At 64.9% G+C, this 115,035-nt stretch carries 102 protein-coding genes (2 of these 102 only partly in view); 36 read left to right on the top strand and 66 right to left on the bottom strand.

What is annotated here, in order from left to right; translation table 11 throughout:
* The 7 genes from sat to ACSF9G_RS16520 all read right to left on the bottom strand — a co-directional run.
* On the bottom strand, window positions 1-533 hold the 5' portion of the coding sequence (gene sat / locus ACSF9G_RS16550; RefSeq protein ID WP_436643203.1) for a sulfate adenylyltransferase. The gene continues 640 nt to the left of window position 1, outside the view; 533 of the gene's 1,173 nt are visible here — the first part of the coding sequence; the start codon lies at window positions 531-533; its stop codon lies beyond the left edge, outside the window.
* Window positions 534-776: 243 nt separating this feature from the next.
* Window positions 777-935, bottom strand: coding sequence for a hypothetical protein (locus tag ACSF9G_RS16545; RefSeq protein ID WP_261617424.1), 159 nt, complete (start codon window positions 933-935; stop codon window positions 777-779).
* A 158-nt stretch (window positions 936-1,093) separates the two neighbouring features.
* Window positions 1,094-1,603, bottom strand: a complete 510-nt coding sequence (locus ACSF9G_RS16540; RefSeq protein WP_436643202.1) for an FKBP-type peptidyl-prolyl cis-trans isomerase — start codon at window positions 1,601-1,603, stop codon at window positions 1,094-1,096.
* A 20-nt stretch (window positions 1,604-1,623) separates the two neighbouring features.
* The gene (locus ACSF9G_RS16535) at window positions 1,624-2,034 is read right to left on the bottom strand and encodes a hypothetical protein (RefSeq protein WP_436643201.1); all 411 of its coding nucleotides are present in this window, start codon (window positions 2,032-2,034) and stop codon (window positions 1,624-1,626) included.
* 65 nt (window positions 2,035-2,099) lie between these two features.
* Window positions 2,100-3,968 carry an adenylyl-sulfate reductase subunit alpha gene (aprA, locus tag ACSF9G_RS16530; protein WP_436643200.1) on the bottom strand — a complete coding sequence of 623 codons (1,869 nt, stop codon included), beginning with the start codon at window positions 3,966-3,968 and terminating at the stop codon, window positions 2,100-2,102.
* On the bottom strand, window positions 3,968-4,447 hold the full coding sequence (gene aprB / locus ACSF9G_RS16525; protein WP_436643199.1) for an adenylyl-sulfate reductase subunit beta: 480 nt from the start codon (window positions 4,445-4,447) through the stop codon (window positions 3,968-3,970). The genes aprA and aprB overlap by 1 nt, the downstream gene beginning before the upstream one ends.
* 42 nt (window positions 4,448-4,489) lie before the next feature.
* Window positions 4,490-5,332 carry a hypothetical protein gene (locus ACSF9G_RS16520; protein WP_436643198.1) on the bottom strand — a complete coding sequence of 281 codons (843 nt, stop codon included), beginning with the start codon at window positions 5,330-5,332 and terminating at the stop codon, window positions 4,490-4,492.
* A 113-nt stretch (window positions 5,333-5,445) separates the two neighbouring features.
* Between ACSF9G_RS16520 and ACSF9G_RS16515 the strand changes: the two genes are divergently transcribed.
* Window positions 5,446-6,360, top strand: a complete 915-nt coding sequence (locus ACSF9G_RS16515; protein ID WP_436643197.1) for a LysR substrate-binding domain-containing protein — start codon at window positions 5,446-5,448, stop codon at window positions 6,358-6,360.
* 41 nt (window positions 6,361-6,401) lie between these two features.
* Here ACSF9G_RS16515 and ACSF9G_RS16510 read toward each other — a convergent pair whose 3' ends face one another.
* Both ACSF9G_RS16510 and ACSF9G_RS16505 read right to left on the bottom strand, forming a co-directional pair.
* The gene (locus tag ACSF9G_RS16510) at window positions 6,402-7,241 is read right to left on the bottom strand and encodes an HTD2 family dehydratase (RefSeq protein WP_436643196.1); all 840 of its coding nucleotides are present in this window, start codon (window positions 7,239-7,241) and stop codon (window positions 6,402-6,404) included.
* Window positions 7,242-8,420, bottom strand: coding sequence for an acyl-CoA dehydrogenase family protein (locus ACSF9G_RS16505; protein WP_436643195.1), 1,179 nt, complete (start codon window positions 8,418-8,420; stop codon window positions 7,242-7,244).
* Between the two features lie 149 nt (window positions 8,421-8,569).
* Between ACSF9G_RS16505 and ACSF9G_RS16500 the strand changes: the two genes are divergently transcribed.
* The 22 genes from ACSF9G_RS16500 to ACSF9G_RS16395 all read left to right on the top strand — a co-directional run bounded on the left by ACSF9G_RS16500 (window position 8,570) and on the right by ACSF9G_RS16395 (window position 34,447).
* A complete protein-coding gene (locus ACSF9G_RS16500; protein WP_436643194.1) occupies window positions 8,570-9,751 on the top strand; it encodes a CaiB/BaiF CoA transferase family protein in 1,182 nt (393 codons plus the stop codon).
* Window positions 9,752-9,985: 234 nt separating this feature from the next.
* Entirely contained in the window at window positions 9,986-10,879 is an 894-nt protein-coding gene (locus ACSF9G_RS16495) for a glycoside hydrolase family 26 protein (protein ID WP_436643193.1), read from the top strand.
* Between the two features lie 271 nt (window positions 10,880-11,150).
* On the top strand, window positions 11,151-12,398 hold the full coding sequence (locus ACSF9G_RS16490; RefSeq protein WP_436643192.1) for an ABC transporter substrate-binding protein: 1,248 nt from the start codon (window positions 11,151-11,153) through the stop codon (window positions 12,396-12,398).
* Window positions 12,399-12,519: 121 nt separating this feature from the next.
* On the top strand, window positions 12,520-13,653 hold the full coding sequence (locus ACSF9G_RS16485; RefSeq protein ID WP_436643191.1) for an iron-containing alcohol dehydrogenase: 1,134 nt from the start codon (window positions 12,520-12,522) through the stop codon (window positions 13,651-13,653).
* 115 nt (window positions 13,654-13,768) lie between these two features.
* Window positions 13,769-14,599, top strand: coding sequence for a helix-turn-helix transcriptional regulator (locus ACSF9G_RS16480; RefSeq protein WP_436643190.1), 831 nt, complete (start codon window positions 13,769-13,771; stop codon window positions 14,597-14,599).
* Between the two features lie 187 nt (window positions 14,600-14,786).
* Entirely contained in the window at window positions 14,787-15,797 is a 1,011-nt protein-coding gene (locus ACSF9G_RS16475) for a branched-chain amino acid ABC transporter permease (RefSeq protein WP_436643189.1), read from the top strand.
* A 4-nt stretch (window positions 15,798-15,801) separates the two neighbouring features.
* Window positions 15,802-16,878, top strand: coding sequence for a branched-chain amino acid ABC transporter permease (locus ACSF9G_RS16470; protein WP_436643188.1), 1,077 nt, complete (start codon window positions 15,802-15,804; stop codon window positions 16,876-16,878).
* Window positions 16,878-17,663, top strand: coding sequence for an ABC transporter ATP-binding protein (locus tag ACSF9G_RS16465; protein ID WP_436643187.1), 786 nt, complete (start codon window positions 16,878-16,880; stop codon window positions 17,661-17,663). The genes ACSF9G_RS16470 and ACSF9G_RS16465 overlap by 1 nt, the downstream gene beginning before the upstream one ends.
* The gene (locus tag ACSF9G_RS16460; RefSeq protein WP_436643186.1) at window positions 17,656-19,866 is read left to right on the top strand and encodes an ABC transporter permease; all 2,211 of its coding nucleotides are present in this window, start codon (window positions 17,656-17,658) and stop codon (window positions 19,864-19,866) included. The genes ACSF9G_RS16465 and ACSF9G_RS16460 overlap by 8 nt, the downstream gene beginning before the upstream one ends.
* A gap of 9 nt (window positions 19,867-19,875) precedes the next feature.
* Window positions 19,876-20,712 (top strand): phosphoenolpyruvate hydrolase family protein, encoded by an 837-nt coding sequence (locus tag ACSF9G_RS16455; RefSeq protein ID WP_436643185.1) that lies wholly within the window; start codon window positions 19,876-19,878, stop codon window positions 20,710-20,712.
* A gap of 50 nt (window positions 20,713-20,762) precedes the next feature.
* The gene (locus ACSF9G_RS16450) at window positions 20,763-24,125 is read left to right on the top strand and encodes a flotillin domain-containing protein (protein WP_436643184.1); all 3,363 of its coding nucleotides are present in this window, start codon (window positions 20,763-20,765) and stop codon (window positions 24,123-24,125) included.
* A 3-nt stretch (window positions 24,126-24,128) separates the two neighbouring features.
* Window positions 24,129-24,566 carry an SRPBCC family protein gene (locus tag ACSF9G_RS16445; RefSeq protein WP_436643183.1) on the top strand — a complete coding sequence of 146 codons (438 nt, stop codon included), beginning with the start codon at window positions 24,129-24,131 and terminating at the stop codon, window positions 24,564-24,566.
* 8 nt (window positions 24,567-24,574) lie between these two features.
* A complete protein-coding gene (locus tag ACSF9G_RS16440; protein WP_436643182.1) occupies window positions 24,575-25,036 on the top strand; it encodes an SRPBCC family protein in 462 nt (153 codons plus the stop codon).
* Window positions 25,036-25,842 carry an FAD binding domain-containing protein gene (locus tag ACSF9G_RS16435; RefSeq protein ID WP_436643181.1) on the top strand — a complete coding sequence of 269 codons (807 nt, stop codon included), beginning with the start codon at window positions 25,036-25,038 and terminating at the stop codon, window positions 25,840-25,842. Before ACSF9G_RS16440 ends, ACSF9G_RS16435 begins: the two co-directional genes overlap by 1 nt.
* Window positions 25,843-25,845: 3 nt before the next feature.
* Window positions 25,846-26,337, top strand: a complete 492-nt coding sequence (locus ACSF9G_RS16430) for a (2Fe-2S)-binding protein (RefSeq protein WP_436643180.1) — start codon at window positions 25,846-25,848, stop codon at window positions 26,335-26,337.
* A 1-nt stretch (window position 26,338) separates the two neighbouring features.
* Window positions 26,339-28,024: a xanthine dehydrogenase family protein molybdopterin-binding subunit gene (locus ACSF9G_RS16425; protein WP_436643179.1), complete on the top strand. Its 1,686-nt coding sequence runs from the start codon at window positions 26,339-26,341 to the stop codon at window positions 28,022-28,024.
* A gap of 1 nt (window position 28,025) precedes the next feature.
* A complete protein-coding gene (locus tag ACSF9G_RS16420) occupies window positions 28,026-29,048 on the top strand; it encodes a xanthine dehydrogenase family protein molybdopterin-binding subunit (protein ID WP_436643178.1) in 1,023 nt (340 codons plus the stop codon).
* A gap of 14 nt (window positions 29,049-29,062) precedes the next feature.
* Window positions 29,063-29,944, top strand: coding sequence for an AAA family ATPase (locus tag ACSF9G_RS16415; protein WP_436643177.1), 882 nt, complete (start codon window positions 29,063-29,065; stop codon window positions 29,942-29,944).
* Window positions 29,941-31,059 (top strand): vWA domain-containing protein, encoded by a 1,119-nt coding sequence (locus ACSF9G_RS16410; RefSeq protein ID WP_436643176.1) that lies wholly within the window; start codon window positions 29,941-29,943, stop codon window positions 31,057-31,059. The genes ACSF9G_RS16415 and ACSF9G_RS16410 overlap by 4 nt, the downstream gene beginning before the upstream one ends.
* Complete coding sequence (locus tag ACSF9G_RS16405; protein ID WP_436643175.1) at window positions 31,059-31,940, top strand: amidohydrolase family protein; 882 nt, start codon at window positions 31,059-31,061, stop codon at window positions 31,938-31,940. The genes ACSF9G_RS16410 and ACSF9G_RS16405 overlap by 1 nt, the downstream gene beginning before the upstream one ends.
* Window positions 31,941-31,970: 30 nt before the next feature.
* Window positions 31,971-32,819 (top strand): N-acyl homoserine lactonase family protein, encoded by an 849-nt coding sequence (locus ACSF9G_RS16400; RefSeq protein WP_436643174.1) that lies wholly within the window; start codon window positions 31,971-31,973, stop codon window positions 32,817-32,819.
* Window positions 32,820-32,848: 29 nt separating this feature from the next.
* A complete protein-coding gene (locus ACSF9G_RS16395; protein ID WP_436643173.1) occupies window positions 32,849-34,447 on the top strand; it encodes an isochorismatase family protein in 1,599 nt (532 codons plus the stop codon).
* A gap of 57 nt (window positions 34,448-34,504) precedes the next feature.
* Here ACSF9G_RS16395 and ACSF9G_RS16390 read toward each other — a convergent pair whose 3' ends face one another.
* Window positions 34,505-36,814, bottom strand: coding sequence for a tetratricopeptide repeat protein (locus ACSF9G_RS16390; protein ID WP_436643172.1), 2,310 nt, complete (start codon window positions 36,812-36,814; stop codon window positions 34,505-34,507).
* Between the two features lie 221 nt (window positions 36,815-37,035).
* Between ACSF9G_RS16390 and ACSF9G_RS16385 the strand changes: the two genes are divergently transcribed.
* On the top strand, window positions 37,036-38,454 hold the full coding sequence (locus ACSF9G_RS16385; protein WP_436643171.1) for a DcaP family trimeric outer membrane transporter: 1,419 nt from the start codon (window positions 37,036-37,038) through the stop codon (window positions 38,452-38,454).
* 66 nt (window positions 38,455-38,520) lie between these two features.
* Here ACSF9G_RS16385 and ACSF9G_RS16380 read toward each other — a convergent pair whose 3' ends face one another.
* Both ACSF9G_RS16380 and ACSF9G_RS16375 read right to left on the bottom strand, forming a co-directional pair.
* Complete coding sequence (locus ACSF9G_RS16380) at window positions 38,521-39,318, bottom strand: hypothetical protein (protein ID WP_436643170.1); 798 nt, start codon at window positions 39,316-39,318, stop codon at window positions 38,521-38,523.
* Window positions 39,319-39,584: 266 nt separating this feature from the next.
* Complete coding sequence (locus ACSF9G_RS16375) at window positions 39,585-41,111, bottom strand: arylsulfatase (RefSeq protein ID WP_436643273.1); 1,527 nt, start codon at window positions 41,109-41,111, stop codon at window positions 39,585-39,587.
* A 235-nt stretch (window positions 41,112-41,346) separates the two neighbouring features.
* Between ACSF9G_RS16375 and ACSF9G_RS16370 the strand changes: the two genes are divergently transcribed.
* Window positions 41,347-41,595, top strand: a complete 249-nt coding sequence (locus tag ACSF9G_RS16370; protein WP_436643169.1) for a hypothetical protein — start codon at window positions 41,347-41,349, stop codon at window positions 41,593-41,595.
* Here ACSF9G_RS16370 and ACSF9G_RS16365 read toward each other — a convergent pair.
* The 7 genes from ACSF9G_RS16365 to ACSF9G_RS16335 form a co-directional block, all read right to left on the bottom strand.
* Window positions 41,592-41,837: a MoaD/ThiS family protein gene (locus tag ACSF9G_RS16365; protein ID WP_436643168.1), complete on the bottom strand. Its 246-nt coding sequence runs from the start codon at window positions 41,835-41,837 to the stop codon at window positions 41,592-41,594. The two genes, ACSF9G_RS16370 and ACSF9G_RS16365, sit on opposite strands and share 4 nt — an antisense overlap.
* Before the next feature lie 3 nt (window positions 41,838-41,840).
* Window positions 41,841-44,087 carry a xanthine dehydrogenase family protein molybdopterin-binding subunit gene (locus ACSF9G_RS16360; RefSeq protein ID WP_436643167.1) on the bottom strand — a complete coding sequence of 749 codons (2,247 nt, stop codon included), beginning with the start codon at window positions 44,085-44,087 and terminating at the stop codon, window positions 41,841-41,843.
* Entirely contained in the window at window positions 44,087-44,566 is a 480-nt protein-coding gene (locus ACSF9G_RS16355) for a (2Fe-2S)-binding protein (protein WP_436643166.1), read from the bottom strand. The genes ACSF9G_RS16360 and ACSF9G_RS16355 overlap by 1 nt, the downstream gene beginning before the upstream one ends.
* Window positions 44,566-45,426, bottom strand: coding sequence for an FAD binding domain-containing protein (locus tag ACSF9G_RS16350; RefSeq protein ID WP_436643165.1), 861 nt, complete (start codon window positions 45,424-45,426; stop codon window positions 44,566-44,568). Before ACSF9G_RS16350 ends, ACSF9G_RS16355 begins: the two co-directional genes overlap by 1 nt.
* 220 nt (window positions 45,427-45,646) lie before the next feature.
* Entirely contained in the window at window positions 45,647-47,428 is a 1,782-nt protein-coding gene (locus ACSF9G_RS16345; RefSeq protein WP_436643164.1) for an adenylate/guanylate cyclase domain-containing protein, read from the bottom strand.
* Between the two features lie 90 nt (window positions 47,429-47,518).
* Complete coding sequence (locus ACSF9G_RS16340) at window positions 47,519-48,520, bottom strand: hypothetical protein (RefSeq protein WP_436643163.1); 1,002 nt, start codon at window positions 48,518-48,520, stop codon at window positions 47,519-47,521.
* A gap of 75 nt (window positions 48,521-48,595) precedes the next feature.
* A complete protein-coding gene (locus tag ACSF9G_RS16335; RefSeq protein WP_436643162.1) occupies window positions 48,596-49,525 on the bottom strand; it encodes a LysR family transcriptional regulator in 930 nt (309 codons plus the stop codon).
* Between the two features lie 145 nt (window positions 49,526-49,670).
* On the opposite strand from ACSF9G_RS16335, the gene ACSF9G_RS16330 reads away from it, so the two are divergent.
* The 4 genes from ACSF9G_RS16330 to ACSF9G_RS16315 are packed head-to-tail and all read left to right on the top strand — an operon-like array spanning window position 49,671 to window position 53,066.
* Window positions 49,671-50,507, top strand: coding sequence for a transporter substrate-binding domain-containing protein (locus ACSF9G_RS16330; protein ID WP_436643161.1), 837 nt, complete (start codon window positions 49,671-49,673; stop codon window positions 50,505-50,507).
* Between the two features lie 21 nt (window positions 50,508-50,528).
* Window positions 50,529-51,200, top strand: coding sequence for an amino acid ABC transporter permease (locus ACSF9G_RS16325; protein WP_436643160.1), 672 nt, complete (start codon window positions 50,529-50,531; stop codon window positions 51,198-51,200).
* Window positions 51,197-51,850 (top strand): amino acid ABC transporter permease, encoded by a 654-nt coding sequence (locus tag ACSF9G_RS16320; protein ID WP_436643159.1) that lies wholly within the window; start codon window positions 51,197-51,199, stop codon window positions 51,848-51,850. The genes ACSF9G_RS16325 and ACSF9G_RS16320 overlap by 4 nt, the downstream gene beginning before the upstream one ends.
* Window positions 51,851-51,866: 16 nt before the next feature.
* Window positions 51,867-53,066, top strand: coding sequence for a hydantoinase/carbamoylase family amidase (locus tag ACSF9G_RS16315; protein WP_436643158.1), 1,200 nt, complete (start codon window positions 51,867-51,869; stop codon window positions 53,064-53,066).
* Between the two features lie 8 nt (window positions 53,067-53,074).
* Here ACSF9G_RS16315 and ACSF9G_RS16310 read toward each other — a convergent pair whose 3' ends face one another.
* From ACSF9G_RS16310 to ACSF9G_RS16280, 7 genes are all read right to left on the bottom strand, one after another.
* A complete protein-coding gene (locus ACSF9G_RS16310; RefSeq protein ID WP_436643157.1) occupies window positions 53,075-54,070 on the bottom strand; it encodes a quinone oxidoreductase family protein in 996 nt (331 codons plus the stop codon).
* A 10-nt stretch (window positions 54,071-54,080) separates the two neighbouring features.
* Window positions 54,081-55,109, bottom strand: a complete 1,029-nt coding sequence (locus ACSF9G_RS16305) for a dimethylarginine dimethylaminohydrolase family protein (RefSeq protein ID WP_436643156.1) — start codon at window positions 55,107-55,109, stop codon at window positions 54,081-54,083.
* A 42-nt stretch (window positions 55,110-55,151) separates the two neighbouring features.
* A complete protein-coding gene (locus tag ACSF9G_RS16300) occupies window positions 55,152-56,093 on the bottom strand; it encodes an ABC transporter permease (protein WP_436643155.1) in 942 nt (313 codons plus the stop codon).
* Between the two features lie 9 nt (window positions 56,094-56,102).
* A complete protein-coding gene (locus tag ACSF9G_RS16295) occupies window positions 56,103-57,191 on the bottom strand; it encodes an ABC transporter permease (RefSeq protein WP_436643154.1) in 1,089 nt (362 codons plus the stop codon).
* A gap of 2 nt (window positions 57,192-57,193) precedes the next feature.
* Complete coding sequence (locus ACSF9G_RS16290) at window positions 57,194-58,711, bottom strand: ABC transporter ATP-binding protein (protein ID WP_436643153.1); 1,518 nt, start codon at window positions 58,709-58,711, stop codon at window positions 57,194-57,196.
* An 83-nt stretch (window positions 58,712-58,794) separates the two neighbouring features.
* On the bottom strand, window positions 58,795-59,745 hold the full coding sequence (locus ACSF9G_RS16285) for a BMP family protein (protein WP_436643152.1): 951 nt from the start codon (window positions 59,743-59,745) through the stop codon (window positions 58,795-58,797).
* Between the two features lie 66 nt (window positions 59,746-59,811).
* Complete coding sequence (locus ACSF9G_RS16280) at window positions 59,812-60,588, bottom strand: creatininase (protein ID WP_436643151.1); 777 nt, start codon at window positions 60,586-60,588, stop codon at window positions 59,812-59,814.
* Between the two features lie 153 nt (window positions 60,589-60,741).
* Here ACSF9G_RS16280 and ACSF9G_RS16275 point away from each other — a divergent pair, with 153 nt between their 5' ends.
* Window positions 60,742-61,704: a LysR family transcriptional regulator gene (locus ACSF9G_RS16275; RefSeq protein WP_436643150.1), complete on the top strand. Its 963-nt coding sequence runs from the start codon at window positions 60,742-60,744 to the stop codon at window positions 61,702-61,704.
* Here ACSF9G_RS16275 and ACSF9G_RS16270 read toward each other — a convergent pair.
* The 19 genes from ACSF9G_RS16270 to ACSF9G_RS16180 form a co-directional block, all read right to left on the bottom strand.
* A complete protein-coding gene (locus tag ACSF9G_RS16270; protein ID WP_436643149.1) occupies window positions 61,668-62,462 on the bottom strand; it encodes a maleate cis-trans isomerase family protein in 795 nt (264 codons plus the stop codon). The two genes, ACSF9G_RS16275 and ACSF9G_RS16270, sit on opposite strands and share 37 nt — an antisense overlap.
* A 24-nt stretch (window positions 62,463-62,486) precedes the next feature.
* Entirely contained in the window at window positions 62,487-63,398 is a 912-nt protein-coding gene (locus tag ACSF9G_RS16265; protein ID WP_436643148.1) for a polysaccharide deacetylase family protein, read from the bottom strand.
* A 30-nt stretch (window positions 63,399-63,428) separates the two neighbouring features.
* The gene (gene speB / locus ACSF9G_RS16260; RefSeq protein WP_436643147.1) at window positions 63,429-64,391 is read right to left on the bottom strand and encodes an agmatinase; all 963 of its coding nucleotides are present in this window, start codon (window positions 64,389-64,391) and stop codon (window positions 63,429-63,431) included.
* Between the two features lie 272 nt (window positions 64,392-64,663).
* The gene (locus tag ACSF9G_RS16255) at window positions 64,664-65,365 is read right to left on the bottom strand and encodes an RNA polymerase sigma factor (RefSeq protein ID WP_436643146.1); all 702 of its coding nucleotides are present in this window, start codon (window positions 65,363-65,365) and stop codon (window positions 64,664-64,666) included.
* Complete coding sequence (locus ACSF9G_RS16250; RefSeq protein ID WP_436643145.1) at window positions 65,362-65,892, bottom strand: cupredoxin domain-containing protein; 531 nt, start codon at window positions 65,890-65,892, stop codon at window positions 65,362-65,364. Before ACSF9G_RS16250 ends, ACSF9G_RS16255 begins: the two co-directional genes overlap by 4 nt.
* A complete protein-coding gene (locus ACSF9G_RS16245; RefSeq protein ID WP_436643144.1) occupies window positions 65,889-66,308 on the bottom strand; it encodes a hypothetical protein in 420 nt (139 codons plus the stop codon). The genes ACSF9G_RS16250 and ACSF9G_RS16245 overlap by 4 nt, the downstream gene beginning before the upstream one ends.
* A 161-nt stretch (window positions 66,309-66,469) precedes the next feature.
* A complete protein-coding gene (locus tag ACSF9G_RS16240) occupies window positions 66,470-68,179 on the bottom strand; it encodes a dihydroxy-acid dehydratase (RefSeq protein ID WP_436643143.1) in 1,710 nt (569 codons plus the stop codon).
* Between the two features lie 16 nt (window positions 68,180-68,195).
* Window positions 68,196-69,632, bottom strand: a complete 1,437-nt coding sequence (locus tag ACSF9G_RS16235; protein WP_436643142.1) for an NAD-dependent succinate-semialdehyde dehydrogenase — start codon at window positions 69,630-69,632, stop codon at window positions 68,196-68,198.
* A gap of 14 nt (window positions 69,633-69,646) precedes the next feature.
* Complete coding sequence (locus tag ACSF9G_RS16230) at window positions 69,647-71,545, bottom strand: thiamine pyrophosphate-dependent enzyme (RefSeq protein WP_436643141.1); 1,899 nt, start codon at window positions 71,543-71,545, stop codon at window positions 69,647-69,649.
* A 3-nt stretch (window positions 71,546-71,548) separates the two neighbouring features.
* Window positions 71,549-73,075, bottom strand: a complete 1,527-nt coding sequence (locus ACSF9G_RS16225) for a tripartite tricarboxylate transporter permease (protein ID WP_436643140.1) — start codon at window positions 73,073-73,075, stop codon at window positions 71,549-71,551.
* Window positions 73,076-73,090: 15 nt separating this feature from the next.
* The gene (locus tag ACSF9G_RS16220) at window positions 73,091-73,585 is read right to left on the bottom strand and encodes a tripartite tricarboxylate transporter TctB family protein (RefSeq protein ID WP_436643139.1); all 495 of its coding nucleotides are present in this window, start codon (window positions 73,583-73,585) and stop codon (window positions 73,091-73,093) included.
* A gap of 19 nt (window positions 73,586-73,604) precedes the next feature.
* Window positions 73,605-74,567, bottom strand: coding sequence for a Bug family tripartite tricarboxylate transporter substrate binding protein (locus ACSF9G_RS16215; protein WP_436643138.1), 963 nt, complete (start codon window positions 74,565-74,567; stop codon window positions 73,605-73,607).
* Window positions 74,568-74,602: 35 nt separating this feature from the next.
* Window positions 74,603-75,604 carry a sugar phosphate isomerase/epimerase family protein gene (locus ACSF9G_RS16210; protein WP_436643137.1) on the bottom strand — a complete coding sequence of 334 codons (1,002 nt, stop codon included), beginning with the start codon at window positions 75,602-75,604 and terminating at the stop codon, window positions 74,603-74,605.
* A gap of 100 nt (window positions 75,605-75,704) precedes the next feature.
* Window positions 75,705-76,724 (bottom strand): xanthine dehydrogenase family protein molybdopterin-binding subunit, encoded by a 1,020-nt coding sequence (locus ACSF9G_RS16205; RefSeq protein WP_436643136.1) that lies wholly within the window; start codon window positions 76,722-76,724, stop codon window positions 75,705-75,707.
* Window positions 76,724-78,604 carry a molybdopterin-dependent oxidoreductase gene (locus tag ACSF9G_RS16200; protein ID WP_436643135.1) on the bottom strand — a complete coding sequence of 627 codons (1,881 nt, stop codon included), beginning with the start codon at window positions 78,602-78,604 and terminating at the stop codon, window positions 76,724-76,726. Before ACSF9G_RS16200 ends, ACSF9G_RS16205 begins: the two co-directional genes overlap by 1 nt.
* Window positions 78,597-79,514 (bottom strand): FAD binding domain-containing protein, encoded by a 918-nt coding sequence (locus ACSF9G_RS16195; protein WP_436643134.1) that lies wholly within the window; start codon window positions 79,512-79,514, stop codon window positions 78,597-78,599. The genes ACSF9G_RS16200 and ACSF9G_RS16195 overlap by 8 nt, the downstream gene beginning before the upstream one ends.
* A 31-nt stretch (window positions 79,515-79,545) precedes the next feature.
* Entirely contained in the window at window positions 79,546-80,025 is a 480-nt protein-coding gene (locus tag ACSF9G_RS16190; protein WP_436643133.1) for a RidA family protein, read from the bottom strand.
* A 79-nt stretch (window positions 80,026-80,104) separates the two neighbouring features.
* Window positions 80,105-81,268, bottom strand: coding sequence for a zinc-dependent alcohol dehydrogenase (locus tag ACSF9G_RS16185; RefSeq protein ID WP_436643132.1), 1,164 nt, complete (start codon window positions 81,266-81,268; stop codon window positions 80,105-80,107).
* A 66-nt stretch (window positions 81,269-81,334) separates the two neighbouring features.
* Complete coding sequence (locus ACSF9G_RS16180) at window positions 81,335-82,204, bottom strand: IclR family transcriptional regulator (protein WP_436643131.1); 870 nt, start codon at window positions 82,202-82,204, stop codon at window positions 81,335-81,337.
* A gap of 276 nt (window positions 82,205-82,480) precedes the next feature.
* Here ACSF9G_RS16180 and ACSF9G_RS16175 point away from each other — a divergent pair, with 276 nt between their 5' ends.
* Window positions 82,481-82,927 (top strand): BLUF domain-containing protein, encoded by a 447-nt coding sequence (locus ACSF9G_RS16175; RefSeq protein WP_436643130.1) that lies wholly within the window; start codon window positions 82,481-82,483, stop codon window positions 82,925-82,927.
* Between the two features lie 270 nt (window positions 82,928-83,197).
* Here the strand turns inward: ACSF9G_RS16175 and ACSF9G_RS16170 are convergent, their stop codons facing one another.
* The 9 genes from ACSF9G_RS16170 to ACSF9G_RS16130 all read right to left on the bottom strand — a co-directional run bounded on the left by ACSF9G_RS16170 (window position 83,198) and on the right by ACSF9G_RS16130 (window position 96,232).
* Window positions 83,198-83,719: an Lrp/AsnC family transcriptional regulator gene (locus ACSF9G_RS16170; RefSeq protein ID WP_436643129.1), complete on the bottom strand. Its 522-nt coding sequence runs from the start codon at window positions 83,717-83,719 to the stop codon at window positions 83,198-83,200.
* A gap of 27 nt (window positions 83,720-83,746) precedes the next feature.
* On the bottom strand, window positions 83,747-85,201 hold the full coding sequence (locus tag ACSF9G_RS16165; protein WP_436643128.1) for an APC family permease: 1,455 nt from the start codon (window positions 85,199-85,201) through the stop codon (window positions 83,747-83,749).
* 23 nt (window positions 85,202-85,224) lie between these two features.
* On the bottom strand, window positions 85,225-86,481 hold the full coding sequence (locus ACSF9G_RS16160) for a YlbE family protein (RefSeq protein WP_436643127.1): 1,257 nt from the start codon (window positions 86,479-86,481) through the stop codon (window positions 85,225-85,227).
* Between the two features lie 25 nt (window positions 86,482-86,506).
* Complete coding sequence (locus ACSF9G_RS16155) at window positions 86,507-87,844, bottom strand: glutamine synthetase family protein (protein ID WP_436643126.1); 1,338 nt, start codon at window positions 87,842-87,844, stop codon at window positions 86,507-86,509.
* Window positions 87,845-88,327: 483 nt separating this feature from the next.
* Window positions 88,328-89,449: an ABC transporter permease gene (locus tag ACSF9G_RS16150; protein ID WP_436643125.1), complete on the bottom strand. Its 1,122-nt coding sequence runs from the start codon at window positions 89,447-89,449 to the stop codon at window positions 88,328-88,330.
* A 3-nt stretch (window positions 89,450-89,452) separates the two neighbouring features.
* Window positions 89,453-92,248 carry a ribosome-associated ATPase/putative transporter RbbA gene (gene rbbA, locus ACSF9G_RS16145; protein ID WP_436643124.1) on the bottom strand — a complete coding sequence of 932 codons (2,796 nt, stop codon included), beginning with the start codon at window positions 92,246-92,248 and terminating at the stop codon, window positions 89,453-89,455.
* Window positions 92,245-93,330: an HlyD family secretion protein gene (locus ACSF9G_RS16140; RefSeq protein ID WP_436643123.1), complete on the bottom strand. Its 1,086-nt coding sequence runs from the start codon at window positions 93,328-93,330 to the stop codon at window positions 92,245-92,247. Before ACSF9G_RS16140 ends, rbbA begins: the two co-directional genes overlap by 4 nt.
* A 389-nt stretch (window positions 93,331-93,719) precedes the next feature.
* The gene (locus ACSF9G_RS16135) at window positions 93,720-94,583 is read right to left on the bottom strand and encodes a dienelactone hydrolase family protein (RefSeq protein ID WP_436643122.1); all 864 of its coding nucleotides are present in this window, start codon (window positions 94,581-94,583) and stop codon (window positions 93,720-93,722) included.
* Window positions 94,571-96,232 (bottom strand): alpha/beta hydrolase, encoded by a 1,662-nt coding sequence (locus ACSF9G_RS16130; protein WP_436643121.1) that lies wholly within the window; start codon window positions 96,230-96,232, stop codon window positions 94,571-94,573. Before ACSF9G_RS16130 ends, ACSF9G_RS16135 begins: the two co-directional genes overlap by 13 nt.
* A gap of 444 nt (window positions 96,233-96,676) precedes the next feature.
* On the opposite strand from ACSF9G_RS16130, the gene ggt reads away from it, so the two are divergent.
* On the top strand, window positions 96,677-98,311 hold the full coding sequence (gene ggt, locus ACSF9G_RS16125; protein ID WP_436643272.1) for a gamma-glutamyltransferase: 1,635 nt from the start codon (window positions 96,677-96,679) through the stop codon (window positions 98,309-98,311).
* A gap of 45 nt (window positions 98,312-98,356) precedes the next feature.
* Here the strand turns inward: ggt and ACSF9G_RS16120 are convergent, their stop codons facing one another.
* The 8 genes from ACSF9G_RS16120 to ACSF9G_RS16085 all read right to left on the bottom strand — a co-directional run bounded on the left by ACSF9G_RS16120 (window position 98,357) and on the right by ACSF9G_RS16085 (window position 107,028).
* Window positions 98,357-99,610, bottom strand: coding sequence for a Zn-dependent hydrolase (locus ACSF9G_RS16120; protein WP_436643120.1), 1,254 nt, complete (start codon window positions 99,608-99,610; stop codon window positions 98,357-98,359).
* A 15-nt stretch (window positions 99,611-99,625) separates the two neighbouring features.
* On the bottom strand, window positions 99,626-100,915 hold the full coding sequence (locus tag ACSF9G_RS16115) for an ArgE/DapE family deacylase (RefSeq protein ID WP_436643119.1): 1,290 nt from the start codon (window positions 100,913-100,915) through the stop codon (window positions 99,626-99,628).
* A gap of 9 nt (window positions 100,916-100,924) precedes the next feature.
* Window positions 100,925-101,923, bottom strand: a complete 999-nt coding sequence (locus tag ACSF9G_RS16110; RefSeq protein WP_436643117.1) for a branched-chain amino acid ABC transporter permease — start codon at window positions 101,921-101,923, stop codon at window positions 100,925-100,927.
* Window positions 101,924-101,972: 49 nt separating this feature from the next.
* A complete protein-coding gene (locus ACSF9G_RS16105) occupies window positions 101,973-102,845 on the bottom strand; it encodes a branched-chain amino acid ABC transporter permease (protein WP_436643116.1) in 873 nt (290 codons plus the stop codon).
* A gap of 14 nt (window positions 102,846-102,859) precedes the next feature.
* Window positions 102,860-103,579: an ABC transporter ATP-binding protein gene (locus ACSF9G_RS16100; RefSeq protein WP_436643115.1), complete on the bottom strand. Its 720-nt coding sequence runs from the start codon at window positions 103,577-103,579 to the stop codon at window positions 102,860-102,862.
* Window positions 103,572-104,315, bottom strand: a complete 744-nt coding sequence (locus ACSF9G_RS16095; RefSeq protein WP_436643113.1) for an ABC transporter ATP-binding protein — start codon at window positions 104,313-104,315, stop codon at window positions 103,572-103,574. Before ACSF9G_RS16095 ends, ACSF9G_RS16100 begins: the two co-directional genes overlap by 8 nt.
* 92 nt (window positions 104,316-104,407) lie before the next feature.
* Window positions 104,408-105,652 carry an ABC transporter substrate-binding protein gene (locus tag ACSF9G_RS16090; RefSeq protein ID WP_436643112.1) on the bottom strand — a complete coding sequence of 415 codons (1,245 nt, stop codon included), beginning with the start codon at window positions 105,650-105,652 and terminating at the stop codon, window positions 104,408-104,410.
* An 83-nt stretch (window positions 105,653-105,735) separates the two neighbouring features.
* A complete protein-coding gene (locus ACSF9G_RS16085; RefSeq protein ID WP_436643111.1) occupies window positions 105,736-107,028 on the bottom strand; it encodes an ArgE/DapE family deacylase in 1,293 nt (430 codons plus the stop codon).
* A 153-nt stretch (window positions 107,029-107,181) separates the two neighbouring features.
* Here ACSF9G_RS16085 and ACSF9G_RS16080 point away from each other — a divergent pair, with 153 nt between their 5' ends.
* The gene (locus tag ACSF9G_RS16080) at window positions 107,182-107,991 is read left to right on the top strand and encodes an IclR family transcriptional regulator (protein ID WP_436643109.1); all 810 of its coding nucleotides are present in this window, start codon (window positions 107,182-107,184) and stop codon (window positions 107,989-107,991) included.
* Between the two features lie 177 nt (window positions 107,992-108,168).
* On the opposite strand, the gene ACSF9G_RS16075 is transcribed toward ACSF9G_RS16080, so the two are convergent.
* From ACSF9G_RS16075 to ACSF9G_RS16060, 4 genes are all read right to left on the bottom strand, one after another.
* Window positions 108,169-109,581, bottom strand: coding sequence for an amidase (locus ACSF9G_RS16075; RefSeq protein WP_436643108.1), 1,413 nt, complete (start codon window positions 109,579-109,581; stop codon window positions 108,169-108,171).
* Between the two features lie 182 nt (window positions 109,582-109,763).
* Window positions 109,764-111,023: a TRAP transporter large permease gene (locus ACSF9G_RS16070; RefSeq protein WP_436643271.1), complete on the bottom strand. Its 1,260-nt coding sequence runs from the start codon at window positions 111,021-111,023 to the stop codon at window positions 109,764-109,766.
* A 78-nt stretch (window positions 111,024-111,101) separates the two neighbouring features.
* Window positions 111,102-111,665 carry a TRAP transporter small permease gene (locus ACSF9G_RS16065; protein WP_436643107.1) on the bottom strand — a complete coding sequence of 188 codons (564 nt, stop codon included), beginning with the start codon at window positions 111,663-111,665 and terminating at the stop codon, window positions 111,102-111,104.
* A gap of 50 nt (window positions 111,666-111,715) precedes the next feature.
* Entirely contained in the window at window positions 111,716-112,831 is a 1,116-nt protein-coding gene (locus tag ACSF9G_RS16060; protein WP_436643106.1) for a TRAP transporter substrate-binding protein, read from the bottom strand.
* A 350-nt stretch (window positions 112,832-113,181) separates the two neighbouring features.
* Here ACSF9G_RS16060 and ACSF9G_RS16055 point away from each other — a divergent pair, with 350 nt between their 5' ends.
* The 3 genes in view from ACSF9G_RS16055 to ACSF9G_RS16045 are tightly spaced (at most 38 nt apart) and all read left to right on the top strand, a layout consistent with a single transcriptional unit that may run on beyond the window.
* Window positions 113,182-113,700 carry a MaoC family dehydratase gene (locus ACSF9G_RS16055; protein ID WP_436643105.1) on the top strand — a complete coding sequence of 173 codons (519 nt, stop codon included), beginning with the start codon at window positions 113,182-113,184 and terminating at the stop codon, window positions 113,698-113,700.
* A gap of 38 nt (window positions 113,701-113,738) precedes the next feature.
* A complete protein-coding gene (locus ACSF9G_RS16050) occupies window positions 113,739-114,938 on the top strand; it encodes a CaiB/BaiF CoA transferase family protein (RefSeq protein ID WP_436643104.1) in 1,200 nt (399 codons plus the stop codon).
* Window positions 114,935-115,035 carry the start of a GntR family transcriptional regulator gene (locus ACSF9G_RS16045; RefSeq protein WP_436643103.1) on the top strand. The gene runs 658 nt beyond the window's last position, so 101 of the gene's 759 nt are visible here — the first part of the coding sequence; the start codon lies at window positions 114,935-114,937; its stop codon lies beyond the right edge, outside the window. Before ACSF9G_RS16050 ends, ACSF9G_RS16045 begins: the two co-directional genes overlap by 4 nt.

Here is a 115,035-nt window from a genome sequence, read left to right as displayed (position 1 = left end):
CGGATGTAGAGGTCCGGGTATTTCTCGGGATACTGCCCCTCGCTCAGGACCATGACGCGTCCGGCCAGATTGACGTCGCCCTGGGCAAGCACCTTTTCCACGCCAGGATGCTTCGGATCGGTGGTGCGATAGACGTGCTCGGCCTCGAGCTGCTTGTCGATGGCGTACTTCTCGCGGACCTCCATGATCGCCAGCGCTTCGCCGGTCTCCGCGTCGACGAGTGCGACCTCCTCCTCGAGGCGGATGCCGTCGGCGAGATCCTTGTCGACGGGCAGCGTGATCGGGATCGGCCAGAAGACGCCGTCGGCCGTCTTCATGTCTAGGCAGGCGCCGCGCCAGTCGTCATGCCCCATGAAGCCGTCGAGCGGGGTATAGGCCCCCATCGCCAGCATGAAGACGTCGGAGACGGCCCGCGAATCCAACGGAACCTTCTTCAGCGTCTCCGCGCGTGCGCGCTCCTCGGCCCGTTCGGTCTGCGGCAGCAGGAGCGGCTTGAGCTGCTCGGAATTGTGCGGCGGCACGAGCTGAGGCATGGCAAGTCCTTCCTGATATCGAGCGGTGTCCGACGGGACGATCATTGCGGGCTGATCCGGCCGGCGGGGTCAGGCCGTCACGCGGGAGACGCTCCGGGCATGCGGGATCCGGCGGGCGTCGCGTACCGGGCGGCAGGTCTCCCGGCGCAGACCGTGACGCGGGCAATCGCGGCCGAGGGAACCCCGTTCACGGGTTCGGATCGCAGCCGCGCAATCCTGCGAGTCCACGCCAGGCAATGACGCCTACGGCCGCTTCGGGGTCTTGTATTCGACTTCCTTCTGGAACGAATCCCAGACGGTCTCGTAGCCGACGAACCCCTTTTCGTTGGGCTCCATCTGACGCGTCTTCACGAAGCGCGACTGGCCCTCAGGAACTTTTTGGACGGGTTTTTTCTCGCTCATGAGTCACCTTTTGCCAAGAAAACGGGATTGCCACCGAATGAAACCGAAGCAGGAACTTGTCCGATATCATTCATGGCATCTCTCGAACGTGATCCATCGATCCGACCTGCGTGAGGACACCTGCATCGGGTCGCTGAAACGGGGATCGACATCGCTGCTCAGACCGGTCGCGTCAATGACGGGTCGACATCGGCTTGCGCGCCGATCGTCCCGCCGGCCTTCGTCTCATCATCGGTAGCGTCGCGCACGGTCAGTATCTCGAGCGTGAACACGACCTCCCTGCCGCAAAGCGGATTGTTGCCATCGACAGTGAGGGTCTCGTCGTCCATCCGCGTCACGAGGAAGCTGCGCGTCTGGCCCTTGTCGTTTTCCATGAGAATGGAGGTGCCGACCTGCCGGTACTCCTCGGGAACGTTCTCGATGTGATCGGTGAAAACCAGCGACTCGTCCCTGGCGCCGTAGATCTGGTTGCCGTCGATCGGCACCTCGATCACGTTGCCGACGGTCTTGCCCTCCAGCTCCTTGTGGACGTAAGGGGCCAGGATCTCGTTGTGTCCGTGAACGTAGCCCAACGGGAATTCGACCTTGGTCAGGACGTGCCCCGACTTCTTGTCGGTCACCTTGTAGGTCAGCTCGACGAACTTGCCGTCCTGGATGGTTTCACTCATGTCGAATCCGATCCAACCGTTCAGAAAATGGACGCGCCAAAGATCCTGACCTCGCCATCTTCATAGCCGAGGACAAGTCTTCCGAGCCATTCGCCCGCCTTGTTGGTGCTGCGCTGCCGGTAAAGAACCGTGACATGCTCGCCCCGGCGGATAACACCAAGATTGTCGACGTCTTCGGAGAGGTTTCGCGCCAGCTCGCTGTTTGCGAACTGATGCCCCACTGCGACCTGATTCATCGCCAGCGCCAGAGACGTGGAAAAGTTCCTGACGAACTCTCCGTACCTGCCTTCGTTCGACTGCTTGACGAGGTCGCGCCACAGCGGATCGGCTATGGCCAGTATTTCCTCGTCGGTCTTTTCGATAATGTTCACGCGCGGCTCTCTGTCACCGTAAGAGACCAGCTCGACCGGGCGTGTCACAACGATCGCCATGCGGCCTGCTGGTCTTGTTCGTGCCCGGGCGGACGTCCAAAACGAGCCGCCGCCCGGGGATACTGCTACTCGCCCTCACCGACCAGGTGATAACAAGGCGCCTTCTCCATGGTGTATTCACCGGTATTCGGATCGCGACGCGAAACGGTCAGCACGTGCCAGTTCTCGTCGTCCACCTTCATCGCATCGCCCCGGTAGTAGTAGCCCGGCCAGCGCGTTTCCTTGCGGAACAGGGTATGCTGGGTGACGCACTCGGCAGCGCGATGGCGGTGCTTCAGTTCCCACGCCCGCAGCAGTTCGTGAATATCCTTGGCGGCGATGCTCGCCAGGTCTTCCTCCAGGATCTTGAGCTTCTTGAGACCGATATGGAGGAGCTTCTCGTTGGTCATGTAGCTGACCGTCACGCCGCCGCAGTACTCGTCCATAAGCTTCTGCAGGCGGTCCAGACCCTGCTTGGGATTGATGTAGTGCGGATTGACATCGCCCGCGACGATCTCGTTGCGGTAGATCTTGTAGTGTTCAAGCGGCGTGTAGATCTCTTTCTTGCGACGGCTGATCTGCTCGTCGGACACGACGATGCCCTCGGCCTTTCCGTCGTCGATGTACTTGCAGGCTGCCTTCGCGGCGAGACGCCCTTCGGTGAACGAGCCGGACGAGAACGCGTGCGGCGTGCCGCCGACCGCGTCGCCGGCCCCGAACAGGCCCTCGATCGTCGTCATGCGGTTGTAGCCCCAGAAATACTCGGGCGGCGAAATGTCCTCCGGACCCGAGCACCAGGCGCCCGAGCAGGTCGCGTGCGAGCCCATGACGTAGGGCTCGGAGGTGGTCAGTTCCGGGTTCTCGTACTTGGGGTCCACATCGGTGGCGGCCCACAGGACCGCCTGGCCGACGGTCATGCCGAGGAAGTTCTCCCAACCGACCTCTTCCAGATGCGGATCCTGGAAGGCGTGCATAGTCACCATGTGAATGGGACCGCGGCCGGCATTCACTTCACTGATCAAGGCATGGTTGCGCAGACAGGTCGGAATCGGCCTGTGGGTCAGGTGCGAGGCTTCCGGATCCAGGTATTCCTTGCCGACCATCTTCTGGAGTTCGGGGAACCACTTGGACTCGTACTCTTCGCCCAGACCGTTCTGCGTATAGGTCTTCAGGTGCAGGAAGTAGGCGCCGACCGGGCCATACCCGTCCTTGAAGCGCGCCAGCACGATGCGGTTTTCCATCTGCGTCATCTTGGCGCCGGCCTCGATCATCAGGCCGTAGGCAGACGCGGACGACCAGGGCGCATACCAGGTGCGGCCCGATCCCTCGCCCACCGAACGCGGCTTGAAGATGTTGGAGGCACCGCCCGCGCCGCAGATCACGGTCTTGGACTTGAAGACGTGGTAGTTGCCCGTGCGGACATTGAAGCCTACGGCGCCGGCAACCCGGTTCTCCTTGCTGTCGTCCATCAGCAGATGGGTGACGCAGATGCGGTTGAACACCTTGTCGGCGGATTTCTTGGCGGCCTCGGCCACGATGGGCTTGTAGGACTCGCCGTGGATCATGATCTGCCAACGCCCTTCACGCAGATAGGTCCCCGTCTTCGGGTTCCGCATGATGGGCAGGCCCCACTCCTCGAACTGGTGCACGGTGGAGTCGACGTGGCGGGCCATGTCGAACAGCAGGTCTTCCCGCACGAGGCCCATCAGGTCGATGCGCGCGTAACGGACATGGTCCTCCGGGTTATTCTCGCCCCAGCGGGTGCCCATGTAGCAGTTGATGGCGTACAGGCCCTGGGCGACCGCACCGGAGCGATCGATATTGGCCTTCTCGGCAATGACAATCTTCTTGTCCTGCCCCCAGAACCGCGCCTCCCAGGCGGCACCGGTGCCGCCAAGACCGGCACCGACGACCAGAACATCAATGCCGTCTTCGACGATCGTTTTGTAAGCCATCAGTAATACACGCCTTTCTTCATCTTGAGACCATTGGTCTCCAGCGTATGCAAACCGCCGTCATCCATGCGGATGTACTTCGGCTCGTTGTACAACAGCTGGCTGTCGCGCATTTCCTGACTGGGCCCGGGAACCTCCGCGAGCTGCGGGATCGCCTGCCCCCAGGGCTTGGTGGTGATGGGTGACAGGAAGTTCTTTTCCGTGCCGTTCCGGAACTTGATCTTCCAGGCGATCGTGCCCTTCTCCTCGTCGCGGTCGACGCGGACGCTGTGGCCGAGCGGGGCGAAGTCGGCATAGCCGCGCACGTCGATCGCATGCTGCGGGCACGCCTTGACGCAGGAGTAGCACTCCCAGCACATGTTCGGCTCGATGTTGTAGGCGCGCCGATAGGTCTTATCGATGTGCATGATGTCCGAGGGACAGATGTCGACGCAGTGTCCGCACCCGTCGCACCGTGTCATATAGACGAATGTAGGCATAAGCCGGCTCCTTGTCTGTTCGAAGCGAACGTGCGGGCTGCGTTAATAGTGACGGGGCGCTTCGCGCTTGATGCCGAGCCCCATGTTCATCGGGGCGTCCACCAACAGTTCCATCGAGTGTCTTTTCTGCTGCTCGGGATCGTCGCGCGTCAGCGTCGGCAGGTTCGAGGCGGTGCCGTCGGCCTTGGACACCCTCTTCTCGAACGCCGCGGCGGGCTTGAAGAACATGTGCGAGAACTTGGACCACGGGATCGAAACGAACAGCACCGTCGTGGCGATCAGGTAGAGCGCCAGGAACAGGGTGGCCCAGCCCACGGAACCCGTCGTCTGCAGCCACGCCCACAGGAGACCGAAGGTGGTGCTCAGCACCAGCGACACGATGAACAGGTCGGCGCGCACGAACCGGAACGGCGAGTTGCCCTCGGCGGCGACATCGACGCGGATGAAGAACCAGAACCAGTAGCCGCCGACGCAGACCATCAGCGCGCCGATGTACCAGAGCGCCGCGAGGCCGGCCGGCGCGGGGGTCGCGGGCGTCGGGTAGGCGAACACCATAACCGCAGTGGCGATGACGTAGATCACGAAGCCGTACATGCCGAGCAGATGCGCGATCCGGCGGCGCGGATTGCAGAACTCGCCCGACAACGCGACGTCGACCACGGCCGTCTGCACCGCGATCGACATCTTCTGGCCGCCGCCGACCTGCTTTTTCGCCTTGTCCCTGCCTTCGCGCCAATTCCGAAAGAAATACGTGGCGCTCTTCTTGTGCACGACGTCGAACAGCGTGCCGCCGATGACCAGCAGCGCCATGATGACGACGTAGGTCTGCATGACGCTCGGCGACACGGACGCCGACAGCTCGGCGAACGGATTACTGGTGAACATTATGTTTCCCCCCGGTGAGGTATCGATTCACACTAGCCGCCCGGCATTCGAACAGCAATAAAATGTTTGCATTTATCTATTGTACAGGTTGTTTTGATCGATATATTCGATTGATGACGCTCGACCAGCTCCGTGTCTTTATCGAAGTCGCCGAACGCGGCCACATGACCCGGGCCGCGGAGGCCCTGGGCATGAGCCAGTCGGCAGCATCGGCCGCCGTTGCCGCGCTGGAGAACTATTATCAGATCAAGTTGTTTGATCGGATCGGCCGCGGCATCCGCCTGACCAGGCCCGGCCAGATCTTCCTGCGCGAGGCACGCGCGGTGCTCGATCGCGCCTCCATGGCGCGGTCGGTGCTCCAGGACCTCGCCGGCTCTCCCGCCGGCCCCGTGGACATCGCCGCCAGCCAGACGATTGCCACCTACTGGTTGCCCCGCCGGCTCGCATCCTTCCATGCCGCCAATCCGCGTGTCCGGCTCAACGTCATGATCCGCAACACGAACGAGGTGGAACACGCGGTCGTCGAAGGAGAGGTGAGTATCGGCCTCGTCGAGGGCCCGACCCAGCATCCGGCCTTGATCCGCCAGCAGATCGACCACGACCAGATCGTGCTGGTGGTCGCCTCGGGGAGGCCTCCCCTGCCGGTCATTGATTCGGGCCGGCTCGATCTTCGTGCCATCAATTGGGTGATCCGCGAGGCCGGCTCGGGCACCCGCCGCGCGCTCGAGGACCTGGCCTCCAAGGAAGACCTTACATTGGACGACCTCAACATCTTCCTCGTCCTGCCCAGCAACGAGGCGGTCCGGGAGGCGATCGAGGCCGGCGCCGGCGCCACCATCGTTTCGCGCCACGTCGTCGCCTCCGCCATCGCCGCCGGCAAGCTCACCGAAATCCCCATCGAACTGCCGCAGCGCGAATACGCGCTGGTGCGCCACCGCGACCGCCACGCGACGCTGGCGCAGCAGACACTGGTCTCCCACCTGACCGAAGATATCGACCAGGATTCGCCGCTCCCCGAACAGCCTTAGCGGACACAGTCTCAGGGTTCGTTGTCGCGGGGCCTGACGGCCTACCAGGTTGCCGTTGCCGTCATGGCGAGACGGCCGTCCCGGGCGCAGGTCCACAAAGCGGCGGTCCCGTCGGACAGACGCCGGCCGCAGACCCGGAACGGAGATCCATCGAACAACGTTCCGACGCCGCGATAGCGCATACGGCGCGGGGTCACGCCGGCGTTCATGTCGCGCGCCAGATACTGCAGGAGCGTCGACTGAAGCGGGCCATGCACGACAAGGCCGGGATAGCCTTCGACCTCGGTCGCGTAGGGACGGTCGTAGTGAATACGGTGGCCGTTGTATGTCAGCGCCGAATAGCGGAACAGAAGCGTCGGCGTCGGATCGACCACACGTTCGAGTTCGGCTGCTTCCTCGGCGTATCGCGGCGCGGCCGCCCCTGCCCCGTCCTCCCGGAAGACGACGTCGTGGCGTTCGCTGATCGCCGTGCCGCGCTCGGTTTCGTAGAGGTGGCGCACAACGACGAAACAGAGTTCACCGGTGCGCCCCCACTTCGCCGTCACATCCTCGATGGTGGAGCGTCGCGTCACACGGTCGCCGACCCGCAGATCGCCGATCCACTCGATCTCGCCGCCCGCCCACATACGGCGCGGCAACGGCACCGGCGGCAGGAAATCGCCACGGGCGGGATGGCCGTCGCGGCCGAGCGCCGACATCGGCGCGACCGGCGGGGCGAGGCACCAGTGAATAGACAGCGGCGCCGCCTCGCCCGGCGCGGGCTCGCCGGGCTCCTCATCGAGCATGGCCCGGTATCCCTTGACGAGCTGCGGCGTGATCAGATCGCGCGCTTCCTCCCCGCTCCCGACCCATTGGCGCAGATGATCGATATCGAGCGGCATCTAGTAGGACCTCGGCAGCTTAAGCACGTGTTCGGCGACATAGGACAGGATGAGGTTCGTCGAGATCGGGGCGACCTGATAGAGCCGGGTCTCGCGGAACTTGCGCTCGACATCGAAATCGGTGGCGAAGCCGAAACCGCCGTGGGTCTGCAGGCAGGTGTCGGCGGCGTGCCAGGAGGCCTCGGAGGCGGCGAGCTTGGCCATGTTGGCGAATTCGCCGGCCGGCTCGCCGGCGTCGAACTGGGCGGCGGCGTGATAGACCATCAGCCGGGCCGCCTGGAACTCGACGTAGTTGCGCGCGATCGGGAACTGGACGCCCTGATTCTGGCCGATCGGCCGTCCGAAGACGACCCGGTCGCGGGCATAGGCGGTCGCCTTGTCGAGGAACCAGCGGGCATCCCCGAGGCATTCGGCAGCGATCAGGATGCGCTCGGCATTCATGCCGTCGAGAATGTAGCGCAGCCCCTTCCCTTCCTCGCCGATGCGGTTTTCCGCGGGAATCCGGAGGCCCTCGAAGAAGACCTCCGTGGTGGCGTGGTTGATCATCGTCTCGATCGGGCGGATTCGCAGCGCGTGTTCCGGCGCTTCACGCATGTCGACCAGGAAGACCGACAGCCCCTCGGTGCGCTTCTCGACCTTGTCCTTCGGTGTCGTGCGGGCAAGCAGGATCATCAGGTCGGAATGCTCGGCGCGGCTGGTCCAGACCTTCTGCCCGTTGACCACGTAGTGATCGCCGTCGCGGCTCGCCGTCGTGCGGATCGACAGGGTGTCGGTACCCGCAGTCGGCTCGGTGACGCCGAAGGCCTGCAGCCGCAGCTCGCCTGAAGCGATCGCGGGCAGATAGCGGCGTTTCTGCTCCTCGGCGCCATGCCTGAGCAGCGTGCCCATCGTGTACATCTGGGCATGGCAGGCGGCCCCGTTGCCGCCGCTGGCATGGACCTCCTCCAGAATCGCCACCGCGGCGGTCAGATTCAACCCGCTGCCACCGTACTCGGTCGGCACCAGCACGGACAGGAACCCGCCCTCCGTCATCGCTTCGACGAACTGGGTCGGATAGGCCCTGTCGCGGTCGAGTTTGCGCCAGTACTCGCCGGGGAAACGGGCGCAGAGCCCCCGCACCGCCTCCCGGATCGCCTTGATGTCGTCGGTATCGGCTTGCGGAAGATCCGTCGGTTGCATGTTGTCTCGCCGAATGTTGGAGCCGCACCAGAATGGCAGCCCGAGAGCTGTACGGCAAAGGCCGGTTTTCGGGCCATTCGCCGGATTTGTCGACCGCGGAACGATCGGCCCGCGGATTCGGCTTTTACCTGGACGATGCATCGGAGACTGTGAACATTGGAACCGGGCAGGCACGGGCGGGCAATAATCCGATGGACGGAGCGCTGGAAGGCATTGTGGTGGTCGGGTTGGAGCAGGCAGTCGCGGGTCCGCTGGCGACCTGCCGCCTCGCCGACGCGGGCGCGCGCGTCATCAAGCTGGAGCGGGTCGAGGGCGATTTCGCGCGCGGCTACGACGATGCGGTGTTCGGTGAGTCGAGCTATTTCGTCTGGATCAATCGCGGCAAGGAATCCTGCCGCGTCGACCTCAAGCGCGACGACGACAAGGCACTGGTCGCCGCGATGCTGGCGAAGGCCGACGTCTTTGTGCAGAACCTGGCACCGGGAGCGGCCGAACGGCTCGGGTGGGGGGCGGCCGCGCTGCGCGCTCGCCATCCCCGCCTCATCGTCTGCGACATCTCGGGCTACGCTCCCGGCACGCCGGACTATCAGCGCAAGGCTTACGACCTGCTGATACAGGCCGAAGTCGGGCTTTCCGCGATCACCGGGACGCCGGATGGCGGACCGAGCCGGGTCGGGATCTCGATCGTCGATATCGCCACCGGACAAGCAGCCTACGCGGCCATCCTCGAAGCCCTGCTCAGACGCGGGCGAACGGGCGAAGGATCGCACATCCAGATCTCGCTGTTCGATACCGTCGCCGAGCTGATGAACGTGCCCTACCTGCAGACCCGCTATGGCGGCAAAGCGCCGAAGCGCGCTGGTCTCGCCCACCCCTCGATCGCCCCCTACGGCGTGTTCCGCCTCAAGGACGGCGACATCGTCCTGGCGATCCAGAACGACTACGAGTGGACGGTGCTGTGCGCGGACGTCCTCCGACGGCCAGACTTGGCGGACGATCGGCGCTTCAAGACGAATGTCTCGCGCGTTGACGATCGCGCGGCTGTCGACGCGGCGATTCAGGACAGCCTCGATGCATGGACGTTTGCCGCCCTCACCGAGGCTCTCGATCGCGCCCGCATCGCTTACGGCCGGGTGTCCTCGCTCGCCGACCTGATCGCCCATCGCAGTGCGGCGACGATTCCCGTTGCCGTGGAACTCGAAAGCGCCGAGGTGCTGGCGCCGGCCGCCTTCGTCGACGGAAAGCGCGACACGCTGCGGCCGGTACCGAAACTCGGCGAGCACGACATGTCGCTTCGCGCGGAATTCGCGCCGACGGCCGGCCGGGAATGATGGATTGACCCGGTGGTCGAAGCCCGCGCCGTCAGAGGCTTTTTCTTACTTTACGTCAGCAAAAAACGACCGGGGAATATCGAAAGCCAGACAAATTGCCGCCCCAATTAATTATACAAACAAAGGCCAGACTCGATTTCAGCAATTCGATCCGTCCGGTCTCATCGGTTTCCTTGGGGGTGACCGGATACGGTTCCGCAACGAATGGGGCGCGCGCGGGTGACTCGACTTCTGGTGTTGGCTTTCCTTCCGATCGCGATCGCAACGATCGGCCTTGCCGGAAAACCCGCCCCCGCGGCCTCGGCGGAGCGCCGCGGCGAAGCCACTCAACATGACGTGCCGATCGGGATCTACGATCCTGAAAAACGGTTCAAGCGGAAGCGGTATCTCGCCTTCGAGCACGTTTTCATCAAATGGCAGGACTTCGATACCTACTGGCTGCACAAGAAAGTCCGGTATGCGGCGAAACGGCGCCGCAAGATGCTCATTACCGTCGAACCGTGGACCAAGTCCCCCGGCGATACCGGCTCAGCGTTGTTCAAGAATATCGTGAATGGTGGCTACGACAGGGAGATCACCGCGATCTGCACCGAGCTTTCCAAGATCAGGCGCAGACCGCTGGTGCGCTGGGGCCACGAGATGGAAGAGGTCACGGGCCGCTATCCGTGGGCGCGCGAGGACAGTGACGGATATGTCCAGGCTTTCCGGCACTTCGTTTCGAGTTGCCGGGCGATCGCGCCAAAAGTGCGGTTCGTCTGGTCCCCGCTCGGCCATTCCCAACTGGCGCCGTATTATCCCGGCGACGCCTATGTGAATTTCATCGGGCTGCCGATCTACAGTTACCAGAAAGCCGACAGGAAGTGGTTCAAGCGCAGCCGCACCTTCAAGGAAGCGGTCGCGGAGAAATACGATCGCGTCACCCGTTTCAACAAGCCTGTCATTCTCGCCGAGCTCGGCGTCAGCGGTACGCGCCGGTATGAAAGACGGTGGCTCAGGCAAATGAAAAATGCCGGCGAGCTTTTTCCCCGCGTCAAGGCGATGTTGTATTTCAACATGCGCGAGATCAACGACTGGCCCGACGGGCTGGGCAAGCCGGACTGGCGCATCAAGCCGCGGCAACTACGTTAGGTCCAATCCCCCCGTTATTCTGCCTCGGTCCGGAGACGCGCGGCCCGACCGCGTCGTCGAGCCCGGCCCTGAGACCGTCGAGGCGACTCAGCGCCGTCGATCCCTCGTGGCCTGACCCGATCCCCGACACGGCCGGCGACGAAAAAACAGACCGTTAGATATACGCCTACACTTGCGGGAACGCCCGTGATGTCGCTCGCGCCATAACATATCCCGCCAGCTCTCCGGCTGTAACGACCAGGCCTGAGGCAGCGAACGGGAGGAAAAACTCATGAAATCAAGGCTTTTTGGTGCCGTAGCGGCAACCGCCATCCTGATGGCCGCAGGCGCGAACGCGGCCGAACCGGTGAAAGTCGGCTTTATGGCCACCCTCGAGGGCACGTACACCGTGCTCGGCGAAGACGGCCAGCGCGGGTTCGAAGTCGCGCTCAAAAAATGGGGCAACAAGGCCGGAGGCCGCGATATCGAGGTGATCGTCGCCCCGACCGACGCCAGCCCGGAAAGCGCGTTGCGCGCCGTGCGCAAGCTTGTCGAGCAGGACAAGGTTGACTTCGTCATCGGCCCGCTCTCAGGCTCCGAGGGCATCGCGCTGCGCGACTACGCCAAGACGCAGCCGCAGGTGACGATCATCAACGGCTCCTCCGGCGCCCAGGAAACCACCTTCGTCGATCCGGCGGAGAACTTCTTCCGCTACAACATGGACGGCGCCCAGTGGGGTGTGGGTCTTGGCGACTACGTCTACAACGAAAAGGGGTGGAAGACGGTGGCTTCGGTCGCCGAAGACTATTCGTTCGGCTACACCAACTTCCTTGGTTTCGCCCATGAATACTGCAAGGCCGGCGGCAAGATAACCGAACGTCTCTGGGTGCCGCTCGGTACCAAGGACTTCGCGTCGATCATCGCCGCGCTGCCCGACGACGTCGACGCGATCTATCTCGGCCTCGGCGGCGGCGATGCGGTCAATTTCCTTAACCAGTACCAACAGGCCGGAGGCGGCGACGTTGGCCTCATCGGCGGCACGATCATGGTCGACGGCACGGTTCTGTCGTCGAAGGGCAATGCCAAGAAACAGCTCATCGGAACCCCGTCTTCGGGCCCGCAGGCAGACACCTGGGACGATGCCAAGTGGCAGGCATACGTAAAGGCGTATCAGGACGCATTCCCGCCCGAGAAGCGCTTCCCGAGCCCGTCGCTGCTGGCGACCGGCTACTACAACGCGGCCGACGCCGCGTTCACCTGTCTCGATGAGGTCAATGGTGACCTGTCGGACGGCCAGGCGAAGTTCCGCGGCTGCCTGGCCGCCATCGAGCTCGACGCGCCGAACGGCAAGATCACCCTCGACGAGAACCGGCAGGCGATCGGCTCCAACTTCGTCTTCGAAGTGGTTGAGATGCCCGACGGAAACCTCGGCACCAAGATGGTGAAGAAGGTCGACGACGTGACCCAGACCCTCGGCGTTCCCGAGGACGAGTTCCGCAAGCTCGGCCTGCCGTCCCGCGATATCGTGGACTGCGACTGACGCTCCCAAGACAGCACCCGGGCCGGGTGTCGAAGACATCCGGCCCGATTGTCCGAGCCCTCGTCCGCGGATGCTGACGAGGTCGAAATGGCGTCAATGCACCCAGCCTGAGGGGCGCACGATGTCGTTGATCAACTACATTACCAAGATCCACTTCGCCGCCGGCGTCCTCGAAGAGGCAGTCCGCGCGGAGACGCGGGCATTGGGAATCCGCCGGGCGCTGCTCGTCTACGAACACAATCTCGACGGCAGCGACCTGCTCGAGCAGCTGATCGACGCGCTTGAGCCGAGTTTCGCCCCCGTCCTGTTCCGCAAACCCGAGCGGTTCCCGGACGAAGCGACGGCACGATTCGTTTCCGCCGAATTCACGAATTTCGGCTGCGACGGGATCATCGCTCTCGGATCGGAACAGTGCATCAATCTCGCCAAAGCGATCGCATTGCTTGCGAGCCATGGCGGTGCGCTCTCGCGCTACGCGAAGGTGGAAGGTGGCTTCGGCCGCATCCGCGACATCCTTCCGCCGGTGATCTCGATCCCCACGACGGCCGGCTCCGGAACGGAGGTCGGCAGCGGCGCCCTCATCGTGATGAACGACGGCAGACGGCTCGGTCTGGTCAGCCCGTTCCTCGTGCCCAAGGTCGCGATCTGCGATCCGACGCTGACGCTCGACGTTTCGCCGGAAGTGACCGCCAGCACCGGAATGGACGCCATTACGCACTGCATCGAGACCTACCTGTCCGCCGCCTACAATCCGCCGGCAGACGGCATCGCGATCGAAGGCCTGATGCGCGCGGCCTGCAACATCGAGAGGGCCGTGCAGAACGGCCGGGACATAGACGCACGCCGCGAGATGATGGCGGCGGCCGTGAACGGGGCGCTGGCCCAGCAGAAGGGCCTCGGCGGCGTCCATGCCATCAGCCATGCTCTCGGCCGCCCCAACGGAAACGACTTCCACCACGGCGCACTCAATTCCGTCGTTCTGCCATACGTGATGGAATTCAACGCACCGGCCGTCGGCGACCGCTTCGCGATACTGAGCCGGGCGCTCGGTATCGGTCAAGGGCAAGCGCTGATCGACGGGCTGGCCCGGCTCACCGAACGGCTTGGACTGCCGAGCCGTCTTGCCGCGCTGGGCATCGACGGTGCCGCGATCGACCACGCCGCGCCTCTTGCCGAGAAAGACCACACGAACAGCACAAATCCGCGGATGGCCTCGGCCGAAGACTACCGAACCCTGATGCGTATGGCCCTATGAGCCCCTGCGGGTACGTTTGTGCATACTTTGACAGTTGAACACCCACTATGTCAGACTTTTCATTAATCCCCCGCGCAAAGACGGGGGCGCGTATCGCCAAGATGCGGAGGGAGGAATGAGCACGGCACTTTCCGTGTATCACGGGAGGTTTGGACGTGCCGCAATCTATCGGCTCGACAAATCACTCGCCACACACGCCCATCGCGAAGGGCATATAATTCTGCTGATCGGGGCGAGCGACAGCGCGCTCACGATCTCCGACCAAACATACGCCCTGACCGGATCGCACGGCGTCGCGGTGAACCCGTGGCAGCCGCACAATTTCATCGCCGCCGACCCGATCAACGGATCGGTACTTCTGGTCCTCTACATCAAGCCCCTGTGGTTCCTCGAAGCCGGCCGCAGCGCCGACAACGCCCTGCGCTTCGGGCGCAATTCCATCGAGGTCACGTCCGCGGTCGGCCGCCTCGCACAGCGCGTTACCTCGATGTTGCTGGACGACGAGTCCTCAAGCCTCTTCGACGGATATCTCTACGAGCTGACCCGCGAATGCTTCGATCAATCGTGGCAATGGAAGTCCGACGAGCCGACCAATCGCATGAGCTGGAACGGGATCTCCGACTTCCGGATCCGGAATTCGCTCCGTCTCATGCGCGAGCGCATGGGCGACGAATTCGTGCTCGACGACATCGCGCGGGAATCGGGGCTGTCGAGGCCGCATTTCTACAAGCTGTTCCACCAGAACGTCGGCGTCACGCCCAACACGTACCTGAACACCCTCAAGATGGAGACGTCGCTCGACCGGCTGACCCTGAGCAGCGATCCGGTCACTACGATCGGCCTCGATCTCGGGTTTTCGTCGCAGGCTAGCTTCACCCGCTTCTTCAGCACCAATGTCGGGATCCCGCCGAGCGACTACCGGCGCGCCACGATGGTGCTGCACTAGAGCCGTTCTCGCGAGGACGGCAACAATAATACTCAAAGGTATGCCCGGTCCGGGTCCCGCGCCGTAATCTTCTCCGAAACACCAAACGGGGGGAGAGGCTCAGAGTATGCCTGCCAGGGCAAAAGCAAGGGAGGGAGTCGCGCTGCCTCCACATACCCGACGTGACAGGGTGTCGGGGGCTTAGGCAATGCGCTTTTTCGAACGCCACCCCTACTGGTCGTTCATCATCCTCATCTTGGCGGCGATCTTCCTATGGCTGATCTTCGCGCCTTGGTCGGATGGCATCGAAAACATCCTGGGCCGCAAGAAGGTCTTCCTGAACGCACTGTTCAACGGCATCACCCTCGGTGCGCTCTATTTCTTCGTGGCCAGCGGCTTCACGCTGATCTTCGGCCTGATGCGCAACGTGAACCTGGCGCACGGCTCGCTCTACCTGCTCGGCGGCTACATCGGCTACGAGGTCGCCACGGCCACCGAATGGTGGCTGCTTTCGTTCGTCGTCGCGTTCATCGTCGTGGGTGCCTTCGGCGTCGTCCTGCAATACGTCGTGTTCCGCCGCATGGAAGGCGACGACCTCAAGCAGACGCTGGTCACGATCGGCATCTCGATCTGCCTGGCCGACATCATGCTGTGGATCTGGGGCGGCGATTTCTATCAGATCCTTGCCCCCGAATGGTTGTCCGGCCCGGTCGAACTGCCGCTGATCACGGCGGTCAAGAGCAGCGGCGACGCAGTCTACCTAAAATACCCGGTCGTGCGCCTGTTCATCCTCGTTGCGGCGATCGTGGTCGGCGCGCTGATGTGGATCGCGCTCAACCGGACGCGCATCGGCATGCTGGTGCGTGCCGGCGTGGACGACCGCGACATGCTGTCGGCGACGGGCGTGCGTATCCAGCTCGTCTTCGTGCTCGTCTTCGCCGTCGGAGCGGGACTGGCGGGACTGGCCGGCGTCGTCGGCGGGACGTTCCAGTCACTCGCGCCTGGGGAGGACACGCGTTTCCTGCTGGCCTCCCTTGTGGTGGTGATCGTCGGCGGGATGGGCTCGATCCCGGGCGCCGCCCTCGGCGCGGTCATCATCGGGCTCGCCGAGCAGTTCGGCTCCGTCTACTTCCCGACCTACGCGGTCGTCCTCACCTTCCTCATCATGGTGCTCGTGCTGGCCTTCCGGCCCCAAGGGCTCGTCGCGAGCAGGCGCTAGACCCATGGCCGTGACCGAAAATCCGAACGGCCTTGACACGCGCACAGGCAGTTTCGCGCCGTGGTTCGACCTGTCGCGGATACCGGCCGCCTACTGGGCGATCGGCGCGATTCTCCTGATCATGCCGGCCTTTACCGGCGATTTCGTGCTGTTCCAGATCTTCGGCTGGGCGTTCATCCTCGGCACAATCGCCTTGTCGCTGACGTTCCTGGGCGGCTACGGCGGCATGGTCAGCCTTGCCCAGATGTCTATCGCCGGCGTCGCCGCCTACATGACGGCGATCCTGGGCACGAGCGGCATCTCCAATATCTCGCTCGGCTGGCCGTGGTGGCTGTACCTGCCCGTGGCGATCCTCGTCGCGGTTGCCTTCGGCACGATCACGGGCGCGCTCGCCGTGCGCACCGAAGGCATCTACACGATCATGATCACGCTGGCGATCGCCACCGCGTTCTTCTACTTCTGCCGCCAGAATTACGTGATCTTCAACGGCTTCAGCGGCTTCAACCAGGTGCTGCCGCCGCACCTTTTCGGGGTCGATTGGCGCGATCCGATCCCGTTCTACTACCTCGCCCTGTTCTGGGCCGTGGCCGCCTATCTGCTGGTGCTCTACGTATCGCGCTCGCCGTTCGGGCTGGCGCTGCAGGGCGTGCGGGACAATCCCCGCCGCATGGCCGCGCTCGGCTTCAACGTCAACATGCACCGGGTTGCCGCCTACGCCTTCGCGAGCGTGATCGCGGCCGTCGGCGGCATCCTGCTCGTCTGGCTCAACAGCGGCATCTCGCCCGGCGCCATTTCCGTCGGACCGGCCATCGACATCCTCGTGATCGCCGTCGTGGGCGGCCTGCGCCATCCGATCGGCCCGTTCATCGGGGCGATCATCTACGTGCTGCTGCGCACTTTCGCACTCGACGCCCTGGTCTCGGTCGGACTGGCGGGCGAGCGATTCCAGCTTCTGATCGGCGTCGGCTTCCTGGTCATCGTGTTCTGGTCGCCGGACGGCGTGCTCGGCCTGTGGGCGCGTTGGCGCGAGCGGGCGCGCAGCCGCGATCCGCTGACCGGCCGGCCGCGAGAGGACGTGTGATGGCGGAAACCGTCGCCCAGCGCCTGTCCTCGGCCGGAGCGGCCAACGCGCTCGAGCTGCGCGGCGTATCCCGCATGTTCGGCGCGCTCGCCGCGCTCAGCGACATCACCATGACGGTTCGCCCCGGCGAACGCCGCGCCGTGCTCGGCTCGAACGGCGCCGGCAAGACGACGCTGTTCAACTGCATCACCGGCGATTTCCTGCCGACATCGGGTACGATCCGGCTGTTCGGCGAAGACGTCACCGCCTTCCCCGCCTACGAGCGCATCCGCCGGGGGCTTCGCCGGACGTATCAGATATCGCTTCTGTTCGGCGGCCTGACCGTCCTCGACAACATCTATCTGGCTTGCCGGGGCGTCTCGCGCGGCCGGTTCTCGCTGCTCAGGCCGCGGCGCAACGACGCCCTGATGCAGGCGGCCGAGGAACTGCTGACCGCCGTTCACCTGACGCCGGCGCGCGATACGCTCGTCGCCGAGCTGTCCTACGGCCAGCAACGCCAGCTGGAAATCGCGCTGGCGCTAGCCGGCGCGCCGCGCTTCATCCTGTTCGACGAGCCCGCCGCCGGGCTGTCTCCGGCCGAACGGCGCGAGCTTATCGACATCCTCTCCGGGCTGCCCGAGCACATCGGATACATCATCATCGAGCACGACATGGACGTCGCGCTGCGCGTCTCCGAGCGCGTGACGATGATGCACAACGGACGCATCTTCAAGGAAGGCAGCCCGGAGGAAATCGAGGAAGACCCGGAAGTCCAGGCGCTCTATCTGGGAGGCGCCCATGGCTGAACGCGAACGCACCGGCACGCCGGTACTCGAGATCCGGGGACTGAACGTCTACTACGGCGCCTCGCACGCCCTGCAGGGCGTGGAGCTCAAGCTCCAGGGCGGCGCGCTTGCCGTCGTGGGCCGCAACGGCATGGGCAAGACGACGCTGTGCAAGGCGATCATGGGCCTGGTGCCGATCGCGTCGGGCTCGATCCGGTTTTCCGGCCAGGAACTCGCCGGACGCACGCCGGCCGAGATCGCCCGCCTCGGCATCGGCTACGTGCCGCAGGGCCGACGCCTGTGGCGCTCGCTGACGGTCGACGAGCATCTGCGCATGGTCTCCACCGGCCACGCCGGCGCCTGGACGGTGGAGCGGATCTACTCGACGTTTCCGCGGCTCGCCGACCGGCGCAACAACGGCGGCGGCCAATTGTCGGGCGGCGAGCAGCAGATGCTCGCAATCGCCAGGGCGCTCCTGCTCAACCCGCAGCTCCTCGTCATGGACGAGCCGACCGAGGGCCTCGCCCCGGTCATCGTCGCCCAGCTCGAGGAACTTCTTATCAATCTCGCCGAATCCGGTGACGTCGACGTCCTACTGATCGAGCAGAATATCGGCGTGGCCACCGAGGTCGCGCCCGAGGTCGCGATCATGGTCAACGGGCGCATCAACCGGATCATCGACTCCGGCCAGCTATCCGGCGACCGCGACTTGCAGCAGCGGCTTCTTGGCGTGGGCCGTCATGCCCATGACGAGACGCCCGACGTCGAAACGCCGACGCGTCGGTCGGAAACCGAGCGCGGCGCCGCGCCCGAGCACGCCGTGCAACGCGTCTACATTTCGAATCCCAAGCCGCCGACGCGCTGGTCGCAGCCGGTTCCGGTGCGCCAGATCGAACAGGCGGCGCGCATCGTGTCTGCGGGACGGGCGCCGGGGATGGATGCCGCCTTGCCGCACGCCGAGCTGAGACCGCTGGCCTCGCCCGGCGAGAACGTCGTGCTGGTCGCCGGCACCCTCGACACCAAGGGCGCGGAACTGCGGTTCATCCGCGACGTGATCCGTGAGCACGGCCTGCCGGTGCGCATGGTCGACCTTTCCACCTCCGGCCGCCATTCCGGCGCGGAGGTCCCCGCGCATCAGGTCGCCGCCTTCCATCCGCGCGGCGCCAGCGGCGTGTTCACCCATGATCGCGGCGAGTCGGTGGCCGGCATGACGCTGGCGTTCGAGCGCTGGGTGGCGCGGCAAAGCGGCATCGCCGGGATCATTTCGGCGGGCGGGTCCGGCGGGACCGCGATCGTCGCACCGGCCATGCGCGCGCTTCCGGTGGGCACGCCCAAGCTGATCGTCTCGACCGTGGCGTCCGGCGACGTGCGCCGCTATGTCGGGCCGTCCGACATCACCATGATGTACTCGGTCGCCGACGTGCAGGGCCTGAATTCGATCACCCGGCAGGTCCTGCGCAACGCGGCGGCGGCCATGGCCGGGATGGTCCGCGACCGGCGCGAGCACGCACGGCGGGAGTCGGGCGGCGTGAAGCCGGCGGTGGGCCTGACCATGTTCGGCGTGACCACCCAGTGCGTCAGGCAGGTGGCCGATGCGCTGGAGACGGATTACGACTGCCTTGTGTTCCACGCGACCGGCATCGGCGGTCAGTCGATGGAGAAACTCATCGACGGTGGCCAGATCCGCGCGGTGATCGACATCACCACGACCGAGATCTGCGACATGATTGCCGGGGGAATCTTCCCGGCCACCGAGGATCGCTTCGGCGCGATCATCCGCACGCGCATCCCCTATATCGGCTCGTGCGGCGCCCTCGACATGGTCAACTTCGGCGTCCCGGACACCGTTCCGGAGAAATACCGGCACCGTACCTTCTACCATCACAATCCGCAGATCACCCTGATGCGCACGACGCCGGAGGAGAACGCGGAGATGGGCCGCTGGATCGGCAACCGTCTCAACGAGATGGAAGGCCCGGTCCGATTCTTTCTGCCCGAAGGCAGCGTTTCGCAGCTCGACGAACCCGGGCAGCCGTTCCACGATCCGGCAGCCGACAAAGCCCTGTTCGATGCCCTGGAGCAGACGGTTCGCCAGACCGCGAGCCGGCAGCTGGTGCGGCTTCCCCACAACATCAACGATCCCGCGTTCTCCGCCGAGCTGGTCTCGACGTTCCGGTCTCTGCACGGCTCGACGCGGCCGAAACCCAGACGAGCATCGAGGTAGACGCCGGACATGCCGATCGAACGCACGAAGATCCTCGAAAGGTTCCGCGCCATGATCGATCGCGGCGAACCGATCATCGGCGGCGGGGCCGGAACCGGCCTGTCGGCGAAATGCGAGGAAGCCGGCGGCATCGACCTGATCGTGATCTACAATTCCGGGCGCTACCGCATGGCCGGGCGCGGCTCGTTGGCCGGGCTCCTGGCCTACGGCGACGCGAACCAGATCGTGGTCGATATGGCCGCGGAGGTGCTGCCGGTCGTCGAACGCACGCCCGTGCTCGCCGGCGTGAACGGCACCGACCCTTTCCGGGTCATGGACGTCTTCCTCGACGAATTGAAGCGGATCGGCTTCTCCGGCGTCCAGAACTTCCCGACGGTCGGGCTTATCGACGGCACCTTCCGCGCAAACCTGGAAGAGACCGGCATGTCCTACGGGCTGGAGGTCGACATGATCGCCAAGGCCCGGGCCAAGGACATGCTGACCACGCCCTACGTATTCAACGAGGATGACGCCGCGGCGATGGCCATGGCGGGCGCCGATATCATCGTCTGCCACCTGGGCCTGACGACCGGCGGCTCGATCGGCGCCGAGACCGCGCTGAAGCTCGAGGACTGCCCGGCCAGGGTCGATGCCTGGGCCGAGGCCGCGCTCAAGGTCAACAAGGACGCGATCGTGCTCGTCCACGGCGGACCGGTGGCGATGCCGGACGACGCACGCTTCGTCTTGAACGAAACCCGCAACTGCCACGGCTTCTACGGCGCCTCCTCGATGGAGCGCCTGCCGACCGAGGTTGCGCTGACGGAACAAACGCGCCGGTTCAAGGAAATCGGCGGGATGCTTGGGTAACGGCAGGAGGCGGCCGTGACGCAGCCGCTGCCGGTTCGGGAGGAAAGACCATGACTGGACAGATCATTGGCCAGATCATCCTTTGGCTCATAGTCGCGGTCGTCGCGATCGCCATCATCTACTGGGTGATGAATCGCCTCTATCGCCGCTCGACCAAGGAAGTGGCTTTCGTCAGAACCGGTTTCCTCGGCGAGAAGGTCGTCATCGACGGCGGCGCCTTCGTCTGGCCGATCGTCCACGACATCACGCCGGTGAACATGAACACCGTGCCGCTGGAGATCATCCGCGCCAAGGAGCAGGCACTGATCACCCGCGACCGCATGCGCGTCGACGTCGAGGCCGAATTCTACATCCGGGTGAAGCCGGCCAAGGAGGCCGTCTCCCGCGCCGCCGCCACGCTCGGCCGCCGCACCCTGGATACCGAATATCTGTTCAACCTGCTGTCGAGCCGCTTCGAGTCCGCGCTGCGCGCCGTCGCCGCCGACATGACCATGGCGGAGATGCACGAACAGCGCGGCGCCTACGTCACCCGCGTGAAGGAAGCCGCCTTCGAGGACATGGCGACCAACGGACTGGAGCTCGAGTCCGTCGCCATCATGGACATCGACCAGACGAGCCTCGAATTCTTCAATCCCTCGAACCGCTTCGACGCCGAAGGTCTGACCGCCCTCATCAAGGATATCGAGGACCGCCGGAAGCTGCGCAACGACATCGAGCAGGACTCGATGATCCAGATCAGGGCGCGGAACCTGGAGGCGGAAAAGGAAGCCCTCTCGATCGAACGGGAGAGCGAGGAGGCCCGCCTCCTGCAGGAACGCGACGTCGAGTTCCGCCGTGCCCAGCAACGCGCCGAACTCGCCCGTGAAAGGGCCGAGCGCGAGCGCGAGGCCGAGGAAGCGCAGATCAGTGCCCGCGAGGTCATCGAGCGCGCGCGCATCGTCACGGACCAGTCGATCACCGCGTCACGGATCGAGTCGGAGCGCGTAACGCGTCAACGCGAGATCGAGCGGCAGCAGGCAATTGATTCCGCCGAGATCAAGTCCCGCGAAGAAACGGAGAAGGCCCGCATCCTGCAGGAGCGGGCGGTCCAGGAATCCCGCATCGTCAACGAGCAGGAGACGCAGGCCCGCGAGATCACCCGTCGCCGGACCATCGAAGAAGCGGAAATCGCGGCGCGCGAAGCGACCGAGCGCGCTCGTATCGAGCAGGAGCGCGCCGTTCAGGAGGCTCGCATCGCCAACGAGCAGGAGACGCAGGCCCGCGAGATCACCCGTCGCCGGACCATCGAAGAAGCGGAAATCGCGGCGCGCGAGGCAACCGAGCGTGCCCGTCTCGAACAGCAGCGGGTCGTCGAGGAGACCCGCATCGCGCAGGAACTCGCCGTTACCGACGCCCGTATCGCCAGCGAAGAGGAAACCCGCCGGCGCGAGATCGAGCGCAACCGCGCCGTGGAGGCCGCCGAAATCGCCGCGCGCGAAGCGACCGAGAAGCTGCGCATTGCCGAAGCGGCGGGGGTCAACGAGGAGCGCATCTCGACGGATCGCCGTATCCGCGAGCTGGAAATCGAGCGTCAGCGCGTGCTCGAGGAAGCCGAGATTGCCGCCCAGCAGGCGACGGAAGCCGCGCGCATCGCCCGCGAGAAGCGGATCGCCGCCGAACGCATCGCCTACGAACAGGACGTGCGGGAACGCGAGATCGCGCGGACCCGCGCTGTGGACGTGGCCGAACTCGCCGCCCGCCAGACCGTTGAGGCCCAGCGCATCGACATCGACGCGAAGATCGATCAGGACCGCATCGCCCGACGCGAGGAAACCGTGCTCGCCGAGACGGCCGCCGCGCTGAAGACGGAAGCGGCCGGGATCGATCGGCAGAAGAAGATCGATGCGGACCGTATTGTCGCGGAGCTGGAAACCCGTTCCCGCGAGATCGAGCGCAACGAGAACATCGAGGCCCAGGAAGTCGCCTCCCGCCGCCAGGTCGACCGGATCCGGATCGAGAAGGAGCTCGAGACGTCGCGTGAAAAGGTCCAGCGGGACGAAGAGCTGCGCAACCTGGAAATCGCCCGCAACAAGGTTCTGGACGAGGCCGCGATCGCTGCAGAACAGGCGGTCGAAGCGGCACGCATCTCGCAGAAGCGGACGCTCGACGCCGAGCGGATCGCCGCGGAGCAGGCGGTACGCGAACGCGAGATCGCCCGCGAGGAAGCCGTCGAAGCGATCGACCTCAAACGCCGCGACGCCGTCGAGCGCCAGCGCATCGAGGTCGAACTGGGGCTGGAACAGGAGCGGATCGCCTCGCAGAAGGAACGCGAGGTCCTCGACATCAAGCGCAAGAAGGACGTCGAGGAAGCCGACGAATCCCGCATCATCGAGATCGCCGCGATCAAGGGCCAACGCGCCGAGGCCGACGCCAAGCTGCGCCGGACAGAGATCGTGGCGACGCGCGACGTCGAGACCACCGACGTGCAGCGCGAGCAGGCCATCGAGGCGGCGCGGCTGGAACGGCGGCGCTCGCTCGAACAGCTCGAAATCGCTCGCGTGCAGGCCCTGCGGGAGGCCGAGATCGCGTCCAACGAGGATATCGAACGGGCCCGGATCGCCTCAGAGCGCGGCCTCGACGACGCCCGCATCGGCCACGAGACCGAGCGGCGACGCCTGGAGGTGCAGCGCGAGCGCGACGTGGAAACCGCGAAGATGGAGAAGGCCATCGCGCTCTACCAGAAGTCGCTGGAGGAGACGGCAGCCCAGATCGAGGCCGATGTCGCCAGGGCACGCGCGGCCGAAGCCGAAGAGCTGGTCAAGACGACCCGTGAAACCGAAGAGGCCAATCGCCGCAAGACAATCGACGTACTGATGGCCCAGAAGACCGCCGAGCAGGAGAAGATCGCCGCGGCAGCCGAGAAGGTACGCCGTGCCGTCGAAGCGGAGGCGCAGCGCCTGATCAACGAAGCGGAGAACGTGCTCACGGACGGCGCCCGCGCCTCGCTGTTCAAGCGCAAGCTGCTCGACCGCGTCGAGGGCATCGTCGCCGCGTCGGTCAAGCCGCTGGAGAAGATCAACGACATTCGTATCGTGCAGATGGACGGCCTCACGCAGGGCGACGGCGGTCGCGGCGGAAGCCCGACGGACGAGGTGATCAACTCGGCCCTGCGCTACCGCGTACAGGCGCCGCTGATCGACAGCCTCCTGTCGGAGATGGGCATAGAAGGCTCGAACCTCGCCAAGCAGGCAGGCCTGATCCGCGAGGCCTCGGACATGCAGCGCATTTCCAAAGAGGCCGGACGGTCGTCGGACGGCGGCGGTGACGGCGGCCCATCGGGAGGGGATTCCTCCGGTGGGGGCGCGTCGGGCGGCGGCTCTGGCGGCGGGTCGAGCGGCGGATTCCGCTCTCGCCGCGGCCGGAAAGGCGAATAAGCCATGGCCCGCGTGTACATATCGAGCGTAATCGCCGCGCCCACCGCCCGGGTCTGGGAGCGCGTGCGGGACTTCAACGGCCTGCCGCGCTGGCACCCGGCGATCCGCGAAAGCCGTATCGAGAACGGTGAGCCGTCCGACAAGGTCGGCTGCGTACGCGACTTTCGCCTGCAGAACGGCGACCGCATCCGCGAAAAGCTGCTCGGCCTGTCGGATTACGACTACTTCTGCACCTACTCGATCCTCGAAAGCCCGATGCCGCTGACCGACTACATCGCGACATTGCGGCTGACGCCGGTAACCGACGGCGACAGGACGTTCGCCGAATGGTCGGCCGAGTTCGAGTGCGCCCCGGACGCCGCGACGGATCTCGTCGCCGGCATCGGCCTGAATGTCTTCCAGGCCGGGTTCGACAGCCTCAAGCGGCACTTCGGAGGCTAGGCCACGCCATGGTGAAGGTGGTCAAGAGCACGATCATGGACGCCCCCGTCGAGGCGGTATGGGAGGTGCTTCGCGACTTCAACGGTCACGACCAATGGCACCCGGCGGTCGCCGACAGCGCCATCGAGCGCGGCCTGCCCTCCGACAAGATCGGCTGCGTACGGCGTTTCCATCTGGTCGACGGCTCGGAGCTGCGCGAGCAGTTGCTGACACTGTCGGACGCGGACATGGCGTTTTCCTACTGCCTGTTGGATACGCCGGTGCCGCTGCTCAACTACGTCGCCCATGTCCGGCTAGTACCGGTGACGGACGGCGACCGGGCCTTCTGGTACTGGGAGTCGCGGTTCGACACGCCCGCCGGACGCGAGGAGGAACTCGCGACCATGGTCGGCGAACAGATCTACGAGGGCGGCTTTGCCGCCGTGCGCGAGCATATGGGCCTCGCGCCGGCCGAGACGGGAGAAGCGTGATGCCAGTACGCGTCGAAACCTACGCGGGCCTGGACGAAGCGGCCCGATCCCTCGCCGCCAATTCCGCGGCACGGTTCTTCGCCGGCGGAACATTGCTCATGAGGGCCGTCAACGAGGCGAACCCGTCGTTCGATACCCTCATCCGGGCGACCGATCCGGCCCTCAAGGACATCCGCCCCGAGGGCGATGCCATCGTCGTCGGCGCCGCCTGCACCATGAACGAGATCATGGCCCACCGCGAGCTGGCCTTCCTTGCCCCCGTCGCGCGCGGTATCGGCGGACCGGCCGTGCGCACCGCAGCGACGATCGGCGGCAACCTCTTCGCCCGGTCCCCCTTCGGCGAGATGACCACGGCGTTGCTCGCGCTCGGCGCGACGATCCACTTCGCCGGCCATGGTGACCAGGTCGTGATCGACGAGTTTCTTTCGAACCGGGACCGCTATCGCAACCAGATCGTCCGATCCGTCAGCGTTCCCCGGATCAGCGATCCCAGCGCGTTCCGCTTCCTCAAGGTGACGCGGGTCAAGCCGAAAGGCGCAGCCCTGATCTCGATCGCCGCGAGGATCGGCAGACCCGGCGGCGGCGAGACCCGCATCGCCTTCAACAACATGAACCCGGTGCCGACCCGCGCCCTTGCCGCCGAGCAGGCCTTGCAAGGCGGAAGCCTCGACGAGGCAAGCGTGTCGCGCGCCGCATCGCTGGCAACCGACGGCATGAACCCGCCGACCGACGCGCTGGCAAGCGACTGGTACCGCCGGGAGGTGGCGCCGGTCCATCTCAGGCGCTTGCTTCTGGGGAGGGCCTGAGCAATGGCTAAGAAACCCGTTCAGTTCCGCCTCAACGGCGACGAGAAGGCCGCCTTCGTCGAGGATGGACAGAACCTACTCGACGTACTTCGCCGCGGGGTCGGCGACCTGACCCCGAAATACGGCTGCGGCCAGGGCACCTGCGGCACCTGCACCGTCCTCATCGACGGCGAGCCGCGCCTGTCCTGCCTGACGCTGGCGGAGACGGTCGACGGCCATGCCGTCACCACCGTGGCGGGACTTGCCGACGGCGCGGCTTTGCATCCGCTGCAGGATGCCTTCATGCGCCACTTCGCGGCCCAGTGCGGCTACTGCACGCCGGGCATGCTGATCGCCGCGAAGGCGCTGCTCGACCGCAACCCGCGCCCGACCCGCGAAGATGTCGTCGAGGCAATCTCGGGCAACATCTGCCGGTGCACCGGCTACGAAGCGATCATCAACGCAATCCTCGATGCCGCGAACGCCGCATCGGGATCTAGCTACGCGCGAGGCTGACATGGCGATCGAGTTTCGAAAGGAATTGTTCGCCGACGAGCGCGACGACAATCTCAACGAGATCGGCAAGCCGACCCAGCGCCAGGACATGATGGGCCACGTCACCGGCCGGTCGCCGTTCTACGACGACCACCTGTTCGACGGACTGCTGCACCTGCGCTGCGTCAGGAGCCCGCATCACCACGCCCGCATCCGATCGATCGACACGTCGGAAGCCGAACGGATGCCGGGGGTGAAACGGATCGTGCTCGGTAAGGACGTACCGAACAATCTCAATACGCTGTTGAGCCTGCTCGACTTTGGTCTCGACGACGAGCCGCTCATCTCGACGAAGAAGGTCGCCTACAAGGGCGAGCCCGTCGCCGCAGTCATCGCCGAGACGGAGCGCCAGGCGCGCGACGCCTGCGCCAAGGTCCGCGTCGACTGGGAAGTTCTGCCGCACGTCCTCGACGTCGAGGAGGCGATCAAGTCCGGCGCGCCCTCGGTCAACGAGACCTATCCGAAGAACGCCTTCGTCTACCACGGCAAGTACGACCACCAGAAGCTGCGCTACGGCGACGTCGAGGCGGCGTTCCGCACCGCCGATCACGTGATCGAAGGCCGCTACCAGATGTCACCGATCGAGCAGGCGCCGACCGAGACCTGCGGCGCGATCGCGGCGCCGGAAACGAACGATCGCTACGTCTGCTACACCAGCACGCAGGCGCTGTTCTTCTCGCTCGGCACGGCCTCCAAGCTGCTCAACATGCCATCGAGCCGGTTGCATTTCATCGGCGGCACGGTTGGCGGCGGCTTCGGCGGCAAGGTCGACAGCCTGCACGAGCCGCTGGCGATCCTCGGCACCATGCTCACGGGCCGACCGGTCAAGTACATGTTCGACCGCGTCGAGGAGATGCAGGTCGGGGCGCCGCGCGGGGCCGAGCGCTGGTACATCAAGGACGGCGTCATGAACGACGGGCGCCTCGTCGCCCGCCAGTTCCGCGGCTATTTCGACTCCGGCGCCTACACGCGACTATCGAGCTACGCGATCATCAAATGCGTCGGCCACCTGCCCGGCCCCTACACGATCCCGAATGTTCATGCCGACGTCTATTGCGTCTTCACCAACCGCACGCCGGCAACCGCGATGCGCGGTTTCGGCATCACCGGCGTCGACTTCGCCATCGAAGCGCATATGGACAAGGTGGCCGAAGCCGTCGGCATGGACCCGATCGAGCTGCGCATTCTCAACGCCTACCGCGACGGCGACATGAAGGCGCACCGGCGCCTCGCCAAGAACACCGCGCTGGTAGAGTGCTGCCAGGTCGCCGCCGAAAAGGCGTCGTGGCGGATCCACGACACAGCCCGGCGCGAAACCTCGCTGACCGGAGGCGGCGGCGAGCGCGGCCAGATCCCGAACTATACGGCGCTCGACGAGAACGGCCGCATCGAGGGCTACGCCCATCAGAGCTATGCGGCGAGCGGCCAGCCGACCGACCAGGCTGCCCCGGTTCAGCCGGCACCCGTGCAGCCCTCGCCTCCCCCGGTTTCCCAACCGGCGGCGCCGAGCGCGCCACCACCCGCATCGACCCCGCCTTCACCGACACCGCCCTCCCCGGCACCGGCTCCCGCGCAGCCGGCGCCTTCCCAGGGCACGACCCGCGCACCACTGCGGTTCTCGTCTGTTTCCGGCCTGAGGAGACGCTGACATGGCAAAACACCGCGGCAAGGGCTTTGCCTGCATCAACTATCCGATCGGCATGAATCTCGGCGGCGATCCGAGCCAGGCCCTGGTCCACTCCAATCCCGACGGCAAGTTCATGGTCGCCCTGTCCTCGATCGACCTGGGGCAGGGCATGAAGTCCGTTTCCCGCCAGATCGCCGCCGAAACGCTCGGCGTTCCGGTCGAGGACGTCTATGTCGACACCGCCGACAGCGACACCGGCCCCCATTGCATGGGCTCTTTCGCCTCGCGCGGCACGCACCGTGTCGGGAACGCGGTCATCCAGGCGGCGCAGGAGGCCCGCGCGGTGATGCTGGAGGCCGCTGCGGAGGAGCTTGAGGTCAACGCGTCGGACCTGGAGACGGACGGCAAGGGCAATATCCAGGTAAAGGGCGCGCCATCGCGCTCGATCACCACCGCGGCGGCCTGCGGCGCCGCCCAGTTCAAGCAGGGCAAGACGGTGTCGGGACGCGGCATCTTCCTGATCCCGATGTCGGACGTCAGCCCCGAGACCGGAGAAATGACACCGGTTTCCTGCTTCGCGCATGCCGCCCTAATCGCGGAAGTGGAGGTGGACGACGAGACTGGTGAGCTGTCTGTGATCGAGATCAACAGCGCCTACGAAGTCGGCCGGGCGCTCAATCCCAAGCTGGTGGAGCAGCAGCTTACCGGCGGGGCGTGGATGGGGATGAGCCACGCCGCCTGGGAAACGACCGAGCCCTATTATCCCGACCGCTCGCACGGGCCGGTGGACTTCAACACCTATACGATGCCCGGTCCCGGCGACATCGCACCGCACAACATCGCCGTGCTGGAACGCCCGGCCGAGGACGGCCCCTATGGCGGCAAGGGGCCGGGGGAGATGTGCGCCAATCCCGTCCTGCCGGCGGTCGCCAACGCCGTCTACAACGCTGTGGGCGTGCGAGTCGACGATCTGCCGATCACGCCCGAGAAGATCCTGCGGGGCCTGAAGGCCAACGGCGGCGCACGGCCGCAGGCGCGGCGGTAGGAAGGCAAGAAGCGGTGGCGATCACGCGGTCCATCGTCGGCATCGACAGCCCGGACGCCCTCACGGCGGCCCTGCAGGCCGCGCAGTATCTCGCCGGCGACGAGCTCGCGACCGCCGCCTATCTGGCGCTCGCCCTCGGCAAGCCGCTCCTGCTGGAGGGCGCGCCCGGCGTCGGCAAGACGGAAGCGGCGAAGGCGATCGCCTCCGTGCTCGGGCGTCAGCTCGTCCGCCTGCAATGCTACGAGGGCATCGACGCGGCGGCCGCGCTATACGAATGGAACTATCCGCGGCAGATGCTGGCGATCCGGCAGGCGGGCGACGAATACGTCAACATCTACGCCGACGACTTCTTGATTTCACGGCCGATGATGGAGGCCCTGCGCAATCCCAGGGACACCGTTCTGCTGATCGACGAGGTCGACCGTTCCGACCACGAATTCGAAGCCTTCCTGCTCGAGTTCCTGTCGGACTTCTCGATCTCGATCCCCGAGCGCGGCACGATCCGCGCGGAGGAAAATCCGGTCGTGGTGCTCACGTCCAACCGGACGCGCGAGCTGCACGAAGCCCTGCGTCGCCGCTGCGTCTACTGCTGGATCGGCTATCCGGCGCCGGAGCGCGAGGCGCAGATCGTGATGATGCGCGCCAGCGCGGTCGCGCGCGACACCGCAGACAAGGTGGTCCGCGCCGTCGGGGCGCTCAGGGACGAACCGCTCGCCAAGCCGCCGGGCGTCGCCGAGACGGTGGAGTGGGCGGAAGCGGCCACGGTCCTGCACGAACAGGGCGCACCGTGGCCCCAGGCGTTCAGACGCGCAATCGGCGTGGCGCTCAAGGACCAGGACGACATCACCTTTCTCAGCGACCGGCTCGACGCGCTGCTGCAGGAGGCGGCGGCATGAGCACGGCCTCCAGCCTCCCCCGCGCGGCCGAGCCGTTCATCGCCTTCGCGCAGGCGCTCAGGGCGAACGGATTCGCCGTCGCGCCGGAACAGACGCAGGACTTCATCGCCGGCGTCGGGCTGCTCGGCCCGCGCGGCATGCAGGACATTCACAGGGCGGCAGTCGCCACCCTCGCCCCGCCGCCGGAGCGCCGGGACGAATTCGATGCCCTGTTCCGCATGGTCTTCCTCGGCCAGACGATCGCGGCGGCCGCGCAGGCGGGAGACGAGGACGAGGTCCAGGCCTACGACGCCCGCGAGGGAGGGGCGGAGCCGCCCGAGGCGGAGGAGACGGAGGAGTCCGGCGGCGAGGCATCTGGCGCCGAAATCCTGTCGCGGCGCGCCTTCGGCGAGCGTGAGGATACGGCCGCCCTCGTCCGCCTGCGCCGGTCGGCGCCGGAAGCGCTGCCACGGCGCCGCTCGCGCCGGCGCGTGACTGCGAAGTCCAGCGGACAGCCGGACCTGCGGCGCGCCTTGCGCCAGGCGGTGCGCCGCGACGGCGAACTGCTGCAACTGCCCACCCGCGAGCGGGCCTTGCGCCAGCGCCGCGTGCTGCTGCTTATCGACGTGTCGGGGTCGATGAAGGCGGAGACCGAGGGCGCGATGCGTTTCGCGCACGCGCTGATGCGCGCGGCCGAGCGCTATGAGGCCTTCACCATCGGCACGCGCCTTACCCGGGTCACGCCGGCGCTTCGGCACCGCAATCCCGACCAGGCACTGGCCAATGCCGCGGGACTAGTCGCGGACTGGGACGGCGGCACCCGGATCGGCGACGCTCTCCAAGCATTCCTGGCGGTCCCGCGCTTCGCGGGCTTCGCGCGCGGCGCGCTGGTCATCGTCGTGTCCGACGGCCTCGAGCGTGGCGATCCCGCGACGCTGAACGAGGCGATCGCGCGGCTGCGGCGACTTGCCTGGAAGATTCTGTGGCTGACCCCTCTGGCAACACCGAGCACAGCGTTCGTGCCCCGGACGGAGGCCATGGAGGGGATCGCCCCGCACGTCACCCGTTTCGGCAGCGCGGCCGGCATCGCGGCGATGTGCGAGGAAGTCCTCCAGTTCGCCGGGAGGGCGGCCTAATGCGGATTGTCGACGCACACCATCACATCTGGCGCCAGACCGATCTGCCATGGCTGCTCGGGCCCACCCAACCGCGCATCTTCGGCCCCTATGACGGCATCAAGCGCGACTACCCGATCGAGGAATTCCTCGACGACATCGCCGACACCGGTGTGACCAAGTCGGTCTACGTGCAGGCGAACTGGGCCCCGAACTGGTTCGTCGACGAGGTCGCCTGGGTGCAGGACACCGCTAACCGCACGGGATGGCCGCACGGCATCGTCGGCTTCTGCAACATGAGCCAGCCGGACGCGCGCGCCGATCTCGACCGGCTGGCGTCCTTTCCGCTGATGCGCGGCATCCGCCAGCAGTTCCACTGGCACCAGAATCCGCTCTATCGCTTCGCACCGACCCCCGACGTCGCCCGCGACCGGGATGTCCAGCGCAACGTCGCGCGGCTCGCCGACTACGGCTGGACGTTCGATCTGCAGGTGTTCCCGGGCCAGATGGACAGCGCCTGTGAACTCGCCGACGCCTGTCCTGACGTGACCTTCGTGCTGCAGCACGCCGGCATGCTGGAAGACCTGTCCGACGACGGCCGGGCGACATGGCGGGCCGCCATGAAGAAGCTGGCCAAACGGCCCAACGTCGTCACCAAACTGTCCGCCTTCGGCACCTTCATCCATCGCAATGACGCGGACCACATCGCCTGGATGGTGAAGGAGACGGCCGCGATCTTCGGTGCCAAGCGCTGCCTGTTCGGCTCGAACTTCCCAATCGAGAAGCTCTGGACGAACTACAGCACGCTTCTCGACGCGTATCTGGCCGCGACCGCCGACATGAGCGAGGCGCGCAGGACCGCGATCTTCCACGACACAGCAAGCCGGATCTACCGGCTGTGAGCGAACAGACGCCAAAGGGAGGGAATCGACATGGCGCTTGAAATCCAAATCCTCGACTATGGGGACATAGAGCTCGAGTCGAGCTTCCTGGTGCTCGGCCGCGACTGCGGCCGCACGCGGCGCGTCTACACCTACGGCTTCCTGATCACCGGGGGCAAATACCCGATCGTCGTCGACACCGGCTATCGCGACAACGCGATCATGGAGACGCTCGGCATGCGCGGCCTCCAGTTCCACGAGAACATGATCGAGAACCAGCTCGCCCGGCACGGACTGAAGCCCGGCGATATCCGCTATGTCTGTCACACCCACCTGCATATCGACCACGCCGGCAAGGACGACCATTTCCCGATGACCACCACCGTGGTCCTCAATCGCCGCGAACTCGAGCATTCGGTGTCGGGCCTCATGCACCCGCAATACCCGAAGCCGGACATCCAGCACCTGATCGAACGGCTGCACACCAAGGACGCGCTCCGGCTGGAGGACACGGAGCTCACCGGCGAGATCGAGCTGATCCCCGGCGTGACGCTCGACTGGGCCGGCGCCCATACCGAGGGCTCCATGAACATCCATGTGGAGACGGCCGAGGGCCGGGCGACGATCTGCGGCGACGTGATCTACGACTTCAACGACCAGGTCGTGAATCCGCTGAACGAAATCCACAATCACGAGCCCCGCGTCACCGGCAACCATTCGGTGTCGAAGCGCGAGGAGAAGGCGGCCATCAAGAAGCTGCTGAACGGATCGAAGTTCCTGCTCCCCATCCACGACCGTCCGGCCAAGATCGAGGCGGATCAGGTCGTCGGCCGCCTCGGCATGCAGGTTCCCGGTCCGATCACCGAGACCGTTCCGCGCCGTGAGTGGTTTCCCGCCTGACCGACCGCATTGTTGAGGGAGGACCCGTCATGGCCCACGAAGCGCTGCGGCCGGAGTTCCGCAACCTGATCGACGAACACGCGCCGGTGCGCCAGATCGGCACAGGCTTCACGTTCACCGAGGGGCCGATCTGGCACCCCCGCGATCACTACCTGCTGTTTTCCGACATGCCGGCCGACGTCAGACGCCGCTGGGACCGGTCGGGCGTGCGCGAGGTCATGCGGCCCTCCAACAAGGGCAACGGCATGACCTACGATGCCGGCCTGAACCTGCTGGTCTGCGAGCATTCGACGTCCTCGGTGGCGCGATTCACACCGGACGGGCGCCGCGAGGTGCTGGCCTCCCATTTCGAGGGCAAGGAGCTCAACAGTCCGAACGACCTGTGCGTCGGACCCGACGGCTCGATCTACTTCACGGACCCCTGGTACGGGCGAATGCCCCACTACGGGGTGGAGCGGCCGCGCGAACTCGGCTGGCAGGGCGTGTTCCGCATCCGGCCGGGACGCGAGGGCCGCGACCCGGACCTGCTCGTCGACCGCTTCATGTTCTCGATGCCGAACGGGCTGTGCTTCTCGCCGGATGGCAGGCTGCTCTACGTCAACGATACCGAGCAGACCAACATTCGGGTCTTCGACGTCGAGGCGGACGGATCGCTGCGCAACGGCCGCATTTTCGCCTCCGGCATCAAGGACAGCCTGAAACCGGGCGTGCCCGACGGCATGAAATGCGACCAGTCCGGCAATGTCTGGGTCACGGCGCCGGGCGGCCTGTGGGTCTACAACCCGCAGGGCCAGCTGATCGGCAAGGTATCGATCCCCGAACTGCCCGCGAACCTGCATTGGGGCGGCGAGACCTGGCGCACGCTCTTCGTCTGCGCCAGCACGTCCGTCTATGCCGTCGACACGATCATCGGACCGTGCAACGAACCGTTCATGCGCGCCGACGCGGGCAGCGGACCGACGGCATCTGTTCCTGCATCCGGCGGCTCCGGCGCGGCGCCCTCCCCGGCCGCCGACACAAGCCTCAGCCTCGATCCCTCGCGCTGCGCGCTCATCATCCAGGACATGCAGAACGACGTGGTGATGGACGGCGGCGCCTTCGCCGAATCCGGATCGCCGCAGCACTGCCGCGAGCAGAACGCCATCGCCAATGCCGCGCGTCTGGCCGAGCACTGCCGCAGACTCGGCATTCCGGTGATCCACGTCTGGTTCGTATGCCCGCCCGGCCACGCCGGGGTCACGCTCAACGCGCCGCTTTTCGAAGGCCTCGTCGAGGCCAACGCCATGGTCGAGGGCAGCTGGGGCGCGCAGCCGGTTCCCGGTCTCGAGGCTAGGCCCGGCGATCACGTCGTGCGCAAGACGCGAATGAGCGCCTGGGAGGGCACCAACCTCGAGACGATCCTCAAGGCACAGGGCCGCGACATCCTGATCGAGACCGGCGCGTGGACCAATATGTCGATCGAGCACACGGCGCGCACCGGTGCCGACAAGGGCTATGTGATGATCATTCCGGAAGACGCCTGCTCGACAATGAATGCCGACTGGCACCGCGCCTCCATCGACTATGCGATGCAGAACGTGGCCGCCGTGACGAACGTGGACGAGGTGATCCGCGCGCTGGGCGGATAAGCGGGCGGTCAGTTCGCTGCGATCGGGACCGCCGCACGGCCAGGACCAATCGCTGATCTACCGTGCGTCGAGCTGCGCCTTAAGGCGTGCCAGTTCGGCGTCCTGCGGCCTGAGCGCGAGAAGCCTGTCGACGGTATCGCGCGCGCCGTCCCGGTCGCCGGCGTTCAGCTGGTCGCGCAGCAATCCCGCGAGCAGATCGACGTCATAGGGATGGTTCTCCAGGGCCGTCTCCCGGACTTCCCGGGCGGCTTGCGGGTTTCCGAGCGACTCCAGCGCCACCGCATAGACGTGGGCGTAGCGGGCGGATTCGGGCGCTTGTTCGACAGCTTCGGCGAGAAGGGGAAGCGCGTCCTCGCGGCGGCCCTGCCGCACCCGCAGGAGGCCCAGCGCGTGCACCACGGCGGCGTTGTCAGGCTCCGCCAGATAGGCCCGTTCCAGCAGCGTGGCTTCCTCGCTCGTGTTGCCGAGCGCGCGCTGGAGCTCGGCCAGATTGATCATCGCGGGAATGAAATCCGGCGCCAGACGCAGGGCGGTGCGGTACGCGGCCTCGGCCTTGCCGGCATCGCCGCGCTCGGCCCAGTAGCCTCCGAGATTCAGATGGGATTCCGGGCGTTCGGCCGCGGCCAGCTCCGAGGCGACGTACTCGTCCACGGCCGCCTGGTAGGCGCCGCGGCGGTCTCCAAGGAACGTCTCGGCCGGGACCGGCGCCAACACGCGTGCCGCCATGATCCGGACCGAGCGCACCGGATCGTCCAGCAGCGGCGCGGCAAGATCGACACGCGCGTCGGGCTGAATGCCTTCCAGGCTCTCCAGCGCCGCGGCGCGAACCATGGGGTCGGGATCCTCAAGCGAGGCCACGACCGAAGGGCCTGTCACCTCGTCGAGATAGGCGCGCAGCATCTCCACCGCCGTGGCACGTGCGATCGCCGGCTGGTCCCGGTCGGTCGCGAGCGCGGCGAGCCGTTCGCCCGCCCCCGGCGCGCCGGAGCGCCCGAGCGCCAGCGTCTCGCCGAAATGCGGTTCGTTGCGGCGGTCAGGGCCATACCATTCCGCGATCCTGTCCGCGGCCCACGACGCCGCCTTGTCCGAATGACAGCCGGTGCAGGCATCGGGGGCACCCGTCATCGCGGCGAGGTCGGGTCTCGGGATGCGGAAGGAATGATCGCGGCGCGGATCGACGACCATGTAGGTGCGCTCCGGCATGTGGCAGTCGACACAGAACGATCCCGGCTTGCCTTCGTCGTGGAAGTGATGAGCCGGCGAGTCGTAGGCGAGCGGCCTGATGCTGGAGAAGCGTTCCGGCGGCGTCTCGCTGTGGCAGGCGGTGCATACGGCGTTGCCGTCGGCAAGGAGCGCGCCGGAATGGGGCTCGTGGCAGTCCGTGCAGACAACGCCCTTCGCGTTCATCCGGCTCTGCAGGAAGGAGCCGTAGACGTAGACCTCGTCATCGATCTGACCATCCGGAAAGTAGAGACCACCCTGTAGGAGCGACGGCGTGTAGTGATCGAGAAAGGGCTCGCCGGCAACGTTGTGGTCGGTGATCTGCCGCCGTCGCGAGTGGCATTGCGCGCAGGTGCCGATTTGATTTCCGGCTTTCAGATCCGTCACCAGGCCGATATCCGTGCCCGGACCGTAGTCGCCGCCGGCGGGATTTTCCTCGGCCCAGGCGACATGGGCGCTGCCGGGGCCGTGGCAGCCCTGGCAACCGACATTCACGGCCGAATAGGTCGTCTCGTAGCTGTCGGTCTCGAGGTCGTAGTTGCGTCGAAGGTCGGTCGAATGGCAGTCGGCGCAGCGGAAGTTCCAATTGTACTCGCGCCCGGTCCAGTGCAGCGCATCGCCCGGCGCCACCGGCTCCTCCGCGAGATCGAACCACCGCTTCCTCTCGGTATCCCAGGCAACCGACAACGCCTGCAGCCGGCCGCGATCGAGCGCGACGAGATATTGCTGAAGCGGCGTCCAGCCGAATGTGTAGGCGACCTCGAACGTGGCGGTCTTGCCGTCGGGGCCTTCCGTTTCGACGAAATAGCCGCCGTCGCGGCGGAAGAAGCGGTAGTGGCCGGAGGGGCTTTCGAAGGTGACGTCGTCGAAATCGCCGCGAACGGTGTCCTCGGTCGGCGGTTCCATCGCATGGGCATGGTGCGAGTCCGACCAGGCTTCGGTCTCGGCGGCGTGGCAGGTTGCGCAGACGCTGTCCGCCACGTAGTCCGCCCGCTCCGACATTTGAGCGGGCATCGTCGCGGCCGGAACGTCATCCGAGCCGGCGGCATCGCCGGACCAGGCCAAGCCGACCGCGAGGACGAGGAAGACCACGCCGATTGTCCCCCCAAGCAGTGTCCAGGATTCGGAGGATCGAGAGTTCGGCATTTTCGCTACTCTTTGTCTGCCGAACGCGCGTGCCGGCGTCGCAATTTTCGATGACGGAACGTATTCTGGCATGCGGGATCGGTGCTTCCAAGGAATCATGTTTTTGCGAATAAAGTGCTTGGGTCACTCATGTTCGCGCTCCCCCGCCCCGCGTTCGTCTATGTTGGCGGGTCGGCGGCGACGCGATACCTTCATTCTAATAGCGGCGGATTGCCCCAGCGATGATCGATCCGTTCAGACAACAGCGACGATGGCCGATCAGTGTCGCGGGCACGGCGGCAGCGCTCGTCCTGATGCCTGGCATCGGCCTTACCGCGGATCTCGATACCCTCCCGTCAAGCCGGCAAGTCGTCGATCGTTGCGAAGCGCAGGGGTTGCGTACCGTGCCGCAAACCGACATCTGCATGAAGTTCGGCGGTTTCGTGCGGTTCGATATGAGCGCGGTCGGCAGGAACTGGATCGGCACGAACGGATACGTCGTCAAGAACATCGCCGTCGACGGCAATTCCGTCGCCCCGAGTGGCGTCGTGCCAACGATCAACGCCCAATCGCGCAGCGATATCATTGAGATGTACAGCGAGGGCCGACTGCACACCGAAGTGCGCGCGGATACCGAATACGGCACCGTGCGTGGACTCGTCGAAATCGAAGCGACCGACAACGAGACGCGTACCGGAGGGCCTTTCGGCCTGAGGCATGCCTACGTCCAGTTCGGCAACTGGACATTGGGCAAGACGTGGTCGACGTTCCTTCATCAGGCGTCCGGACCGTCCTATTCCGATCCCTACAGTGTCGTCGGCGACAACTCGACGGCCATACGGCGCAACCAGATCCGATATACGCAGACGTTCGGCCGCGAATTCTCGTTTGCCCTCGCCATCGAGGACCAGAACTACAACACGCCGCCGGCGGCGATAGTAGGCCTGGGGCCAAACGTGCCGATCGTTCCCGCGTCGGCGACCGCGTTTTCGGTGTCGAACGACCAAAACAACGTGCCCGACCTGGTGGCGGCCCTGAAATGGGGCAGGGCCGGGACCGGCTCCGCTCAGTTATCCGCCGCCCTGCACCAGAACAGCTACGCCGAGATGCTGACGACCGGCGGGGCGCCGGTGCCGGGGTCGAGGGACACGTCCATGGGTTTCGCGTTTCTGGCGGGCCTCGCGCTCGATCTGCCCAGCGGAGACGGGGACAAGTTCACCTTGCTGGCGAACTACACCAAGGGCGCCAGCCAGTACCTTCAGGACGATTACGGAAGCAGTACCGAGATCGTCTGGGGGCGATGCGGGACCGCGAACTGCATCCTTGACGATATCCGCAAGTGGTCCGTGGTGTCATCGCTCACGCATTACTGGTCGCCGCGGGTCTCGACGTCTTTCGGCGCTGGCTATTCGCGCACGGACTACGGCACCGTCGGCACCGCGCTGAAAGGCCTGCCCGCCGTTCCCGCCGCCCTCGACGTCGCCAGCCTGGAGGGCTTCGCGAACGCGCAGTGGCAACCCACGGCCCGCACCACGTTCATGCTGGATATCCACTATGGCCGGATCTACTATCGCGGCTTCGATCTCGCCCCGTCGATCCCCGGCATACAGGATGCGCAAGGCGCCTGGGCAGGCACCTTCGAGGTTACCAGGCGGTTCTGACGGCAGAAGCCGGTGCGCCCGCGCCCCGTCGGTATCCGGCTCCCCGTCGTTACACGGTATCGGCGATCAGAACCTCAACACGACCCCGGCGACCGGGCCCTGCATGACGACATCGAACAGGAACGGGCCGTCGCTGTAGTCGACGCCAGCGGCGCGATAGCCGAGCACGGCAGAGAAGCGATCGTTGAAGGAATAGCCGATGCCACCGAAGAGATCCCAATCGGAATCCGCCGCTCCGGCGCCTGCAAGGGCCCAGCCCGTCAGGTGAATTCTCTCGGTAATATTGGCTCGTCCCCTCAGGCCCACCAGGGCGTCGACCCAGGTGGCGCTGTCGGAGACCCGACGGCCGTTCAGGATGCCGCCGGAGAACGACAACGAATTATCGACCGACCATACCCGGGCGCCGCCGACAATATCCAGGTGGCCATTGGGGGTGTCGATGAGGGCATAGCCGGCCAGCGCGGAGAGCTCGAATGTCTCGTTGCCGAGCCCCACCGAGCTGGCAATGATGCCGAACGGCGTCGCCTTGTCCGTCGAGACCTTCAGGTAGAGCAAGTCGGCGGAAAAACTGAACCGGCCGTAACGGGCCTCGGCGACAGCCATCCCGCCGAAATCGAGCGCATCGAGAATGTCGGAGAAGTTGACATCGACATTGACCGGCGGTGCGCCGAAGGAGGCCACGTCACCGGAGAGTCCCGCCAACCAGAAGTAAGGTGCCACGACGAACGTCCATGCCGGGGCGACTTCTTCGACGACGACGGTCTCCGGAACCGTCGCGATATCTGCCGCCCGCCCGTGCGAGGTTCCGGCCACCGCCAATCCGGCCGTCAGGACCGCCACCCTTGCGCAATGATTCAACCGCATCTTTGAAACTCTCCCCCTACCCCCTGTTCGTCACAGGAGAGAACCGCTCAAGTCACTCGAAAGTTACCGCCAAGCGGACCGACAGATACAGAGACGGGTAATTGTCGATCGCATGTTCCGCGCGACTGCGCTATTTCTGCAACTCCCGTTGGAACACCGAGCCGCGGACACATTCGACCTACTCCCCCGACGTGTCCGCGCCTCACGACCGACGGGGCCGGGCAAGCCCGGCCCCGCTAATTGCGGTTGAGTCGAACTGGATGGGTCTATCTGCCCATGCCCTCCTTCAACTTCGCCTCGATAGCGCTGAGATTGAAGGAACCCGGCGTCTGGCTCGGCGGATAGTCGCTCATGGTCTGCAGGAACTGCGCTGCCAAAGCCTGGACCGGAACGATCACGAACGCGCGGTCCAACAGCCAGTCATCATAGATGTTGGCGTTGTGCTGGGCCTTCTCGAACGGATCGCGGCGCAGATTGAAAATCAGCGGCACCCGCAGTTCGGTGAACGGTTCCCGCCACACGCCGAAGGCCTGGCCGCGGTTCTCTAGGAACACGATCTTCCAGTCGTCGTAACGGGCCGCGACGATCTGGCCGTCGTCGTTGACGTACCAGAACTCGTGGCGGGGCGACTCGTCCGCTTCGCCGGAGAAGTAGGGGAGCATGTTGTAGCCGTCGATGTAGTTGCGATAGCGGCGGCCATTAAGGTCGACACCCTCGCGGAGCTGCTCCTTGATGTCGGGAGCGCCGGCGATCGCGGCAAAGGTCGGAAGCCAATCCTCATGCGCGACGATGCCGTTGAGCGTCTCGCCGGCGGGGAAGCGGCCGGGCCAGCGCGCGAAGGTCGGAACACGGTAGGCGCCTTCCCAGTTCGAATTCTTTTCGCTGCGGAACGGCGTCGTGCCGGCATCTGGCCAGGTATTGTAGTGCGGACCGTTGTCGGTCGAATACATCACCACCGTATTGTCGGCGATGCCAAGCTCGTCGAGCAGGTCGAGAAGCTCGCCGACATGCATGTCGTGCTCCACCATGCCGTCGTGATACTCGTCACCGCTCGGCCCGGAAATGCCGGTGTGCTCTTCCCTGACGTGCGTGCGGAAGTGCATCCGCGTACCGTTCCACCAGACGAACCAGGGCTTGTTCTCCTGGTTCTGGCGGATGATGAAGTCCTTGGCGGCGGCGACCGTCTCGTCATCGATGGTCTCCATCCGCTTCTTGGTGAGCGGTCCGGTATCCTCGATCGTCTGGGTCCCGTCTTCGTTGGCGTAGGTGTGCAGGACGCCACGCGGGCCGAACTGATCAAGGAACGTCCTGCCGTTGGCAAGCACCTTGTCGCCTGGATAGTCGCGGTTTTCCGGCTCTTCCTCGGCGTTCAGGTGATAGAGATTGCCAAGGAATTCATCGAATCCGTGATTTGTCGGCAGATGCTCGTCGCGGTCGCCCTGGTGGTTCTTGCCGAACTGGCCGGTCGCATAGCCTTGCGATTTCAGGACCGTCGCCATGGTCACGTCGGTCTCCTGCCAGCCCTGCTCGGCGCCGGGAAGACCGACCTTCGTCATGCCGCTGCGCACCGGAACGCTGCCGCCGATGAACGCGGCGCGCCCGGCGGTGCAGCTCTGCTGTGCATAGTAGTCGGTAAAGGACAGGCCCTCGTCCGCGATGCGATCGATATTCGGCGTCTCGTAGCCCATCATGCCGCGGTTGTTATGGCTGATGTTCCAGGTGCCGATGTCGTCGCCCCAGATGACGAGGATATTGGGTTTCTCTGCGTCCTGGGCACTCGCCCCGCAGATCATTGCGGCGGCAATCAACGTTGCAGCAGAAAGCGTTCGCATTATTCGGAACACGGCGGACCTCCCTTTTTAAATAACCTTATCTACGTATATTAGCCGGGAAATATAATTGCAAAATGACAGAATTTGGAGCGCAATTGCGCTATCAAGACAAAATATTCCGTCCACCGCCCCAGAGGCAGGAGAGGAAACGTCATTCAGCGACGCGGCAATTAGGCAGCCCCCGGGATTTTGATTTGTGAAGTACGTCGAAATTACACGGGCCTCGACATTGCGGCCGCTCGTCGAGACCCTGAACGGCGATACGACATTCGGGTTTTTCGCCGCATGGTCGATCCAGCCCGCCGCGTTCTCGCTCTTCGCGACCAATGGGCTGCAACTCAGGTTGCACAGCGAGAGCGCCGGCAGCGACCGCCGGCTGCTCCGGTCCCTTGGCGCTCGCCCCACTCGCACGATTGAGCAACCGAGACGATTCCGCGCGACCTAACCGCCGCTCAGGCGCGGCAGAAGCACGACCTCGCTGTCCGGAGCGACCGTCTTGAACCAGGAATCGTTATAGATACGGCCGTCGATCGCGACTGAAATCCCCCGCTTCAGCTGCGGCTCGAGGCCGGGGTAGAGTTCGCCGAGCCGTTGCAGGAGCTCGCGAAGCGTCTCCGCCTCGACCTCGACCTCGGCCTTGCCTTCCGCGAGCGCTTGCAGGGAGCCCCAGACAACCACCTTGACCATCGATCAGGTCCGTGCGGCCTCCATCGCGGCCAGGACGCGCGGAGGCGACATGGGCAGCTCCGCGAGACGCACCCCGGCGGCTTCGGAGACCGCGTTCGCGACCGCAGCCAACGGTGGCACGATCGAGGTTTCGCCGACGCCGCGGACGCCGTAGGGATGTCCCGGATTGGGGATCTCGAGCACGACCGTGTCAATCATCGGCAGGTCGGAGGCGACCGGAATGCGATAGTCGAGGAAGCCCGGGTTCTGCAGCCGCCCGTCCGAGCCGTAGATGTATTCCTCGTTCAGCGCCCAGCCGATTCCCTGAACCGCACCGCCCTGCAACTGGCCTTCGACATAGGAAGGATGGACCGCCTTCCCGGCATCCTGGACGACCGTATAGCGCAGTATTTTCGCCGCGCCGGTCTCTGGGTCGATCTCGGCGTCGACGATATGGGTGGCGAAACTCACGCCCGCCCCTTCGGCGTTCACCTCGAAATGGCCGGCGATCGGACCTCCGGTATTCGACGCGACGGCCGCGATCTCGGCGAGCGTCATCGGCGGGAACTGTCCGGCATTCGGCCCGGCAGGCCGTGCCGCGCCGTCCTCCCAGACGACCGCGTCGGGATCGATCCCCCATATTTTGGCGGCGCGGCCGCACATCTCGTGGATCGCGGCGCGCGCGGCCTCGATGGTGGCGAGACCGACGGCAAAGGTGACCCGGCTGCCATCGGTAACGTCGTTCAGGCCCAGCGCGCCCGTGTCGGCGATGACGGTGCGCACCTTCTCATAAGGAACGCCGAGTTCTTCTGCGGCCATCATCGACATAGAGGCGCGCGATCCACCGATATCCGGATTGCCTTCCGACAGGCTCACCGTGCCGTCCGCATTGATGTTGAGCGAAACGCAGGTATTGCCGCCGAAGTTGAACCAGAAGCCGCAGGCCACGCCACGGCCCTGGTTGGGGCCGAGCGGCGCCGACCAGTGCGGGTGCGACTTGGCCGCATCGAGCGTCGCGGCACAGCCGATCTGCTGGAAGGTCGGTCCATAGGACGAACGGGTGCCTTCCTGTGCCGCGTTCTTCAGGCGAACCTCGATCGGATCGAGGCCCAATCCCTTGGCTAGTTCGTCGATGACGGACTCGACCGCGAACGCGGCCATCGGCGCGCCCGGCGCACGATAGGCGGCCTGGCGCGGCCGATTGGTGACAACGTCCCAGCCGATCGTCTTGACGTTCTGGAGGTCATAGGGGGCGAAGGCGGACATGGCGCCCAACTGGACCGGCGAACCGGGATAGGCGCCGCCCTGATAGCGCAGCTCGGCACGAGCGCCGGTGATCGTGCCGTCCGCCTTCATGCCGATCTTCACGTCGATCGACGTCGACGCGGTCGGTCCGGTCGCGCGCAGCACTTCCTCGCGGCTCATCACCATCTTCACCGGCCGGCCCGATTTGCGCGCCAGCGCCAGCGACACCGGCTCGAGGAAGACGGTCGTCTTGCCGCCGAACCCGCCGCCGATCTCCGAGGCGGTAACACGCAGCCTGCCGAGCTCGATCCCCAGCATCGCCGCGCAGGCTTCGCGCACCATGTAATGGCCCTGCGTGCAGCACCACAGATCGGCCTGCCCGTCGCCGCCCATCGTGGCGAGGCAGGCATGCGGCTCGATATAGCCTTGATGCGTGGCCGCGGTCCTGAACGTCCGCTCGACGATACGGTCGGCCGCGGCGAAGCCCGCCTCGACGTCACCGTGACCGAACTGGAAGCGGTCGACGACGTTGGCCGACATTCCCTCCGGCACGGTCTCGCTGGCCCGCCCCTCGTGCAGAATCGGGGCTCCGGGCTTCATCGCCTCGTCGACATCGGTGACGTGCGGAAGCACCTCATAGTCGACCTTGATCAGCTTGAGCGCCTTGCGCGCGACCGACCGGTTGACGGCGGCGACGGCCGCCACCGCGTGCCCGTCATAGAGCGCCTTCTCGCCGGCCATGCAATTGTCGAGCGTGTCGTCGTCGGGATCTTGCGCTGTGGCGAAATCGGCCCGTGTGACGACCGCTTTGACGCCCGGCAGCGCTTCCGCCTCGGAGGCGTCGATCGACCGGATCCGGGCATGGGCATGCGGGCTGCGCAGGACCAGCCCGACGAGCGCGCCGGGTGCGGTCATGTCGGCGCCGAAGCGGGCGCGGCCGGTGACCTTGTCGATGCCGTCGGGGCGAACCGGCCTGGTGCCGACAACCTTGAACACGCGGCTTTCCGGGGTTGGTCTGTCGAGCATCAGCGCGCCTCCCTCATCTCGGCGGCCGTATCCAGAACGGCACGGATGATCTTGTCATAGCCGGTGCAACGGCAAAGGTTGCCGGCAAGCCAGTATCGGGTTTCTTCCTCGGTCGGATCGGGATTGCGCTCGAGCAGCGCCTTGGCCGCGACCAGAATGCCCGGCGTGCAGATCCCGCACTGCAAGGCGGCATGGTCCAGGAACTTGCGCTGCAACGGATGCAGGGTCTCGCCGTCGGCCATACCCTCGATCGTATCGACCCTGGCACCGTCCGCCTCGGCACCGAGCATCAGGCAGGAGCACACAAGACGGCCGTCGACCGTGACGGAGCACGCGCCGCAGTCGCCGGTGCCGCAGCCTTCCTTGGAACCGGTCAGGCCGAGGCGATCGCGCAAGACGTCCAGAAGCGTCTCGTCGGGCTCGCAGAGGAATTCGGTGACGTCGCCATTGATGGTGGCGGTAACGTGAATCTGACTCATCATTTACTCCGGGCTCTGTCGCGCGCGACGACCGCGACGCGGCGCGCGAGGACGCCGGCAACTTGGGTTCTGAAGGCGACGGTGCCGCGCTTGTCGTCGATCGGACGGCAGGCGGCGGAGGCGGCTTCGGTCAGACGATCCAAAGCCACATCGTCGATATTCGTGCCGATCAGCGTCTTGGCCGCGTCCTCGACGAGCAGGACCGTCGGCGCGACGGCGCCGAGGCTGACGCGAGCGGCGGTGCAGACGCCGCTTTCATCCAGCGTGACGGCAATCCCGCAGCCGACCACGGCAATGTCCATCTCCGTGCGCGGTATGAAGCGCAGATAGGCGTCGCCGGACTGCGGCGCAGGCTTGGGCAGGAAGATGGACGCGATGAATTCGCCACGCTGCAGGGCAGTCTTGCCGGGGCCTTGCGGCACGGCTTCGACCGGGAGTTCTCGCGTTCCATCGGGCCCGGCGATGCGCGCGATCGCGCCGGCTGCGACCAGCGCCGGGACGCTGTCGGCGGCGGGCGACGCATTGCAGAGATTTCCGGCGACGGTGGCGCGGCCCTGGACCTGCGTCGAGCCGATCAACTCGGCGGCCTCGACCACCCCCGGCCAGGCAGCCTTGAGGCTGGCGTGCTCGCCCATCTCGGCGGCGCAGACACCGGCGCCAATCCGAAAACCGCCATCTTCCTCGGCGATCGTCCGCATGCCGGCAATGCGCTTGATGTCGAGCATAAGGTCCGGCTCGGTGGCTCCGGACCGCAACCGCACCAGAAGGTCGGTTCCGCCGGCCAGCACGTGAGCGGTGCCGGTTTCCCCGGCAAGAATTCCGACCGCGCTTTCAATCGTTTCGGGCGCCACGTAGCGCATCAACGCTTCCCCTTGATTTGAATTCAGATCCGCGACGGCGCCACCTTACTAGGCCGAACGTCGTCGCGCCATATTCGTTCATTGTCGAATGACGCGGCGACACGGGCAAGGGAACGACGTGCTGTCTTATGGTCGCAGCCTCCGTCAGATCCCTGTGCTCGACCGCGGTAGACCAAACCATATCCGCGCGTCACCTCGTCACGATATTCGCGACAGGATCTCACGCGGATTTTTCGGGCACACCGGCATCGATCAGTATCTGGATATAGCGCTCGAGGTGCTGCTTGTTCCGGGACGGGATGATCCGGGAGTCGTCAACCGTGGCCTTCGGATCCAGCGCCAGGTAGTCGGCAAGCGCGGCCGCGGCTTCGGCCTTCCGGCCGAGCATATGGTTGGCGACGAGCAGTTGGCGGCGAAAGGTCGGATTGTCGGGCGCGACGCGAACCGCGTGCTGCGCGGTCAGCACCGCTTGCTCGTAGTCCTGAATCGAGTGATAGGCCCAGAACAGCCCCATCAGCCAGTAGGGCATGAACCCGTCGCGCGGGCTCAACCGGATGGCTTCCCTCACCGTCGCAATCGCGAGATCGGGTTCGTCCGCGCAGGCCAGGATCGCCCCGCGGAGTCCGATGGCGGGGGCAAAGTTGGGGCTTAGTGCGATCGCGCGGTCGATCGTGGAGAGCGCCTCGTCCCACTGGTAGGCGAAGGTGTAGGCCCAGGACAGGATCGTCAACGCCATCGGATCGGTGTCGTCGATCGCCACCGCGTTCTCCGCAGTCTTGACCATATCCTTGAAGGACTGTTCGCGCGAACGGCTCCAGCCATAGAAGGCATCGAGGAAATGCACCAGCGCCAGGTCGCTCGCGCCCAGCCCGCTGCCGGGCGACAGGGCTATGGCCTGTTCGAACAGGCGGCGCGCGATCCGGGCGTCTTCGCGGCCAAGCTTCCAGACATGGGCGCGGCCGCGCATCACGCATTCCCAGGCGCTCAGCTGGGCCGGGTCTTTTTGCCGTGTCTTCTTCTGCTCGGCGGAGACGAGTTCCGGCGCGACCGCGTTGATGATCGCCTGGTTGATCTCGTCCTGAATATCGAAGATGTCGGCAATCTCGCGGTCGTAGCGCTCCGCCCAGATGTGATTTCCGGTTTCCGCGTCTATCAGCTGCGCGTTTATGCGCAGCCGGTTGCCGGCCTTGCGGACGCTTCCTTCCAGAACATAGGCCACGCCCAACTCCCGCCCCACCTTCGTGACGTCGACTGGCTGGCCCTTGTAGGTGAAGCTCGAGTTTCTTGCGATGACGAAGAACCATGGCAGGCGGGACAGCTCGGTGATGATGTCCTCGGCCATGCCGTCGGCGAAATATTCCTGTTCCGGGTCGCCCGACATGTTGGTGAAGGGCAGAACCGCGATGGACGGTTTGTCGGGCAAGGCGGGCGTCGCGCCGGGCGAGACCTCGGGGGACTTCCCGTTCCCCTTGTCTTCCGGTCTCCATCGCCAGACCCGTACCGGCTCCGGGATGTTCTTCAGTTGCTGATCGCCCAGATCCTCGAACCGAAGACCGGGGCCGCCATGAGCGCTGCGATAGACCAGATCGGAGATGCAGAGGCCGCCCGGCTCGGCGAGGCCTTCGAGGCGCGCTGCGACGTTGACGCCGTCTCCGACGATATCCGCGTCCTCGATGACGATATCGCCCAGGTTGATCCCGACCCTGTAGCGGATCCGCAAATCTTCGGGAATCGTCGCTTCGCGTTCGGTCATCGCCTCCTGGACGGCCACCGCGCACTTGACCGCGTCGACGACGGAGGGAAACTCGACGAGCAGTCCATCGCCCATGGTCTTGACGATGCGGCCGCCGTGCCCGGCGATCTCCGGATCGATCAGGTCGCGGCGCAGGGCCTTCTGCCGCTCGATCGTGCCTTCCTCGTCGGCCCGCATGAGGCGCGAATAGCCCACCATGTCGGCAGCGAGGATCGCGGCAAGGCGCCGCTGGACGCGCTCCTGAACCAAGGCCCTCCTCCCAATCGAGTTTTGTTAGCCAACTCTAGGGACGGGCCGCGTCTTAGTCTATCGCCTCCGTTGCAGGTCGGCCCCGGAGCCTTACTGTCGGATCAACGGCTGATGGGCGCAGCGGAACGAACCGCCGACCATGCAAGGCACGCGGTAGGGAATCCGGATCACCTCGAAATTCCGCTCTTCGAGCGCCTTTGCGATCACGTCCAGCGGCTCTTCGGACGGGACGACGACGAGACGATCGTTCAGCACGAAGTTGTTGCAGCCCATATGGGCTTTGGCGAGCGCTTTCGGCACATCGACCACGTCCCAGTCCTTCATGAAGGCGGGCAGGCCCGCAGGCAACGCCTCGAGACTGGTGAAGACCACGCCTTCGCGCGGCGTCATCATCACGCAATCGAGGTGCGGGAACATCGGGTCGATCGGCACCACGTCGACCTTGTAGTCCGGTCCGAGCGCATGCTGCAGCCAGCGCGCGCCTTCGGGGTTGCTGCAGCCGCCGGAATGGCCGACGAGAATCTGCTTGCCGAGCACGAAGACGTCGCCGCCCTCGAGATAGCCCCAGCCCTTACCGTCGCGATAGTCGTCGGCGCCGCTGTCGGGCTGCGCGAAATAGCGTGCGCCCCGCTCTATGGTCGAAGCGAGGATTTCCCGGATGGCGAAACGCTGGCGGCGATGGAACAGGCTGCGCGGCGCCAGCTCGATCACGTTGTTGCCGATGGTCACGAAGGGATCGCGCATCCACGCGGTGGATACGCCGTGGTCCTGGCCGCGCGGATACTTACGGTTTTCCGGACTGATCGGGCCGGCGACGTGCACGCGGATGCCGAGTTTTTCCAGGAGGTCGATGGCACCCTGGATCTGTCCGCTGAACTCGGCGAACAGCTCGGGCGCGACCTCCTTGACGTCGCGCCCCTGGTTCGCCGTCCAGAACTTTCCGAATTCGCCCTGCGCGCGCAGCTTCACGTCGTCGAGAAAGACCGGCAGCACCCAGGTGTCAGGCGAGCCATAGACGCATTCCTTGAGATCCGCCCACTCGGATTCGACATGGATCGGGGCTTCGCTGGTCTGCGTCTCGTTGTCGGCCATGACGGGCATCTCCGGTTGTGATAGTCCGCCGAGATAACGCGCGCGGAGACCACCGGAGAACCCCAAAGCTTGCAATCACGCTTGCGCGATAGCGAAAGGATCGTCACCGGCGATAGCGCTGTGGAACCGGTCCATGAACGCCTTAATTGCCGGATGGCTGGCCAGTTCGCCGTGATAGGCGAGATAGAACTGGACGCGGACGGGCGGTGCATCGAGAGGAATTTCGACGAGGTCGCTGCGCCGGACCGTCTCGACGAAATGGGTGGGAAGCAGCGCGAACCCGACGCCGGCGAGCACCGCCGCCAGAATGGACTCGAGCGTCGCGCCACGGCCGGCGATCTGGAGCGGAAAGCTCTCCTCGAAGCCTCGGAACGTGTCGGCGCGGAAACCGCGCGCGATATAGGGAATATCGCCGACCGGTTTGCCGCCAAGTCCGTCGACGATGCGATCGTAGTAGGGCGATTTGCGGCTCACGAACGGGCGGTGCTCCTCGGCGAACGCGGGAACGTATTGGATCTGCGGCAGCCAGGCAGGCGTTCCCGTCGTCCCGATGTCGAGGCGATGTTCGCGGACCAGGATGTCGACGGAGGGGCTTTCGTGAACGCTGACATTCACCAGCATTTCCGGATAGTCCCGGTGCATCTTCGACAACGCGTCCACGATGCCGGCGGCCGGGTTGGAGATGACGTTGTCGATGACGCCGAGATTGAACACGCCGGAGACGCTTTCGCGCGCCGCCTGCACTTCCTGCTCGAAGCCGTGCAGCCGCGACAGCAGATCCACCGTCGCCTGATAGATGTGCTCGCCTTGCGGCGTGAGCGCGAACCCGCCGCGTCCGCGGCGGCACAGATGCACGCCGATGCGCGCCTCGAGCGCGGAGAGATCCCGGCTGACGGTCGACAGGCTGACGCCCAACTTGTTGGCGGCACTCGAGACGCCACCATGCTCGACGACCGTCGCGAAGACGCGCAGTTGCCGGATATCGTATTTGGATACCGCGAACATGGAAGTGACCTAACGCTTACTTGCGGCTCCACGCAAGTGAAGTGACAAAAATTCCGGTTTCCGCACTTCCTGGGGCTTTATAGGCTTCCGGCACCGCCTTGCCGCTGCAAGGCTTTTCACCGGTGGGCCGTCGAAAGAGATAACCATGATCCATAAGCTGCTGACTTTCGTTTTCCTGACAATACTCGGCGCTTCCGTGGCGCATGCCGACGAGACGCTCGATCGCATCAAGTCCGCCGGCAAGATCACGGTGGCGACGGAAGCCGCGTTCAAACCGTTCGAATATGTCGACGACGGCGAGATCGTCGGATTCGGGGCGGATCTCCTGGCAGAAGTCGTGAAGGACCTCGATGTCGAGGTCGAGCAGCTGGACCTGCCCTTCCAAGGCATTCTCGCCGGTCTCGCGGCGGGCCAGTACGACCTGGTCGCGACATCGGTCGCGATCAACCCCGAACGGGCTAAGTCCTATGCCTTCTCGCGCCCCTTCGCCGCGATCTCCAACGTCATCGTGGTGCCGGTCGGCGAGACCAAGATCACTTCGATCGAGGCGCTGAATGACCGTGTCGTCGGCACCCAGCTGGGCAGCTCGACGGAGGCCGTCGCCCGGCAGATAGACGAGGAACTGAAGGCTGCCGACGGCGCGGGCTTCTCCGACCTGCGGCTCTTCCAGACGTTCCCCGACACCGCCTTCGCGCTGCGTTCGGGCCAGGTCGACGCCATCATTATCAGCTCGGTCAGCGCCGGCGAGTTCATGGCAGCCTCACCGGACAGCTTCAAGGTCGTCGCCGAATACGGCGACCCCGTCTATATTTCCTGGGTGACACGTCTGGACAGCCTCGACCTGCTGGCGAGCGTCGACGCGACGATCAGCCGGCTGGCAGAGAGCGGCGAGCTCTACGCGATGCAGGAAAAATGGGTGGGCATTCGCTCAGACAGCCCGGCGGAAGGATATCTGCCGGAGGGTGCAGCCCAGACGAAATAGACCGGCGAAGAGCTCCGCAGTTTGGATTACCTGGTAGACATTTTCGCGATCATTCCCCTGCTCGCTGACGGCCTGCTCATTACGCTGGCCGTCAGCTTGCTGGCGGCGGCCGGCGCGCTCATCCTGTCTCTCCCTCTCCTGGGGGCGCGCCGGTCGCATAAAAGATGGCTTCGCTACGCAGCGACCACCTACATCGCCCTCATGCGGGGCCTGCCGATCGTCATCCTGGTTTTCCTGTTCTACTTCGGACTACCGGCGCTTCTCGGCCTCGGCCGGGTTTCCGCCTTCTGGGTCGGCGTCGTGGCGCTGGCCATGAACGGTGCCGCTTTTCTCGCCGAGATCTTCCGCGGCGCAATACAACGCATACCCGACGGCCAGGCGGAAGCGGCGCGCGCGCTCGGGCTGAACAGGGTGCAGACCTGGCGCCTCGTGCTCATACCGCAGGTTCTGCCGGTGGCGCTGCCCGCGATGGCCGGCGAAATCGGCTTCCTGGTCAAGGCCTCCCCCGTCCTGTCGCTCATCACGCTGGTCGACCTGACCCGCCGCTCCCAGCAGGTGGCAATGCAGACCTTCGACCCGCTGGCCCCGACGCTTGCGGCGGCGCTGGTCTATTTCGTCGTCCTGTGGTCGATCGCCATGCTGTCGCGCTGGCTCGAACGGCGGCTCGAGCCGGCCAAGGCGGGCGCATCGTGATCGAGCTTCTCAGCAGTCATGGCGGCGACATCCTGCGCGGCCTGGTCAATACGATCGCCATCGTCGCGATCGGCTTTGCAGCCGGCGCGATCGCCGGAACGGCGCTCGCCTTTCCGCTCGGAGCGGAACGGGCGGCCGTGCGGCTGCCGGTCCGGTGTTACGTGGAAGCGATCCGCAACACGCCGTTCCTCATCCAGGCGATGCTGATCTTCGCGACGGTGGGCGTGTTCCGGCTGCGGATCGATCCGCAGGTCGCCGGCGTCCTGGCGGTTGCCATCTATACGTCCGCCTATATGGCCGAGATCGTCCGTGGCGCCCTCAAGTCCGTGCCCGAAGGCCAGTGGGACGCGGCAGCGGCCCTCGGCCTTCGCTCAATGCGGCGCTTCCGCCTGATCATCCTGCCACAACTGCTGCCCTTCGCGCTGCCGGCGTGCGTCAATCTCGTCGGCACGGTGGCAAAGGAATCCGCCTTCCTGTCCGCGGTATCGGTCCCCGAACTCACTTTCGCGGGCCAGGTGGTCATCGCCCAGACATTCAAGGTCTTCGAGGTGTGGGCGATCATCGGCGGGCTCTATTTGGCCCTCGTACTCGTCATCCTCGCCATCGCGCGGCGCCTCGAAAACCGCATGGCCTGGCTGCAGCCGGCCTGACACGGGAGAACTGTCCATGCCCATCGCCATCAATCCCGAGCGGTTGCTCAAGGATCTGCATGACCTGCGCGCGATCGGCGCGTCCGGCAACGGCGTCATCCGCCCGGCGTTTTCCGATACCGACATAGAAGCGCGCCAATGGCTTGCCGAGCGCATGCGCGACACGGGTCTAGAGCCCGCCTTCGATCCGGCCGGCAATCTGTTCGGCCTGCCGCCCGAGCCGGGCAAATGCCTGCTGATGGGGTCTCATTCGGACACGCAACCGGAGGGCGGCTGGCTCGACGGGGCCTACGGCGTCATCGCCGCGCTGGAAGTGTCCCGCGCCGCGCGCGAGGCCGGCGGCCCGCCGGTCGCCGTCGTATCCTTCCAGGACGAGGAAGGCCGTTTCGGCGTCCTCACCGGAAGCCGCATCTGGGCCGGCGTCCTGCCTCTCCCCGAAGCCGACGCTCTGGTCGACACAAGTGGGGTCACCTTCGCCGAGGCCCGCCGACGGATGGAGCCGATGGTGACCGGCGACTTCCTGCCGGCCGACCGTTTCAGGGGCTTCGTCGAAGCGCATATCGAACAGGGTCCGGTGCTCGACCAGCAGGGCGAATCCATCGGTGTCGTCGACGCCATTGTCGGCATCCGCACAGAACGGTTCCGGTTCACCGGCGCGCAGAACCATGCCGGCACGACGCCGATGGCGATGCGGCGCGACGCCTTCCAGGGCCTGGCCGCGTTCGTCAACGACCTGAACGCACGGCTCGCCGCTATCGTCACGCCGACGACGGTGTGGACCATCGGCCATGTCCGGCTGCATCCCAACGCGCCGTCGGTGATCCCCGGGGACGTCGAATTCACCGTGCAGTGGCGCGACGGCAGCGAAGCGCGGCTCGAGGCGATGACTCAGACGATCCGCGACTGCGCCGCGGAAACGGCAGCCGCCCGCGGCCTGGGCCTGGAAAGGTCGGACTTCTCAGCCCTCGCCCCAACCGCCATGGACGGTGGCCTGATGGCCAGTCTCGATGGAGCAGCGGATCGCGTCGCGCCTGGCAAGTGGCGGCGCATGCCCTCGGGCGCGCTGCATGATGCGGCCAATCTCGCACGGCTCATGCCGACGGCCATGCTCTTCGTGCCGTCGATCGGCGGCATCAGCCACGACTTCGCGGAGGATACCGCCGAGGAGCACCTGGTCCTCGGCGTGCAGGTGCTCGCGGCAAGCCTGGAAGCCTAGAGCAGGGCCTAGACGCCCTCGCCGGCAACCTCGAGCAGCAGCTTGCCGTTGACGGTGCGCGTCTCGAAGGCGCGGTGCAGCTCTCTGATTTCCCCGAAAGGGAAGCGCCGGGCGATCGGTACGGAAAGCGTGCCTTTGCGGATGGCGGCGAGCACATGGTCCACGCCAGCCTGCCAGCGACCGGGCACGCGCATCGCATGGAGCACCTCGAACCCGGCAAGCGAGGTTGACCGCTCATAGAGCTTCGGCCGGATATCGAAATCCGGGTAGCCGGCGGCCTCGCCGATATTGATGATGTGCCCGTAGGTTTTGAGGCAGTCGAAGCTGCGCGGCAGTACGTCGCCGCCGAGGGAGTCGATAACGAGATCGACACCGCGACCTTCCGTGAAATCGAGCGCGCGTTCCACGAAATCCTCTGCTGACCTGTCGATCACCAGCGCCGCGCCTTTATCGCGTGCCGGCGCGTCCCGTCCCGGGCTCCCCACGGTGCCGATCACGGTCGCGCCGGCAGCGACCCCGAGCTGGGTGAGCGCAAGGCCGACCGCGCCACTGATCGAATGGACGAGAACGCATTCGCCGGCACGCACCGAATAGGCACTGTGCAGCAAATGGTAGGCCGTGAGGCAAACGACGGGGAACGAGGCCCCGATATCCAGCGGCATGTCATCGGGCAAGGGGATGACATAGGCGGCGCCGACCGCGCAGCGTTCCGCATACCCCCCCAGCATGGTCGGGCCGGTAATGGCGGCGACGCGCTGGCCGACAGCCGGTCCCTCGACCCCCTCGCCCAGCGCCACCACCCGGCCGGATACCTCCAGGCCGATGACCGCCGGATAGGAGATCGGATCGGGATAGACGCCCCGCCGCTTCTGCGTGTCGCCCCAGTTCGCCGCCGCATAGGCGACGTCGATCACGACCTCGCCCCTGCCTGGGGCGGGGTCCGGGATATCGCGATAGACGAGCTGATCAATGTCGCCCGGACTGTCGATCACTATCGCACGCATGGCTGCGGCCTCAGCTGCGGATGAGGGGCTGGTGCGCGCAGCGGAACGAACCGCCGAGGCAGTAGACCTCGTCATAGGGTACGCGGATGATCTCGAAACGACGCTCCTTCAGCGCCGCCGCCAGCGCGTCCTGCGGTTCGCCTTCCGGCATCATCACCGTACGGTCGTTGAGGACGAGATGGTTGCAGCCCATGTGGACCTTGGTGATCTCGAAGGGCACGTCGATCAGATCCCAGTCCTTGATGCAGTCGGGAACGCCGTCGGGCAGGCATTCCAGCGAGACGACCGCGACGCCCTCTCGCGGGGCCAGCATGACACAGTCGAGATGCGAGAAGCGCGGATCGACGCGGACCATCTGCACGTCGTAGTCCGGACCGAGCATATGCTGCAGCCAGCGCGCCCCTTCCGGATTGCTGCAGTTGCCGGAATTGCCGACGAGCACGGTCTTGCCGAGCACCAGAATGTCGCCGCCTTCCAGATAGCCCCAGCCGGGCAGGCCTTCGTTGCTGTCGTCGGCGCCGGAATCCGGCTGCGCGAAGTAGCGCGCGCCCCGTTCCATCGTCGCGGCCAGAATATGGCGGATGGCGAAACGCTGCCGGCGGTGGAACATCGAGCGCGGGGCGAGCTCGATGACATTGTTGCCGATGGTGACGAAGGGATCGCGCAGCCAGCCGGTGAGCACGCCGTGGTTCTCCCCGCGGGGGAACTTCATGTTGGCGTCGCTCATCTTCGTGGGCAGGTGAATACCTACGCCGAGGTCTTCCAGCCGCCGGATCGTGTTTTCGATCTGATGCTGCCAGCGCGCGAAGTATTCCGGGTCGGCGTCACGGACGTCGCGCTCCTGGTTCTCATACCAGAACTGGCGGAAGGCGCCGGACGGCCGGACATCCGCGTCCTGGAGGAACTTGGGGAACACGAACTGGTCGTAACCTCCATAGACGCATTCCTTCAACTCGCCCCACTCGGCGCGCACAAAGACCGGATCGGAAGCGTCCGAGACTTTCTGCGCCGCAGCGCGCATCGCCTTTTCGTCGTACATGGAAGGATTCTCCGTGATCGATATTTTAGAGACTGGAAACAGTCAGCGCGCTTCCCGGCGGTAGAACTTGCCGATCGCCGCAGGGGGGGTCGGCTTTCCGACAAGCCCCACGAGCGCGAGGATCGAAATCAGGTAGGGGAGCATCTGGAAGAACTCGTGCGGCACCTCCTGGTAGTTGAACTGAAGCCGCAGTTGCAGTGCGTCGAAGAAGCCGAAGAGGAGGCAGGCGAGCAGCGCGCCAACAGGCGTCCAGCGCCCGAGAATGACCGCTGCGAGCGCGATGAAGCCCTTGCCTGCGCTCATGTGTTCGGAGAACAGGAAGACCTGGGACAGCACCAGATAGCAGCCGCCGAGCGCGGCGATCGCGCCGGCAGCGATGACGCAGCCATAGCGTACACCGGCAACGGAAACCCCGGCGCTGTCGGCGGCGGAAGGATTCTCGCCGACCGCCCTGACCTGAAGGCCCCAGCGCGTGCGGTAGAAGAACAGGTGCACCAGCACCACGCAGAGGATCATCACATAGACGAGCAGATCCTGGCTGAAGATCGCCGGGCCGATGAGTGGTATCTCCGACAGCAATGGCATTTCGAACCTGAGGAATCCGGGCAGGCGCAACGTATTGGCCTGGGCGCCGAAGACGACGCGCGACAGGAAGGCGGTGATGCCGAGCACGAAGATGTTTATGGCGATGCCGGCGACGATCTGATTGACGCCGAAGGTGACGCCGAGCACGGCCAGGCATGTGCCCGCGAGGGCGCCGAACAACATGCCGACGGCAATGCCGGCAAACGGATCGTTGAACATGAAGGCGCCGACTGCAGCGCCGAACGCGCCTGCCAGCATCTTGCCTTCGAGCGCGATGTTGAAGACGCCGCTGCGCTCCGAGAGCACGCCCGCGAGCGCGGCGAAGGCCAGCGGCACCGCCAGCCTGAGTGAGGTCGACAGGAAATCGCTGAGCAGATTGAGATCGAAGAAACTCTCCATGACGCGCCCCTAGCTTTCAGGCTCGCTGGCCAGTTCATTGTCGAGTGTCTTACGGCGCCGCATCGCGCCGGCGAGGGTGGACGTCCGGTAGCGCACTGCCAGACTGACGGCGACGAAGAGGATGACGAGGCCCTGGATCGCCTCTACCACCGTCGTCTCGATACCGACCGCGCGCTGCATGATGTTGGCTCCCGACCGCAGACCGGCGATGAAGACCGCCGACAGCACCGCGTAGAGCGGATGGAGATTGGCAAGGAAGGCGACGACGATGCCGTCGTAGCCGTAGCCCTGGCTGAAGGCGTGGAAGAGCCGGTAGCGATGGCCCAGCACCTCGAAGGTGCCGGCAAGGCCCGCGAGCGCGCCGGCGACCAGGAACGAAACGATAATGTGCCTGCGCACGGACATGCCGGCGTAGAGGGCCGCGCGTGGATTGTTGCCGACGGTCTGCAGGGAGAAGCCGACCCAGCTGTTGCGAAACACGAAGAACATGATCAGCGCCAGCGCCAGGCCGACCAGGACCCCCATATGCGCGTCGGTACTCGGCAGGATCTTCGGCAGGAAGACGCCCGCGGGGATCTCCTCCGAATAGGGATAGGGTGCGCCCTTCTCCATCATCGGCCCGGACACGACGAAGCTGACGAGATGCAGCGCCACAAAGTTCAACAGCAGCGTGACGATGATCTCGTTGATGTTGCGGTAGGTCTTGAGCAGCGCCGGTATGAGCGCCCACAGCGCGCCGCCAACAGCACCGGCAAGCGTGCACAAGAGGATATGCAACGGCCCCGGAATGCCGGGCAGGTACAGCGCTACGGCGGTCGCGAACAGGGCACCGATATAGATCTGGCCTTCGGCACCGATATTGAACAGGCCGGCGCGTAGCGGCAGGATGACGGCGAGCCCGGCGAGCAGCAGCGGCGTTGTCTTGACTAGCGTGCTGGCGATACCCCAGTAGTCCAGGAACGCGCCATGGAAGAGCGTCGCGTAGGCTTCGATGGGGTTCTTTCCGGTCATCGCGATCAGGCCCGATCCGACGATCAGGGCCGCGAGAACGGCAAAGACGCTCTTGAAGAAGATCAGCGAGTTCACGAACCGTTGCACTGTCAGGCCACCTCCGCCACGCCGCCCATGAGAAGGCCTATCTTTTCAGGGGTCGCCTCCGCGGCGGACAGCGTTCCCGTGATCCGGCCGCGGAACATCACGCCGACGCGGTCGCAGACATGGAGCAGGTGCTCGAGCTCGGTGGAAATGTAGAGCACCGCGGCGCCGCGCTCTGCCTGCTCGAGGATCTGCGTCTGGACGAACTCGATCGCGCCCACATCGAGGCCCTTGGTCGGCTGGGCGACGATGAGCAGTTTGGGCTCGGTGTCTATTTCGCGCGCGAGAATGATCTTCTGCTGATTGCCGCCGGACAGATCGGCGACCATCTGTTGCAGGGACTGGAAACGCACGTCGAAGGCTTTGACGAGCCGCGCGGCGTGCGACTCGATGGCCTTGCGGTCCATGAGACCGTAATGCTGGAACGGTGCGCAATCGTAGCGGCGCAGAATGGTGTTGCGGGCGATTGTCTCCGACAGGACGAGCCCGTCGCGCTGCCGATCCTCCGGTACGTAGGCAATGCCGAACGCGCGCGATCGCTCAGCGACGCTGGCATCGGCGATCGAACGCCCGTCCACGCGTATGTCGCCGGCATCTTTGGGGCGCAGCCCGGTAATGACCTCGGCCAGTTCCGCCTGGCCGTTGCCGTCGACACCGGCAATGCCGAATACCTCACCCGCCCTGACCTCGAGCGAGACACCGTCGACAGCCATGAGGCCGCGCTCGTTGCGCGCGCTCAGGCCTTCCACGGACAGGACCGTATCGCCGATATCGTGCTTGGTGCGCGACACCTGAAAGACCACCTGGCGGCCAACCATCGCCGTGGCCAGAGACCGCGCATCGGTTTCGGTGGTGTCGATTTCCTCGACGCACCGGCCGTGCCGCATGATCGTCACGCGGTCGGAGACCTCCATCACCTCGTCGAGTTTGTGGGTGATGAAGATGATCGTCTTTCCGGCCTTCCTGATCTGGTCGAGTTGCTGAATCAGGCCGCGTGTCTCGGTGGGAGTGAGCACGCTGGTCGGCTCGTCGAGAATGAGAACGTCGACCTCGCGATAGAGGAGTTTGAGGATCTCGACGCGCTGCTGCATACCGACGGGCAGCTTCGAAACGGGCACGTCCGGATCGATTTCGAATCCGAACCGTTCGGCAAGTTGGACCAGTCTACGCGACGCCTGCGCCAGGTTCAGAATGGCGCCATCATCGCGCGACCCGAGCACGACATTCTCGATGACGGTCAGCGGGCCCACCAGCTTGAAGTGCTGATGGACCATGCCGATCCCCGCCTCGAGCGCATGGCGCGGGCTTGCGAAGGACACCTCCTTGCCGTCGAGCAGGATCCGCCCGGAGTCCGGCTTGTAGAGGCCGAACAGCACGTTCATCAGTGTGCTCTTGCCCGCGCCGTTCTCGCCGAGAATGGCGTGCACGCTGCCAGGACGGACATGCAGATTGACGTCGTCGTTCGCCTTCAACTGGCCGAACGTCTTGGTGATACCCTCGAGCGACAGCTTGTATTCTGCCACGGTCGAATCCTCCCGGAATCGCCGGATGAATGACGAGACGGCGAAAGTGCCGGGCACGGCCCTGCCGCGCCCGGCTGTCTAGATCACGGCTGGAAGGTGCCGGCTTTCATCTTCTCGATAATCGCGTCGGCTTCAGCGCGGACATCGGCGGGAACCGCGTCGCTGATGGTGCCCATGTGGCCCTCGGGGCTGCCGAGGTTGAAGCGGAAGTCGGCACGTTCCAGCTTGCCGTCCTTTGCCATGGCGATGGACGTGGCGGTGGCGGTGGCGAAGTCGAGAACGGTGGAAGCGAGGTTCGCCTTGGGCGAGGACTTGCCCAGGTCCGTGATGACGCCTGTCACCCAGATGTCCTTTTCCTCTGCCGCCTGCACGACCCCGACGATGCCGTTATCGAGATACGGCAACACGACGTCGGCGCCCTGATTGATCAGGTTGAGGGTCGCTTCCTTGGCCTTGGCGACGTCGTCCCAATCGTCGGTATAGGTGATGGTCACCTCGCCCGATGCGCCGGCATCCTTCCAGCCTTTGCGGAAGCCTTCGGCGATGTCGACGAAGGCCTTGATTTCCTGACCGGCGATAAGCCCGCCATTGCCGGTCTTCGACATCTTGCCCCCGATGAAACCGAGGATGTATCCGAACTGGGGGTTGTTGTAGTTGATCGTGGCGACATTCTCGGTCGGCGAGCCGTTGATCACGACGACCAGCGTGTCTTCGAACTGGCGGGCGACGCGGGTCGCCGCAGCCGTGAACTCGCCGCCGGCGCCGATGACGACCGGGTAGCCGCGGCGGGCGTAGTCGGACATCGCCTCGGCCTGGTCGGCCTGCTTGACCTTCTCGGAGAAGGCGACCTCGATGCCGAGGTCGGCCTTCGCCTTCATCAGGCCCTCGTAGACGACCTGGTTGAAGGCCTGGTCAGTGATGGAACCGGGCAGGACCGCCGCGGCCTTGAACTCCGATGCCACGGCTGGCGTGCCGAAGATCGACATCGCAACCACTGCGGTGGCGGCGAAGAAACTGCGTCTGGTCGAATTCATGGTCTTGCTCCCTGGAATGGCTTGAGGCGAAACGAAAATTCTCGACAGTTTTCTTCTGTTCTTTGGTCACGCGGGGTTGCGAAACTCCCTGCGCAACGACTCCGTCACGGTGGCGACGAATTCCTCGACAAGCAGCTTTCCCTTCTCCGCCGTCGCCAGCTTTCCCGAGGAAAGGGCACCGGAAGACGGCACCCAGTCGGGGTTGCCGGGGAACATGTCGTAGGGCGGGAATTCGGGAAGCGGCTCGTCCTTCACCCGGTCCAGATGGACGAGGTCCGGGTAGCAGTAGAGCATCATCGCGGTTTCGAGGATGCCGCCATGCTCGAGGTCGAGGCCAGGATAGTCGCCCCCGGCATAGACCTTCTCCATGGTCTCGTTGCTGATCTTCTCGGCGTAGATCATCTTCAGGATCCGGGCATCCTCGATGCCCGCCCACTGAAGCTCCCGAATGGCGAGGAAACACGCCTCGTCGAGGTAGAAACGGTTCTCGAAATGCCCGTCGATGACGGCGATCTTGCGCGCGCCGTGACGGGCCAGTTCCTTGACCACGTCCTTGACCAGATTGATTAGGGTGCCGCCGTCGAGATTGGTCGTCCCGCACTGATGGGCGCCGCCGCCGGTACGCACCTGCGAGCGATAACCGTAGGAAATGGGAGCGGCGACAATTCCGTTGACGTTCTCGGCCGCACGGCGGGCCATGTACGTGGCCATCATCCAATCAGTGCCGAGAGGCAGGTGGTGGCCGTGCTGCTCGACCGCGCCTACCGGCAGCAGGACGATGGCATCGTCACGGATCCGCCGCTGATACTCGTCCCAGCTCAACTCCGACATCATGACCGACATCAGCGAGCACTCCCCCTGTTCTCTTTCGTGGTGACGTCCACTGCCCGCCGACAGCCTGCGCCACTAACCACACATCTTGACACTCGATTTATCTCCGAAAAATATTAAAGTTATCGAATTTACATCGATAGTCATTAAACTAAGGCAGACCGCATGCTGAGAACGCAAAATTTCGGCCAGAGCGATCTTCGCTTGCTGCGCGTCTTCATGACGGTCGTGGAGAGCGGCGGCTTCACCCCGGCCCAGATCATGATGAATATCGGCCAGTCGACGATCAGCGCGCATATGGCCGCGTTGGAGGAGCGGCTGAACATGCGGTTGTGCGAACGCGGCCGCGGAGGCTTCCGGGTGACACCGGAGGGCCGAGAGGTCTACGAGGCGGCGCAAAGGCTGTTTCGCTCGATCGACTCCTTCAGCTCCGAAGTCAACGCGCTGTGCGGCCGGCTATCCGGCGAAATTCAAATTGGCATGGTGGACAGCATCGTGACCAATCCGTGTTTCCCGCTCAGCGCCGCCGTCGCCCGGTTCGAGGAGCGCCAGGGCGACGTGAAGATCTATCTACACATCGCGGCGCCGGCCAAGATCGAACGCAACGTATTCGAGGGCCGTTTCGATCTCGGGATCGGCGGCTATACCCAGCAATTGTCGGGGATCGATTACGTTCGCCTCGTGAACGAGCGCCAGTCCCTCTATTGCGGCCGCGGTCACCCTCTCTTCGACGTGCGGCCCGACAAGGTTCGCCTCGAGGACATCGTCGAATGCCGACTGGTGAAACGGCCCTACGTACCGGACGAGCTGTTGCCGGAGATCGGCTCCATGCAGCCGGCGGCGCTGACGGAATTCATGGAGGCCGTCGCGTTTCTCGTCCTGTCGGGGGACTATATCGGCTACCTGCCCGAACACTTCGCCAGACAATGGGTAGAAAGCGGCCGGTTGCGTCCGCTGATGTCCGAGCGCCTGCGTTTCAACTCTACGCTCGAACTGATCTCGCGCAAGAGCGATCGCCAATCACTCGCTGTCCGGCATTTCCGAAACGACCTGATCCAGGTCTTCAGCGAAACCCCCGATACACTCGTCGCTCAGCCAGCAAGTCCAACGTCGCGGCGACGCAACTGAAACAGGCGGCCGTATCCCTCGATCACATCGTCGATTCCGGCGCGGCGCAGACAATCCCACATCATCGCCTGATTGGAGACGATGACCGGCTTGCCGATCCTCGCCTCCAGAGCACCGACGATGTCGAGGCTGCGCAATGCGCCGCAACAGATGAACAACGCATCCGCGTCCGGCCGGTCGAGGCTGGCGCCGAACTCGAGTAGGAATTCCGGCTCGACGGTGTCGATCTCCTGGTTGGTACGAAGGTTCAGGCCCTGAATGTCCAGGACCTCGAAGTCCTTGGAGCGCAGGAAGGCGCGGACATGGGCATTGACCTCGTCCAGATACGGCGTGCCGACAACAATTCGTTTCGCCTTGACGGCCTGCAATGCGCGCACCACCCCGGTCATAACCGTGGTCGGTTCGGCCTCGGACTTCGCCCGCTTCAAAGCGGCCATCACCGGCTCCTCGCCTATCACCATCACCCCGCAATTGCAGGTGAAACAGCAGGCGTCCAGTTCGTCGTCCGGCAGCAGCAGTCGGGCGGCGCCTTCGATGCCGCCTGCCATCTGCCGCAGCGTGTCCAGTGTCGCGTCGTTCGACATGGGTACGCGCGAGAAATGCACGCCGACGCCGGGCGGTGCGAGCTTGTAGACGTCGTCCTCGACCGTCTGCTCCATCGCCAGAACCACGAAGCCGAGCTTGGCGCGGTGATGACGGCCGTTGTCGAAGCGGACCTGATAGGGCTTCGACGTGACGGGTTCGAAATTCTCGTTCATCCCAATCCCTCCCATGCGGCCTCTCTAGCCGCCAGTCTTCGGCAGCGGCATCGTCGACAGTGGCTGATCGTAAAACGGAACCTTGCAGACGCGTGGCGCATAGGTCCCCGCGGCCTGGCACGAAAGCGTGTGGTCGGCGATCTCGCCGAGGGTCGCGAACCAGACATCGTCGCGTTCGCGGAAGGTTTCCAGCATCTTCTCGATATGGTGCCAACGGGTCAGCCTTCCCGTCAGGAAGGGATGCCAGACCGGTACCCACATCCCTCCATGCGCGTAGTGCGCTTCGAACTCGTCCGTGTAGTTGGCGATCGCCTCGCGCGGTGCCCGGACCGGCATTGCGTAATCAAGCTCTGGCGTTTGGGCATACTGAGGATAGTCGTCCGTGCCCCAGTGGGTCGGCAGTTCGACCAGGCGCCCCTTCGGCGTATCCAGCAGATAGGGGATGTCGTCGCCCATCAGTGAGGAATCGTAGATGAAGCCGGCCTCGACCAGCAACTCGCCGGACGCGGGCGAAAAGGAATACATCGGTGCGCGCCAGCCGCGGGGACGCGTGCCGGCGACCTTTTCCAGGATGGCGGCGCTGCGGGACAGCAGATAGGCCTCCGCATCGCGCGACAGATCGTAGGAGTGCTCGTGGATATAGCTGTGGAGCGCGACCTCGTGGCCCGCTTCCGCGATCGCTTCGACGGCCCCGGGATGGGTCTCGGCGCACCATGCCGGGATGAAGAAGGTCTGCCGGATCTCGAGCCGCCGATAGGTCTCGAGAATACGAGGGATCGCGATCTCCGGCCCGTAGCGCAGCATCGAAGTCGCCGAGACCAGCTTCGGCGCGCGCGCCGGGTCCGCGATATGCACGAGACTGTCGGCGTCCATGTCGAAGGTGACGGCGACAGCACATTTCTTGCCGTCCGGCCAGGTGATGGGGTTGGCGATCATCTGCGTCCTCCCTTGGCACCGGCGGCTCGTCTACCCGGCGCGCAGCTGCCGTTCGTGGAAGATGTAGCCGAGGAAATTCATCAAGACCTGGGCGGCGAGGATCGACGTGACGCCCGAGGGATCGTAGGCCGGGGCGACCTCGACCAGGTCGATCCCGACGACATCGCCACGCTTGCTGAGCCCCTGCAGGAACTCCATGACTTCCCAGTACAGGAAGCCGCCATGGCTGGGCGTGCCGGTGCCGGGCGCGATGGACGGATCGAAGCCGTCTATGTCGATCGTGACGTAGTAGCGCGCCCCTTCGGGAACGAGATCCAGCATTCCCCGAGTGCCAAGCGCGCGGCACTGGCGGACGGAGCGGATCTGCGAGCCTCGCCTGCGCGCTTCCTCGTAGCCTTCCCGCGCCGTCGAAGACACGTTGCGGATCCCAAGCTGCGTCAGCCCGGTGACATGTGCCTGTTCGGCGGCACGCCGCATCGGATTCCCATGGCCTTCGCTGACGCCGTGACGGACATCGACGAAATCGAGATGCGCGTCGATCTGGACGATATGGATCGGGTCCTCGTCGGCGAAGGCGCGGACACAGGGGATGTTGATCGCATGGTCGCCACCGAGCACGACCGGCATGGCGCCGCTGGCGAGGATCTTGCGCACCGCAAGCTCGGTGTTGCGATGGCTCGATACCGTGTCGGTGTGGACGATATCGGCATCGCCGACATCGACGATCCGGACACGGTCGGCGGGCAGGTAGACCACGTCGTCCTCGTGATCGTAGGCGCCGCCATGACCGAAGGAAAACAAGGTGGACGCGTCACGGATGGCGCGCGGGCCGAACCGACTTCCCGGTCTGTACTGAGTTCCCATGTCGTAGGGAACACCGAGCACCGCGACATCGGCCTCGATACTATCCCAGTCGAGGCAGACCGGGCTCTTGGCGAAGGTGCAATGGCCGACGAAGGGAAGATTAAGCCGCCCGCTATCATAGGTGTTCATGTGCTGAAGCCCCGATCGCAACGAACAGGGGATTCATAGCAGCACCGTTTGGCTTCAAAAAATATCAATCCATCAAACGATGGATCGACAACAGTCGATCAATGGATGCGGCGCGACACCGCCAAACGAACCCGACGCGCTGGCGCGTCTTGATCGAGAGGCAGGTGGCGACGCTTCACGTCTGCCAACCCTGTCGACCGGCCGCCTCGACGTCCTCGAGCGGAGTCCTCCAACAAGGCGATCAGCGATCCCTGTGGGAGGAAACCGCCCGACTAGTCGCTTCGCTGCGCCTTCAGCTTCGAGACGACCCGATCCGCCATGGAGACACACCGCATGCCATCGAACGGAAAAATCGTGCTGAATCCACCGTGAACCTCATGTTCCAGTGTTGCCCGCAATCGGCGACGCGCGCGGAAAAGACGGGTCTTCACGGTGACCGGGTTGAGTGAGAGATCATGCGCGATATCGCGGATTGCCATCCCCTCGACCTCATACAGCAGGAATGGCAGCCGCAGATCCGATGGCAGATCCGCGACCGCTGCTTCCAGGACACCGCGCATCTGGGACCGGCCGAGGGACGCCTCGGGCGATTCCGCGTGCGGCCCCGGGAAGCTGATGATGCGGCTGCTATCCTCTTCGTTCACGGTGTCGTACCCCTCTTGAGGGCGCGCGCGTCGCACCCGCATCAATGCGGTATTGATCGCAATCCGGGTAACCCAGGTGGAAAACCGCGCGCGGCCGCGAAACTCGTCCAGCCGGGTGAAGGCCGCGAGATAGGCGTCCTGCACCACCTCCTCGGCTTCGGCATCGCTGGGCAGGATCCCGCGCGCGACGCGGAACAGGCGCGGGTTTAGCCGGCGGATCAGTTCACGGATCGCGGCTTCCTCCCGGGCGCGGGCCGCGGCGACCAGTGCTTCTTCCGGTGTATCCGGCCCAGCCCGTGGTTCGGCGGATCGTTTCGTGGCCGTCGTCATTGGGATCCATCTTCTCCGATACGGCCGAGGGAGAGAATGGCGTCCACCGACGGCAACGCCGCGCGCACCTCGGGCATCATGTCGTCGGTGTCTTCGCTCGGGCCCTCCCACTCCGGGGCGCCCGGACCGCCCACGACAATGCGGCCGATCATCGCGGCCATCTCATGCGGAATACAGTAGTAGTCGTAGACGCCGGGAATGGTCAGCGTGACCTGGAAGCTTTCTCCGGGCAACAGAAAGCCGCTATCCCACGGTTCCGCCGCCGCCGGAATTCGGCGGGGCCTGCCGTAGAGGTCCGGATGATAGGTCGTGGCCGTATGACTGTTCCCGGAATCGCGGTTGACGAAGCGCAGCGTGGTGCCGGGGGCAACCGCCAGACCGCGTGGCGCGAACCATATCCGTTCCCCGCGGGCGGTGCCGACCATCTCGACCTCTCCGATCGGGGATGCCGGAATCGGGCGCGGCAGGGCGAGGGTGGCGACCGCGCCACCCCCCAGTGCCAGTACCTGTCGTCGGGTCAGACTCATTTCGCGAGCCGGCCCTTGGCGCCTTCGTCGTGATACAGCACGACATGGGCATGGGGCTCGTCCACGCCGGGATGTCCGGCATTGTAGTAGATGTCCACGCCGCGGACCGCATGCGAACCGATCCCGAGATCGTCATAGGACTGTCCGTTTTCCAACGCCTCGAGCGGCGTCATGTAGACCGTGGCGGAGAGCTTGCCCTCGTGGTCATAGGCAAGGAACGGTCCGGCAGGCAGCGTATCGGGATTGACGAACAGCGTGCCGAGACCGGGGATGAACTCGGGAAGGGGCAACGCGTCGCTGACTCGGATATAGGGCTCGCCCGGCGGGGCCTGAACAAGCGCCGTATCGTCTTGTGCGATCGCGACGGTCGAAGTCGCGGCAAAAAGGGCGGCGGCGAGCGCAAGAGAGGTTTTCACGTCGTGTTCCTTTCCGTTTCACATCGGCGCCGTAACAACGGCACCCGATCCCTTTGATGCGGATCGGCAGGAAAGGTTCGCGAGGCGGGAAGTTTTATTTGTCGCGGCTAAGGCCGCCGGGCGGTTGGCACAAGGTCCAGGGAGCGACCGCCCGGATGCCGCTATTTCGTTGGCTTCAGGATCGCGAAATCGCACCCCTCATCGGCCTGCAGCACCTGCTCGGCGTAGAGACGGTCATAGCCCCGCAGCGTTTCGGGATCGCGCAGGGCCGGTGAAAACGCCGCTCGGCGCCGTGCGAGCTCGGCCTCGTCGACCAGCAGGTCGATGCTCCGGTTCGCGACCGACAGGCGGATCCGGTCGCCCGTGCGCACGAGGCCAAGTGGCCCGCCTTGCGCCGCTTCGGGCGTCACATGCAGCACGATGGTGCCAAAAGCGGTGCCGGACATTCGCGCATCGGATATGCGGACCATATCCTTCACCCCCTTCGACGACAGCTTTCTGGGGATCGGCAGGTAGCCGGCTTCCGGCATGCCGGAGGCGCTGGTCGGGCCGGCGTTCCGCAGCACCATGAAGTCGTCCGCGGTGATGTCGAGGTCGGGATCGTCGACACGGTTGGCGAGATCCTCCAGCGACGAGAAGACGACCGCCCTCCCCTCCTTCTCGAAAAGCGTCGGGTCGGCAGCCGACCGTTTCAGGATCGCGCCGCGCGGCGCCAGCGATCCGAACAGGGCGACGAGCCCGCCTTGCGGCTCCAGCGGTTCCGCGGCGCTGGCGATCACCTTGCGATCCACCGGGTCGGCCGGCGCGTCCAGACGCTCGCCGAGCGTTTCTCCTGTCACCGTCAGGCAGTCGAGGTTCAGCAGCGGCTTCAGCTCACGCAGCACCGCGCCGAGGCCGCCGGCGAAGAAGAAGTCCTCCATGTAGTGCGCGCCGACCGGCTTGAGGTTCACAAGCACGGGCGTGGTGTCGGACAGCTCGTTGAGCCAGGTCAGCGGAATATCGATCCCGAGGCGGCCGGCGACCGCCGTCAGATGGATGATCGCGTTGGTCGATCCGCCGAGCGCCAGGAGCGCGCGCAAGGCGTTCTCGACCGACTTCCGGGTGATCACCTGGCTCGGCCTGACGGGATCGGCGAGCAGCCGGACCGCGGCCGCGCCCGTCGCCTCGGCTGCCCGCAGCCGGTCGGCATGAACGGCCGGAATGGCCGCGGTACCCGGCAGCGACATGCCCAGCGCCTCGGCAAGGCAGGCCATCGTCGAGGCGGTGCCCATCACCGCGCATGTTCCCGCGGTGGTGGCGAGCCGCATTTCGATCTTGCCGATTTCCTCGCCGTCGATTTCGTCGGCACGGTACTTGGCCCAGAAGCGTCGGCAGTCCGTGCAGGCGCCAAGCCGTTCCTCGCCGTAGCGCGATGTCATCATCGGGCCGGCGACCAGTTGGATCGCCGGCAGGTCGGCGGAGGCGGCCCCCATCAGCTGAGCGGGCACCGTCTTGTCGCAACCGCCCATCAGCACCACCGCGTCCATCGGCTGGGCGCGGATCATCTCCTCCGTGTCGATCGACATGAGGTTGCGGAACTTCAGGCTCGTCGGGTTCAGGAACACCTCGCCGAGCGAGATGGTCGGGAACTCGACCGGCAGGGCGCCGGCCGCCAGCACGCCACGCTTGACCGCCTCCAACAACTCCGGGAAGTGCCGATGGCAGTTGTTGAAGCCGGACGGCGTATAGGCAATGCCGACGATCTTCTTCGCCAGCATCTCGCGGGAGTACCCCATCGAGCTGGCGAAGGACTTACGGAGGTAGAGCGAGAAGTCGCGGTCGCCGTAATTGGTCAGCCCGCGTGCAAACCCGTGGTCTTCGGTATCGGACATGGGGCGGTGCCGGAGCTCAGAGCTTCATCTTGACGTACTTGGGCTCGAGATAGTCGTGGATACCGAGTGATCCGCCTTCCCGCCCCATGCCGCTTTCCTTGATGCCGCCGAACGGCGCTTCGGCGGTGGCCAGCAGCATCTCGTTGACGCCCACCATGCCGACCTCCAAGTCTTCCGACGCGCGCGTCGCGTTGCCGAGATTGCTGGTGAACACATAGCCGGCGAGGCCGAAGGGCAGGGAATTCGCCCGCCTGATCACATCATCGTACTCGGTGAACGTCGCCAGCGGGGCGACCGGCCCGAACGGCTCCTCATTCATCACCAGCGCGTCGTCCGGCACCCGGCCGAGAACGGTCGGCTCGTAGTAGAAGCCCCGATTGAACTCACTCGGCACCTTGCCGCCGGCCAGCACATCTGCGCCCTTGTCGACGGCATCGGCGACCATCGTCTTGATCGTGTCGAGCCCGCGTGCATTGGCCATCGGCCCCATCTGGACGCCCTCGTCGAGGCCGCGGCCGAGCTTGATCGACCTGGCGACTTCCGCGAATTTCGCGGCGAAGGCTTCGTAGCTGTTTTCGTGCACGTAGAATCGCGTTGGCGATATGCAGACCTGACCGCAGTTGCGGAACTTGGTCGCAGCGCACACGGCCGCCGCCTGTTCCGCATCCGCATCGTCGAAGACGATGACCGGACCGTGGCCGCCGAGTTCCATCGACACCTTCTTCACGCCGTCGGCAGCCAGGTGCAGGATCTGCTTGCCGACCGGCACAGAACCGGTCACCGAGACCTTGCGCACTACCGGCGAAGAAATCAGGTGCCTGGCGATCATGCCGGAATTGCCGGTGACGAAATTCACGACGCCCGCGGGAATACCCGCGTCGTGGCAGGCCTGGACGATCGCGCCGCAAGAACCCGGCGCCTCGCCGGCCGGCTTGACGATCATCGAGCAACCGGCTGCAAGGGCCGCGGCAATCTTGCGGGCCGGCAGGAGCGCCGGGAAATTCCACGCCGAGAACGCAGCGACGACCCCTACCGGCTGGTAGATCACCGCAAGGCGGGACTTGGCGGTGCGCGACCCGATGATCTGGCCGTAGATGCGCTTGGTCTCTTCCGAGTACCATTCGAACTGATCGGCGGCGGCATTGGTCTCGCCGACCGCTTCGGCCAGCGGTTTGCCGGTCTCGATCGACATGATCCGGGCGATCGTATCGACGCGCTCACGGATCAGGTCGGCGACGCGTCGGATCTTCGCCGCACGGTCCCAGGTCCCGGTCTGGCGCCAGATATCAAAACCCTGTTCGGCCGCGGCGAGCGCCCGATCGAGGTCGTCCGGGCCGGCGTCGGCGATCTTGCCGATTTCTTCCTCGGTCGCTGGGTCGAAAACCTGTTTCGTCGCGCCTTTCGTCGCCGCCGCCCACGCCCCACCGATGTAAAGCTCGAAGTCCTGATACACGGGCAATCCTCTCGTCAGATATTCTGTCTCAGATAGCGGTTCTGGACGTCGGCGACCCAGTTGCCGACGTTCCATGACCCGTACGCGCCCATGCCGCCGATCTCGTCTGTGCCGGCATAGACCGGCACGTGCACCAGCGACAGGCCGTCATGGGACGCGGCGTCCTCGAGCGCGGCACGCAGGCTGTCGGCATCGTATCCGGCGAACACCGCCTTGACGCCGTCGACCGAGGAAGCGAGCTGCACGTAGTCGACCGGTACGCCGTCATTGGTGCGGAACTCGTTGCCGTATTGCGCATGCTGCAGACCGGTGATCGCGGCCATGCGCCGGTTGTCGAACAGCACGACCATGCCTTTGACGCCGTGTTCGACACCGTCGATCAGGATCTGCGGGTTCATCATGAAGGAGCCGTCGCCGGTGAACGCAATTCCATAGCGCGGTTCGTCGGCCGCGGCGGAGGCCAGCAAGGCGGAAACGGCGAAGCCCATATAGGACGCGCCGGTTTCGGTGTAGGTGTCGCCGGGCCGGTCGTCCTCGACGATCTGAAAGCCGTTGGCCTGAACGTCGCCGGCATCGAAGAATTTGGCGGCATCGCGGGCCTTGGCGAAATCGGCAGCGATCTTGATGGCGGCGGGCTGGGTCAGGACCGTGCGCTCCCAGACCTCGTCCATTTGCGGCGGGGCGGCGAAGCGGGCGTGCTTGAACGCCTCCCACTCGCGCTTCTTCTCGCCGCACGCCTCAAGCCAGCCTGCCCTGGCCGCCGGGTCGACGGCGTTCGATGTCGCGATCTCCTCCAGCAACTGGCCGATGACCGCCGAGATGTCGCCGGGCAGGCCCGTCGTGTTGGCGTAGTGCATGAGGTCGGACAGGTCGCCGTTGATGTTCACGACGGCCCTGGCGTTGGGGTAGCCGACACCGGAGCAATCGGCCTGGCAAACCGCGCGCGTGCCGATCGCAATCAGCAGGTCGGCATTCTCCATGGCATAGTTGCCGGAGATCGAGCCCTTCGAGCCGCCGACATGCATGTTGCGGGGATCGCCGTCGGCGAGGACCCCGGTCGAACCGGGGGACAGGACCACCGCCGCGCCGATGCGCTCGGCGAGCCGGCGGACCGCCTCGGCGTGGTTGCGGGTGCCGCCGCCGGCCTTGACGACCGGCCGTTTGGCCGCCGCGATCCGCGTCACCGCCTCGGCGAAGACGGCCTTCGACCGCGGCGCCATCGGCGCTACCGTTGTCCGGCCCGGCAGCGTCCCGAGGTTCACCTCGGTCATCTGCGGCTGCGTGTTGAGCGGCAGCAGCAGGTAGAACGGCCCGGCCTTGAACGGATGGTGCACGCAGGCCGTCCCGCGGCGCAGGCAGTCGCGCAGCGCGCCCGGCGTGTGCAGCACGTAGGACTGGCCCATGATCGCGGTGATCTGGCCGAACAGACCCTGCTGTTCCTTCGGGATCTGCTGCATGTTGTAGCCTTCGCCCTGCGTCGTCTCGTCACCGTAGATGTGATAGACGCCGACGCCGTTCGACGAGGCCGCCAGCGATCCGGCCATCGCCTGAAGGGCGCCGGGACCGATCGAGGTGATGGCCGCGCAGGTCTCGCCGTACTGCCAGGCAAGCGCGGTGGCGGCATGGGCCATCTCGACCTCGTTGCGGCAGTTGATCGTCCGCGTGACGCCCTCGTCCTCATAGACGCGCAGCACCTCGCCGAGATCGGTCGAGCCGTGACCGAAGATCGCGAAGTACTTTCGGACCCCTTGTCGCAACAGCCCGAGCACCAGCCCTTCGGACAAGCTCACCTCTACGATGCGGTCGAGCGCGCCCGACGCGATCGCCTCGTCCAGGCCGCCGGCGTGCCGAATGGCGCGCGCGCGCCGGCGCATGGCTTCGCTCAATTCGGTTTCAGCTCTGCGCTCCAGCATCGCTCAGACGGCCTCTTCCTGCTGTTGTTGCTTGGTTTTCAGCTTTTCCGCCCGTGCCTCACGCGCCTGCCCGACAAAGTGCAGGGCAATGACACCGATGGCCATCAGATAGAAGATGATAGCCGTCACGGAAGAGAAGAACGTCGACATGTCGCCTTCCGACAGGATCACTGCCGTGCGGAATTCGCGTTCCAAGGTCGGGCCGAGGACAAGGCCGAGAACGACCGGCGTGAGCGGAATGCGCGCCCGCATCAGGCCATAGGCCAGCACGCCCAGGATGCCCATCGTGTAGACGTCGAATACCGAATTGCGGATTGCAAAGGCGCCGAAACCGCACATGACGATGATCGCGACCGCAAGGAGGTGCGCCGGCACGCGCAGGATCTGCACGAAGAACCGGATGCCGAGCAATTGAATGGCCAACACCGCGATATAGGCGACGATGATGGAAATGTAGATCGCGTAGATATCGCCGGAATGCTGGATGAACAGCATCGGGCCTGGCACGAGGCCATGGATGAGCAGCCCGGACAGAACCAGCGCCGTTGCCGGGTCTCCGGGAATGCCGAGCGACAGGAGCGGGATCATCGCCCCGCCGGTCACGGCGTTGTTTGCGGTCTCCGGTGCAACGACGCCGGCCAGCGCGCCCTTGCCGAAGCGCTCTCGTTCCTTGGACGATCGCCTGGCATGGGCATAGGCCAGAAACGCGGCAATCGGCCCTCCGGTGCCCGGAACCGCTCCGATGCCGGTGCCGATAAACGCGCACCGCACCATCAGCCAGAAATTTTCCTTCAGAGTCCGGAGGCTGGGCAGTTCGACGCTCACGTCGGAGGCACCCACGGCACTCTTTTCACTATGGTAATAGTCAGCGAATGCCGCGATCACATGGGGAACGGCAAAGAGCGCAATCATCGCGACGATCAGGTTCACCCCCTGCTGCAGGGTGATTGTGCCGAACGTCAGTCGCTGTACGCCCTCCATCTCGTCCAGGCCGATGGTCATCAGCATCAGGCCGATCACACCGGCGATCAGCCCGCGGACCAGCGATTTTTCCGAAAGACCGCAGATCGTGGACAGGCCGAACAGGACGAGCGCGAAAATCTCTACCGGTCCGAAATGCAGGGCTATCCTGGCCACCACGTCGACCGAAACGATCATCACGACCAGGCTGACCAGCCCCCCGAAGCTCGACACGATGACCGCCGTGCCGAGGGCCAGCGATGCCTTGCCGCGCTTGGTGAGCTGGTAGCCGTCAATCACCGTGGCAGCCGAAGATGGCGTACCGGGGATGCCGAGCAGGATTGCCGACACCGAGCCGCCCGTCATGCCGCCGATATAGGTGCCGAGAAGCAATCCGATCGCCGGCGTTGCCGCGAGCGAGAACGTGACCGGCAGAACCAGCGCCAGCGCCACCGTGAAGGTCAGTCCCGGGATCGATCCGAAGACAAGACCGATGAATGTCCCGGCCACGACTGCCAGGATGGCGTCAGGCGCAAGAGCGACAGTGAGGGCGGAATAAAAGACGTCCATTTGACGATACCGACCCTAGAAATGAGAAAGCCAGGTGCCCGGCGGCAAATAGGCACCGAGCAATTTGCCGAAAACCAGCCAGCAGCCGCCTGCCAGACCGATCGCCATCGCGGCGATCACGGTTGGTTTGCGGATACCGAGCACAAGCCACATCGATGTCGAGACGACCATCACCGTCGCAATCGCGAAGCCCAGCTTCTCCATCAGGAAACCGTAGCCAATGATGATCGCGAACACCGAGGCGACGACTCGAAGTTCGGCCCGGGTCGTCGCGCGCACGACATCCTCGTCTTCGACGTCAGCCACATTCGCCCGGGCTTTCCGGAATCCGGAAACCAGCAATATGGCCGAGAGCAGGATGAGAAGGATGCCGAGGCCGAGCGGAAATGCGCGCGGCCCTACACTCTCGCCATATCCTGGCGAAACCGTGAGGTAGACGACCCCCGTCCAGAGCGCCCCGAACACAAGCAGGAGCGTTCCGACAATCTGGTCGCGATGAACCGCGCGCATGATGGTTGCCTCGCCTGGACTACTGGTTCAGGCCGAGTTCCTTGATCAATTCGCCGATCCACTTGTCATCGGCAGCGATCTGCTCGCCGAACTGGGCGTGATCGGCGAACGCCGGCTCGAAACCGACCGTCTTCGACGCAGCGATGAATTCGTCGCTGGCGGTCGCCTTCTTCGCCGCTTCCTCGAGGACGGCAACGACCTCGTCCGGCGTGTCGGCGGGTGCTGCGAGCCCACGCCACATGGTGATGTCGAGATCGCCGGCGCCGGCTTCAGCACAACTCGCCACGTCGGGAAGCGCGGAAATGCGATCCTTGCCAGTCACGCACAGGATGTTGATGGTGCCCGCCTCGGCGTGGGAAATGAACTGCCCCGGCCACTGCAGCGCGGCGTCGATACGTCCGGCGAGCAGTTCGACCGGCGCCTTGCCCTGGTCGTACGGCACGTGGATGACCTTGTCGGTGAGGCCCAGCTTGTCGAGCAGCGCCATCGTCGTGAGGTGCGTGAACGACCCCTTGCCGGAGGCGCCGACCTTCAGCTTCTTGTCCGACGACTTGATGTCGTCGACCATGTCCTGAAGCGTCTCCCAGCCGGCGTCGGCCCGTACCGCGAAGGCCGGCACTTCGACGCTGATCCTGGCGATCGGCTTGAACGCCGTGTAATCGAAATCGGTCCGACCGCCGTGATAGCCGGTGCTGATCGAGTTCGAATTCCAGACGATGTTGTATCCGTCCGGATCCGTTGCATTGACGTACTTGTAGCCAACGGAGCCGCCGCCGCCGGTACGGGCGACCGGCACCACCGGATTTGACATGTTCTTCGACATCAGATCAGCGAGCAGCTGGCCGATGGTCTGTGCGGTCCCCCCGAACAACACTGTCATCTCGACCGGCTTTTCCGGGTATTCGGCCCGGGCCGGAGCCTGGCCGAACACGAGCGCCAGAGCAGTGGCGCCGACGATCCACTTCATCGCTTTAAGTCCCACGGTCTCTCTCCCTGTTTGTGTTTTGGATGCGCAGATTACGCTAGTTGCGGCTTCTTCTGGGCCAGCCGGGAGCCCCTCCTCGTCTGGAGACTTGCCTCGGTATCCGCTTCGGGAAGCTGCGAGAGCGCCCAGGCATCGCGGATCACGCGCTTGGCGTTGGCGATAATGATTTCGGAAATCTCGCCAGCCAGCACCGGACGAACTTCCGCGCTGACGACCGGGCGCTCCGGCTTGTCGAAAAAGCCGTTCTTGGTGAGGGCGCGGAAGAAGCTCGTCACCTCCGGCAGATCGGTTTCGCCGCCCGGCACACCAAAGCGCGGCTGGATATCGCCGTAGGCTGGATGGCTCTTGTCGCGGAAGGCGCAGTTGCCGAGGTGCACGGCGTCCAGGTAGTCGGCCATCATCGGGATGCTGACGTCCGGATCCTCGTCCAGCAGCGGGAAATGGCTCAGGTCGGTCAGAAGGCCGAAATTCGGATAGCTCGGCCGCAGTGTCCTGGCGACATCGACGGCGTCCCCGACGTGACCGATCAGGTTCTTCTTGTCGATATCGCGGTCGAAGATTTTCAGAGTGAACTGCAGCCCGTCGTCGTCTTCCGCCGCGTAGTCCATGATCTGGCTGATCGAGTCGACAAGAAGCTTCTTGGCTTCCTCGCGCTTCTCGTCGCCGGGATCCTTGCCTGCGATCAGGCGCACCACTTCGGCGCCGAGCTGGCGGGCCTCGTCGACGCTGCTCTTGATCGCGTCGATCGCGGTCGCGCGCTCGCGCACGTCGAACGAATTGAGATTGAACTTGTTGGAGAGGACCTTCGGCTGGGTCGCGTAGGCCACCGAAAGATGGCTCTGATCGAGCAGGTGGCGGGCCGTGTTGCGGACCCGGTAGTCCTTCATCCACCCCACCTCGACGGCGGTGAAGAAGTCGTCGGCGCAGATCTTCTCCAAAGTCTCGACAATCGGACCGACGCCGGTCTCGATGCCCGGAAAGGCTTTGAAGTGAACGATGCCGATCCGCATCTTCTGGTACATGCTCACGTCCATTGGGCGTCTCCCTTCCATTCGCCTTGTCGACTCCGCCGAGATCCAGGCAGCGGATCGTTGTTGTTTGTGCGGCGCTCCCTGGTCCCGTCGGTTTCCGGCGCTATTCCGCTGCCTCCCTGACGGAGCTTTCGGAACGTGCCTTATCCGCGAGTGCCGCGATGATCTTCTCCGGCGTCGCCGGTAGCGAGGTAATGCGCACGCCGATGGCGTCGTAGATCGCATTCATGATTGCGGGCGCCGTGGGCACCAGCGCCGGCTCGCCGATCCCCTTGGCGCCGAGCGGACTCTTCGGGTCGCGGTCCTCGATGATCGTTGTCGTTATCTCCGGAACATCCAACGACGTCGGCAGGATGTACTTGGCGAATCCGTGGGTCGTCGTGTGGCCCTTGTCGAGCTGGTAATCCTCCATCAGCGCCTGGCCGAGCCCCTGGACGACGCCGCCCTCGATCTGACCTTCAACGCCTCGGGGATTGATGGCGCGGCCGACGTCATGCGCCGCCCAGATGCCGAGCACCTGGACTTCGCCGGTCACCGTGTCGACCTCGACTTCGGCAACCTGACAGCCGAATACGTAGGTCTGCCAGGGGCTTCCAGAGCCATCGACAGGATCGAGGCCAGTGCCGTGCGCGGTGAAGGAGCCGGAGCCGACCGGCACGACGCCGCGCTTCTTGCAGATGTCGACGGCCTCTTCCATGGACATCTTCAGATTGGTGCCCTCGGCCCAGATCTCGCCATCGAAGGACTTGATGGTGTCTGCCCCGACGCCCCAGTGGTCGGCGAGCTCGTCGACCAGCTTGGCGCGGGCATCGCGGCAGGCAAGCGCCACCGAGTTGCCGATCATGTAGGTCTGCCGGGTGGCACCGGCGTGGGCGGCCTCCGGCGAGCGCGCGGTGTCGTTGTCGCCGATGGTCACGTCCTCGGGCCGGATGCCCAGCTCCTCGGCGGCGATCTGCGCGAGCACGGTGAGGATCCCCTCGCCGATCTCGGTAACGCCGGTGACGATCTTGGCGGTCCCGCCGTCGTCGAGTTCGGCCCAGGCGCCGGCCCGGTCGATCGTTGCCGTGCGGGCGATGCCGTACCAGCTTGCGGCAACGCCGCGGCCGCGCATCTTGCGTTGCATCACGCCACCTCCTGCCGATTGGCCGCGCTGTCCTTGCGAACCCGCGCGCCGAGGGTGCAGGGCGGACGGGTGCCGACGCCTGCAAGGTCGGCGCGCTGCGGACCGCGCATCGCCGGTGCGCCGGCCTCCCAGCCGGAGCTGCGTTCGGCGGCGTCGAGCACCTCGCCCATCGAGACGGAGTCCAGCGTCTGCCGGGTATGGGTCACGGCGCCGTCACGCATCATGTTGATGCGGCGGAACGCGAAGGGATCGAGCCCGAGCTTCTCGGCGCAGATATCCATGTGGGACTCTGTCGCGAACTGCGCCTGCATGGCGCCGAAGGTGCGGAACGCGCCGGAGGGCGTGTTGTTGGTGTAGATGCCGTACGTATCGATCTGCACGTTCGGGATGTCATAGGGGCCGCACGACAGGATCGCCGCCTTGCGCATCACGCCTTCCGTCGACAGGCCGTAGGCGCCGCCATCGGAAATCATCCTGAAGGACACCGCCGTGATCCGGCCGTCCCGCGTCAGGCCCATCTTGTAGGTGATGCGCGCGGGGTGGCGCTTGGCGGTCGAAATGATCGATTCCTCGCGGGTGAACACCAGGCGCACCGGCTGGCCGGTCTTCATGGCCGCAAGCGCCAGCATCCCCTGGTAGATCATGTCCTCCTTGCCGCCGAAGCCGCCGCCCACCGGGCTCATGATGAAGCGGACCTTGTTGATCGGCCGGTCGATGATCTTGGCCAGCATGTGCCGATGATGGGTGATGTTCTGGCTCGGCGAGACGACGGTCACGACGTCGTCGTGGTCGACATAGGCCAGCCCCGCCTCCGGCTCGAGGTAGGCGTGCTCCACCTGCTGGGTCGAATAGGTCTGCTCGACGATCAGGTCGGCCTCGGCGAAGCCCGTCTCGACGTCGCCCTTGCGTATCGGTATGTGCTTGACGAGGTTGTCCTGCGCATAGTCGTGCACGACCGGCGCCCCCGCCTGCATCGCCTCTTCGGCGTCGAAGACGGCGGGCAACTCCTCGTAGTCGACCCTGATCAGCGACAGCGCCCTGGTGGCGGTCACCACATCGTCGGCGGCGACGGCGGCGACGGCTTCTCCGACGTACCGCACCTTGCCGCGCGCCATGATCGGCTGGTCGTGGACGAACACCCCGAAGCCGTCCTCGCCGGGAACGTCGGCGGCGGTGATGACGCAGGCGACACCGGGCAGCGCCTCGGCCGCGCTGGTGTCGATCGCCTTGATAAGGGCGTGCGGGTGGGGGCTGCGCAGCACCTGCATGTGCAGCATGCCCGGCATGACCATGTCGCCGGCATAGCGCAAGCGGCCCGACACCTTGCTCGGGGCGTCGAGCCGGCGCACGTTGTTGCCGATGTAGGAGGCATCGACCGCATCCGCCTCCAGCACCGCGGCGGGGCGCGTGCCGGCGATCACGTCGCGGGCGATCTCCACCGCCTCGAAGATCTTGCTGTAGCCGGTGCAGCGGCAGATGTTTCCGCCCAGCCGCTCCTTGATCTCCTCGATGCCGGCGTCCGGGTTCTCGCGCAGGGCCGAGGTCGCCGCCATGACCATGCCGGGAATGCAGTAGCCGCACTGGCTCGCGCCGGTCTTGTAGAACGCCTTCTGCAACGGCGTGAGATCGCCCGTGCCCGCAAGTCCCTCGACCGTCTCGATCTTGGTGCCTTGCGCCTTGGCGGCCGGCATCAGGCACGACTTGACCAGCTTGCCGTCGACGAACACCGAGCACGTTCCGCACTCGCCGGCGCCGCAGCCTTCCTTGGTACCGGTCAAGTTCAGGTCGTCGCGGAGGAAATCGAGCAGCCGCTGGTGGACCCCCGCGCGCCGACGAACCTTGCGGCCGTTGACTTCCAGTTCAAGATCCAATTCAGACATGGGATTTCTCCCTTTCCCGAGCCGCCTGGAGGGGAGCGCCGGCGTCGGCCAGTGCTTCCTCGATAGCCGCCGCGACGAAGCCGCGCACAACGGCCCGCCGGTAATCCTGACGCGTCCGCGACGCGACCCGCGCCGGCGGAATGGCGCTCGCTTCCGCGATGATGTCCCGCGATATCGGCTTGCCGTTCAGCATGGCTTCGATATCGGCCAGCCGAACCGGCACCGGACCTATGCCGCCGAGCGCCAGGCGCACGTCCTCGAAGATGGTTCCGCCCGGATCGGTCTTGACGCAGGCAACGGCGCAGACGGAGGAGATGACCAGAGACCGGCGCTGTCCGACCTTCTGGAACGATCCGCCGTAGCCCTGAAGCGAGTCGCAGGTCACCGCGGTGACGATTTCGCCGGGCTGAAGGGCCGTCTTGCCGGGTCCCTGGATAAAGTCGGCGACGGGAAGAGACCGCCGCACGACGGCATCGCCGTCAAGCCCCGCCATCTCGATCTCGCCGTTCAACGCCAGTACCGGCGGCGTCCCGTCGGCGGCCGGCGAGGCGTTGACGATGTTGCCGGCCAAGGTGGCCTGTTCGCGGATCTGATCGTCCGCGAACCAGATCGCGCAATAGGGCATGCACGGCAGGTGCCGGCGCAACGTCTCGTCGGTCAGGAACTGCTGGTAGACGACGTTGGCACCGAGCCGCACCCGTCCGTCCGCCACGAAGTAGCCGGACAGGTCCGTCACACGGCTAAGGTCGATCATGGCGGGCAGGTGCACGTTCCCGCCGCGGCCCTCCCGGGCCCACGGCAGGATGTCCGTCGCGCCAGCCACCAGCCGGCTCCCCTCCGGCGCGGCCCGCCACAGGGCCAACGCCTCCTGAAGCGTTGCCGGCATGTGATACTGATCGCAGGTCAGCATGGACCGTCTCCAGCGAGTATCCGCAAAGCAATCAGCTTTTCGGCGCGTAGAACGTGCCTTCGACTTCGACAATGTCGTCCTGGTTCAACCGGTCGACTTCGATAATCGTGCGCGGCGGGTACGGCCCGTCGCCCCAGAGTTCCTTCTGGATCGCGTTGACGATCGGCCGATAGCGGTACATGTCGGTGACATAGACGACGAGCCGCACCGCGTCGCGCAACGTGGCGCCTTCGGATTCGGCGATCATCTTCATGTTCATGAAGGCCTGGCGGACGCGCCCCTCGTCGCCCTCGACGAGCGAATTGGACTTCGCGTCGATTCCGCGCATGCCGGCGACGAAGACGAAGTCGCCGGCCCGCGTGCCGAGCGACCATGTCGCGGTCGGCTTGATTCCGCCCTCCGGCGCCAGCGTCTTCACACCATTGGGCGAAAGCCCTTCGGCGGATGCCGTCGAATAGGCGCCAGCCGAGATCGCGAGCGCAGTGGCGAGAGCTAGTGTGCGAACAATCATAAAGGTTCCCTCCCGGGCGTTGTCGGGCCTGCCGCCCTTTTCTGACAAAGGTCCTGTTCGTCGTTCTTATTCGGCGGACCTATTCGGCGGCTTCGGCGTGTTTCGCCGCGGCGTGCTTGTTCTTGACCACCACCTTGATGGCGTCCTCGACGCGGTCCTTGGCGTATCGGATCGCCTCCGGTAGGTCGTCCATGCTGAAGGTGTGGGTGTGGATCAGCGTCGCATCGAACCGCTTCTGGCGCATGAACGCCTCGGCGCGATGCGTGGCGCTCTTGCCCTCGCCGCGGATGCCGTAGACGTAAATGTTGTTGCGCACGAGATGGGCGATATCGACCGCCGGCGCCTCGTGCGGGAAGGCGGCGAGACAGATCCTGCCGCCGCGGTTGACCATCTGCGCGGCCTCGTTGATGCCGTTCGGCGCGGCGGAACACTCCAGCACGTAGTCGACGCCGCCATCGACGATGCGCCGCACGGCCTCGACCGGGTCTTCCTTGCGGACATTGATGACGTGGTCGGCGCCGAGTTGCTTGCCGATCTCCAGGCGGTTGTCGCGCGTGCCCGTCAGGATCACCGGCTGCGCGCCGAGCGCCTTGGCGACCGCCACGCCGAGCAGGCCGATCGGCCCGGGCCCCGTCACCACGACGCTTTCGCCGGCGACCAGGCCGCCGAGTTCGGTGAGGCCGTACATGGCCGTCCCCGCGGTCACTACCAGCGTAGCTTCCTCGTCCGACATGGAGTCGTCGACATGAACCAGAGTGTTGATGTTGTTGACCTGATACTCGCAGAAGCCGCCGTCGGTGGTGAAACCGTTCGCGCGGTGGCCCTTGTCGACGTCGCCGTAGTTCTTTCCGTAATTATGGCACGACGTGTACATGCCTTCCCGGCAGCGCTTGCACTGGCCGCAACCGGCATGGATCTCCACCGTCACACGCTCGCCGATCTCGTACTCGTCGACGCCGGGACCGAGCGCCACGACCGTGCCCATGTATTCATGGCCGGGCGTGAAGCCCTTGTTGTAGGGATCGCCGCCCTGAATCATGGCCGGCGGGCCGTGATAGATGATCTCCAGATCCGTCGCGCAGATCGCGACGGCGTCGATGCGAACCAGCACCTCGGCCCTGCCCGGCGCCGGCACCGGCTTGTCTTGAAGGGCGAGTTCGCCGGGGTTGCCCAGCACCCAGGCCTTCATGGTCTCCGGGATCGGATGGTCGGCGTTCGTCTTAACGTTGGCGGGCATTGCCATTGGTATCGTTTCCTCCTTGTTGCCCCACGATCACGTCCACGTGGCGCTTTGTTTCGTTGCGTCCGGCTACGGCTGCTCCAGGACCTCCTTCGGGCTTCCGAACCGTGCTGAAATGGTCGAAGCGCACTGCTTCACGAGAGCCTTCACGTTTTCCAGGTGCTCGCCCTCGGCGCGAATCCGGGGCATCGAACAGCTGATCGAGCCGATCACCGCGCCGCTGTGGTCGCGAATGGCCGCGCCGACGCAGACGACACCGGGCTGGAATTCCTCGTTGTCCATGGAAAACCCGTTGCGGCGCACCAGCCGCAGGTCTTCCATCAATTCGGAAATGGCCGAGATGGTTTTGTCTGTGAACTGTTTCAGTCCGCCATGGGCGATCACCCGCGCGATCTCGGCCTCGGGCAGCCAGGCGAGGATCGCCTTGCCTGTCGCGGTCGCGTGCGCGGCGTCCGACTTGCCGGCGCCATCCGAGCCGACGCGGATCGGCAGCTTCGAATCCAGCCTGGCGAGCGTGACCAGCGAGAGCCCCTGCAACACCGCCAGATAGACGGCTTCGAGCGTCTGATCATTGAGGCGCCGCAGCTCCGGCATCGCCTCGTCGAGGAGGTTGAACTGCTTGAGACGCGACTCCGAAAGCTCGGTGATGCGCGGGCCCAGGAAATAGCCCCGGGTGCGCTGCGACCGACCGATGAAGCCGCGCTGCGCCAGCGTCGCCAGCAGATGGTGGCAGGTCGAGGCGTTCAGCCCGGCCTTGGACGCAAGCTCGTTCAACGACATTTCGCCGTTGGCGTCTCCGAGGATTTCCAGCAGTTCGAGGGCACGGGCGACCGACTGGACCGTTCGCGGTCCCTTGGCGACGGCGGGCGCGTCCGAGGCGGGTGCGTCCGTGTGCGACCCCTGCTCTTCTCGAGCGCTGTTGCTGACGATCGTTGCCATGGTCGAGCCAAATTGATCCTGTCGAATTGACCTTGCTAAGGAGGCCAAAACCGGCTCTTTGAGTCAAGTCTATTTTCTATTGTCGAATGCAATTTGATATTATCAAATTTCATGAAGCGGGATCTGCGCATTGGCACACCGGGACCGCCCGTGGCGGCGAACCGGTGCTTATCCTCTTGCGTAGGAGGGGTCGCGCCGGCAAACAGTCACTTGACGGCCGGTAACGAGCGCCGCGCAGGCGCGTCGTCACAGCGGGAACGAAAGGGAACCGAACGGATGTATCATCTGATCTACGTGAGCCAGGCGGACCGCCCCATGAGCGAGCAGGACCTTGCCGACATCCTGACGAAGAGCCGGGATCACAACCGCCGTGACGGCATCACGGGTCTGCTCATCTACAAGGTCACGCCCGCAGCCGGCCGGGCCAATTTCATGCAGCTGCTCGAGGGCGAGAAGGACCAGGTCCTGACGGCTTACGCTCGCATAACGGCCGATGCGCGCCATCACACCAAGGTCGTTCTGGAAGAAGGCGAGATCGCCGGGCGCAATTTCCCGGACTGGTCGATGGGCTTTCGCAACATCGACGAGGCCGACCTCGCCAAGTTCGAGGGCTACTCGGATCTGGGCTCCGAGGATTTCTGGACGAAGGCACGGAGCGGCCATTTCGACGATGCCCTCAACCTCATGCTGTCCTTCTACGATGACAGCGCCGAGCAGGACTGACGCTCAAGGAACGAGTCCCGGGACGCCGGAGACCGGGCTTTCCAGCCTGAATCACCTCCACGGCCCAAGGCGTTGCGAACACCCGTGCGGATGACGGGACCCTGTAAGTCGGCGCGGTTGGCTTGAACCAAGTCCGAGATCGCTCTGAATCTGGAATTGCCCCGTGGCCGGGATCAGGAACCGGGTCCGACTTTCGTCAGACAGCTCGGTCGACTGAGCACTAGCGATCGCTGCCGCCACGCCGACGCCCCGCTCCGACTGGCCAACCGGTCACTGAGGACCTTCTTCTACCATCCAGTCCGAAGAATATTTCTCAATCTTCAATATCAACGACGTTTCGACCTCGACCACGCCCTCGATCTGACCAAGAAAATCGGCCACGAAGCGTAGCAGATGATCATGATCCTTGAAGAAGGCTTCGACGATGAGGTTGCTCCGTCCGGTGGCAATTCCGCAATAGCGCACCTCGGATCTCTCCGAAACGGCTGACGCGATTTTCCTGACGTGATGAAGCGTCGTCTTGATCCCGAGTATCGCAGAGATATTCATTCCGGCGAGGAACGGCGAAGGGACGGCAACGACCTCTATGTAGTTTCCCGAGATCAAGGCAGAAAGGCGCTTCCTTACGGTTGTTTCCGTAACGCCGAGCCGACGGGCGATCTCCGAATTGTTGGTACGCCCGTCGACTTGGAGAATCCGCACGATCTCCTGGTCGATATCATCCAGCGGAACGGCTTGATCCCTGCTCGACCGCGAACGCGATTCCGTCTCGGCTCGTTGCGCCTTCTTCACGGCAACTCCAATACAGCGGGCTTTGCGCTACCATATTTTGGTTTCCGTGAGTCGGCCATATCGTTCGGGATCCGTGCGACGCAACGCGATCGTCCGCGCCATGCCAATCAGAAAAACAATCGGCAGAGACGAAAGAATTACTACGTTCGCGACGCCTTCCCGGCCGGATAGAAGCGAGAAGTTCACGGTAATGAGCCATGTCGCGACGGCCAACCCGACCATGCTCAACACCGGCGCTATTGTCGTCACGAAAACGCCGTTGTCGGACGTTCTATCGGTTCGGAAATAGACGAGTATCGCGACCGAGCAGATAAGCTGCAAAACAATGATGGCAAGAATACTTGGAGCGACAGCAATCAGGAACAACTCAAGGTACGGATCGAGGCCGACGAGCCGCGAAACCAGAACAACCACGAGGGCGATAGCGGAGACCGTCAGGCACGCCGCCTGCGGGGACCGGTTCACCTGATTGATACGCCCCAGAAATGCCGGAAGCAGGCCTTCGCGGCTCAAGGTGAAGAGATACCGGGATCCCGTATTGTGGAAGGCAAGGCTGGACGCGAAGGTGCTCGTGATGAGGAGTATTTCCATAACGACCGTCGCGCCGTGGCCGACATATCTTTCAGTGGCGATGAAGAACATTTCGGTTGGGCTCTCCGTTGCCACTGCGACAACTTGCGACTCTCCGAACGCGACGACCGCCACCCAGGCCATGAAACCGTAGAATACCGTGAGGAACCCGACGGCCATAAAGGTTGCCTGCGGCACGGTCTTGCCGGGGTTCCGCGCCTCTTCCGCGTAGACCGCCGTCGACTCGAAACCGATGAAGGCGCCAAAGACGATCGCGAACATCGCGCCCGTTCCCAGGCCTCCGAATATACTCGTCGGAAGAATTGGCTCGGCTGTAAATCCTTCAGGTCCGCCTGACAGAAGGACCGGAACAGCAAGCACCACCAGAATCAGCACCTCGGAGATCAGAGCTACGCCGAGAACCTTTGCGCTCAGCGAAATCTGCTGATAGCCGAGGAAGGCAACCAGTGCCCACGCTCCGAGGGAAAACCAGACCCAGTCGATCTCGATACCCGCCAGACGCGACATGCTACCCGACGCGAACGCGCCGAATGCACCCAGCTGGCCGAACGTGATCACGCAGTAGGCGGCTGTAGCGAGCGCCGCGGCTCCGCCACCCATGACCTTTCCCAAGCTCTTGCCAATATATGCATAGAATGCGCCTCGGTTGTGGACGCGCATCGCCATCCGGGTAAAGCCGACGGCAAACAGAAGCAGAACCAAACCCGCGAAGAGTTGGGCTCCCGGCGCGCCAATGCCGCCGATCATGAATGCCAGTGGCGCAAATCCGGCCACCACGAGAAGCGGCCCTGCCGCCGCCACGACGAAGAAGGCCAACTCCAGCGGCCCCATACCTTCGTCGCTCGACGTTAAGACGAAATCCGTTGATTGGTTATTTTTAATAGTTGCCATTCCCCCCCCCTTGTTGGGTCCCCTCACGGGGTCGATTTCATTTCCTCGTAAGCTGCTGCGGCTTTTGCGAAGCAATCGATCGGAGGCCGCAAGATGCCCGCGCCGATCTGCCCCCCATCCTTTCCGGCGAGTCCGCCGTCGATCGCCGGTGTGATCCCGGTGTCGAGCACCTTGAAAATGTCGATCCCGGTGGGCGCGCCGCGGAAACCGAAGGGCGGCAGCAGGAACTGGTCGTGTTCACGCACGCAGATCCGATACATCTCGTCGTTGGTGCGCTGCATCGTCGCGAAGTCCCCGCCCTGGTAGGCCTGCAGCGTCGGCGCGCAGACTTGGGCAAATCCCCCGAGGCCTACGACCTCGGTTACGCAGCTCTCGCCGCCTATCCACTCCGTGTCTTCATCGGTGAAGCCATCGAAGAACCGGCCTTCGAGGGCCGGATGCGGGCCACGAAACCAGGTGTCGCCCAGGCCGCTTACTCGGATTGCGAAATCCTGGCTGCTGATCGCCATTGCGGTGACCAGGCTGCTGCCGTCGACGCAGTGGGCGGCGTCGGCCATAACTTTGGCTGCCGCCATTCCGAGCCGGAGGAACGAGTACTCGTTCTCGTAGAGAAAATCGAAGGCGGCGAGCACCTCCGCCTTTCGACCGCCCGCGTACAACTCGAACAGCGACTTGTTGATCTCTCGAACGAACAGAATTGTCGCGGCCGTGTTCCGACTATGCAGTTCATCGCCCATTCGCAGCCCCCGAGCCATCAGCGGCTTTAGGGGAATGGGCCCGCTGATATCGATGGCAGCGGACAGAAGCGGCGCCAACGAGTCCCGAAGCCAGTTCAAGGCATCGCGGACATTGTCGTCGTACGCCCCATAATTCAGCTTCAGCCGGCTCGGCCCCTCGTAGAGACTGCAGAACGCCTTATGCCCGTGGACCGCATCCTCCACGATCACCACGGGCATCGATGCGGTGAAAATCCCGGCGACGGAGCCAATACAGCTGTGGTCCTGGGTGGATCGGACGTGGATTTTCCCATCCCGGATCAGGCGGTCGGCTTCGCCGATGTCGCGCGCCAGTCCCTCGTACACCGCGCCGAAGAGAACGGCGCGGCGCTGCCCGCCGGTATAGGCCGACCACTCGAGCGGCGCACCCGACGTAAGGATCGTCTGCGGAGTCATGCCGGGCACGACATCAACGGCCGGCTCTATCCCGACTAGCTGGGGCTCGCTCGCGAGCATCCGACCAACCGCGATGTCGTTGGCGGCGGCGCGCGCGGGATCGTTCATCTGACTTCCTCCCCGGATATAAATTTCAAATTCTCTGGAGATACTTCTGAATCTCCCACTCCGTCACGACGGTGCGGAATTCGTGGCCTTCTTGTCTTTTGTGCTTGAGAAAAGTGGAGTGGAATTCTTCGCCGAACACGTCCCTGGCGAAGTCACTTTCTTGGAAGGCATCCAAGGCTTCGTCCAGCGTCCGCGGAAGGGGGACGCACCCGCGGTCGACAAGGTCGGTCGGTGCGAGCTTGTAGGTGTCGACATTCACAGGCTCGGGAGCCGTCAGCTTCCGCTTGATCCCGTCAAGGCCGGCTGCGAGCACGATCGCGATGCCAAGATAGTAGTTCACCGCGCTGTCGGCGGTCCTGACCTCCAGGCAATGCCGGTTTACCGGCATGCGGCACATCAGCGTGCGATTGTTTTCGCCCCACGCCTGGAAGATCGGAGCCCAGGAAATCTCGTCCATGAACCCCTTGCTTGTGAAGCGCTTGTAGGAGTTCACGGTCGGACAGACCACGGCGCTGATTGCCCGGGCATGTTCAAGGACGCCGGCAACGAAATGCATCGCCAATTCGCTGTAGCCACCCCCGGACGCGAACAGGTTTTCTCCGTCCTTTGCCGACGCGATGCTGATATTGATGTGCGATGCCGACCCAAAATCGTCCTGAAAGGGCTTCGGCATGAAGGTCGCGATGCAGCCATTCTGTCGCGCGACATGCTTGGCCATCAGCCTGAAGACGGTCATCCTGTCCGCCATCGTCAGCGCATCGGCATAGCGGAAATTGAACTCGTACTGGCCGTCACCGCCTTCGTGGTCGAAAGAGTAGACGCCCCAACCGAGCTCGTTCATGTACTTGACCATCGGCCCGAGGAATGGTTCGGCCAGCATGGTCGCTTCGATGTCGTATCCACAGGTCGGGGGGTTGATCCTGTCCGAAGCGACGAGCGGCTCCCATCCGCCTTCGGTATCTCGAACGACGTAAAACTCGGGCTCGATTCCGACATTCGCGACGAAGCCAAGCTCCGCCGCTTCTTCGGTGACATTGAGCAGGAGATTCCGTGAGTCCTGATTGTACCGCTTTCCGTCCAGGCGGAGGCTGGAGGGAATAAGCGCAAAGCGCCTGTCCCACGGCAGGACGATCATACGATCGAGGTCCGGATACCCCGCGCACTCGTCTTCGTGGGGACCAAGTTCGCCCATCCCCTCGAGAGCTCCGACTGTATAGAGCTCAGATCCGCCCAACATCGAAGCCAGGCTCTCTACCGGGACGCACTTGCTCTTCGGCGCGCCGTTGATGTCGACATAAAAGCCGAAAACATACTCGACGCCCTGCTCTTTCAGAGATCGAATTTTCGAATTTAGATCGTCCATATACGCCCCCATTCTCTATATCGAATTTTTTGAGACATATAAGTTCGAATGTCAATGCTAATATTGTATAATAGTTCGAATATCGATCTTCATCATTTCATGACCAGTCGAAAGACAGCAGCAACATGGCCATGCGCCGCGACAAACCAGACTTTGAGGAGACTGCGTTAACGACGATCAGAAGCTGAGATCTGGCACTGACCATCGATCTCGGCGAATGCTTCGCGAGTGCTGCCAGGACATTTCAGATTGATTGGGACGGGCTGGACACGGCTTTTTCGGAGCCAGGGCACCGAACCCGACCACTGCAATTAGCCGGATTGAACGGATCGGCCGGAACGGTCGTCTTCCAGAGACAACAAGACCCTTCGCGGGGGCAGCCCGCACGGTCGCATTCAGACGAGCCCGCCGGCCGTCCGATCCCTGGCGACCCACCCCGTCTTTAGGTCACCTGCCGGCGACAAAACCGGGTCCCGTCGTGGCCTATGAACTGCCTTCGATCGTCTTCCGAAAGCGGGACAGCGCGATCCCGAACAAGACAGCGCCGATCACGGCCAGCCACAGGAACTGCGGCCAGACGACGTCGAAACCGGCGCCGCGGTAGAGAATCGACTGCGCCAGCATGACGAAGTGCGTCGTGGGCGCGGCCAGCATGACCGTCTGAACCAGTTCGGGCATGCTTTCGCGCGGGGTCATGCCGCCCGACAGCATCTGCAGCGGCAACATCACGAGGATCAGAAGCAGGCCGAACTGCGGCATGGACCGTGCCAGCGTCGCCAGGAAGATGCCAAGCGCGGTCGTCGCGAACAGGTGCATGGACGCGCCGGCGAGGAACAACGGCACGGAGCCTTCGATTGGGACGGCCAGCAACCCCTCGACGACGAATACCAACGAAAGAGAGCTGGCCAGGAGAACGACGAGCCCCATCGACCAGACCTTCGCGGTCATGATCTCGAACGGGGTTACCGGCATGACCAGCAGGTGCTCCACCGTTCCGTGCTCTCGTTCGCGGATCAGGGCGGCTCCGGTCAGAACGATCGTCAGGATCGTCACGTTGTTTATGATTTCCATGATCGCGCCGAACCAGGTCTCGTTCAGTTCCGGATTGAACCTGGCGCGCACCACGATCTCGACGGGCAGTTCGGAGGCATCGCGACGCCGTTCCAGGAAAGCCCGCACTTCCTCGAGAATGATGGTGTGGATGTAGCCTGATCCGGTGAACGCCTGCGACACGCGGGTCGCATCGACATTGAGCTGGACCTCGGGCCGGCGACCGGCCAGAAGATCACGCTGGAAATCGGGGGGGATGTTGATGGCGAACGTGTCGACGCCTGAATCCATCCGCTCGTCCATCTCGAACTGCGAAATCAGTTCCGGCTCACTGAAGTACGGCGGATAAAACGCGCTGACGATACGCGTCGACACGGTCGAGCGATCCTCGTCGACGATGGCGATCGTGGCCCTGTTGAGCGTCTCCGGCATCGCGGTCGCTGCCATGTAGATGGCGACGCTGAACGCGTAGACGATCAGGGCCACCATCATCGGATCGCGCCGCAGGCTGCGAAGCTCCTTGACCCCGAGATCGAAAATGTTGGCCAGACGCATCGCTCAGGCCCCCTGTTTCCGCAGGAAGATGCCCGCCAGACCAACAACCACCGGCACGGACAGCAGCAGCGGCACGAAGGCCATCTGAAGATCGGAAAAATCCAGCGCCTTGGAAAAGGTGCCGCGCGCGATGATCAGGAAATACGTCGTCGGATAGACCTCGCCGACAAGACGGCCGAAGCCTTCGAGCGAGGAAACGGGATCGAGCAGGCCGGAGAACTGCACCGCCGGCAGGATCGTCAGGATGGCTGTGCCGAAGATCGCCGCGATCTGGCTGCGCATGAAGGTCGAGATCAGCAGGCCCAACCCCGTCGCAGCGGCGACGTAGAGCACCGCTGCGGCGGCCAGCGTCGGAAAACTCCCCGTCAGCGGCACGCGGAATATCGCCACGGCCTGCACGGTCAACAAGAGGAAGCTGAGGATCGAAAGCCCGATATAGGGAAGCTGTTTTCCGAGCAGAAACTCCAGGCGCGTCGTCGGCGTCACATAGAAATTGACGATGGATCCCAACTCCTTCTCGCGGACCACGCTCAGCGCCGCAAGCATCGCAGGCAGCACCATGAGAAGGATCGGAATGACGGCAGGCACCATCGCAACGAGGCTCCTGACGTCGGGGTTGTAGCGATAGCGGATGGCGATATCGACCGGGGCCGCCAGCAGCGCGCCCTGGCCGCGCGCGCGCGCCTTCGCGGCGAGCCAGTTCATGTGCATGCCCTCGACATAGCCGCGAACGGTCTCGGCGCGCTGGGGCATAGCCCCGTCGATCCACGCCCCGACGCGCGCCACGCCCCCCTTCTCGATATCGCGGGCAAACCCGGGCGGGATCTCGATCGCCAGGCTCAGCTCGCCCGAGCGCATGCGCCGGTCGAGATCCTGATAGTCGGTGATCGGCTCGCGCTCGATAAAGTAGCGGGAGCCCGAAAGATCGAAGGCATAGTCCCGGCTGGCCGCCGTCTGATCGCGATCAAGAACCGCGAAGGTCAGGTCCTCGACGTCCATACTGATGCCATAGCCCATGACGAACATCAGGATGACGCTACCGATAAGGGCCAGTGTGAGCCGGATCGGATCGCGACGCAGTTCCAGCGACTCGATCCGGGCATAGCTCAGCATTCGTCGCGGATCGAAATGGCGGCTCCACCACGATTCCGACACCTTGCCATCGTCGTGGTCGGTTTCGCCGTCGGCCACCTGTGCGGTGCCGGGCGACCCGGCCGGCTCGGTCGCGCCGGCGCCCGCCGCGGCCTCCAGATATTCGATGAACACCTCTTCGAGCGTGTCCGCGCCGTGTTTCGTCACGAGACTGCCGGGCGCATCGGTGACGAGCACCTTGCCGGCGTGCATCAACGAGACGCGGTCGCACCGCTCGGCCTCGTTCATGAAATGGGTGGAGATGAAGATCGTCACCTGGTCGCCGCGCGACAGCTCGATCAGCATGCGCCAGAAATCATCCCGGGCGACCGGATCGACGCCCGACGTCGGCTCGTCGAGGATCAGCATGTCCGGCTTGTGGATCATGGCCACCGCCAACGACAGGCGCTGGCGATGGCCGAGCGGCAGGGCGCCCGGCAGGACGTCGACCACGTCCTCCAGATCGAACCGCGTCACCATCTCGCCGACGCGCCCGGCCAGATCCTCGGCGGGAACCTTGAACAACTTGGCGTGGAGCTCGAGGTTCTGGCGAACGGTCAGCTCGGTGTAGAGCGAGAACGCCTGCGACATGTAGCCGACGCGCCGGCGCGTCTCGATGTCGTTGGAATCCACCTCGTGGCCGAACAACCAGGCCTGCCCCTCGGTCGGCGGCAGCAAACCGGTGAGCATCTTCATCGTGGTGGTCTTGCCGCAGCCGTTTGAGCCGAGGAAGCCGAAGATCTCTCCCTTGCCAACGCGCAGGCTGACTTTGTCCACGGCGGTGAAGTCCCCGAACCGGCGAGTCAGGTCATGCGCCTCGATCGCGATCTCGCCCTCACTGTCGGCATCGCGCGGCACGATCTCGACAGGGCGATAGGCGCGGCGCTGGTCCTCCGGCAACAGGGCGATGAACGCCTGATCCAGGGTCTCGGCGCCGGTCTGGGCGAGCAACTCGGCCGGGGTGCCGGTTTCCAGGATCCGCCCCGCGTTCATCGCCACAAGCCAGTCGAAGCGGGCGGCTTCCTCCATGTAGGCGGTGGCCACGACCACGCTCATGCCGGGGCGCTCGGCGCGGATGTCGTCGATCAATTCCCAGAACTGCCGGCGCGACAGCGGATCGACGCCCGTCGTCGGCTCGTCGAGGATGAGCAGGTCGGGATCATGGATGAGCGCACAGCACAGGCCGAGCTTCTGCTTCATGCCGCCCGAGAGCTTGGCCGCGGGGCGATCGACGAAGGGCGCCAGCCCGGTCTTTTCGGTCAAGGCGGCGATGCGCCGTATCCGCTCGGCGCGAGCATGGCCGAACAGCCGGCCGAAGAAGTCTATGTTCTCGAAAACCGACAGGGTCGGATAGAGGTTCTTGCCCAGCCCCTGCGGCATGTAGGCGATCCGCGGACAGGCATTCCGGCGGTGGCGGGCGCTTGCCATGTCGCCCTCCAGAACCATGATGGTGCCGGACTGGATTTCGCGGGCGCCCGAGACAAGCGCGAGTAGGCTCGACTTGCCGACGCCGTCCGGGCCGACCAGTCCGACCATGCGGCCCGAGGGCAGCGCGAGGTCCAGTTCGTCCAGGACGACATTGTTACCGTATCGCAGGCTGACGCCGGACAGCCGCACAACCGGGGCCTCGTCACCCGGCGCGGTGCGATCTGTGCTAGGGCCGGTCATCCGGCGGCCGCGTCCTCGGGCAGACGGACCTTCAGGTCTTCAGGCCAGTCCGTCGTCGGGTCGAGGCGTACATAGGCAACTCCGGGAAGGCCGGTCTTCACGTTGCGGACGTATTCGCGCAGCAACTCGGAGGGAATGCGCGCCTTGACGCGAAACATCAGCTTCTGGCGCTCATCCGCGGTCTCGACCGTCTTCGGCGTGAACTGCGCCACGTCGGCAACGAAGAAGACCCTGGCCGGAATGACGTACTGGGGCGCGGCATCGAGGACCAGACGCGCCTCGGCGTCCACGGCCAAGACGCCCGCTTCCGCGGTCGGCAGGAAGAAGGTCATGTAGACCTCGTCGAGGTCCACCATGTTGAGGACGGTGCTTCCAGGGCCGACAACTTCGCCGGGCCGTGCGACGATGTACTGGACGCGCCCGTCGCGGGGCGCCGCCAGCAGACTGTCGTCGATCTCGACCTGGATACGGTCGATCGTCGCCCGCACCGCTTCGATATCGGATTGCGCGGCGATCACCTGCGAGCGTGCAAAGCCGAGCGCGGCATCCGACGCGGCGAGGTTGGCAACGGCGGCGCTGACCGCGGCCTTCGCGCCCTGCACGTCGGCGCGATCCTCGTCGAGGCGCTGCTGGGTCGCCGTGCCGGTGGTCGCCAGCTCCTCGGCGCGGGCAAGGCTTTTCTCTGCGATGGTCAGCTCGGCCTGGCGCTGCTCGATCAGCGCCTGCATGGACGCCTTTTGCGCTTCCTGCTGCCTGACCCTGGACTCGGCGATCGTCACGCCGATCTTCGCGCTTTCGAGCTGGGCCTGCGCTTCGCGGAGCTGCGCCTCCAACGCCCGGGTGTCGAGCTTGGCCAGCTTATCGCCGGTTCTGACGAACTGGCCTTCGCTGACATAGACGTCCTGCACCCGCCCCGCCGTCTTGGCCGCGATGTAGATCTCGACGGCCTCGATGCGGCCGTTGCTCTTGGCAAAGCCCTTGGGAACGCCGGGCGGCTGAGCGTAAAGCCATGCCGCGTAGAGACCGCCGGCGGCGACGGCGATGAGGATGAGACGAAGGATGGAGCGTGCAGCCTTGGGCATGGGCAGTTCCGCTGTGTTGCAGGAACGAATGCGACGAGAGACCGCGAAGATAGTGGCTGATCTCTCGCATTGCGCCATTCGCGGCGCTTAGGTGCAATGCAGTATCAGCATAGCGGAGGATGGCCCGGAAGGCATTTGCAATCTCGATCCGCGCGCAAAGCCGTGCCTGCCGCCTTGCGCGCCTCGGCCGGGCGAAGCATTGGTACGCGGACAATGATGGCGAAGAGGGGCGCCACGGCGCGGAGCACCGACCGCATCGTCCCGAACGCCACCGAAACCATCGGGAAAAAGCCCGCCGGGCCGGTGCAAAATAAGCGTAAAGGCGACTGCGACGCCTCGAGCACGCAATGTCGATGTTCGGCGCCCCGTAGCCATGGGCGCATCCTTTGTCAGAGCGGATCTACCGTCTTCAGGAAATCGAGTACCGCCCGCCGCGCCTGCGCCTGTTTTTGGGCATCGAACCGGAGCATCGAAAGCGGCGACCTCTCCTGCTGGTCGAAGCCGTGGTCCGCATCCGCGAGAACGACAATCTCCACCTCGGCGTTTGATTGCCGCAGCGCCTCCGCGCGGGCGACGCAATCCGGCGTGCTGACAATCGAGTCATCCTCGGCAAGGACGAACAGCGCCGGCGGGGCGCCGGCCCAGCGGGCCGCCGTCGCGCTGTTCAGCACTCCGCAATAGGGATAAAGCAGCACCAGCGCCGAGACCGATTGCAGGAGTGCTTCGGGCGTGTCGGGCCAGTGCGCGAGTCCTGGCGGCCGTTCGTTACTGGCCGCGTGCGCCACGAACTCCATCGCGGTCCAGCCGCCATGCGAGGCGCCGAAAACGACGATGTCATCGGCGATGTCGTCCCGATCCGACAGCCCCTTGAGCGCCACGGCCACGTCGCCGCTGCGCTCAGCGCCGGACAGGGCCTGTGCGCCACAGACGAGCCGCCACGCCTCCAGCTCGACGAGGCCGCGCGGCGTGTGGCTGTCGACGATCAGCGCAGCGCGCCCCGTCTCGACGAACACGCTGGCCCAATAGTCCATGTTGTCGCGCACGCCGTCGCAGCCCGACAGCAGGATCGCGGCGGGAAACGGCCCCGGCCCTTCGGGCAGGAGAAGCCGCCAATGTTCGGCCAGACGCGCCGCGCGCGCATCAGGGGGCTCGCCGAAGGGCGACCAGCGCGCGTACTGGCGGGTGGTGTTGAGTGCCAGTCCGAGGAGAATGACGCCAGCGGCTATCAGTCCCCAGCGGATCAGTTTCGGCATCCAAGGCCCCATTCGACGCCGCATCGCTCCTTCAGCCGCGTGGAATCGGCCTCGGTCCAGCCTGCAGGCGCGGTCACGCCGACCCAGGCATCGATGTAATCTTCGGCGCTATAGCTGTGCCCATATCCGGGCGGAACCGCGAGCGCGAGGATCATGTCGACCACCAGCTGAAACTGCGTGACGACCGGCATGAAGCGCATCTCCGGAGAAACGTCCGGCGCCGGTGGCTCGCGCATCCATTGCGGGGCGCGCCAGACCGAATTCGGCTCGTAGAAGACGATCGGATCGGACGCGTATTGCAGGTAGGCGATGCGAAGGCGGCCCCAAGGGCCGGCGTCGCGGTCGAGGCCGCCGAACTGGGACATGAAGCGGACGAGCGCGCCGCTGCCGACGAGCGGCAGAACATAGGCCGAATCCGGGTTCCGGGCGTCCGTCGCCTTGTTCCACAGGGCCGAGGGGAACGGCGGGCCGGTCCATAGCGCGCCCTGGATGGGATCGTTGACGATCTCGAAGATGTCGAAGGAGTACATGGACGACCAGGCCCCGAGGCTGATGCCGTGGGCGTAGAACTCGGGCCTGTCGGCCTCGGGTAGCGTCCTCCAGTAGCGGTAGACGGTCTGCATCGTCGCGGTCGCCTGTTCGAGACCGGTCTGGGTCTCGAAGATCAGCGCAAACGGCGACTGCATGTAGGAGTACTGGACCGCGACCGTGGCGATGTCGCCATCATGCATGTACTCGACCGGATCGTGTCCGCCGGGATCGAGCCAGCCAGTGCCGGTCGGGCTCGCGACTATCAGCACCTTGCGCTCGAACGCGCCAAGACGCTTCAGCTCTTCCAGGGCCACCTTCGCGCGCTCCTCCGGGGTCTCGGCCTGCGCCCGCCCGACATAGACGCGGATCGGATCCTTGGCCGGCCGGCCGGTAAAGTCGGAGATGGCCTCCGCATCCGGACCGCCGAGCACGTAATCGCGTCCCGGCTGGCCCATCGCGCCCCAGTCGGCGAACGATCCGGGGCCACCGGGAATGCGCGGATTGTCAGGCGCCGGCGGCGCCTTCACGAACAGATCCTGCGCCGCCTCGTAGGACTGGTCCATCGCCTCGAACACCCACCGGATGACTCCGTCGCGGGTGACGAAGAAGACGAGCGCGGTCGCGAGGATCAGGCCCAGCGCATTGGCCGTGCGCATCGGCATGACCCGGTAGAGGCGACGGCGCAGGATGTCGAAGATCCACTGCACGGCCAGACCGATCGCGAAACAGATCAGGAAGACGGCAAGGGCGACGCCCAGCATCGCGAAGATATGGAACTCTTCGGTCGGCTCCAGGCCGACGTGCGTTCGTATCGAGTCCTGCCAGTCCGCCGCCTTGGTCAGGTTGTTGATCCACAGCGCGACGACAGGCACGGCGACGACGACATGGGCAACGACCGCGGCCCGCCCCGAAAGACGCGGCAGTTCGATCGCGCGCCAGGCGGCGAGGACGAGCTGCCCGATCACATAACCGATGGCGGTGACAAGCCCCGCCAGCGCCCCCTGCACGATCCACGGGCGCGGGATCAGCGACGGCGTGAGGGAGGCCGCAAAGAAGACCAGCCCCAAAAGGAGCGGCAAAACGGCGAAGCCGAAAAGTCGGGTGTTTTTGTGCGTCATGCGCAACCTTCTACTCCGCCCCGGCACGGCAACGCCAGATGCGCGTCACCACCCTATCACTTTCCCTCGGAAGGGGCCCTGCTCCGTCATTGGCCTGCCCAGCAGACCAGCTCAACCGCCATTTGACGTTGTGAACCGATATGAGGCGTTTGGCGTGGCTATTTTTCCGCTGCCGACTCACGCTCAGGCGCAGAAACGGATCATGGCATCCCTGTTCCGGCTATCGGAGGAGGCGTGGACGGCGTTAGAAATGAAGTCTGACATCCTCTGGACATTCAGGGGGCGTCAGACCGTGTCCTTGGATTGACGCATCGTTTCCCAGTGGCGTGCCCCCCTAGCAGACCCCTCATCGGAAAAATCGTGACCGACGTACGAGACGACGCAAAACAGCGACCCGCGACAGTGTTAGCATGCGAGAAACGGCCGGCGCGTGCCGCCGGTGGCATGGTGGTCACGAACCATCCCCTCGCCTCCGCCGCCGGGACGGAGATGCTGGCGGCGGGCGGAAATGCCATCGACGCAGCGATCGCAGCGCTGTTTACGCTGACGGTCGTTGAACCGATGATGGTCGGTATCCTGGGCGGCGGCATCACCCACATTCGCACGACGGACGGGCGCCATATCGTTCTCGACGGCCTGAGCGCCGCCCCGGCCGCCGCGGCGCCCGACCTCTACCGTCCGGTTTCGGATCAGCCGCCGTATTCCCTGGACACGGTAGGCCGCGAGAACGCAGTCGGGCCGAAGGCCGTGGCGACGCCCGGGGCGTTGCGCGGCTGGTGCGATGCGCTGGAGCGTTTCGGCACGATGTCCCTCTCGGACGTCATGGAACCGGCCATTCGCCATGCCCGCCGCGGATTTGCGGTGACGCCTTATCTGGCCGGATGCATCGAAGAGGCCGCAGCCGATCTTGCCGGCGATCCCGAAATCGCCCGGCTGTTCCTACCCGATGGACAGGCGCGGCGCGCGGGCACGCGTTTCGTCATGGGCGACTATGCCGAAACGCTGGCAAGCATCGCCTCCGGCGGTCCCGAGACGTTGTACAGCGGGGACCTGGGCGGCGTCATCGACCGTCACATGTCCAGCGTCGGCGGTCTCCTGACACTGGCCGATCTCGCCGCCGTCTCGACGATCGAACGCGCCCCGGTGCGCGGCCGCTATCGCGGCTTCGACATCTACGGGCCCCCGCCCCCCTCGGCCGGCGGCGTCCATGTCATCCAGATGCTGAACATTCTGGAGGGCTACGATCTGGCCGCGCTGGGCTACGGCTCGATCGAGACCATGCACCTTCTCGGCGAGGCCCTGAAGATCGCCTTTGCCGACCGGGCCAGATCGACGGCCGATCCGGCCTTCGTCGACGTGCCGGTCGACCGGCTGATCTCGAAGCGCTACGCCGAGGCGTGCCGGGCGCGGATCAGCATGACGCACGCCGCCCCCGCCACGCCCGCGTCCCCGGCGGCCGAGTCGGACAACACCACGCACGTCACGGTGAGTGATTCATTCGGCAACATCGTTTCCAGCACGCAGACCATCAATAGCCTTTTTGGCGCGCGGTTCGTCATTCCCGGCACGGGAATCATACCGAACAACAACATGTCGCTGTTCGATCCGCATCCCGGACGCGCCCTGTCGATCGCGCCGGGCAAACGCGTGACGACATCGATGGCCCCGACGATCGTCCTGCGCGATGGACAGCCCGCCTTCGCACTCGGATTGCCCGGCGGCCTGCGCATCTTCGGCTGCGTCATGCAGGCCCTGGTCAATCTCATCGACCACGGCATGTCGCCGCAGGAGGCGGTCGAAGCGCCGCGGCTGTGGACGCAGGGCGGTGACCTCGAGGTCGAAGACGGTTATCCGGACAGCACCCACGGCGGCCTGACCGCGATGGGCTGGCGCGTCCTGCCGGTTCCGCATGTGGGTGGCGGGATGGCCGCCATCGCCTTCGATGGCGACGGCAACCATACCGGCGCCGCCTGCTGGCGCGCGGACGGTGTCGCCATCGGGATCGGCGGCGGACTTGCGCGGCAGGGAATCCGCTTCTGGCCGGACGCGCCCCGCGTAAACGAAGGCAAAGACGACTGACACGATCGCCGGCGGTCGCGACGGAACAGCGTAGTTTCGCCGGCTTCAGCCAGGCGCCGGAACGACTCCGCCCGAAGCGACCTTGAGAACGGCGTTCAGCAGCACATCGGCCCCGTCGACGCACTGTTCCGGCGTGCTGTATTCCGTCTCGTTGTGGCTGATGCCGGTATCGCTGGGAATGAAGAACAGCGCGGTCGGGCAACAGGTCGTCATGGGAACCGCATCGTGACCCGCCACCGTCAGGATATCCCGGCACGACAGCCCGATCTCGCGCGCCGTCTCGGAAATCAGGCCGGACATTGCCGCGTCGAAGCGGATCGGCCCGAACTCGAAATACGGTTCGAGTGAGATCGAGACGCCGCGCTCCCCTTCGATACGGGAAATCGCGGCCTGCAGGTCCTGCTCCATCTTGGCCAGTTCTGCGGGATCGGAATTGCGCAGATCGCAACTGAGCCGAACCTCCGACGGGATCACACCGCGCACGTTCGGGAACAGCTCGATATGCGGCGCGTTGGAACGGCCCTCGCGCCCTCTCGACCGTCCGATCCGGTCGATTTCCAGTGTCAGGGCCGCGGCGCCGACGAGGGCGTCATGGCGCTGCTCCATCAGGGTCGGCCCGACATGGGCGGCTTCGCCGGTCACGGTCGCCACGAAGTACCGTGCCATGAAGGACCCGGTGACGGCGCCGATCCTCTCACCGCCTTCCTTGAGCAGCGGCCCCTGCTCCACGTGGACTTCGAAATAGGCGCCCACCGGCCGGCCACCGATCGGCTCGTTGCCGGCATAGTCGATCCGCTCCAGCGCCTCGGCGATGGTGACGCCCGCGGGATCGGTTCGCGACAGGGCGAAGTCGAGCGCGATGTCGCCGGTGAACACCGAGGATCCGAGCGTCATCGGCGAGAACCGCGCTCCCTCTTCGTTTGTCCAGACGACAATCTCGATCGGCGCCGACGTCGCGACGTCCAGGTCGTCGAGCCGACGGACCACTTCGAGCCCGGCCAGAACCCCGTAAGCGCCGTCGAACTTTCCGCCAGTCGGCACCGTATCGAGATGGCTTCCGATCATGACCGGCGCGGCATCGGGATCCGTGCCGTCGCGGCGGGCGAAGATATTGCCGATCCCGTCGACCGTGATCGTGCAGCCCGCGTCACGCACCCATCGGCAGAACAGATCCCTCGCCGCCTTGTCGTCGTCCGTCAGGGCGAGGCGCCGGCAACCGCCGCCCGGCGTTTCCCCGATGCGCCCCATTTCCATCAGCGACGCCCACAACCGTTCGCCGTCGACCTTGACCGTCTTCATGACAAACCTTCCGTACTACGCTTGGCTTTTTTCGACTCCGCACCATTCGGCGAGAAACAGGGCCATGGTCTTGGTAACGGCGCGGAGCGAATCGAGATCGACGCGCTCGTCGAAGCCGTGCGGCCGCTCGCAGATCGGCCCGTAGACGATGCCCGGCGTGTCGGCATAGAGGCCGAAGAAACGCGCATCCGTCGCAGCCGACGTGATTTCTTCCTGAAGCGGCGCTCCGAAGACGGCCGCATGGCTCTCGGCGAGGACGGCTTCGGCCTCGTCGGCATCCTCCAGCACGTACCCCTCCGCCATGTGGCCGTGATACTCGATGCGTGGCGGATTGTTGGACAGGAACGGGTCGTCCAGCGCCGCTTGGCGCACCCGTGCCTCGATTTCATCGCGGATATCGGACAGCCGGGCACCGGGCAGGACACCGACGCGGACGTTGAGCGTCGCGGTAGCGGCCACGCTCGACGTCCATTCGCCCCCCGTGATCTCGCCGAGGTTCACGCGGATCGGATGCGGATGGTTCCGGTAGAGGGGATGGTCGGCCTTGCGCGCGTTCCATTCGGCTTCCAGGGCCTTGATGTGAGGCCATAGCCCCATGGCCTTCTCAATCGCGTTGGTTCCGCTCGACACGAACCCCGAGGCATGTTGCGGATCGCCCTCGACATGGACCTGGAACCAGATCAACCCGACCTCCGCGCGCATCAGCTTCGGCTCCAGCGGCTCTGGAACGAAGGCGCAGTCGGCGCGATATCCGCGCTGCAGACAGGCGAGCGTGCCGTTGCCCGTGCACTCTTCCTCGACAACGGACTGGAAGTAGATCGGCGCGGTCGGCGCAAAGCCGGCGGCCCGCACCGCGTCGAACGCGAACAGGGTGCCAGCAAGGCCTGCCTTCATGTCGCCCGCGCCGCGGCCATAGAGCCACTTGCCGTCTATGCGCGGCTCGAAAGGCGGCGTCGTCCAGCGGTCCCAGGGTCCCGTCGGCACGACATCGACATGACCGTTGAAGATCAGGGACCGGCCACGCCGAACGGCTGGGCGGTAGGTGCCGACGACATTGTAGGAATTCTCATAAGAAATCGAGACCGGGGCAAATCCGGGCAGGTCCTTGATCTCGTCGACATCGAGGCGCCACTGATCGACCACGAAGCCTCGGGACGCCATGGCGTCGGCCATGAAATCCTGCACCCGTTGTTCCTCGCCGCGAGTCGAGGGAATGCGGACCATGTCCCGGGTAAAGCGGACCTGTTGGTCGAAGCCCCGATCGACGGCGTCGATGATCGCCGCCGCAACGTTCTTGTCGAGCATGTCTCGTCCTTACGAGTTTTCCGGGGAACGGGTGCGAAGCCGCTTGACGATCATGGGGCCGAGGCTTGCAAGCCCCCGCGGCAGGAACATCGTCACGACGATGATGATCGCGCCATAGACGAGCAGCCGGTAATCCTCCAGGTCGCGCAACAGCTCAACCGCGGCGGTGAGGATCAGCGCACCGATCAGCGGTCCGCTGAGCGTCCCCAGCCCACCGACCAGCACCATCGCGATGATGAGGATCATCAGGTCGACACCGACAGCGGCCGTCGGCGTCAGAATTCCGATGTAATGACCATAGAAGGCACCGGCGACGCCGACGAGGAAGGCGCTGACCCCGAAGACAAGCAGCTTCTGCTGGGTGAGGTTTACGCCAAGGCTTTCCGCGGCATCCTCGGCGTCGCGCATCGCGACGATGGACAGCCCGGTCTTGGAGCGCATCAGCAGTGCGACGACCGCCATCGACAACGCCAGCAGGATCAGGACCAGATAGTAGTAGGGCACCTTGTCGGCGGGCGAGAACACGACCCGGCCAATCCCCGGGATCGAGAAACCGGTAAACGGCGGGATCCCCCAAAGCCCGAGTTCGCCGCGGGTGATCGACTGCAGGTTGGAGATGACGATCCGGACGATCTCGGCAAAGCCCAGCGTGACGATGGCCACGTGCGGCATCGACTTGATCCGGAGGATCGGTACACCGACGAAGATGCCGGCGATCGTCGCCGCGATCGCGGCGATCCAGATGGTCAGCCACGGCGACAGGCCGGCGTTTATGCTGATCAGCGCCGACACGTATGCCCCGATCCCGAAGAAGGCATGGTGTCCGAAGGTCTTCAGGCCGGCGAAACCGGTGACCAGGTTCCAGGCAAGGGCGAAGATCCCGAAAATCATCGACAGGATCAGCACGTGCAGCAGGTAGGTGTTCTGCGTCACGGCGGGGATGAGCGCCGCCACGACGACAGCGGCCGAGACCAGCGCCCATTGCCAGGGTTTCAGCGGCTGGAACATCAAAGTCTCCGGTCGATAGATGGGGCAGCGGCGCGCACAGGCAGGCTCATTACGGCTTCTGCCCGAACAGGCCCCAGGGCCGTATCCAGACAACGAGGATCATCAGGGTGAATGCGATCACATCGCGCCATTCCGACGAGGTGAGCTGAACGCCGATCGCCTCGACGACGCCCAGGATGAGACCGCCGGCGATGGCGCCCGGGAAGCTGCCCAGTCCGCCGAGGATGACGACGACGAAGCCCTTGAGCAGGATCGGAAGGCCGCTCCAGGGATTGATGGCGTAGATCGGAGCGAGCATCGCCGCGGCGACCGCGCCGAGGGCGGCGGCGAGGCCGAACGTGATCATGTAGATCCGCTGGGCGGGGATACCGACCACCGCGCTGGCGTCGAGATCCTGCGACGTCGCCCGGATGGCCCAGCCGAGCCGGGTCTTCTTGAGCACGAAAGTCATCGCGCCGATGGTGACCAGGGCGACGACGATGATCAGCAGGCGCTGGACCGGCAGGCGGATGCCGGCAAACTCGATCACGCCTTGCAGGTAATAGGGCACGCTCTGGAACTGCTCGCCGAACAGCAGCAGCGCCGCGTTCTGCAGGAAGATCGACAGCCCCAGGGTCACGGCGATCGTCGAGAAGGCCCAGCCTTCGCGCGCCAGCAGATAGAATATGGTCAGCCGCTGGATAATCGCGCCCAGCAGAAAGGTCATCAGGACGGCCACGGGAATGGCGAGGTAGGCGGGAACCCCGTAGGTGACGACCAGGAAGAAAACGAAATACCCGCCGAGCATGTAGAACTCGCCATGGGCGAGGTTCAGCACCCGCATCGTCCCGTAGATCAGCGCGATGCCGCTGCCGATGAGGGCGTACATCGACCCGATGACGATGCCGTTGATGATCTGTTCGAGAAAGATGGAAAAGGTCACCGGCTCTCCCCCCTCTAGACGCCGAGATAGACGCGGCTGATCACATCGGAATTGATCATTTCCTCGCCCGTGCCCGAAAGAACCATCCGACCGCCCTCGAGCAGATAGCCGCGGTCCGACAGCCCGAACGACAGCTTGACGTTCTGCTCGTTGAAAACGACGGCGATGCCCTCTTCGTTGACCCGGCGAATGATCCCGGCAATCTGCTTCACCACGCGCGGCGCCAGGCCGAGATAGGGCTCATCCATCAGCAACAGGCGGGGGCGCGACATCAGGCTTCTGGCGATCGCCACCATCTGCTGCTCACCGCCACTCATCTTGCCGGCGATCTGGTCGCGCCGTTCCGCCAGAATGGGAAACAGGCTCTCCACCCATTCCAGCCGGCTCCGGGTGTCCTTGTTGACGCTGCGATGGTAGGCGCCGAGCAGCAGGTTCTCGCGCACCGTCATCTGACCGAACAGGCGACGGCGTTCGAGCACCATCGAGATGCCCATGGCGACCATCTCGTGGGTCGGAACCCGGGTCAGGTCCTGCCCTTCGAAGACGACCTTTCCCGAGCGGACCGGCGCCAGCCCCATGATCGCCTTGAGTACCGTGCTCTTGCCGGACCCGTTGGGCCCGAGAACGGCGACGATCTCCTTCTGCCCGACGCTCATCGAGACGTCCCACAGCACCTGGTAGTCGCCATAGAGGACGTTCAGGTCCTCTACCTGCAGCATCGGAAGCTCAGCCATCCTTGCCTCCCTCTCCGAGATACAGCTCGACGACTTCCGGGTGCTTGGCGATTTCCTCAGGCGTGCCCTCGGCCATCCGAACACCGCGGTTCATGAAAATGGCGCGATCGCCGAGCTCGTTGATCACCCCCATGTTGTGTTCGATGACGATCAGGGTGAGCCCGTCGTCGCGCAATTGCTTCACCAGGTTCACGATCCCGGGGAGGCTCTTCTGGTCGACACCGCCCGTCACCTCGTCGAGCAGCAGGAGCTTCGGCCGCGTCGCCATCGCGCGGGCCATCTCCAGCCGCTTGCGCTGGCCGGTGCTGAGCCCCTTGGCCGGCACTTGCGCCCGGTCGCCGAGCCCCACCATGTCGACGAAGCGGCGCGCGTCCGTGCGCGCATCCGCCATTCTCTTATGAAAGGCGAGCGCGCCAACCATCACGTTCTCCTCGACGGTCAGTTCGTGAAACGGCTGGGTGATCTGGAACGTTCTCGCCACGCCGGCCCGACACCGGCCATCGGGCCGCAGCGTGGTGATATCCTGTCCGTCGAAGCGGATCTTGCCCTTGGTGGGGCTGTGCACACCGGCGATCACATGGAAGGTCGTCGTCTTGCCGGCGCCGTTCGGCCCCATCAGCGCCAGGATCTCCCCCTGGCGAACCGAGAAGGACAGGCTGTCGACGGCGACGATCCCACCGAAAGCCATCGTTATGTCGTCGACCTCCAACAAGGCCTTGGGCGTCGAGATCGGCATAGGGTCGTGGTTTCCGCGCGTCGGACGAAAGGCTGAACGGCGAAGCGAGGCACCGGGGGCCGGGACGGCCCCCGGTGCCTGCATAATCGCGTTCAGTCGGCGGGCTTGAACTCGGCCGTAGCCGCGCTCTTCGGCCAGATCGCGAAGCTGACGCCATCCTGGATCTGGGCCATCGGAACCGGCAGGTAGTCGGCGCCGACCTTCGGCGTATGCGTGTCGGTGTCGTAGACATACCGCGCGATGACACAGGGGAAGTCGGTCTTGGCAAAGACCTCCGACAGTGTGTCGGGCTGCACCGTTCCCGCCTTCTTGATGTTGTCCAGCAGCATCGACATCTGGCAGAAGCCCTGGGCATGGTCGCCGTTGCCGTCCACGCCGGTCAGTTCCTTGAACGTGCTGGCGAATTCCTTGTGCTTCGGGTTGTTGGCCGGATCGAAGAACAGGGGCGTCCAGACGAGACCGTTGGCGGCCTTGCCGGCACCGGGCAGGAACTCCGGACGGATCGGGTAGTAGACGGCCAGATGCAGCACATCGAGATCCTGCTCATCGATCTGTTTGACCAGGGCGATGCCCGAGTTCACGGATGTGAAGATCGAAATCAGCACGTCGGGAGCATCGCCGCGCAGTTTGGAGAGCTGCGGATAGAAATCGGCGTATCCCAGCGGAACCGTTTCGTCTGACGTCGTGGTCCAGCCCGCGTCCTCGAACAGGGGGCGGGTGAATTCCACGTTGGACTTGCCGTAGTCGGTATCCTCGACGATGAAGGCCACCTTCTTGCCTTCGGCGGCGAATTTTCCGTCCTCGATCAGGGAATTGACGGTCTCGAACAACGTCTTGGCATAGGCGTCGCTGTTGAAGCTGCCTTTCCAGAAATTGCCGAAACGCTCGGGATCGCCCTGGACCTTCTTCGCGATCTCGATGGACACCGGCTGGCCGCTCATCATGAACTTGCCGAAGCTGGGGGCGACCTCCATCAGCGCCAGCGTCACCGAGCTGGCGATGGAGTCTCCGACCAGAACGTCGACATTGTCCCTGGTCAGCAGCTTCTGCGCCGCGCTGACACCGACCTCGGGGCGCGATGCGCTGTCCTCGAAGATGAGTTTGACGTCGCGCTTCTCGCCGTCGATTTCGAGGCCGCCGCCCTTGTTGACCTGTTCGGCGACCGCCTCGTAGGCCTGCCGCATCGAGATGCCCGAATTGGCAGCGGGACCGCTCAGCGGTCCGATGACGCCGATGGTCAGATCCGCCGCGATCGACGGTGCCGCGATGCCGGACGTCGCGACACCGACGAGCAGCGTGGCGACTACGTGGCGAAGGCCCGGGTATTTGCGTTTCATACAATCTCCCCTCTGTGATTGTTTGATGTATGGATCAAGAACAAAACGGCTTCATTTTCTTGCTTTCCCGCCTCGGCCCGCCCTCACCCCGACGGGACGGGCTCGGTGCCGCACCATTCGGCAACGAACAGGGCCATCGACGTCGTGATGCGCTTGAGCGATTCGAGGCTGACGCGCTCGTCGAAGCCATGGATTCCCCGTGAAACCGGCCCGTAGCAGAGCGCCGGAATCTCGTCGTATAGCGCATAGACGCGCGTATCGAGGTAGGCCGGTGTCACCAGGGTCTCGAGCGGCGCTCCGAAAACGGCGTCATGCGCACCGGCGAGCACCGCCTCGGCCTCTGACCCCGGCTCCAGCACGTAGCCTTCCGTATGGAAGCCGTTGAACGTGACTTTGGGCGGCATGTTCGACAGGAACGGGTCCTGCCTGGAGACGCGTTCGATCGCCTCGCGAATTTCCCGGGCGGCGCTACTCGCGCTGACACCGGGATAGATGGCGATACGGCAGTCGATCCGGCACCAGCACGGCACCGAGGACGCCCAGTCGCCGCCCTCTATCTTGCCCACATTGAGATTGATCGGATGCGGGTCGTCTTTGAACAGCGCGTGGTCGACCTTGCGCGCGTTCCAGTCCTCTTCGAGACGGCGCAGTTCAGCGACCACGCGGTACGCGGCGTCGATCGCGTTCGCGCCGGCCCCCATCTCGCGAACATGAACCGGATAGCCCTGCACCTCGACCTGGAACCACAGGACCCCGGCGTTGGCGCGGACCAGCTTCTCGTCCTCGGGTTCCGGGATCAGGACGGCATCGGCCTTATAGCCGCGAAGATGCGCCATCAAGGCGCCGTTTCCCGTCGACTCCTCCTCGACCACCGACTGGATATAGACGGTCGCGGCGGGCTGCAGTCCGATGCGCCGCAACGCATCCAGCGCAAAGATGTTCGCCGACGCGCCGGCCTTCATGTCGGCCGCCCCGCGACCATACATCCAGTCGCCTTCGATATCGCCGGCGTATGGATCGTGGCTCCACATGGTGCGAGGCCCGGTCGGTACGACATCGACGTGGGCCTGCAGGATCAGCGACCGGCCCGTCTCCTCGGCCGGATGGTGTATGCCGACGACGATGGGCGCGGTCGAGTGCTCGTCCGACCAGGGCGATCCGCCGGGGTGGCGCTCGATGGCGTCCCGATCCATGGCAAAGCGGTCCATCGCGTAGCCGCGCTGGGAGAGCCCACGGAACATGAAGTCCTGTACGGCGTGCTCGGCACCACGCACGGACTGAAACGCGACGAGTTCGCGAAGGAAGGCAAGCTGATCGGCGAACCCCTGTTCGACCGAAGCGATGATCGCGTTACGTACGTCCGAGGCAAGCACCATCTGGAGTCCTCTGGGTGGTCCGCCGTCAAAGAAACACGGGATCGTCGGAGGCCTTCCGATCAGGCCTGCAGTATGACAACCGCATTTTATCCGTGTCAAGCAGTGGCACTAAGTATCACGACATGATACAGAACCTATGAAAGCGGATGGGACATGCCGACCAACGAACGCTCGAAGAATGGGTCTACCGACAAACCAGGGGTGCCGATCGTCCGTTCGGTCGAACGCGCCGTCGCCCTGCTACGGGTGTTTTCGGCGGACGAGATGCACCTGTCGCTCACCGAACTCTCGCGCCGTACGGGCCTGGACAAGAGCACCACGAGGCGGCTGCTGCACACGCTTTCGACGCTGGATCTCATCGAGGCCGACGAACGCCGCCAGACCTACGCGCTCGGCACCGGCGTCCTGACGCTGATGCCGGCCGTTTCCTACGGGGGAAACCTGCGCGACATCGCGGCGCAGGCGCTGGCACGCCTGACGGAGAAGACCTCCGCCACGTCGTTTCTGTGGGGATACTACCGTGGCATGGCCCTCTGCCTGGAGCGCGTGAAGACCCTCGACAAGGACATCGACGTTCGATCGGCGGTCATCGGAACGCAGATCTCGATGAACTGCGCCGGTGGGCCACGGGTCGTGCTCGCGCACCTGTCCGAGGCACAGCGCGCCACCGCCCTAAGCGGACCGCTGCCGAAGTACACGCCGTTCACGGAAACGAACCCCGTGGCGCTTCAGACCGCGGCCACGGAGATCCGTGCCCGTGGCTGGGAACTGGCGGTCGACGACTACATCGTCGGTCTCTCGGGCCTCGGCGCCCCGGTATTCGATCGGAGCGGCAATTTCATAGCGAGCGTCAGCATCACGACCCTGACGCCTCGGCTCGCCCCTAGGACGAACGGGGAGCCCGAGCAACTGCCGGCCCTGCTGGAGGCGGCAGCGGAAATCGGCGCGCAGATACAGCCCTGACCGCGTATCGATGAGTTGGACCGTACTTCGAACCGGAAACGGTCCATCTCGGAAGGTCGCATCTTCCGTGCGCCTCGGGCGGATCGTGACAGTCTTAGTTCCGACCAACCGGTTTGCGTCAAACGTCATCGGCGCGACAGCGCCCGCTTGCGGCAGGTCTATCGCGGTGTCGGAGGATCAGGCCGAAACGGGCATGCCCGAAAACGCACGGGCATCCTCGAACGCGGCGGCGACGCGGAACAACAGCGGCTCGTCATATGGCCGACCGATGAACTGTACCGACACCGGCATGCCCCGCGCGTCCTTCCCCGCCGGCACCGCGAGGGCGGGAAAGCCGAGATAGTTGATGGTGCGCGTCTTGCGGTTCAGCCGCGAGATGGTGCGGAGCGAGTCGGGGCCACCGGCCACATCGACTTCGGCAATCGTCGGGACACCGATGTCGAGGACGGGAGCGACGACCACGTCGCAGAGCCCGAAGACGTGTTCGGCAATGTGCTCCACGCGCCGCCCGCGGTCGGACAGGACCCGGAGATAGTCGGGGGCGGAGTGGCCGAAGCCGGCCTCAATGCGCTCGCGTACCGGGACGCCGTAATCCTCCGGCCTCTTGGCAAGCCATTCGGCATGAAGGGCAGCGGCTTCGCAGGTGATGATTATCGACGCCGCATCGGCGACAGGCTCATGGTCGGGGATATCAACCTCGACGCATTCGGCACCGAGATGCGACAGGGTATCGAGTGCGGCTTCGGCGAGCGCGGCGACATCGGCGTCCAACCCGTCGAAGTAATAGTCGACCGGCCGGCCGATCCGCAGTCCCGAGAGGCTGTCGGGTATCGCGCTCGGGGTGCACAGCCGGTGCGGTAGCGCGCTGGATCTAGGGTCCCTGCTATCGGGCCCGGCAATGGCGTCGAAAAGCAATGCACAGTCAGCTACGCGGCGGGCGAGGACGCCGACCGTGTCGAGCGAGGCCGACAGAGGCATTGCCCCGTACAGGCTGACACGGCCATTGGTCGGCTTGAGACCAACCACGCCGCAAATGGCCGCCGGCAAACGGACGGACCCGGCGGTATCGGAGCCCAGGGCGCCAAAAACCATGCCCGCGGCCACCGCGGCGCCCGGACCGCTGGACGAACCGCCTGAGATGCGGGCGGGATCATGCGGGTTGCGGCAATGGCCAAAGTGGGCGTTCTGGCCGGCCGGCCCCAGGGCGAACTCGCTCATGTGCAGGGTCCCGAGGTCGAGCGCGCCGGCGGCGTCCAGCCGCTCCAGCGCCGAGGCCGTCACAGTCGGCCGGTGGCCGGTCAGGATCCGCGATCCGCAAGTGGAGACTTCGCCGGTACGGAAGAACATGTCCTTGTGGGCAAGCGGGATACCGGAAAGGGGGCCGAGGTCCCGCGTCCGTCCCCGCTCCGCATCGGATCGTGCGGCAGCGGCCAGCGCCCGCTCGCGGCGGACATCAATGAAGGCGTTGAGCGTGGACTGGCGGGCCCCGATGCGGTCCAGGCACGAGGCAACGAGTTCGCCCGCCGTGATCTCGCCGCGGGCAAGCGCGCCCGCAGCCTCCACCAGGCTAAGGTCGCATGCGGCGGTCATGTCCCCTCCCCGGCTCCAGCAAGGCATTCGAGGACAACCGCAAACGGGCGCTCAGGCACCCCGTCGCCGGGCCGCCGGGCGAACCGCGTGTCCTGCGCCGCAGGTGCCGGGGCTTCGCCGTCCGATCCAATGATCGGTTGGTCTTCAGTGTGGTGCATCGCGAGGCGTCCGTTTCCTACGACCTACCCGCCGAATGGCGATCCCGAAACCAGCAACTCGGGAAGCCATGTCGACAGGGCGGGGAACACGATAATAGCGACCGTCACCAGCAGGTCCGAAACGAAGAAAATCATCGCTCCGCGCAGTACCGTCTGTATCGGGATCTTCGCGATGCCGCTGACGGCGAACAGGTTGAATCCGACCGGCGGCGTGATGACGCTGAGCTCCACGCCCATGGTCACGACGATTCCGAGGTGGACCGGGTCGACACCGACGGACGTGGCGATGGGAAACACGACGGGGACCGTCAGGAGGATCATGGCGATGCCGTCGAGAAACATGCCGAGCAGCAGCAGAACACACAGGTAGCCGAACAGGAACGGCAGGGCGCCCAGATCCAGGGCTACGACCGCCTCGGCGATCTTCTGGGGCCAGGCATGGTTGGCAGCGACGAACTGGAAAACGCCAACACTGCCCATGAGGAAGAATACGACCGCTGTCAGGTTGACCGCCCGTGCGGTGACCGGCAGGAGTTCGCGCAGGAATTCCCGCGGGCGCGTCGCGAGGCCGTAGACCATCGCGTAGCCGCACGCGACCGCCGCAGATTCGGTCGGCGTGAAAAGCCCCCCATAAAGCCCCCCCAGCACAAGGATCGGCATGCCGAGGCCGGGCAGTGCTGCCACCGTGCTCTCGCGCAGGCGCTGGCCTGAGAAGCGGCCCGAGGTCAGGCTCGGGGTCCGCCACGCAACGACGACGATGAGCGTCGCCATCCCCACCGCGAGCAGTAGTCCCGGAATGATCCCGGCGAAGAAGAGCCGGACGATGGAGGTCTCGGTCGCGATACCGTAGATGATCAGCGACAGACTGGGCGGTATCAGCAGCCCGATGCCGCCACCGGAGGAAACGATTCCGGCGGACAGCCAGTCGGGGTAGTTGCGCGCCCGCATCTCCGGTACGGCGATCAGGCTCATGGCCGATGCGACAGCGACGCTGGAGCCGGAGATCGCCGAGAACATGACGCAGGTGGCGACCGTGGCAAGGCCAAAGCCGCCGACGATCCGGCTGACCAGCGCTTCGGCGAAGCCGAACAGCTGGCGAACCATGCCCGTCCGCTCCATAAGGAAGCCGGCATAGATGAACAGCGGCACGGTCATCAGGCTGAAGCTTCCCAGAAAAGAGAAGAAGCTCTGCGCGACGGTGCGAGCGTCCAGCATCGGGTCCGTGAGAATGAACAGGATACTGGTCACGCCGAGCGCGACCCCGATGGTCACGCTGGACCCGATTAGGCTGACGGCGATGAGGAAAAAGGAGGCTATGGTAGGATCTCCGACTGAACTGGAAGCCTGCGGGCCCTCACAGCCCTAAAGAATCGATCCGTTCCCGTCCGCGCCATCGACGTACGGCGATCCGGGATCTGCGCCGCGCATGGACTGGATCTGGGCGTAGAGCTGGAAGAAGAAGCTGACAGCCATAAAGCCCATCCCCACCAGGAACACGATGAAGAACGGCCAAAGGGGAATGATCTGGCTCTGCGTCATCCGCCCGGTCTCGATCATGCGCAGGGCAACCGGAATGCCGTGCCACGCCACAAAGGCACAGAACAGCAAACCAACGACTGCGACGACGGCCTCGACCAATTCCACCGCAACCCGACCTGCCCTGCCTCCCTTGGCGCGGAGCAGGCTGGGCAGGAGCGTCACCCGCAAGTGCAGTCCGCGGCTCTGGGTGATGCCAAAGAACAGGAAGATCGCAGCGAGGATGCCGTAGGTGACGGCGTCCTGCCGCCAGGGGAAAGACACGCCGAACCCGTAGCGGCGCACCACCTCGACGATGGCGAGAAGCGTAGGGCCCAGCAGGAGGATAGCGGCCGCATACTGTAAGATCCGCTCCTCGAATGCTCGCCAGGCTAGATACGCTCTTCGCACCGATGCCTCCCGAGGTTCAGTCCGCCTGCCGGGCCGGACGCCGTCTCAGCCTATCCCTTCAGCATGTCCCTGTATTGCGCACAATCCAGCTTTTCGAGCGGGTCGGTGCCAGGGCCAAGCCGCTTCGATGCTTCCCGCCCCTCCTCGAGATATCGGTCGATCCACGTATCGGCTTCGTCCGGCAAGTCCTTCTTGAGGAACTCGGCGACATTGGTGCCGATGGCTTCCTGCAACGGCCGGGCCTCGTCGGCACCGGCGGCGTAGATGCCCGGGTCGGACAGGGTCTTGGCGGCAAACGCTTCGATAGAGAAGCGATCGTTGCACCAGCTCAACTCGTCGTGGAACTGCATGGCCTCCGCGACGAATTCGGCGAGCTTGTTCCGAGTCGGCTCGTTGAGCCCGGCCCACCAGTCCCCGCTGGCGCCGACCCAATAGGAGTCGAACGTGATCGTTCCGATACCCGCGATCGTGAAGTACGGGGTCTGCTCGGAGATGGACCGCCAGGCGCCGATCGATGTGACCACACCGTCAAGCACGCCCGATTCCAGAGCGCTCGGCACGTCTCCGAAGCCCATGACGACAGGATTCGCGCCCCAGGACTCGACGGCCGGATTGATGGCCGGGGCGAAGGTCCGGATCTTACTGCCTTGCATCGAGTCGAGCGCGAGAAGGCGGTTCTTACCCGCGATCCCGAGGGAGAAACTCAGGTCCGAAAACCCGAACGGCTCGATGTTGTGGCGCTCGCGAAGCCGTTCAAGCAGCATCTTCCCGGTCTCGAGATTTTCGAGCTCGTGGACGGCGGCCACGGTCGTCAGCACCCCGGGCTGGACAACCATGCCCAGCCAGGAATCGACGCTCGCCGTCTTTCCGGCCAGCAGCCAGCCCATCTCCAGGTTGCCTTCGCTCAGCGCGGCCATGGCGTCGGCATCCTTGTATAGCGAGCCCGCATAGAAGTTCCGGACCTCGCTTCCTTCCGGAAAGGCCTCTTCGACCAGTTCCTTGAACCGCTCCATGGCAAGCGCTGTGGGAAACGGCGGCCCGGGAATGTCCGCGGAGACGCGGATGGTGACGCGTTGCAGCTCTTCGGCTTGCGATACAGGGGCGGCCAGAAGGACGGCGCAGCATGCCGAGACGCATGCGATGGCGCGGCTTAGGGAATTCCTCATCGTCGTTTTCCTCCGTGTTCTGTAAGGCGCTGCCCGTGCTCAAAGCGGAAACACGTTGACATGGCGCAGTCATATTTGTACGGATATCCGTATAAGTCAATACGCCGCATGTACACGATGAACCAGTTCGAAGCCGCGACCCCGGCTGCAGCCCCCCGCCCTCCGCGGCCAAACCGTGTCTGCTGCGGCCGCCCGCAGGACGGTCTTTCGGGTTCGCCGTCTGGTCGACCGCGGTGCCGTCCTGCCGGCGGCGTAAATGGGCCTGCCGGCAGCGCAAGTGGGCCCGCCGGCGGCGCAAGCGGGGACGTCCCTTCAGATTTCCCGCCCCGCCCCCTCAGGGAGAAACGCCGATGACATATGGCCGCAAACAAGTCGGACCGAACCGCTATCGTGAGGATATCGGTCGCCACTTCGAGGACTTCCGCGTTGGCGATGTCTATGAACACCGCCCGGGCCGGACACTCTCGGAGACGGACAACACGTGGTTCACGCTGCTGACGATGAACACGCATCCGCTGCACTTCGACGCCGAGTACGCGACCCGGAGCGAGTTCGGCCGAACACTGGTCAACAGCACGCTGACCCTGTCGGTCGTCGTCGGCATGAGCGTCAGCGACACCAGTCAGAAGGCGGTCGCCAACCTGGGTTGGAAGGAAATCCGACTGATGGCACCGGTATTCACCGGCGATACGCTCTACGCCGAGAGCGAGGTCCTGGAGTCCCGAGAGTCGAACTCGCGCCCGAACGCCGGGATCGTCACCGTGGAAACGAGGGGGCTCAAGGCGGATGGGACGCAGGTCATTTCGATGGTTCGCACGTTCCTCGTTCCCAAGCGTGGCCACGCCGTCGACGACGTTGCCGAAGGCTGAACCGCTGCGAGGTCGGCATAACAATGGAAAGGATCCCCATGTTGCCGCTGGCGGGACTGAGGATTGTCGCGGTGGAACAGTATGGAGCCGGGCCATTCGGAACCCAGCATCTGGCCGACCTGGGCGCCGACGTGATCAAGGTGGAAAATCCCGCGCTCGGCGGCGACGTCGCGCGCAGCGTCGGCCCGCACTTCCTGGAAGGGGGCGAAAGCTCGGCATCGAGCCTGTTCTTCCAATCGTTCAACCGAAACAAGCGCAGCATCGCGCTCGACCTGAGCCGCGCCGGCGGGCGTCGCGTGTTCCATGACCTGGTGCGGACTGCAGATGCCGTCGCGTGCAACAATCGCGGCGATGTCCAGGATAAGCTTGGCCTGACCTACGCCCATCTCGGCAAGGTCAAGCCGTCCATCGTATGCGCGCACCTGACCGGGTATGGGCGCGAGGGCGAGCGCGCAACGTGGCCCGGTTATGACTACCTGCTGCAAGCGGAGGCCGGCTATTTCGCGGTGACTGGCGAGCCGGGCAGCCCTCCGGCCCGCATGGGGCTGTCGATCGTCGACTTCATGGCCGGCACCTACCTGGCGTTGGCCGTGGTCTCGGGCGTGCACCAGGCGCGCGAGACCGGTCGTGGCCGAGACATAGACGTAACTCTGTTCGACACCGCGGTGTTCAACCTGAATTACCTGGCGACCTGGTACCTGGCGTCCGGCCACAATCAGGGGCGGGAACCGCGCTCCGCCCATCCGTCGTTGACTCCCTGTCAGCTATATATGACCAAGGACGGATGGATCTATTTGATGTGCAACAAGGAAAAATTCTGGGAGGAACTCTGCAGCAAGATCGGGCGCGCCGAATGGGCAATCGACCCAAGGTTCGCGCAGTTTTCCGACCGGCTTCGCAACCGTGAGGCGCTGACGGGAATGCTGGACGACGTGCTGTCGGAGAAGACCACGGCGGAGTGGATGGCCCTGTTTGCCGGCGCAGTGCCGGCGGCGCCGCTCAACGATGTGGCGCAGGCCCTGGACAACCCGTTTGTCGCCAACCGTGGTCGCATTCAGGATCTGTCGCAGCCCGGCGGCGGCACGTTCCGGATGCTGGCGAGCCCGATCCAGTGTACCGGCGAGGCGCCCCCAGCATCCCCGGGCCCGGCGCTCGGCGGGGACACAGAAGCGCTATTGGACGAACTCGGCTATGATTCCAAGACCCGGTCGCGGCTTTTGGATACTGGTGTGGGATGAGTGACGCTGCACTGATTGGCAAGACCCCGCCGCGCTACATACTGGTGGCGCGACGGCTGATCGACGATATCACCACCGGGCGCTATCCCGTGGGAGA

The organism is Microbaculum mangrovi, from assembly GCF_051390635.1.
GTDB lineage: Bacteria > Pseudomonadota > Alphaproteobacteria > Rhizobiales > Tepidamorphaceae > Microbaculum.
Note: the sequence above shows the minus strand (reverse complement) of the source record. Positions and strands in the feature narration are given on the sequence as shown.

What these genes read in the sequence shown, in the direction of transcription:
- ACSF9G_RS16385 (WP_436643171.1), top strand. Translation starts at nt 37,036, where the DNA reads ATGATCGATCCGTTCAGACAACAGCGACGATGGCCGATCAGTGTCGCG.
- ACSF9G_RS16465 (WP_436643187.1), top strand. Translation starts at nt 16,878, where the DNA reads ATGGCGGAAACCGTCGCCCAGCGCCTGTCCTCGGCCGGAGCGGCCAAC.
- ACSF9G_RS16130 (WP_436643121.1), bottom strand. Translation starts at nt 96,232, where the DNA reads ATGACGCACAAAAACACCCGACTTTTCGGCTTCGCCGTTTTGCCGCTC.
- ACSF9G_RS16180 (WP_436643131.1), bottom strand. Translation starts at nt 82,204, where the DNA reads ATGGCAACGATCGTCAGCAACAGCGCTCGAGAAGAGCAGGGGTCGCAC.
- ACSF9G_RS16240 (WP_436643143.1), bottom strand. Translation starts at nt 68,179, where the DNA reads ATGTCCGATACCGAAGACCACGGGTTTGCACGCGGGCTGACCAATTAC.
- ACSF9G_RS16190 (WP_436643133.1), bottom strand. Translation starts at nt 80,025, where the DNA reads ATGATTGTTCGCACACTAGCTCTCGCCACTGCGCTCGCGATCTCGGCT.
- ACSF9G_RS16330 (WP_436643161.1), top strand. Translation starts at nt 49,671, where the DNA reads ATGATCCATAAGCTGCTGACTTTCGTTTTCCTGACAATACTCGGCGCT.
- ACSF9G_RS16165 (WP_436643128.1), bottom strand. Translation starts at nt 85,201, where the DNA reads ATGGCAACTATTAAAAATAACCAATCAACGGATTTCGTCTTAACGTCG.
- ACSF9G_RS16205 (WP_436643136.1), bottom strand. Translation starts at nt 76,724, where the DNA reads ATGCAACGCAAGATGCGCGGCCGCGGCGTTGCCGCAAGCTGGTACGGC.
- aprB (WP_436643199.1), bottom strand. Translation starts at nt 4,447, where the DNA reads ATGCCTACATTCGTCTATATGACACGGTGCGACGGGTGCGGACACTGC.
- ACSF9G_RS16445 (WP_436643183.1), top strand. Translation starts at nt 24,129, where the DNA reads ATGGCCCGCGTGTACATATCGAGCGTAATCGCCGCGCCCACCGCCCGG.
- ACSF9G_RS16305 (WP_436643156.1), bottom strand. Translation starts at nt 55,109, where the DNA reads ATGTACGACGAAAAGGCGATGCGCGCTGCGGCGCAGAAAGTCTCGGAC.
- ACSF9G_RS16230 (WP_436643141.1), bottom strand. Translation starts at nt 71,545, where the DNA reads ATGCTGGAGCGCAGAGCTGAAACCGAATTGAGCGAAGCCATGCGCCGG.
- ACSF9G_RS16470 (WP_436643188.1), top strand. Translation starts at nt 15,802, where the DNA reads ATGGCCGTGACCGAAAATCCGAACGGCCTTGACACGCGCACAGGCAGT.
- ACSF9G_RS16250 (WP_436643145.1), bottom strand. Translation starts at nt 65,892, where the DNA reads ATGAGTCTGACCCGACGACAGGTACTGGCACTGGGGGGTGGCGCGGTC.
- ACSF9G_RS16195 (WP_436643134.1), bottom strand. Translation starts at nt 79,514, where the DNA reads ATGCTGACCTGCGATCAGTATCACATGCCGGCAACGCTTCAGGAGGCG.
- ACSF9G_RS16390 (WP_436643172.1), bottom strand. Translation starts at nt 36,814, where the DNA reads ATGCCGAACTCTCGATCCTCCGAATCCTGGACACTGCTTGGGGGGACA.
- ACSF9G_RS16275 (WP_436643150.1), top strand. Translation starts at nt 60,742, where the DNA reads ATGCTGAGAACGCAAAATTTCGGCCAGAGCGATCTTCGCTTGCTGCGC.
- ACSF9G_RS16120 (WP_436643120.1), bottom strand. Translation starts at nt 99,610, where the DNA reads ATGAAGACGGTCAAGGTCGACGGCGAACGGTTGTGGGCGTCGCTGATG.
- ACSF9G_RS16175 (WP_436643130.1), top strand. Translation starts at nt 82,481, where the DNA reads ATGTATCATCTGATCTACGTGAGCCAGGCGGACCGCCCCATGAGCGAG.
- ACSF9G_RS16055 (WP_436643105.1), top strand. Translation starts at nt 113,182, where the DNA reads ATGACATATGGCCGCAAACAAGTCGGACCGAACCGCTATCGTGAGGAT.
- ACSF9G_RS16310 (WP_436643157.1), bottom strand. Translation starts at nt 54,070, where the DNA reads ATGCGTGCGATAGTGATCGACAGTCCGGGCGACATTGATCAGCTCGTC.
- ACSF9G_RS16110 (WP_436643117.1), bottom strand. Translation starts at nt 101,923, where the DNA reads ATGTTCCAGCCGCTGAAACCCTGGCAATGGGCGCTGGTCTCGGCCGCT.
- speB (WP_436643147.1), bottom strand. Translation starts at nt 64,391, where the DNA reads ATGAACACCTATGATAGCGGGCGGCTTAATCTTCCCTTCGTCGGCCAT.
- ACSF9G_RS16150 (WP_436643125.1), bottom strand. Translation starts at nt 89,449, where the DNA reads ATGCGTCTGGCCAACATTTTCGATCTCGGGGTCAAGGAGCTTCGCAGC.
- ACSF9G_RS16220 (WP_436643139.1), bottom strand. Translation starts at nt 73,585, where the DNA reads ATGCGCGCGGTTCATCGCGACCAGATTGTCGGAACGCTCCTGCTTGTG.
- ACSF9G_RS16510 (WP_436643196.1), bottom strand. Translation starts at nt 7,241, where the DNA reads ATGCCGCTCGATATCGATCATCTGCGCCAATGGGTCGGGAGCGGGGAG.
- ACSF9G_RS16350 (WP_436643165.1), bottom strand. Translation starts at nt 45,426, where the DNA reads ATGCGCTACGTGGCGCCCGAAACGATTGAAAGCGCGGTCGGAATTCTT.
- ACSF9G_RS16450 (WP_436643184.1), top strand. Translation starts at nt 20,763, where the DNA reads ATGACTGGACAGATCATTGGCCAGATCATCCTTTGGCTCATAGTCGCG.
- rbbA (WP_436643124.1), bottom strand. Translation starts at nt 92,248, where the DNA reads ATGACCGGCCCTAGCACAGATCGCACCGCGCCGGGTGACGAGGCCCCG.
- ACSF9G_RS16300 (WP_436643155.1), bottom strand. Translation starts at nt 56,093, where the DNA reads ATGGAGAGTTTCTTCGATCTCAATCTGCTCAGCGATTTCCTGTCGACC.
- ACSF9G_RS16285 (WP_436643152.1), bottom strand. Translation starts at nt 59,745, where the DNA reads ATGAATTCGACCAGACGCAGTTTCTTCGCCGCCACCGCAGTGGTTGCG.
- ACSF9G_RS16200 (WP_436643135.1), bottom strand. Translation starts at nt 78,604, where the DNA reads ATGTCTGAATTGGATCTTGAACTGGAAGTCAACGGCCGCAAGGTTCGT.
- ACSF9G_RS16380 (WP_436643170.1), bottom strand. Translation starts at nt 39,318, where the DNA reads ATGCGGTTGAATCATTGCGCAAGGGTGGCGGTCCTGACGGCCGGATTG.
- ACSF9G_RS16360 (WP_436643167.1), bottom strand. Translation starts at nt 44,087, where the DNA reads ATGCTCGACAGACCAACCCCGGAAAGCCGCGTGTTCAAGGTTGTCGGC.
- ACSF9G_RS16050 (WP_436643104.1), top strand. Translation starts at nt 113,739, where the DNA reads ATGTTGCCGCTGGCGGGACTGAGGATTGTCGCGGTGGAACAGTATGGA.
- ACSF9G_RS16210 (WP_436643137.1), bottom strand. Translation starts at nt 75,604, where the DNA reads ATGGACGTGAGCATGTACCAGAAGATGCGGATCGGCATCGTTCACTTC.
- ACSF9G_RS16340 (WP_436643163.1), bottom strand. Translation starts at nt 48,520, where the DNA reads ATGGCCGACAACGAGACGCAGACCAGCGAAGCCCCGATCCATGTCGAA.
- ACSF9G_RS16185 (WP_436643132.1), bottom strand. Translation starts at nt 81,268, where the DNA reads ATGGCAATGCCCGCCAACGTTAAGACGAACGCCGACCATCCGATCCCG.
- ACSF9G_RS16480 (WP_436643190.1), top strand. Translation starts at nt 13,769, where the DNA reads ATGAGCACGGCACTTTCCGTGTATCACGGGAGGTTTGGACGTGCCGCA.
- ACSF9G_RS16335 (WP_436643162.1), bottom strand. Translation starts at nt 49,525, where the DNA reads ATGTTCGCGGTATCCAAATACGATATCCGGCAACTGCGCGTCTTCGCG.
- ACSF9G_RS16520 (WP_436643198.1), bottom strand. Translation starts at nt 5,332, where the DNA reads ATGTTCACCAGTAATCCGTTCGCCGAGCTGTCGGCGTCCGTGTCGCCG.
- ACSF9G_RS16440 (WP_436643182.1), top strand. Translation starts at nt 24,575, where the DNA reads ATGGTGAAGGTGGTCAAGAGCACGATCATGGACGCCCCCGTCGAGGCG.
- ACSF9G_RS16395 (WP_436643173.1), top strand. Translation starts at nt 32,849, where the DNA reads ATGGCCCACGAAGCGCTGCGGCCGGAGTTCCGCAACCTGATCGACGAA.
- ACSF9G_RS16375 (WP_436643273.1), bottom strand. Translation starts at nt 41,111, where the DNA reads ATGATCTGCGGGGCGAGTGCCCAGGACGCAGAGAAACCCAATATCCTC.
- ACSF9G_RS16075 (WP_436643108.1), bottom strand. Translation starts at nt 109,581, where the DNA reads ATGACCGCCGCATGCGACCTTAGCCTGGTGGAGGCTGCGGGCGCGCTT.
- ACSF9G_RS16160 (WP_436643127.1), bottom strand. Translation starts at nt 86,481, where the DNA reads ATGAACGATCCCGCGCGCGCCGCCGCCAACGACATCGCGGTTGGTCGG.
- ACSF9G_RS16430 (WP_436643180.1), top strand. Translation starts at nt 25,846, where the DNA reads ATGGCTAAGAAACCCGTTCAGTTCCGCCTCAACGGCGACGAGAAGGCC.
- ACSF9G_RS16085 (WP_436643111.1), bottom strand. Translation starts at nt 107,028, where the DNA reads ATGGTGCTTGCCTCGGACGTACGTAACGCGATCATCGCTTCGGTCGAA.
- ACSF9G_RS16545 (WP_261617424.1), bottom strand. Translation starts at nt 935, where the DNA reads ATGAGCGAGAAAAAACCCGTCCAAAAAGTTCCTGAGGGCCAGTCGCGC.
- ACSF9G_RS16155 (WP_436643126.1), bottom strand. Translation starts at nt 87,844, where the DNA reads ATGGACGATCTAAATTCGAAAATTCGATCTCTGAAAGAGCAGGGCGTC.
- ACSF9G_RS16280 (WP_436643151.1), bottom strand. Translation starts at nt 60,588, where the DNA reads ATGTCGGTCATGATGTCGGAGTTGAGCTGGGACGAGTATCAGCGGCGG.
- ACSF9G_RS16315 (WP_436643158.1), top strand. Translation starts at nt 51,867, where the DNA reads ATGCCCATCGCCATCAATCCCGAGCGGTTGCTCAAGGATCTGCATGAC.
- ACSF9G_RS16435 (WP_436643181.1), top strand. Translation starts at nt 25,036, where the DNA reads ATGCCAGTACGCGTCGAAACCTACGCGGGCCTGGACGAAGCGGCCCGA.
- ACSF9G_RS16115 (WP_436643119.1), bottom strand. Translation starts at nt 100,915, where the DNA reads ATGCTCGACAAGAACGTTGCGGCGGCGATCATCGACGCCGTCGATCGG.
- ACSF9G_RS16505 (WP_436643195.1), bottom strand. Translation starts at nt 8,420, where the DNA reads ATGCAACCGACGGATCTTCCGCAAGCCGATACCGACGACATCAAGGCG.
- ACSF9G_RS16425 (WP_436643179.1), top strand. Translation starts at nt 26,339, where the DNA reads ATGGCGATCGAGTTTCGAAAGGAATTGTTCGCCGACGAGCGCGACGAC.
- ACSF9G_RS16405 (WP_436643175.1), top strand. Translation starts at nt 31,059, where the DNA reads ATGCGGATTGTCGACGCACACCATCACATCTGGCGCCAGACCGATCTG.
- ACSF9G_RS16485 (WP_436643191.1), top strand. Translation starts at nt 12,520, where the DNA reads ATGTCGTTGATCAACTACATTACCAAGATCCACTTCGCCGCCGGCGTC.
- ACSF9G_RS16460 (WP_436643186.1), top strand. Translation starts at nt 17,656, where the DNA reads ATGGCTGAACGCGAACGCACCGGCACGCCGGTACTCGAGATCCGGGGA.
- ACSF9G_RS16060 (WP_436643106.1), bottom strand. Translation starts at nt 112,831, where the DNA reads ATGAGGAATTCCCTAAGCCGCGCCATCGCATGCGTCTCGGCATGCTGC.
- ACSF9G_RS16540 (WP_436643202.1), bottom strand. Translation starts at nt 1,603, where the DNA reads ATGAGTGAAACCATCCAGGACGGCAAGTTCGTCGAGCTGACCTACAAG.
- ACSF9G_RS16270 (WP_436643149.1), bottom strand. Translation starts at nt 62,462, where the DNA reads ATGAACGAGAATTTCGAACCCGTCACGTCGAAGCCCTATCAGGTCCGC.
- ACSF9G_RS16400 (WP_436643174.1), top strand. Translation starts at nt 31,971, where the DNA reads ATGGCGCTTGAAATCCAAATCCTCGACTATGGGGACATAGAGCTCGAG.
- ACSF9G_RS16365 (WP_436643168.1), bottom strand. Translation starts at nt 41,837, where the DNA reads ATGGTCAAGGTGGTTGTCTGGGGCTCCCTGCAAGCGCTCGCGGAAGGC.
- ACSF9G_RS16095 (WP_436643113.1), bottom strand. Translation starts at nt 104,315, where the DNA reads ATGCCGATCTCGACGCCCAAGGCCTTGTTGGAGGTCGACGACATAACG.
- ACSF9G_RS16135 (WP_436643122.1), bottom strand. Translation starts at nt 94,583, where the DNA reads ATGCCGAAACTGATCCGCTGGGGACTGATAGCCGCTGGCGTCATTCTC.
- ACSF9G_RS16475 (WP_436643189.1), top strand. Translation starts at nt 14,787, where the DNA reads ATGCGCTTTTTCGAACGCCACCCCTACTGGTCGTTCATCATCCTCATC.
- ACSF9G_RS16515 (WP_436643197.1), top strand. Translation starts at nt 5,446, where the DNA reads ATGACGCTCGACCAGCTCCGTGTCTTTATCGAAGTCGCCGAACGCGGC.
- ACSF9G_RS16100 (WP_436643115.1), bottom strand. Translation starts at nt 103,579, where the DNA reads ATGGCTGAGCTTCCGATGCTGCAGGTAGAGGACCTGAACGTCCTCTAT.
- aprA (WP_436643200.1), bottom strand. Translation starts at nt 3,968, where the DNA reads ATGGCTTACAAAACGATCGTCGAAGACGGCATTGATGTTCTGGTCGTC.
- ACSF9G_RS16455 (WP_436643185.1), top strand. Translation starts at nt 19,876, where the DNA reads ATGCCGATCGAACGCACGAAGATCCTCGAAAGGTTCCGCGCCATGATC.
- ACSF9G_RS16420 (WP_436643178.1), top strand. Translation starts at nt 28,026, where the DNA reads ATGGCAAAACACCGCGGCAAGGGCTTTGCCTGCATCAACTATCCGATC.
- ACSF9G_RS16140 (WP_436643123.1), bottom strand. Translation starts at nt 93,330, where the DNA reads ATGCCCAAGGCTGCACGCTCCATCCTTCGTCTCATCCTCATCGCCGTC.
- ACSF9G_RS16225 (WP_436643140.1), bottom strand. Translation starts at nt 73,075, where the DNA reads ATGGACGTCTTTTATTCCGCCCTCACTGTCGCTCTTGCGCCTGACGCC.
- ACSF9G_RS16490 (WP_436643192.1), top strand. Translation starts at nt 11,151, where the DNA reads ATGAAATCAAGGCTTTTTGGTGCCGTAGCGGCAACCGCCATCCTGATG.
- ACSF9G_RS16090 (WP_436643112.1), bottom strand. Translation starts at nt 105,652, where the DNA reads ATGAAACGCAAATACCCGGGCCTTCGCCACGTAGTCGCCACGCTGCTC.
- ACSF9G_RS16255 (WP_436643146.1), bottom strand. Translation starts at nt 65,365, where the DNA reads ATGACGACGGCCACGAAACGATCCGCCGAACCACGGGCTGGGCCGGAT.
- ACSF9G_RS16080 (WP_436643109.1), top strand. Translation starts at nt 107,182, where the DNA reads ATGCCGACCAACGAACGCTCGAAGAATGGGTCTACCGACAAACCAGGG.
- ggt (WP_436643272.1), top strand. Translation starts at nt 96,677, where the DNA reads ATGGTGGTCACGAACCATCCCCTCGCCTCCGCCGCCGGGACGGAGATG.
- ACSF9G_RS16355 (WP_436643166.1), bottom strand. Translation starts at nt 44,566, where the DNA reads ATGAGTCAGATTCACGTTACCGCCACCATCAATGGCGACGTCACCGAA.
- ACSF9G_RS16265 (WP_436643148.1), bottom strand. Translation starts at nt 63,398, where the DNA reads ATGATCGCCAACCCCATCACCTGGCCGGACGGCAAGAAATGTGCTGTC.
- ACSF9G_RS16535 (WP_436643201.1), bottom strand. Translation starts at nt 2,034, where the DNA reads ATGGCGATCGTTGTGACACGCCCGGTCGAGCTGGTCTCTTACGGTGAC.
- ACSF9G_RS16410 (WP_436643176.1), top strand. Translation starts at nt 29,941, where the DNA reads ATGAGCACGGCCTCCAGCCTCCCCCGCGCGGCCGAGCCGTTCATCGCC.